Here is a 115343-nt window from a genome sequence, read left to right as displayed (position 1 = left end):
TCGGTGTCGGCACGATCAGTTGGGGGATCGCCCAGGTCGGCTCTGAACACACCGCCCGGGCAATTGGCTGGAACGGCATCGCCTCCTACGGCGCTATCGCCATTGGGGCACCGCTGGGTGTGGTGATGATCGACCAGTTGGGCTTCGCCAGTCTGGGGGTGACCCTGCTACTGCTGGCTCTACTGGCGTTGCTGCTGATTCGCAAAAAACCATCCATACCGATAATCAGCGGCGTACGTCTGCCCTTTTGGTCGGTGTTCAGCCTGATTGCCCCGTACGGCATCAGCCTGACCCTGGCCTCCATTGGCTATGGCACGCTGACCACGTTTATTACCTTGTTTTATATCGATCGCGGTTGGACAGGGGCGGCCTATTGCCTGTCGGTTTTCGGCGTGTGTTTTATTCTTGCGCGGCTGATTTTCACCAATAGCATCAATCGTTTTGGCGGCTACAGCGTGGCGATCGGCTGTATGAGCATCGAAGCCGTCGGCCTGATATTGCTGTGGCTGGCACCCTCGACCAGCTATGCCCTGATTGGCGCTGGTCTGACCGGCTTTGGCCTGTCACTGGTGTACCCGGCGCTAGGCGTTGAGGCAGTCAAGCAAGTGCCGGTCTCAAGCAGAGGCGCGGGGCTAAGTGCTTATGCGGTGTTTTTCGATTTGGCGCTGGCCATTGCGGGGCCGATCATGGGGGCCATTGCGCTGAACATGGGTTATCCGTGGATTTTCTTCAGCGCGGCAGTGATGTGTTGCATGGGCTTGCTGTTGAGTCTGGGGTTGGCGCGGCGCGCGGCTGCTTAGATCACTGGTCGGCAGTACGCATTCCAGTGTGCGGGTGGGCCTGCAAAGTCTTGCTGAAAAACCGGCCCGCCTCGTAAATCAGGTCGCGATGGATATCCTCTCGATCAACCCCTTGGGCATCCGTACACAAACCAGGCATTGCGGCCATTTGCTCATCGTTGCACGGCGCCATAAATACAAAATGCCCGGCACCGGGAATCACTTTGAACTCTGGTTCTGTCGGGAGCTTGCGCGCCAGAGCATCGGCGTTTTTATCGGGAAACACCAGTTTGTCGTTTTCGCCGCTGTACAGCAGCACAGGCACATGCACATCTGCCAGTGTTTGCCTGCCGAACATCAAGCTCAGCGGCGCCAGCAGCAACAGTGAATGCACTCGAGAATCAGCCACAGGCACAAGGTCATCGCGGTCAGCAATCAACTCACCCTTTGTCGTGCAGGCATCATGGTCATCCGGGCGCTCCTGGCAGTAGCGCCGCAAACGGTCCAGATCAGGCTGGGCGCCAGACAGGATCAATGCGGTTTCCCCTCCCGCCGAATAGCCGATCACCCCTACCTGGTCGTCGTAGACATAAGGTGACAAGCTGCGGTCAGCCAATGTCGCGCTGATGGCCGCCGATATCTGCATCGGTCGCCCATAAAGGTTGCTCAGAGTGCCCAGGCGACTGTGGTCTTTATAGTTGTCACCAGGATGCAACACCGCCACCACTACAAAGCCCTTACGCGCCAGTGACGTGGCCAGGTCATGCAATGCCAGAGGCGTGCCGGTGTTGCCGTGAGAGAGCATCAGCAGCGGGTAGCGGCCCATTGCAATCTTGGCGTCTTCAGTGGCCTCGACCTCATAGCCGCCCATTTTCGTCAGCCCTTCGGCTTCCCTGGAAGGATAAAAGGCGATGGCGCGCATGGGCTGCTCATCCAGCGGGTCGAGAAAATTCAGGCGATGAAAACCCACGCCCCACTGGACCGCGGGTTCGGCCTGCACCACAAGAGGGCAATATGCCAGCAGTAATCCCAGTACCACACATAAACGCATCATCGATGCTCACCTTGGCTAGCGTGTGACTTGCAACCGGCAATGCCAGAGCGTTGACCCTCAACTCTGCATAATCCAAGCCAAACGCAAAAAACTCCGTACTCTGGTCATTTCTAGACGTCCAGAGTACAGAGTTTAGCTGTTGCCGCGGTTCAGATAACTTACGCTGCGCTGAACAGATCCTGCTTAATGTGCGCATGAGCATCGTTCATCGCTTTGCTACGCACGTCGTCGCCATAGGCCAAGCCGTGGGCGCGCACAAACTCGATGTCAGTGATCCCCATAAAGCCCAGCATCACTTTCAAGTAGTCCTCATGGGCCACACCTGTCGCCTGGCCAGCATGCAGACCGCCAGAGGTCGACACTACGATTACCTTCTTGTTGCCACACAGGCCTTCAGGGCCGGCTTCGGTGTAACGGAACGTCTGGCCGGCAACCGCAATACGGTCGATCCAGGCCTTGAGCTGGGTTGGAATGGTGAAGTTGTACATCGGTGCCGCGATCACTACCGCGTCAGCCGCCAGAAATTGCGCCAAGGTGTCAGCACTCAATTGCGCTTCGTGCTTTTGCGCCGCATCCCTCAACTCGGCCGGTGTGCCAGCAGCCACCAGGGTCGCGGCCGAAAAATGCTCAATGGCCTCGCTAGCCAGATCGCGGTAACTGACGACAACTTGCGGGTCGGCAGCCTGCCAGGCCTGGACCACTTCACGGCTCAACTGACGCGAAGCCGAGTTGTCGCCCAGAATGCTCGAATCGATATGCAAAAGTTTCATGGTGATCTCCAGATGAGGACCGCACTGGGCGATCTGATGGAGGTAATGCTACCGATGAAAGCAATCGACGATAAGTCAGCCATCGTGCGATAGTTCGTCCTACCTGTAGGACAGTGAGCACGCCATGCAAGACCTGAATGACCTCTATTACTTCGCCAAGGTTGTCGAAGCCGGTGGCTTTGCCGCGGCTGGCCGCCTGCTGGGCGTTCCCAAATCACGCCTGTCGCGCCGGGTCGCCGAACTGGAAGAACGCCTCGGCGCCCGCCTGCTGCAACGCACCACCCGCCAGCTCAAACTGACTGCGGTGGGTGAACGCTACTTGCGCCATTGCCAGGCCATGCTGCTGGAGGCCGAAATGGCCGACGAGGCTGTTGCCAGCATGTCCAGTGAACCACGCGGGCGCCTGCGTGTTACGTGCCCGGTGGGCCTGGCCCATGAATTTATGCCCGGTGTAATCAGCTCGTTCCTGCTGGCCTACCCCCTGGTACAACTGGAAGTCAGCCTGCTCAACCGGCGCGTTGACCTGGTCACCGAAGGCATCGATGTGGCCTTGCGCGTGCGCGAAGAAGGTGATGAGGACCCGTTGCTGGTGACCCGGCGGCTGCGTCAGGCCCGCACCGTGATGGTGGCTACCCCCGAGTTTGCCGGCAAGTGGCCTGTCAGCAATCCTGACGACCTGAAAAACGTCCCGTTGCTGGGAGCGCTCGAGGCGGATCGTATGGTCCACTTGCGCATGCTTGATGAACACGGCAAGGACTGCAATCTGGTACTTGAAGCGCGGCTGGGGATTGACGACTTTATCGTGCGCAAAGCCTGCACCCTGGACGGTCTGGGCTTCACCGTGCTGCCAATGATGTATTGCGAACAGGAACTACAGAATGGCCAGCTTGTTCAACTATTGCCAAAATGGACCTTGCCCGGTGGCTGGCTGCATGCGGTCTACCCGCATAGACGCGGAGTGATGCCTGCGGTCCGGGCCTGGATCGATCACTTGGTCGAATCATTCGAAAGCTGTGGAGACAAACTGCTATGAGCCGCATGACCAAACAGGATGTAGCCGAATTCTGCCGTAGCCTGCCCGGTGCTCAGGAAGCAGTGAAATGGGGTGGTGTTGAGGTGTTTTTTGTCGAAGAGAGCAAAATGTTTGCCCTGTTCAACCTGAATAGCGACGGACTCTCGTTCAAGGTCGAGAAGGAGCTGTTTCTAGGTTATATCGACCGTCCAGGCATACGCCCGTCGCCGTATCTGGCGCGGGCGTACTGGATCAACATGCAAGCGCCCTACCCGATGGGCGCTGCAGAACTGCAGGAGCTGTTGCGCCGCTCCCACCAGTTGGTGGTCAGCAAGCTGGCGAAAAAGCGTCAGATCGGTTTGCTGCTCTGATCGCTATAGATCGAGAAAGGTCAGTTTCAGGAACAAAACATCAATCCATACCACCTGATGCACCGCCACGATCAGCCAGAACCAGACCTGATAGGACAGCTTGCGGGTTTTGTGGCGAAACATCTGTTGTGCCACCAATGCCCCCGGCCAGCCGCCAAGCAGCTCAACCCCGTGCAAGACCTTCTCCGGGGTACGCCACTGCCCTGCTTTGGCCTGTTGCTTGTCGTACCAATACAGGCCAAACGCCAGGGCGCTGGCAACCCCATAGACCAACAGCGGCACCCGGCTAACCCCGTGGAGCAGCAGGCTTGCCGAGCCGCCCAGGGGCAACGCACAGAGCAGCGCCAACACCAGCAGCTTAAGCTTCAAACCACGGATCGGCGCGCCATGTTGCTCGCGGGCAGCAACCGGCTCGCGCCGTTCTTTAACCTGTTTCTTCACGCCGACGCCGCAGACCAGTCGATCCAGCCGAACTGCCAGGTGGCCAGAATCAGCAGGCCAAACGCAATGCGATACCAGGCGAAGGCCGCATAGCTATGGTTCGAAATAAACTTCAGCAATGCGCGTACCGCGATCATCGCGAAGATAAACGAGGTCACAAAACCGATTGCAAAGACCGGCAAATCGTCAGGCTGGAACAGGTGACGGTACTTGTAACCCGAGTACACCGCCGCACCAACCATGGTTGGCATCGCCAGGAAGAATGAAAACTCGGTGGCCGCCTTGCGCGACAAGCCAAACAGCAGGCCGCCGATAATCGTCGAACCCGAACGCGAAGTGCCTGGAATCATCGCCAGGCATTGCGCGAAGCCGATTTTTACCGCGTCTTTCCAGGTCATGTCGTCCACTGTCTCGGCGCGAATCACATGTTGGCGGCGTTCAGCCCACAACATGATCACACCACCTATCACCAGTGCCGTGGCAACGGTAATCGGGTTGAACAGATACTCGTGGATCACATCGGCGAAAATCACCCCCAATACCACCGCTGGCATTACCGCGATGATCAGGTTGGTGGTAAAGCGCCGTGCTTCAGGTTTGGTGGGCAAACCGACGACCACATCGATGATCTTGCGGCGAAACTCCCAGACCACGGCCAAAATCGCGCCCAGCTGGATGATGATGTTGAACGCCATTGCGCGCTCGCCGCCAAAGTTAAGCAGGTCGGCCACAATAATCTGGTGGCCAGTGCTCGAAATCGGCAAAAACTCCGTCAAGCCTTCAACGACGCCAAGTATCAACGCCTGAGCGGCAGTCCAAAGATCCATTATTCCCCCATAAAGCCCTGCCTCATGCAGAGCTGATTAGTCTTGATTAAGTGTTTGCAACCGCTGCCCTGGAGTGGGTTACAGGTGCGCCATGTTCCCCAGAACGGTGTGAAAAAACTGTCAGAAATCAATAAAGATGCAGCTTTGCCAATTTCGGCCGAGATCCTATCAGACACGTTCCACTTTCGCTGCTAAGACATGCAGGCCAGAAGGCGGTTCAGTGAATCACCACAAGAATAAAAAACCAGGAGTGACCAGTTATGAATACCCTGCGCGGGTTATCCATCAGCCGACGTCTATGGCTGATTTTGATCGTGGCCATCGCCATGCTGCTGGCGTTGGGTTTGCTGATGCTAAAGCAGATACATGACGATTTGTATCAAGGTAAAGCCCAGAAGACGCAGCATGTGGTGCAAGCGGCCAGCGGTGTTCTCAGCTATTACCATGGCCTCGAAATGGCAGGCAGTTTAAGCCGTGAAGCCGCGCAACAACAGGCGCTGAGCGTGATCAGCAAACTGCGCTATGACCATGACGACTATTTCTGGATCAATGACCTGCGCCCTTTTATGGTCATGCACCCCACCAACCCCAAGCTCGACGGCAAAGACCTGTCGAGTATCAAGGACCCCGACGGGTTCGCGATTTTTAACGAAATGGCCAACCTGGCCAAAACCAGGGGCGCCGGCATGGTGGACTACCGCTGGCCAAAACCGGGTGCCGACGCACCGGTGCAAAAAACCTCCTATGTACAGCTGTTCGAGCCCTGGGGCTGGGTCATTGGCTCTGGTGTGTATATCGATGACATGCAGGCCGAGTTCCAGGCACAAGCCTGGAAGGCCAGTTGGGCAGGCCTTGGCATCGCGCTGATCATGACGCTGCTGGTTACCCTGATTGCCCGCAGCATCGTGCGCCCCCTGCAAGAGGCGGTGCAGGCCATGGCCAATATTGCCAGCGGCGAAAGCGATCTGACCCGTAGCCTGGATACCCACGGCCAGGATGAAGTCACGCTGTTGGCGCAACACTTCAATGCCTTCACCGCCAAACTGCGAAATGTAATCAGCCACTTGCAGTCCACCGCCACAGCCTTGGACCAGTCCTCGGCTGAGCTGGGCAACGACGCGACCGACGCACAACAGCGCAGCCAGCAGCAAGCGCTGCAAATGGATCAGGTGGCGACGGCGATCAACGAAGTCACCTACGCCGTGCACGAGGTCGCCAAAAACGCCGAGCACGCGGCCAGTGAAATGCGCGGTGCCCAGTCGCAAGCTGAGCTTGGTCAGCAGAACATCGACAGCAGCCTGCAGCAGATCGACCAACTGTCCGGCACCATCAATCAGGCAGTCGAGGTGATCCGCACCCTGGCCACCCAAAGCAGCGAAATCGGCAGCGTGTTGGAGGTGATCCGTTCGATAGCTGATCAAACCAACCTGCTGGCCCTCAACGCGGCGATCGAAGCTGCACGCGCAGGCGAGCAAGGTCGTGGCTTTGCGGTGGTGGCTGACGAGGTTCGACTGCTGGCCCAGCGCACACAGAAATCCACGGCTGAAATCCAGACCATGATCGAAGGCCTGCAAAAACACTCCGAAGCGGCGGTGAATGTGATTGGCAGCAGCAGTCGCGCCTCGCAATTGACCATCGAGCAGGCCACCCAAGCTGGACAGAGCCTGACCAGCATTGGCCAGGCCCTGAACAACCTCAACGACCTCAACGCCTCGATTGCCAGCGCCACACTGCAACAGGCCCATGTCGTGGAAGACATCAACCAAAATGTAACCCGGGCCGCCGAACTGTCACAGGGCACAGCCCATGCGGCCGAACAATCGAGCACCGCCAGCGCGCACCTCAAGGAGTTAAGCGTGCAGCTCAATGGGCAACTACGCCAGTTCAAGGTTTAAAAGCAGCTGCAAACGGCAAGTTGCAAGCGTGAAGCTTGCCGTCAGGCAATCACAATATCCGTGCCCGCCAGGGAGGCCAGCCCGACACCGACCAGAGTTACCGAGTCGCTGCCGAAGCTGAGCACCGTGTCATGCCCTGATGCACTGGCATGGGCCCGGTAGTCGGCGACGTGGCCACCCTCAACCCCCAAAAACACCAACGTGTCGGTGGGCTGATAGCCCAGCAGCGTGTCGTTGCCAAAATGCCCGCTGAAAACGAACGTATTGTTGCCGCCAGCGGCCTCCAGCAGGTCATTGCCGGCACCACCAATAAACACATTGTTGCCCTGCAAACCGATCAAATGATCGTTACCGCCCTGCCCCAGCAGCCAATCGCCCTGTTCAACCGCCTTGAGCGTGCTGTCGCCCGGTCCGGCCTTGATCGAGTGGGTGTAGTCAGTGCGGTCTTTGCCGGACCACAAGCCATCATCGGCCACCCGATGGTTAACCTCGTGGTGGCTCAACCCTAGCCAGGCGGGCTCTTCGGTTATTAAAAAGCTGATGTCACGGGCAATACTGATCCCGCCGTGGGCATCGCGAACATACAGGCTGCCCTGCCCATCATTGACCACATCCACACGACTCAACGATTGCTGCAGGTCCAGGGTGTTGACGCCCTTGCCACCCAGAATGATGTTGTAGCCGCCACTGTCGCGGAAGGTGTCATTACCGTCGCGCCCTTCCAGGAAGTCGTTGCCGCGGCCACCCTGAATCAAATCGTTGCCGTCGCTGCCAATGATAAAAGTGCTGCCTTTATGGGGTTCAGCATTGCGATTGAGGTCCTGAACCCAGGTGTTTTCTCGCGTCGGGTTGGACAAATTGGCGACCACAATGGTCGAGTCCTTGTGGGTCAGGTCATAAAACGCCGAGTCGAGAATCCGCGTCATCCCGCTTTCATAGCCACTGGGCAAGTGGGTGATCCAGGTCGAGATATTGGCAATTGAAAAGGGCATCAGGTTCCACGCGGTGGAAGCGTAGTGATCGTTGAAACTGACAATATTGTTGGTGGCGGACGGCTGATACGCATCATGCACACCCAACGACGAAAGATTGAAATCCGAGCCATCCAGGGCGCGGAACACCGGGTCGTTTTCGTAACCGATATTCAACACATTGGACGTGGTTTCGCTTTGTGTGGGTGACGCAAACGCGATGTACTTGGCATCCCGATAAAACCCCGACCAGTGATCGCCACTCAGGTCTGCCAGGCTATTGACTGCCAGACCACCCAGGCTATGGCCGCTGACCAGCACATCCTTGCCGTTCAACCCTTGAGCGCTGGCAAAGGCAGCCACTTTGCCGAGCAGCGCGTCAAAGGCGTTGGCGCTGTAGTTTTTGGCGTAGTCCGCAGGCCCGATGGCCGCTAGTAAATCGCTGATTGCATCGCCGATGGAGTCCGTAATCAACGACTCACGCGGCCCGCTGGTGCCACGAAAACCGATACCGATAGACGTCAAATGACCATCGGCGGCGTATTTGCCGAGGATTTCCACTTGGGCGCTGCCATAACCTGCCTTTTCGCCGAAAAATGTCCCACGCTGATCGACCTTGCCCGCGTATCCCAATTGCTCGGCGCTGATGGGGGTCCACCCGGCTTTTTCCACCGCTTCACGGGCAAGTTTCTCCGAGTCCGGGTTCCAGGGAATCCCCGGCACTACCCCCTGAGAATCGGTGCCGCCCAGTACGGCCTTGACCAATGTGGCAGGCAAACCTGTGCCGAGACCGTGTTGCTGGTAACCCACGGCAAAACCGTTGTCGAGGTTGTGATAGCTGTAAAGCGTGATTGCCATTGCATCCTTGAAAAGTGCCGTAGATGCGCTGGAACCCACATCCTTGTAGTCAAACACTGCCATGGTTCTACTCTCCTGGTTGATCAAATCAATCGTGCACCACAAACGCCTCATCGACCCGTGCCAGGTCCTGCTCGCCCAAGGTCCCTGCGTAAAAATGCAACTTGGTCCAGGCCAGCAAATAGTCGTAACGCGTCTGGGCCAGGTCGCGGCGCGTGCTGTACAGCTGCTGCTGGGCATTCAACGCATCGAGGTTGACCCGTTCACCCCCCAGAATGCTCTGACGGGTCGACACCACCAGCGCTTCGGCCGAAATCAGGGCTTTTTGATAGGCGCGCAACTTGCTGACACCCGACTGGCAGGCATTGAATTGGCGCCGCAGTTCGATAAGGGTTTCGCGAGTTTTTCCCTCCAGTTCGTATTCCACCTGGGCCAGATTGCTGCTGGCCTGACGCACCGACGCCGACACCCCGCCCCCCGCATACAGCGGCAGGCTGATCTCAATACCGATGGTGTTATTGCGGCTCTCCAGGCCTGCGTCGCGCTCCTTGATGGCACCGAGGAACTCTGGATCATTGCGCAACGCCTGTTCGTATACCTCAAACGGGCCCAGTGCCTGGGCACTGCCAGCGACACCGACCCATAGCGCAAAACCCAGGCCCACCCTTGCAGCTATCTTCATAAGTCGCAGCATCCTAGCGCTCAGTCAGCGCAGAACCTGCGCGATCCAGCAGCGGTTTAAACAAGTAGTTGAGCAACGAGCGCTCGCCCGTGCGCACAAACATCTCGGCAGGCATGCCGGGCTTGATCACCAGTCCGTTGAGTTTTTCCAGCGCTTGGTCACTGACCGAGCTGCGCAGCACGTAATACGGCATGCCGGTTTTTTCATCGAGCAACTGATCGGCTGAAACCAGATTCACCTGCCCCGACACCCGAGGGGTACTGCTTTGATTGAACGCGGTAAACAGAATATCCACCGGCAACTGGCTGCCCACCCTGTCCACCAGATGCACCGGCAGGCGCCCTTCCACCTCGAGGCGCGTGCCTTGGGGCACGATCTCCAGCAGGGTTTCGCCCGCCCGCACCACCGCGCCTTCGGTGTGCACGCTAAGATTGACGGCGATGCCATCAGCTGGCGCGTTGATTTCACTGTGCAACAGATCAAAACCGGCCGATGCCAATTGTTGTTCAAGGGTCAGGGTTTTGAGTTGGGCATCGGCCAGTTGGCTGCGCACCTCTTTCTGGTATTCATCAATGTGCTGCGCCAGTTTGAGCCGCGACTCCAGAATGCCCTGTTCGATACGCCCGCTTTCACCGGCGTTCTGCGCCAGATCCTGCTGCACCTGGGACAGCTGTCGCTCGTACTCCATCAGGCGATTGCGCGGGATATAGCCGTTTTCAGCCAGGGGCCGAAGATTGTTCAACTGTTGCCGCAAGGAGTCGGCTTGAGCCGTTTGATCACCACGCGCTCGGCGCATCCCGTTTAGCTGCTGGGTTGCGCCTTCAATACCGGCTTTGAGCCCGGCCTGTTCGCGGGCAAAGGCTTCGCGCCGGCTACTGAACAACTGCTGCTGGCCTTCCAGCACCAGCGCCAACCGTGGGTCAGGGTCCTGGCTCAATTCCAGGGGGAAGCTCACCCGCGCCAGGTTGTCACGCTCGCTTTGCCAACGGGCCAGACTGGCCCAGGCCATCCGGTACTGGGCGCGCAACGATTGCACATCCGCCTCGACCTGGGTCTGGTCCAGTCGAAACAACGGCTCGCCCTGACGCACCGTCTGGCCCTCACGCACCAGAATCCGGCTCATCACCCCAGCGCCCAACGACTGCACGGCCTTGCGCTTGCCCGACACCACCACCGTGCCTTGCACCGGAATACCTTCGTCCAGCGGCGCAAGGCTGGCCCACAGGAAGAAACTACCCGCACCGACCAGGGTCAGCACCCAGCCTGCTCGCACGTAGTACCCGGCACCGCGTTCGCGCGATGATGGTTGATCGTGTTGATTCATGCTTGCAGCATCCTTGCTCATGCGTCAGCGCTCTGACGGTTGATACTCGCCGCTTGGGGCGCGGCGTGTTGCTGTTGGGCCCCGGACAACGCCTTGAGCACCTCGGCACTCGGCCCGAATACCTGGCAGCGACCTTCGTTGAGTACCAGTAGCTTGTCGGCCTGGGCCAGCGAAGACGAACGATGCGTCACCAGCACCACGGTGCAGCCCTGCGCCTTCAGGTGAGCTATGGCCTGGGTCAGCGCCGCGTCACCGACCGCATCGAGGTTGGAGTTGGGCTCATCCAGCACCACCAGTCTCGGGTTGCCATAAAGAGCACGGGCCAGCGCCACCCGCTGTTTCTGCCCGCCTGACAGGCCGCTGCCCTCATCCCCCAGGACCGTGTCGTAACCTTGCGCCAGACGCAAAATCATCTCGTGAACCCCGGCCTGACGCGCCGCCGCAACTACCTGCTGGGGATCTGCATCACGAAAGCGGGCGATATTTTCAGCAATGCTGCCGCTGAACAGCTCGATGTCCTGTGGCAAATAGCCGATATACGGGCCCAATTGATCGCGGTTCCATTGATGAATATCTGCACCATCCAGGCGCACCGTACCCGCCAACGTCGGCCATACACCCACCAGCACCCGCGCCAGGGTCGACTTGCCGGAGCCCGACGCGCCCAGCACGCCGAGCACCTCGCCCGCGTTGAGGTTGAAACTGACCTGATGCAAGGTGGGCAATCGCAGGCCCGGCGGTGCGGCACTGACCTGCTCAAAGCTCAACTGGCCCTTGGGCGCTGGCAACTGCAGGTTGTCTTCGCCTGGCGGATGCTCGCGTAGCAAGCTGTCCAGCCGTCGATAGGCCAACCTGGCCGAACTCCATTGTTTCCAGACGGCTATCAGTTGATCGATGGGGCTCAACACACGGCCCATCAAAATCGAACCGGCAATCATCATTCCCGCGCTCATCTCACCCTTGATCACCAGCAGGGCACCCAAGCCGAGCACCAGTGATTGCAAGCACAAACGCAAGGTTTTGCTCACCGAACCGATCACGGCACCGGTGTCGCTGGCCTTGTTTTGCTCGGCCAGGAACCGTGAGTGCAGGTTAAACCAGCGTTTGCGCAACACACCCAGCATGCCCATGGCCTGAATCGTCTCGGCATTGTGCAAATGGCTGGTGGCCAGTTGGCTGGACTGCTGGGAATACTGGCTGGCCTGGCTCAGGGACTTGCGCGTCATCACTTCATTGATGCACGCCAGGGCAATCAGCAGCAGCGCGCCTGCGGTCGCCATCAGCCCGAGCCAGGGGCTGAACAGAAAAATTACCCATAAATAGACGGGAAACCACGGCGCATCAAAGAAGGCAAATAATGCAGGGCCGGTGACAAACTGGCGGATCAGGGTCAAATCCCCTAATGCCTGCCCGGCATGGGCCTGGCCACTGAACAGGTTGCGCTCGAACGCGGCACGGTACACCTGCTGGTTAAACCTGCGCTCCAGTTGGCTACCAATGCGGATAACAATAAAACTGCGGACAGTTTCAAGCAGCCCGATAAAGATGAAAAAACCCACCACCATTAATGACAACATCGCCAGCGTCGTAGTGTTCTGCGAAGACAATACCCGGTCATAGACCTGCAGCATGTAAATCGATGGCACCAGCATCAATATATTGATCAAGGCGGTAAAACAGCCAACGCTGATCAGAATGCTTTTATAGTCGGCCAGTGCATGTATCAACGGCGCAACGGTGCTGTTTTTCAATCGCCTCATGAATCTTCCTTGATCGATAAAACACTGCAGGCCTGCACAAACAAAACAGACAGACGCACGTGAGCCGCCCCTTGCAGGTGCCTGCTCAACCTTTGACGATTGACGTTGTGCTTTTTAGTGCGTCTTAATTATTAACACGCACCATAACCAGTACAGTTTCGGGGTTAAGCTGTGCCTCATAATGCCCCGGTTCAATACGGTTCATGTGCACTAAAGCCGTACCACTGCTGCCCATCAAGAACAGACCGTCTGGAGTGGGCGACCAACTTTTGGGTGTTTCGCCCAGCCATGTTTCCAGGCATTTTACTTGCGGGCTAAAGGTTTTCTGCTCGGCAATCAACTGCACCGTGCAGGCCTGTTTCTCATCACCCTGCGGGTAAAACGTCCAGTTGCCCGCCAGTTGTGCGGGGCTCATCAGCAGCAAGGAATTGGCCATGGTGCTCTCTGTGGTAAAGGTCAGCAATGCGGCAATACACCCCATCACCTTGAAAAATCTGCGTGCCATATGACTCATGAATTCAGGCTTCCTGGCAGAGAGCAGCGCTTGCGCGCTGCCCGTGTACCGGCAGGCTTAGACGACGATGTCGTAAGTTGCCACTTGACCCACAGTGTTCACCAGGAAATCAGCGACCGCATGACCACTGAAATCGACGGCAAAGTGGCCCAGATTGCTGGCCTTGTCATAGCTGATGATCGCTTCACCGGCACGGCCCGTAAAGGCGTCAACAAAGCTCAGACCGGCCAGCTTGGAGATGGCCGAGACGTCGATTTTGTCGATCCCGGACTGGAAGTCCATGATGATATCGGCTGTACCGGGCGCAGAGTCTGACACCGCGCCAAACACAAACACGTCAGCACCTGTACCGCCCCACAGCGTATCGGCACCGCCGCCGCCAAAGATGATGTCGTTGCCGGCACCGCCCTTGAGCACGTTATCTGCGCTGTTGCCGATCAGCAGATCATTGCCCGAGCCGCCAATCGCATTTTCCACGACCACGCCTTGAGCGATGGAGACGTTACCTGTCATGCCGCCGACATCGGAAAACGAGCCTGCTGTCAGGTTGATCTTCTGGTTTTGAGTGAAGCCGGAGAAGTCCAGCGTGTCATTGCCACCGCCATCCCACACCGAGAAAATCAGTTTTGAGCTGGCCGAAGTTGCGTGAAAGTAATCACGATCGGCTGTGGAGTTAAAGCCGTAAACCGTATCGTCAGCCCGGGTTTCCATGTTGGCGCCATAGAGCTTCTGTACCGCGGCGATGTCATCCAGCAACGGGGCCGATGCGTAAGCACCTTCGCCGCTATTGGTGAAATGCTGACCGGTGTTGCTTTCGCTCCAGTAGCTCATAACGCTGTAAGCACGGGTATCTTCGCCATACACGGCGTCGCGATACGTCGGATTGCCATTCCCTGCGTTGTAGTCTCCAGGGTGGGACAACCCCAAGGTGTGGCCGATTTCGTGGGTCAGGGTCTGGCGACCGTAGTTACCTTCGCCCGGGGTCTTGTTGACCTCGTAGTCCTTGTTTATCAAGTACCACGACTCGCCTTTGCGCGAACTGCTGGGCAGATAGGCAAACGCCGCACCACCGTTGCTTGCGCTGAAATTGGCGAAGGTCATGTGACCATCATCGCCCCGCGCAGCCGGGCCTTCCGTGAAGGTCACCTTGGCCACGTCGGCCCATGACTCCAGCGACAGCTTGGCTTGGTCCTTTTGCAGCGAGGAGAACTGGCTGAAAGTACCCAGACCACGGGTGGCGTAGCCCACCGGCGGCGCCGTCAGGAAGGTATACGTGAGGTTGATCACGCCGTCGCCGTTCAAGTCATGCCAACTGGCGCCGGAACGCGTCAGCTGATCGGCCGCTTGATCGGTGGTGAACGAAGGTTTGCCATTGACCAGATGATCACCGCGGTCATAGAAATGACTGAAGTTATCAATCTGAGTGAAGGCGGAACTGCCGGTGTTTGCCGCTTGCACCTGGCCAACAGACAATGCCGCATTCTCTTTAAGTTTCGACATGTAAACATTTCCTTGTTTAGCAGTAGAAAGATTTTGACAGACCACGACGACCCCATGGCGAGATCGTCCTATCACTCGCCGTTTATGGCCGGGAGAAACTGACACAACTAGAAATATTTAGTCCAGCGTTATTTTAATATCGATTTGCGCAAACTCATGAAGTAGCCGTAAACATTGAACAATCAATTTAAATTATTTTTTTCGGCACGACTGGCCTAATACTGACTGCCCAGTCTAAGTACATTGACTTAAATTAAGCGACACTACATTCGTTTATTAACTTGGCCTTGGCCCCCACTGAAATAACACTCGTCATATAATTAATCACCCGCTTGAAATACCCTGAAGTTATAAAGCAAGTGTCGCCAACTGATAAGTTTACGTCGCATCCACTCTTTATCTTTAGCTGTAGGTCTGTGTGCCTAACAGTGGGCTCTTGTACAACCAAAAACCTGTGGGAGCCGGGCTTGCCCGCGATGGCATCACCGCGATATCTCTGACCCACAAGGGTCTGCACACCTGTTAAACGACACTTATTTGTGGGCGCCGATATTGATCACAGCCGGCGCTTGCCTTACGTTAACGTAAAGACAATAACGTGACCCCGACTCGCGGGTCTGAATACATTTCCAAGGATGATCAAGGTATGTCTCGGCTTGCCCCTTCTTTGCAAGACACTGCCGCCCCTGATGGCGTTTGCTACGGCTGCGGCAGCAACAACCCCCACGGCCTGCATATCAAGAGTTTCTGGCATGAGGACGGCGTGCATGTCATCGCCGAACACTTGCCGGACCCCAAGTATTGCGGCTGGCCGGAGCTGGTCTACGGCGGCATGGTCGCGATGCTGGTTGATTGCCATTCGAACTGGACGGCGATGGCTTACCACTACCGCATGGAAAACCGCGAAGCAGACAGCCATCCGCGGATCAATTGCGTGACGGGAAACCTGGGGATCAAGTTCATCAAGCCGACGCCAATGGGCGTGCCACTGACTCTACGGGCGAAAGTGGAAGGCGATGTGGGGCGCAAAACTCGGATCATCTGTGAGGTGTATGCGGGGGATGTGCTGACGGCTGTCGGCGATTCCATTTTTGTTCGCGTCGATACCGAACAACTGGCGACTGCCGCCCATGGGCGCGAAGCTGTTTGAAGGTCGATACCCTCGCGAGCAGGCTCGCTCCCACAGTGGTCCTGTGAGTGACACAAAACCTGTGGAGCTGGCTTGCCTGCGATGCCAACACGCGGTCTGTCAGCCAAGCCACAACTCCCGCAAAGGTTGCGGGAGCCGGGCATATTGTTATTGACCCAGCAGCTTGGCGTTTTTGGTGCGGATCTCCTTGATCACTGCATTCACCCGGTTGACCAAAACATAGTGCCCGCTGATCAGTACCCATTGCTCATGTTCATCGGGCTTCGGTAGCCCTTTGGCTTTCCAGTCCTTGATCGCCACGTCATCCCGAGAGTATTGATCCGGTGCCTTGTCGCCATGGCCATAGCAACTGCTCAGGTCCATGGACTCGGCCAGTATCTGCCCAGGCTTGCAGTCACCGGGCTTATCGTCGTCAGCCTGCGCTGCGTAAGGAATGACACACAAAAAACCAGCCATTATCGATGCAGAAATCAAGCTGCGCATATTTACCTCAGCGAATGGGAGTACAGACTTGATGGACAAGTCAGGGACTCGTAACGTTCCGACGCACTGATCAAAAATATTGATTACGAGATCATCAATGACGATTGGACTCCACCTGTAGGCTGCGGTGAAGTAACCACAGGGCCGGTCAAAATAATAAGCGGCCGTTTGTGGAGAACAGCATGTCATTCAATATCAGCAGCTTCCAGCTTGAGGGTCGTCGCGCCCTGATCACCGGATCAGGGCAAGGCATTGGGCTGGAACTGGCACGCGGACTGGGCGCTGCCGGCGCAATCGTGGTGATCAACACTCGCAATATCGAAAAATCCCGTGCGGTTGCAGGTCAGTTGCGCGATGAGGGTTTGAAGGCCGAGTTCTTGGCGTTTGATGTCACCGACCGTGAGCAGTTGCTTGCAGCCGTCAACAGCTTTGAGACCGATATCGGCGCCATCGATATTTTGGTCAACAATGCGGGTATTCAACGTCGCGCACCGCTGGAGGACTTTTCCGCCAGCGATTGGCACGACGTAATGCGGACCAACCTGGACGGTGTGTTCCATGTTTCCCAGGCGGTTGCGCGGCACATGATTGCCCGCGGGCGCGGCAAAATCATCAATATCTGCTCGGTGCAAAGCCAACTGGCGCGCCCGACCATCGCCCCTTACGCAGCCTCAAAGGGCGCGGTCAAAATGCTCACCAAGGGCATGTGCGCCGAATGGGCACGCCATGGCATTCAGGCCAATGGCCTGGCGCCAGGCTATTTTGCAACCGAGATGAACCGCGCGCTGGTCGACAACCAGGAGTTCTCCGAGTGGCTGTGCAAACGCACTCCGGCCGGGCGCTGGGGACGGGTTGAGGAGTTGTGCGGCGCGGCGGTGTTTCTCGCCTCCCCCGCCTCTGACTTTATCAATGGGCAGACGCTGTTTGTAGACGGAGGATTGACCAGCGTTGTTTGACCCGTACCGGCAAAAAAACAATAACAAGGAACACCCAATGAGCAACTTGAACGAACAAGCCCTGCCGGCAAACGATATCGGCAATGCGCAAGCAACGGGCAAAGGCTTTGCGTCCAAACGCTGGCTGTATTTGATCCCGCTGATTTTCATTACCTACAGCCTCGCGTATCTGGACCGGGCCAACTATGGCTTTGCCAGTGCCGCGGGTATCGAGCAGGACCTTGGCATCACTAAGGGCATGTCCTCGCTGATCGGCGCTCTGTTTTTCCTCGGTTACTTTTTCTTTCAGGTGCCGGGCGCGATCTACGCGCAGAAATACAGCGTGCGCAAACTGGTGTTCTGGAGCCTGATCCTGTGGGGCTTTTGCGCCATGGCCACGGGGCTGGTGACCAATATCCCGATGCTGATGTTTATTCGGGTCTCGCTGGGCATCGTCGAAGCGGCAGTGATGCCAGCGATGCTGATTTTCATCAGCAACTGGTTCACCCGCAAAGAGCGTTCGCGGGCCAATACCTTTCTGGTACTGGGTAACCCGGTCACCGTGCTGTGGATGTCGGTGGTATCCGGTTATCTGATCCAGGCCTGGGGCTGGCGCGAGATGTTTGTGATTGAAGGCGCGCCAGCGGTGCTGTGGGCCTTTGTCTGGTGGCGCCTGGCGCGGGACAAGCCCGAGCAGGTCGACTGGTTGACCCACCAGGAAAAAGCCCAATTGGCCGCGACCCTCGCGGACGAACAGAAAGGCATGAAGCAAGTTCGCAATTACCGTCAGGCATTCACCAGCCCTATCGTGATCCAATTGTGCTGTGTGCACGCGCTGTGGAGCATCGGCGTGTATGGCTTCATCATGTGGTTGCCCAGCATTATCAAACAGGCGGCAGCGGCAGATATTGTCACCGTCGGCTGGTTAAGCGCTGTGCCTTATGTCGCTGCTGTTGCGGCGATGCTTGCGGTCTCTTGGGCATCGGACAAAACCCAGCAACGCAAACACTTTGTCTGGCCGCTGCTGGCACTGGGCGCGCTGGCCTTCTTTTGCTCGTACCTGCTTGGGTCATCGCACTTCTGGCTGTCGTTTGCGCTGCTGACGATTGCCGGTGCTGCGCTTTACGCACCGTATGGCCCGTTCTTCGCGTTGATTCCAGAGATTATCCCGGCGAACGTTTTCGGAGGTGCAATTGGCCTGATCAATGCCTGTGGAGCACTTGGGGCTTTTGTCGGCTCGTGGATCGTGGGTTATCTGATCGGCCTGACTGGCAATCCCGGAGCGGCTTATATCTTCATGACTGCAGGCGTGTTGTCCTCGGCGCTGCTAATGGGCTGGGTGAAAGTACGGCGTTAAAACGCAAGTGCAGCCGCTGCCTGCGTCAGCGGCTGCAGGCAATGCGCACCACCCGCGCAATTGCGAATATTTCTCAGAGGGGATGACAGCTCAACTGGATATGTTATAAAGTAACTACACCTTATAACGTTTATCTGCTGTGATCCCTCAATGACGACCGCTACTCCTTCCCCAAGTCAGCGCCTGCTGTCCATCGATGCCCTACGGGGCCTTGTGATTCTCTTTATGTTGCTGGACCACGTGCGCGAGACGTTCTTCCTGCACCGCCAGGTGTCCGATCCCATGAACGTCGACATCACTGACCCAACCCTGTTTTTTAGTCGCACCCTTGCCCACTTGTGTGCGCCGGTATTTGTCTTGCTCACCGGTTTGTCGGCGTATCTGTATGGCGAAAAATACCAGGGCAAGCGCGATGTTTCGGCGTTTCTGTTCAAGCGCGGGCTGTTTTTGGTGGTGTTGGAGTTTACGCTGGTCAACTTCGCCTGGACCTTCCAGTTACCGCCCTCGGTGATTTACATGCAGGTGATCTGGGCCATTGGCGTGAGCATGATTGCCCTCGCCGCGCTGGTCTGGCTGCCCCGCCCAGTACTGCTGGTGCTCGGCCTGGTAATTGTAGGCGGGCATAATCTGCTCGATAACCTGCACTTCCCGGCAGGCTCGGTGATGCATGTGCCCTGGGCCATTTTGCATGATCGCGGCTGGCTCGAGTTCTCGGACAACCTGCGTCTACGCACCTCTTACCCGGTGCTGCCGTGGATCGGCGTCATTGCGCTGGGCTATTGCATGGGGCCGTGGTTTGCCCGTTCCGCCCCGGCTGGCGTGCGTCAGCGGTATCTGTTGTTGGCAGGCGTGGGGGCCCTGCTCGGTTTTGTCGTGCTGCGTTTGCTCAATGGCTACGGTGAGGCACCCTGGGTGGCTCATGACAACGTCACCCAGAGCCTGATGAGTTTTTTCAACATCACCAAATACCCGCCCTCGCTGCTGTTTCTCGCCTTGACTCTGGGGGTAGGCCTATTGCTGTTGTGGGGGTTTGAGCGCGCGCAACAACGCAAATGGATTGCCACCCTGGCGGTGTTTGGCGCCGCGCCGATGTTCTTCTACCTGCTGCACTTGTACGTGCTCAAAGTGCTGTACCTGGCGAGCGTTGCTTTGTTTGGCCTTAATCACGGCGATTACTTCGGCTTCGACAGCATGGGTGCGGTGTGGTTGACGGCGGTTTTACTCTCGGCAGCGCTGTTTTTGCCGGTGCGCTGGTTCGCGGCCTTGAAAGCCCGTCGCAGGGATATCGCCTGGCTCAAGTACTTCTGAACCCGACGCCATGTCCATTTGACAAACAAGATCGACTCTCCCAGCAGCAACAGACCATTCTGCTGGCGCGCGGATTCTACGAATGCGGCCCTTTTGAGCCCTTGTATGGAAAGCCAGGTATGCGTATTTCTTCCATTACCCCGTTATTGTCCACCGCCCTGCTCTGCTCATCGGCACTGGCGCAGACCTTCGAAGTAAAAATGCTCACCCGCAGCGCCACTGCGGGCAGGTTGATGCCTCAACAACAGGTAAACCCGTGAGTCGCGTGCGATCGCGCTCCGCGATCCTGATCGCCCTCGCCAGCCCGCTGGCTGTTGCCGAGTCAGCCCAGGAGCAATCCAGGGGGTTTATCGAAGACAGCACCTGGAACGTGCTCAATCGCACGGTCTACGACAATCGTGAATATCGCCACGGCGCCAGCAACAGCAGTGCACGCAATGCCTACAAGCCGCGATCCGAGCGTAGTGGCTATGCCGAAGAATGGGCCTACGGCTTGATGGGCACCTTGCAGTCCGGCTTCACCCAAGGACTGATCGGCGTCGGGGTGGATGCCCACGCCTATTTGGGGCTAAAACTGGATAGCGGCGGCGGCCGCGCAGGCAAGGCGCGTCTGCTCGCGCTGGATAACGACGGCTATCCCAAGGACAACTACAGCCGCGGCGGCGCAGCGGTAAAATTGCGCATGTCCAATACCGTGGTCTCTTATGGTGAGCAGCGGGTCAAGACGCCGGTGTTCAGTTCATCCGACAGTCGCCTGCTACCGGAAACCGCCACTGGGGTGTTTCTGGCCAGCAACGAGTTCAACGCCCTGAAAATGGTCGGCGGGCATTTCACCGAGAGCACCGACCGCAATGCCAGCAGCCACAACCAGGGCTTTGTGGTGAATTACTCGAATGGCCCCAAAGGTGATGCCTTCGACCTCGCCGGGCTGGTTTACACCCCAAGCAAGAACCTTAGCGCCAGCCTCTACAGTTCCCGCTATCAGGACACCTGGAACCAGCAGTATTTAGGCGCGATCTTTAGCCAGGCAATTGATGAAAACAGTTCGCTGGCGTTCAACTTCAACCTGTACCGCACTACCGATGAAGGCAAGGCGTTGTCGGGCAATATCGACAACACCACCTGGAGCCTGCTGAGCACTTACGCCCTGGGGCCGCACAGCTTCAGCCTGGGGTATCAGAAGGTACATGGCGACACGCCGTTCGATTACGTGACCCGTGGCGCAATCTTCCTCAGCAACTCGGTGCAAATGTCTGATTTCAACGCCCCCAACGAACAATCCTGGCAGGCACGCTACGACCTTGCGATGACGCCCTGGGGCATGCCCGGTCTGGTGTTCAGCGCTGCATATGTGCGGGGCAGCCAGATCGACGGCAGTCATGTCGACCCGCGTGGCGGCTATGCCTACTTGGGCTATGGCAAAGGCGGGAAACATTGGGAGCGGGATCTGGAAGCGCGTTATGTGATCCAGAGCGGTGCGGCCAAGGGCACCATCCTGTCATTGCAACATAATGTGCATCGCGGCAATGTTGCGCAGGCCGAACTGGATACCGACCAGATCCGTCTGGCGGTCGAGTACCCGCTGACGGGGCGGTTCTGACCAGCTATACCCGTAGCTGCTGAGGAGCACAGCGAGGCTTCGCTCCTCAGCGGCTACCCCCTTTAGTGCATCGCGCCGTGGTCGTGCATCGGCATGCTGTTTAACGCACGAGCCTGGGCCTTGACCTCAATCGACTCCTTTACCCCTTTGCTGTCTTCGACAATCAGGGTCAATGGCACTTGATCACCGGCTTTGACCTGACCCACCAGGTCAATCAGCATCACGTGATAGCCCTCAGGCTCGATAGCCACGCTTTTACCCGCTGGCAACGCGACCGATGACACCGGCTGCATGCTCATCACGTCGTTTGCCATCTTCGACTCATGGATTTGCACAGTCTTGGCAACGGGCGAGCGAACTTCAACCAACTTGCTGTCGGTGCTCGACGTAATGTGCATAAAGGCCCCGGTCGAAGGTTGCCCGGCAACCGTGGCCCGGACCCAGGCATCGTCAACAACGGTTTGTGCCGAAACTTGCAGGCTCATGCCCAGCAGCGACAGCAACAGGTAGTTTACAGGCTTCATATGCATGACTCTTTCTGAGGAGGCGTGGATTAACAGACGGACATCACTGTCAGCAGATCTTCGGTGCACTGCTTGGCTGACAACGAAGGCGACAGGCCCAGGCGCAACACACCACGGGAATCGAAGACAAAACTGGTGGCGGTGTGCGACATGGTGTACGAATCACCGGTAGGGATTTTTTCGTAAAACACCTTGAACTCTTTAGCCGTGGCAGCCGTTTCTTCGAGGGTGCCGGACAAGGCAATAAAGCTCGGATCAAAGGCTTTTACATAAGCATCGAGCATCGCCGGCTTGTCGCGTTCAGGGTCGAGGGTGATAAACACCACCTGCAACCGGTCACCGTCAGGGCCCATCATTTTCTTGGCCTGTGCGGCGCGCGCCAGCGCGGTCGGGCACACCGCCGGGCACTGGGTAAAACCGAAGAAGATCATCGGCATCATCCCGCGAAAACTGCCCAGCATCATCTCGGTGCCATCAGCATCGCGCAGCTTGAACTTGCGCCCCAGGATTTCATTGCTCAGGTCTTTTCCGTACTTGTATGACAAACCGCTGCCACTGTCGCAACCTGCGATCAAGCCCAGGCTGAGCAAGCCAAGACCGGTGACTACGCGGCGGCGAGTCAGTAATTCATTCATGTAAGGTTCCTTTAAGCGGCCTTTGAAACGATAAAGGCCTTTACCCTGCGCACTACGAGGCAGGTGTGTACGCTGCTCGATTCCTGGAGTGGCCAGGCTCGGTGCGCACGATTGCTGTGGGATGGACGTGTTGCATGGGCGCAGAATCTACCACTGTCGCCTGTTCGTCGCACGGCTAGCCCGCCCCGCAATGGTGCGTTTCGTCTCCTGCAGCCAGTAAAACCGGGGGATGTACCCAGCCTGCGACAAATCGACTCAGGGGCAGTTTTGGACGATTACGGGCAGCCGCTGCTGCCGGTATCGGCTGACTGCGCCCACCCTGAGATTTTTCAACATTCGTTTTTTTCACATTGGCTTCACCTCTCGCCCACCTGCCCCCACTTAACGTGCCGCCCATAACTACTGTCTATAACGGGCTCGCAGGTGGAAAGCATGGTTGCCGTTGTACCTAACACTTTTAGAACCCGGGGTCTGGAGCGCTGGGCCTTGCCCAGCCTGATACTGGCTTTTGTGCTGTTTTATCTGTTGCCACTGATGACTCACGGGTTGTGGATCCCTGATGAAACCCGCTATGCCCAAATCAGTCAGGAAATGCTCCACAGCGGCAACTGGGTTGCCCCGCACTTCATGGGTTTGCGCTATTTCGAAAAGCCCATCGCCGGTTACTGGATGATTGCCATCGGGCAGGCGGTGTTCGGTGACAACCTGTTCGGCGTGCGCATTGCCTCTGCGCTCAGCACCGGGCTGAGTGTGTGGCTGGCCTGGCTGATCGCAGGGCGGCTGTGGCATGACCCGCGCAAGCGCTTTGCCAGCACCCTGCTTTATATGAGTTTCGGGCTGGTCGCAGGCCAGGCCGGGTACGCCAATCTGGACCCGCAATTCACCTTCTGGGTCAACCTGAGCCTGGTTGCTGTGTGGTTTGCCTTTGACAGCACGACCCGGCGCGGGCGCCTGAGCTCATGGGCTGTGCTCGGCATTGCCTGTGGCATGGGCTTTATGACCAAAGGCTTTCTCGCCTGGTTGCTGCCGGTGCTGATCGCGGTGCCGTATGCCCTGTGGCAACGGCGCCTGAAAGAAGTCCTGATTTACGGCCCGCTGGCGATCCTGGTTGCCGTGGCCATCTCTGTACCGTGGGCGCTGGCAATCCAGCATCAGGAGCCTGACTTCTGGCAGTTCTTCTTCTGGAATGAACATATCCGCCGTTTCAGCGCAACCGATGCACAACATACCCAGCCTTGGTGGTTCTATCTGCCAATCCTGCTCGCAGCCAGTTTGCCGTGGGCGGCCTTGTTGCCTGCAACCTTGATTGATGCCTGGAAGCAAAAGCGCCAGCCAGCGATTGGCTTTCTGTTGCTGTGGCTACTGCTGCCGCTGGCCATCTTCAGTTTGAGCAGAGGCAAATTGCCGACTTACATCATGCCGTGCCTGCTGCCATTGGCGCTGCTGATGGGCCATGCGCTGGTGACTTGGCTGGCCCAGGCGCGCATCCGGACCATCCGCATCAATGGCGTATTGAACACACTACTGGCCGTGGCCGGGCTGGTGGGGCTGATTTATTTGCAAATCAGCCGCCCGGTCTATGACAACACCGAGATATTCAGCCTGTCGCTGGGCTACATTGTGTTGCTCGGCTGGTTGTTGAGTAATGCCTTGCAAGCCCTGCGCCCCTTGCAGCTGTGGGCCGCACCGGCACTGGGCATGGGCTTGCTGGTGGCCTTGTTGCCCGCAGCGATGCCAGGCCAAATCGTCAACAGCAAAATGCCGGATCAATTTATCGCCGAGCATGTGCAGGAGCTGAGTCAGACCAACACCTTGCTGAGCAACGATCTGGGCGCGGCATCGGCTCTATCCTGGCGCCTGGGGCGACCTGAAGTGAGTCTTTACAACACCGTGGGCGAACTCAAGTACGGCCTTGGTTATGCCGATTCAGCTGCGCGTCAGGTTGATATGGATAACATCGTGCGCTGGATGAAAGACGCCCAACTTCGCGGTTCCGTAGGGGTGGTCATGCGGGTTCATTCGGCACTGGAAACCCACGAAGTCGAGTTGCTGCCGTTGGGTGGCAAACGCTACGAGCGCGGCGATCTATCGATATTCATCTTCCCCAAGGTTCAGCTTAAATGATTGACATCAAGCGCTGGAACCCCGAGCAGAAAGCCTTGCTGGTGCTATTGGCCGTATCTGCCGTGCTTTTGTTGCTCGGCCTGGGATCGCGGGAACTCTGGGGGCCGGAAACCCGCTGGGCCAATATCGCACTGCAGATGCTGCAAAGCGGTGATTATCTGGACCCGTACCTCAAGGGTTCACCCTACTACGACAAGCCCTTGCCCTCCTATTGGCTGATCACAGCAACGGCCGGGCTGATGGGTGGCCTGGGGCACTGGTCGTTGCGCCTGTCTTCAGTTATCGCCGCTTGGCTTAGCGTGTGGTTGGTGTACCTGATCGGTGAGCAACTGTTTCGCAAAGGCACCGGGCTGATCGCTGGCTGGATGCTGGCTACCACTTTTTACTTTGTATTCTGGGCACGGGTGGCCACGGCTGACATTCTCACCGTGTTCGGCCTGCTGGCGGCGGTATGGTGGTACTGGCGCGGCCCGGAGGACACACGCTTTAGCCGTTATTGCGTGTTCTTCCTGCTGCTGTCCCTGACCTCGCTGCTCAAGGGACTGATCGGTTTTATCCTGCCAGGGCTGGTGTTGCTGCCTCATTTGCTCGGCGAGCAACGCTGGAAGCGGCACCTGAACCTGCGTCTGTTACTGGCCCTGATCGTTGCAGGGGCGGTGTACATGCTGCCTTTTGTACTGTCGCATCTGTATGGCGCGCCTACTTATGGTGAAAGCGGCCTGGGGTTGGTGTTGCGTGAAAACGTGGTGCGTTTTTTCAACCCCTTTGACCATATGGGGCCGATTTATACCTACCTGATTTACCTGCCCGCTTACACCTTGCCCTGGGCTCCATTCTGGATGATCGGGCTATGGGTTGCCGTGCGTCAGTGGCGGCATATCGAGCCCAATACCCGTTGGTTGGTGTGGGGCCTGGGTCTGCTGTTTGTGTTCTTCACTGCCAGCGGCAGTCGGCGCAGTTATTACGTGTTGCCGCTGGTGCCCTTCGCCCAACTATTGGCCGCCTGGTGGGTCACACGCCGCATTGCCCAAGGCAAAAGCAGTCAGCGCCGCTGGAACATCGGTTTTGGCGCAAGCGCTACGCTGGTGCTGTTGGTTCTGGGGGTGTTTTACCCGTGGTCCAACGGTGGTGGTGGGGTTGTTCAGTTCGGCCAGGACGTGAAAGCACGTGCCAGCGAGCAAGCGCCCTGGGATCAATGGCGCATGGTAATGATCGATGTCGACAACAAATTGCCGATGTATGTGCAGAACCAGAGCGAGCCGTTCTACTTTGTCGACCTGAGCCAGGACTTCCCCCGCAATGGCGACAGTGCCGGTCTGATGGCCTGGCTGGATAAAACCAGCGGCCAGCATTTCAACCCGCAGCGTACGCTGATCTTCGCCCAATACCGCAGTGGTGATCCCCTGCCCCTCGGCTATCTGAGCGTGGATCACCAGACCGTGACCAGCCAGCCGGATAACGGCGATCGGCTGTTGCATCGGCGTGAGGGTGGCAGCGTGGTGTATATCCCTGAAGCCAACTGAATGTGGGAGCGGGCTTGCTCGCTCCCACAAATACAGGTGTTTAGAGAATCCGGTACAACAAGCGCTCAATCCGTACCCGGCTGACCCGACGTAAAAACTTGGCTACCGCTGGCGGGTACTCCGCCAGTGTTTCCAGGTTCTTGAAGTTGTCGATGCGCTGAGTGTGGGCAAAAATCGCGTCCAGCTCCTTGCGCCGCGGCTCCAGCAGTTCACGACGCGGATCATCGATCAACAGGCCGTTTTCCAGATCCAGACGGAACGCCCGTGGGTTGAGGTTGTTGCCGGTCAACAAGGTATAGCGGTCGTCCACCCACATGCCTTTGAGGTGGTAGGTGTTGTCACCTTCGCGCCACAAATGCAGGTTCAGCAGGCCGTTGTCGATCATCCGCTGATGGTTTTTGGCAAACCGACGCAGGCTCAACTCATACAGATACGGCAACGCTGCGATAATCCGGAAGGGTTCGCTCGGCGGGATATAGAAGTCGTTGGCAGTCTTGTCGCCGACCACGATATCAATCCGCACTCCACGCTCCAGGGCCCGATTGATCTCGCGGGTCACCGGTAATGGCAGGTTGAAGTACGGCGTGCAGATAGTCAGCTGTTGCTGGCTGCTGGCGATCAGTTCACAAATCACCCGGCTCAGTTGGTTGTTTTTACCCACGCCCAGCAACGGACTGACCGATAGGCCAAAGTGGCCGACAGTCCCGGCGCTGGTGTCATAGCTGGCTTTTTTCAGATGGCTGCGCAAATCACCGATAGCACTGCGCAAACTGCGGGTCGTCGGCAGTGTTGGCACGTCCAGGCGATGCACCGCCTTGGCCTCGATCAGGTCTTGCTGGACAAAGCGCTGCATGGTGTCGGCCAACTGCTTGTTATGCAGCAGGTGGTAACGGTCAAAGCGATACTTGTCGAGCTTGTGCAGGTACACGTTATTCAGACTGGCGCCGCTGTAGATCACGCAGTCATCAACAATAAAACCCTTGAGATGCAGCACGCCGAACAGTTCACGGGTTTGTACCGGCACGCCATAAATCGGCACATGGCTCGCGTGAGCCGCGGTTTGTGCCTGATACCAGGCCGCATTGCCGGGCTGCTTGCCTGCGCCGATCAGCCCGCGCTGGGCACGCAGCCAATCGACAACCACTGCGATTTCGAGTTCGGGCCGTGCGGCTTTAGCGGCATGCAAGGCATCCAGGATTTCCTGCCCCGCCTCGTCCTGTTGCAGGTACAAGGCCACCAGCGTGATGCGATGGCGTGCGCCAGCAATCTGCTCCAGCAGGCAGCGACGAAAGTCCGCAGCGCTGGGCAAGATGCTGAATGCATCGGCGGACAACGGAAAGCTGCGCAGCTTGGGCAGCAAAGAGCGTTTGAAGAGCGACGGCATAGGGCTCGCTAAGGGTCGAATGCGAAGAACCGCGAAGCTTACACGATTGGGCCTCAAGTCTGTAGCAGCTGCCGAGGCACGACGGCTGCGTTCGGCGAAGCAGCCGTCGTAAAACCTTGGCTCTCAATGCATCTGACACACTTGGCCGTCTGATTTACGACGACTTTGTCGCCGAGCGCAGCCTTCGTTCCCCTGCAGCTGCTACAAACTCAGCAAACGTGCAATATCCCGCGCCCGGTCGGTCAGTAACTGCCCTGCCCGATCACAGGCGTCCTGCAGGGTCATAGGGCCACTGGCAATCGCAAATGCGGCGTTGATCCCGTGCTCATACAGGGCCTGATAACCTTCGCCCAAGGTGCCAGCCAGCACCACTACCGGAACCCCATTGGCCTGGGCAATACGTGCAACGCCAAAGGGGGTCTTGCCACGCAGTGTCTGCGCATCAAAACGGCCTTCACCGGTAATCACCAGATCAGCGTCCTTTACCGCTTCGGCCAGCCCTACCAGCTCGGCGACCACTTCCACCCCTGGGCGAAACTGCGCGCCGAAAAACGCCTTGGCTGCAAAGCCCAAGCCCCCGGCAGCACCCGAACCGGGCTCGTCGCGTACATCCTTGGGCAAGACCTGCGCGCAATGGTCAGCAAAATGCCCCAGGGCCTGATCCAGCAAGCGCACTTGTTCGGCTGACGCGCCCTTTTGCGGGCCGAAAATTGCCGAGGCACCATGCTCGCCGCACAGCGGGTTGTTAACGTCGGCGGCAATCTCAAAGCGCACTTCGGTCAGGCGCGGATCCAGGCCAGTCAGATCGATACGTACTACCCCGGCCAACGCCAGGCCGCCACGCGCCAGGCTATTGCCCTGGTCATCGAACAAACCCAGACCCAATGCCTGTAGTGCACCCGCTCCGGCATCATTGGTGGCACTGCCGCCGATAGCCAGGATGACGCGCCGCGCGCCTGCATCCAGCGCAGCCCTGATCAGTTCGCCGGTGCCGTAAGTGCTGCTGATGCACGCGTCACGTTGTGCCGGAGCAACCAGTTGCAGACCGCTGGCTTCAGCCATTTCAATGATTGCTGTGTGACTGTCCGGCAGCCAGCCCCAATGCGCCTCGACGGGCTCTCCAAGCGGGCCTTGCACCTGATTGCGCCGTAACTGGCCATTGCCTGCGGCGACAATCGCCTCGACCGTGCCTTCACCGCCGTCGGCCATAGGGCATTTGACCAGGTGCGCGTGGGGCAATACCTCAGCCAAGCCTACGGCGATCGCGTCGGCAACTTTTTCGGCACTCAGGCTGTCTTTGAACGAGTCGGGGGCAATCACGATTTTCATGGGGCGCATCTCCAGTTCTTATGCCTTCCATGCTGCCAGTATCCGGGCACAAACACGCCAGTCGGGCGCACAAGCAATCACAGGGTTTGTTGTTCATTGTTACAAGGAGCGGCCACAGCTAGGTGCGCGACTAACTTTGCGGTAAAAGCTGAACGCCCAAATACAGCGCCAGCATGCCATTGAGGCTTAGCGGATCGACACCGCTCAATTCGGCGATGCGCTCCATGCGATAACGCAGGCTGTTGCGATGGATCCCCAGGGCGTCGGCGCAGGCCTGGCTCTGGCCATCGTGCTCGCACCAACTGCGCAGCGTAGCAATCAGTTGGCCGTTGGCGTCCTTGGCCACCACCTTGTGCAACGGTCCGAGCAACTCCTCCAGCGCATCGTCATTGCGATGGCGCCACAGCATTACCGGTAAGCGGTAGCGATTGAGAGTCAGCAAACGTGTCTGCGGCAGTACATCGCGGCCATACGCCAACAAGTCACCGACCCGGCGATAGCAGCGGCGCAAGCCTTTGAGCGCATCTGCCTGCCCGCCCGCGGCAATGCGCAAGACCTTCCAGCCCTGGCCGTCGAGTTTTTCCAGCAGGCGCACATCGTCCAGCGCAGCGGTTGCCGGTCGGCACCACAACAGCGAACCCGTCGCAGGGCAAACGCACCAGCTGTCCGGGTAACGTGATTGCAGCCAGGCACTCAAGGCCTCGGCACTTTGCCCCTTGCCCAGCTCGAACAGATACGGAATACGCGCCAGCTGCGGCTTGAGCCCCAACTGCTGGGCTTCATCGATCAATCGCGGGGAGTCACCGCCTTCGCTGAGCAACAGGGCCACCAGATCATCACAGCGCTGCCGTCGCCATTGCTGTTCGGCTTGCTGATAACGCTGGCCCACCAACATTTCGGCGGTCATGCGCACCAGTTCGGCGTAAGTGCGCAGCAACTCGGGCTCGCCCGTAAGCCCCAGCACCCCGATCAAGCGTTGATCGAGCAACAGCGGCAAATTGATACCGGGCTGCACACCCTTGAGGCATTTGGCGGTCTGCGCGTCAATTTCCACCACCCGTCCATTGGCCAGTACCAACTGCGCTCCTTCGTGACGGGTGTTGATACGTTCAGGCTCGCCACTGCCCAGGATCAGGCCCTGGCTGTCCATCACGTTTACGTTGTACGGCAAGATGGCCATCGCGCGATCCACGATGTCCTGTGCCAAATCATGGTCCAGTTCAAACATAGGGTGACTATCCTTGGATACATTTGTTCACGGGCACAGGCGACTCGGCAAAATGCTGTGCGATAGCACAAAGACAGAGACGTTGCGGTGACCGAGACTCAAGCAGCGGTCAACGTTACCCCCGGATCGCAAAAAAACATAATAAAGAGAGACATAAGATGCCACAGAGCGCCAACGCATCGCCGATCAGCGATGACGACAAAAACGCCATCTACAAGCGCATCACCCTGCGTTTGATCCCCTTCATTTTCATCTGCTATCTGTTCAATTACCTCGACCGGGTAAACGTTGGCTTTGCCAAATTGCAGATGCTCGACGCACTCAAGTTCAGCGAAACCGTTTACGGCCTTGGTGCCGGGATTTTCTTTATCGGCTACGTGCTGTGCGGCGTACCGAGCAACCTGGCATTGACCCGGTTCGGCCCGCGGCGCTGGATCGCCGTGATGATGATCAGTTGGGGCACGCTGTCGACCTGCCTGATGTTTGTCACGACACCTGCCGGCTTCTATACCTTGCGCCTGCTGACCGGTGCTGCTGAGGCGGGCTTTTTCCCGGGCGTGGTGTTGTATCTCTCGCAGTGGTTCCCGACCTTTCGCCGTGGCCGGATCATGGCGTTGTTCATGTGCGCCATTCCTGTTTCAGGGCTGATTGGTGGCCCGTTCTCGGGCTGGATTCTTAGCCACTTCGCTGCAGGCCAGGGCGGCCTTGCAGGCTGGCAGTGGATGTTCATGCTGCAAGGGATCCCTACCGTGCTGCTGGGCGCACTGGCGATTTACCTGCTGAGCGACAGCTTTGCCAACGCCAAATGGCTGGGCGCTCATGAGCGTGCGGTGCTTGAAGCGGATCATCGGCTGGATGCGGCAAGCAAACCGGCCTCTTCTACCGATTCGCTATTGGCCGTGTTCAAAAACCCGGCCATCTGGGCCTTTGGCCTGATCTACTTCTGCATCCAGAGTGGCGTGTATGCGATTAACTTCTGGTTGCCGTCAATCATCAAGAGCCTGGGTTTCAGCGACACCTTGGTGATCGGCTGGATCAGTGCGATTCCTTATCTGCTGGCGGCGGTGTTCATGTTGCTGGTGGGTCGCTCGGCAGACTTGCACAAGGAACGCCGCTGGCATTTGGTGGTGCCTATGCTGATGGGCGCGCTGGGGCTGGTGATAGCGGTGAATTTCGCCACCCAACCGGCGATTGCGATCCTGGGCCTGACCATTGCGACCATGGGTGCACTGACTGGCTTGCCGATGTTCTGGCCAGTTCCTACGGCGATGCTCAGCGCCGGTGCGGCAGCAGGCGGTCTGGCACTGATCAACTCCATGGGGCAAATGGCTGGCTTCCTCAGCCCGTACCTGGTGGGTTTTGTCAAAGACGCCACCGGCTCCACTGACGTGGCCTTGTATGTGCTGGCAGCGGTGATTGTGGGTGGCAGCCTGCTCGCACTGCGCATGACCCGTGGCATAAGTAACGCATAACGCTAATACGCATATCCCCGTAGCAGCTGCCGAAGGAACGAGGCTGCGTTCGGCGGCGCAGCCGTCGTAAAACCGGACACTGCGGTGTGTCAGGCAAATCCCGGATTCAGGATTCACGGGCGCTTTGCACCCGAACGCAGCCTCGTTCCTTCGGCAGCTGCTACGAGAATTTGCCCTATCGTTCACGGGGCCTCAAGCTACGCACTTCTAATAATCAAAATGCGTGTTTCAACGAGGCTGTTGTGTCCAAAGGTATTGTTCTGTCTGTTCTGGCATCGAGCCTGTTCGGTGTCATGTATTACTTCACATCTCTGCTCTGGCCCTTGAGCGGAGCCGAAATCTTCGGCTGGCGGATGCTCCTGACCCTGCCCTGCATGACCCTGTTCATGTGTATTTCCGGTGATTGGCGACTGGTTCCGGCAATCGTCTCGCGACTTCGCCAGCAACCCCGACTCTGGGCCGTGCTGTTTGCGTCCAGCGCGTTGGTGGGCGTTCAACTCTGGCTGTTTCTCTGGGCACCGCTCAATGGTCACAGTCTTGACGTGTCCCTGGGCTACTTCCTGCTACCGCTGACGATGCTCCTCACCGGCCGCATGGTGTATGGCGAGCAACTGTCACATCTGCAAAAAATCGCCGCAGCACTGGCTACCCTCGGGGTCGCCAATGAGGTGTACCGGGTGGGCGGCTTCTCCTGGACCACGCTGGTGGTGGCCATTGGTTATCCCCTGTACTTCGTGCTGCGCAAACGTGCAGGTACCGACAACCTCGGCGGCCTGTGGCTCGACATGTTGCTGCTGATACCCGTGGCCTGGTGGTTTGTGCAAAGCGGTGAGCAAGGCTTTGCAGTGGCCAGCCAGCGCCCCGCGCTGTACGCGCTGATTCCGATACTGGGGGGCATCAGCGCGCTGGCCCTGATCAGCTACATCCTGGCCAGCAGGATGCTGGCATTCAGCTTGTTCGGCTTGCTCAGCTACGTGGAGCCGGTTTTGCTGGTTCTTGTTGCGTTGCTGCTGGGCGAAAGCATCAGCGCCGGGCAATGGATGACCTATCTGCCAATCTGGCTGGCGGTGCTGGTGCTGATTTTTGAAGGCTTCAAGCATCTGGTGCGTCAACGCAGGTCGATGTAATCGGCCTGGTTGTAGCTGTGCATGTGGGTGCGGGCTTGCTCGCGCCCATAGCGCTACCGTTAATCAGTTTTTTGAAAAACACGAACGCTCGTTTAAAACGACTTTGGCCCAGTAATTGCTTGCACTTTTTAGAGTTGAGCATCCCCAACAAGAATCAGTCCCAAGTAATTGGTTTAAAAGGCATTTGCCAACATCCCCCAACACCCTCAAGCTATGTGCCCACTCACACGAGTAACGCTGTAGATCCATTGAGGTTGTTGTGTCTAAAGGTATTGTTCTATCGATTTTGGCTTCCTGCTTGTTTGGCGTTTTGTACTGGTTCACTTCCCTTCTCTGGCCCCTCGATGGCCAGGAAATCTTCGGCTGGCGAATACTGATCTCGCTGCCCTTCATGACTCTGTTTATCTGCCTCTCCGGCGACTGGAAATGGGTTCCCATAATTTTCAATCGCTTACGTGCAAAACCTCTACTGATTCCTTGCGTGCTGCTCACCAGTTTCCTGGTCGGCCTGCAGCTGTGGATGTTTATGTGGGGGCCGCTTAACGGGCATGGTCTGGATGTATCACTGGGTTATTTCCTGCTGCCACTGACGATGATCCTTACCGGACGCATCGTGTACGGCGAACACTTGTCACACTTGCAGAAAATCGCCACGGCCCTGGCCGTCATCGGCGTGGCCAATGAGCTGTACCGCACGGGTGGTTTTTCCTGGACAACTCTTGTAGTCGCAGTCGGTTACCCGATGTACTTCGTGCTGCGCAAGAAGATCGGCATCGATAACCTCGGCGGGCTATGGCTGGATATGCTGTTGATGGTGCCTGCCGCACTTTGGTTTGTGCTGGCAGGGCCGCATGTCGACCTTGGCGAGCAACGCCAGGCGCTGTATGCCCTGGTGCCGCTGATGGGCATCATCAGTGCTGCGGCAGGCTTCGCGTATATTCTGGCCAGCCGACTGCTGCCATTTAGCCTGTTCGGCTTGCTCAGTTATGTCGAGCCGGTGCTGCTGGTCGCTGTCGCCCTGTTGCTGGGTGACAGCCTGGCAGAGGGTCAATGGTTGACCTACGGCCCGATCTGGCTTGCGGTGGTGGTGTTGATTATTGAAGGCTTGAAGCATGTGAGCCGTCAGCGTCGCTCCATCTAAAGTGCAAAACCTCGCTTCAAGCCGGCAACCAGAGCTTGAAGCGAGCACCGCCCAACGGTGACTGTTCGACGTTCAGCGTACCGCCCTGCGCCTGCAGGGCGCGCCGACTGATCGCCAGCCCCAGGCCAAAGCCCCCGGTCGCTCGGTCCCGGCTGCGATCCAGACGGTAGAACGGTTCAAAAATACGCTCACGCTCCTGTTCCGGAATGCCAATCCCGTCGTCATCCACCCACAGTTCACAGCCCTGGCCGGTAACATTCACTCCCACCTGAATTCGCCGATCGCAGTAACGCATGGCGTTGCGCAGCAGGTTTTGCAGCGCCCGCGCAGTCAACCGCGGGTCAAGGGCAAAGCGCTCTTGAGTTCCGTGCAGCAATACATCCAGCACGATATCGGGCGCCTCCAGTTCCTCATCAAAACTGCCGAGAATGCTGTCGATAAACTCATCCAGCGACACCTCTACCCGTTCTGGCATCAATGCCGGATTTTGCAGGCGACTGAACGACAGTAACTCCAGTACCAGCTCATCCAGTTCGCGAATATGCCCCACCAATACCTGCAAGCGCTGACGACTGGGCTCAGGCAAGTCGTCGCACAGTACCAGCGCCAGCCCAAAGTCCAGACGTGTCAACGGCGTGCGCAATTCATGGGACACCGCATTCAACAAGTCGCGCTGCTGATTGAGCAGATGCTCGACGTCCTGCGCCATGGCGTCAAACACCGTGGCCAGGCCATAAATGTTCGAACGTTGGGATATCTGCGTACGCTCGCTCAGTTGCCCCTGGCCGATGCGCGCCGCCGTTAGCTTGAGGCGCTCCAGATCACGCCAGTGCGGGCGCAGCCACAGCAGCAAGCCGCCAAGCATGGCAGCACCGATCAAGACGTTGATACTCCAGTACAACACACTCATATCAAACGGATCAGGGGGCATGACCCATTCAATGGCGACCTGATCGTCCAGTGGTGAAACCACCAGTGTGCGCCAACCCCACTCGCCAATACGCAATACGCCCTGCCCTTGCTGCAACTGGCGTTGCTCCTCGGCGGTGAATTTCGCATCGGTAATGGGCAGCAGATTGACCCTCATCGGCTGGAATTGCGTGTCGAGTTCTTGGGCAAGACTCGGCCATTGCTCGGGGGGCAGATGATGGAACTGTTTGACCAGCAGGGTCTGCATGCCCCGCGACATATCGACGTTGTAGTTCATGAAACGCTCATGAAACAGCGACACGATTACCCCAGGCACCAGATAACTGGCCATGGCGAACGACACGATCGTTACCAGATACAGGCGTATCAGTATTTTGAACATGGACTCAGCATTCCCATTCAGAGCGGCTGAACAGGTAACCCTTGCCCCACACAGTCTTGATCTTGCGCGCTTCACCGGCGCAGTCATCGAACTTGCGCCGCAACTTGGAGATTGCCACATCGACAGAACGGTCCGTACCGTTGAACTCAATTCCGCGTAAACGCTGCAGGATCTGATCACGGCTCAGCACCTCACCGGCATGCCGCGCCAGCACCACCAGCAGGTTGTACTCGCCGCTGGACAGCTCGATCACTTGCCCGCGCCAGTGAACCGTGCGCTCTGACAAGTCGATGCACAGGTTGCCAATAATGATCCGGTCACTGGCCAACTGTGGCTCGGCCAGGCTACTGCGGCGCAAAAGAGTACGCACGCGAGCCAGCAATACACGGGGCTCGCAAGGTTTTGTCACATAATCGTCAGCCCCCATCTCTAGCCCCAGCACCTGATCATGACTATCGTCGCGGGCTGTCAACATCAGGATCGGCAGGCTTGCAGACTCGGCGCGCAACAAACGGCAGACTTGCAGGCCATCGAGCCCTGGCAACATCAGATCAAGAATGACCAGATCCGGAGGGTTACTTCTTGCTCTGTCACAGACTTGATCGCCACGGGCAATCACACTGACCTGATAGCCATTGCGTTCCAGATAGCTGGCAATCAGCTCCGAAAGAGCGGCATCGTCTTCGACCAGCAAAATAGTGGGCATAATATGTGCTTACAACCGGGGAAAACCCAAAGGATATACAACCTCACAGGGATAGGAGCACAACCTTCACACTTTTTCACACACCCTCTACATAGCTTCACAACGCCTCTTGCGTGCTGCGCTTAGCATGCCTACAGAAACAACCCGCTTATTTAAGAAGGCACGATCGTTGAAAAAGCTCTTCGCCCCGCTATTCCTAACGGCGCTGGCCCTGGCCATCAGTGCCTGTGATAAAAATCCGGTCGCTGAAACCAAACCTGCTTTGGCCAAGGTTCGTACAGAAGTCATCGCCACTGCGCCCCTGTCCGTCAGCAACGAGCTGAGCGGCCGGGTTGTGGCCCCGCGCGTGGCGCAAGTCAGCGCCCGGGTTGCCGGTGTCGTGCTCAAGCGCGCATTCACCGAAGGTTCGGAGGTCAAACAGGGCGATGTACTGTTTTTGATTGACCCGGCACCGTTCAAGGCGGACCTGGACAGCGCCCAGGCAGCACTGCGCAAATCCGAGGCAGTTGCCTTGCAGGCAAAACTGCAAGACCAGCGCTACGCCGAGCTGATTGAAATCAACGCCATCAGCCGCCAGGACCATGACAATGCGCGCGCGGCTGCACAGCAGGCCAACGCCGATGTTGCCGCCAACCAGGCCGCTGTTCAGCGCGCCAAACTGAACCTAGGCTACGCCACCGTCACCGCGCCGATCTCCGGTCGCATTGGTCGTGCACTGGTGACTGAGGGCGCACTGGTCGGTCAGGGCGAAGTCACGCCGCTGGCACGCATCCAGCAACTGAACCCGATCCATGTCGACCTGACGCAGTCCACCCGCGATCTGGACAACCTGCGCGAGGCTTTCCGTGCCGGGGAGTTGCAGCAGGTTGGCAAGCAGCAAGCCAAGGCCACCTTGATTCGCGACAATGGCAGCCTGTACCCGCTGCCGGGCAAGCTGCTGTTTACCGATGTGACCGTGGACCCGAGCACTGGGCAGATCATTCTGCGCAGCGAGTTCCCCAACCCTGACTACGACTTGCTGCCTGGCAGCTTTGTGCGTGTGCGTCTGGAGCAGGCAGTCAACAAGGAAGGCATCAGCGTGCCGCAGCGCGCAGTCCTGCGTGACAGCGCCGGGGTTGCCCAAGTGTTGTTGATTGATGCTGACAACCGTGTGCAGTTGCAATCAGTGCAACTGGGCAGCGCACATAATGATCGCTGGGCCGTGACTTCAGGCCTCAAGGCCGGTGACCGTATTGTCACTCAAGGTCTGCAGCACGCACGCCCCGGCGAGCAAGTACAAATCGATGACCCGACACTTCCTCTCGCACACTCCACGGATCAGTGAGCATGCCGCAGTTCTTTATCGACCGCCCGGTCTTTGCCTGGGTCGTCGCGTTGTTCATTCTGCTGGCGGGGGCCTTGGCCATCCCGCAGTTACCAGTAGCCAAATACCCCGACGTGGCACCGCCACAGGTTGAGGTGTACGCGATTTACCCCGGTGCATCTGCGCAAACCCTGGACGAAAGTGTGGTCAGCCTGATTGAGCAAGAGCTCAACGGCACGGACGGCCTGCTGTATTTCGAATCCCAAAGCAGCCTGGGCAGTGCCAGCATTACCGCAACGTTCAAACCCGGCACCGACCCGGAAATGGCTCAGGTCGATGTGCAGAACCGGCTTAAAGCGGTCGAGTCGCGCCTGCCACAGGCGGTTATTCAGCAAGGCCTGCAAGTCGAAAAAATCTCCTCAGGCTTTTTGATGCTGGTGACCCTGACCGCCGACAGTACCAGCACGCTGGATGAGGTCGCCCTCAGCGATTACCTTGCGCGCAACGTGATGAACGAAGTCAAGCGCATCGACGGGGTCGGCAAGGCCCAGTTGTATGGCGCCGAACGAGCGATGCGTATCTGGATCGACCCGCAAAAGCTGATTGGCTTCAACCTCACCCCGGCTGATGTCAACCAAGCGATTGCCAGCCAAAACGCACAGGTTTCAGCAGGCAGCATCGGTGACTTGCCGGGCCGCTCTACACAGGAAATCACTGCCACGGTTCTGGTCAAAGGGCAGCTATCTACCCCGCAAGAATTTGCTGACATTGTTCTGCGTGCTAACCCGGATGGCTCTACCGTGCGGGTCGGCGATGTCGCGCGGGTCGAAATCGGCAGCCAGGAATACCAGTACGGCACCCGTCTGAACGGCAAGTCCGCGAGCGCTTTCAGCGTCAAGCTGGCCCCGGAGGCGAACGCGCTGAATACCGGCAACCTGATCCGCGCCAAGATGGACGAGCTGAGCCGCTATTTCCCGGCCGGTGTCGAGTACACCATCCCGTATGACACCACGCCGTTTGTCAAAGTCTCGATCACCAAGGTCATCTACACCCTGGTCGAGGCCATGGTGCTGGTGTTTCTGGTGATGTACCTGTTCTTGCAGAACATCCGCTACACCTTGATCCCTACCCTGGTGGTGCCGGTGGCGCTGATGGGCACGTTCGCCACCATGCTGATGTTGGGGTTTTCGATCAACGTACTGACCATGTTCGGCATGGTGCTGGCGATCGGCATTTTGGTGGACGATGCCATTGTGGTGGTGGAAAACGTCGAGCGGATCATGGTCAGCGAAGGACTATCGCCCCGTGAAGCTACGCGCAAGGCAATGACCCAGATCAGCGGCGCGATTATCGGCATCACCCTGGTACTGGTGGCGGTGTTTATTCCGATGGCGTTTATGCCGGGCTCGGTGGGTGTGATTTACCAGCAGTTCTCGCTGTCGATGGCGACTTCGATCCTGTTCTCGGCGTTTTTGGCCCTGTCCCTGACCCCGGCGCTATGCGCAACCCTGCTCAAGCCCATTGCCAAGGGTGAACATCATGCCAAGGGCGGTTTCTTTGGCTGGTTCAACCGCAAGTTCGAACGCCTGTCAGCAGGTTATGAGAACTGGGTAGTACACCTGATCAAGCGCAGCGGGCGTTATCTGCTGGTGTACGGTGGCTTGCTGGTGATTCTGGTGGTGTGTTTTGCCCGTCTGCCCTCCTCCTTTTTGCCGGTCGAGGATCAGGGTTACACCATCACCGACATACAACTGCCGCCGGGCGCCAGCCAGAACCGCACGATCAATGTGGTCGAGCAGATCGAGGCACACAACGCCAGCGAGCCGGGCGTGGGTAATACCACGATGATTCTGGGCTTCAGCTTTTCGGGGAGCGGACAAAACGCAGCGCTGGCCTTTACCACCCTCAAGGACTGGTCGCAGCGTGGAGCCGAGGACTCTGCATCGGCTATCGCTGACCGGGCGAACGGTGCTTTCAGCGAACTCAAGGACGCGATTGCCTTTGCCATTCTGCCGCCTCCGGTCAGTGGCCTGGGCACCTCCAGCGGTTTTGAGTTGCGCCTGCAAGACCGTGGTGGCGTCGGTTATGACACATTGATGCAAGCCCGTAGCGAACTGCTGGCTCTGGCCGCAAAAAGCTCGGTGCTGGCCAATGTGCGTCAAGAGGCACTGGCAGAAAGCCCGCAAGTGCAGCTTGAGGTTGATCGCAAACGTGCCAATGCGCTGGGCATTTCCTTCGCTGACATCGGTGCAGTGCTGTCTACCGCGGTGGGCTCGGCCTATGTCAACGACTTCCCGAACCAGGGCCGCATGCAGCGGGTAGTGGTTCAGGCCGAAGGCGATCAGCGCAGTCAGGTTGAAGACTTGTTGAAAATGAATGTGCGCAACGACCTCGGCAAGATGGTGCCGCTGTCGGCCTTCGTCGAAGCCCGCTGGATAAAGGGCCCGTCGCAGTTGACGCGCTACAACGGCTACCCGGCGATCAGCGTTTCCGGTGAGGCGGCTCCAGGGCACAGCACCGGCGAGGCGATGGCCGAAATGGAGCGTCTGATCAGCCAGCTGCCTACAGGTCTGGGCCTGGAATGGACCGGGTTATCGTTGCAGGAACGCGTGTCCGGGGCTCAGGCACCGATTCTGCTGGGGCTGTCACTGCTGATCGTGTTCCTGTGCCTTGCGGCGCTGTACGAAAGCTGGTCGATCCCGACTGCGGTGTTGCTCGTTGTGCCGCTGGGAGTGCTCGGCGCAGTACTGGCCGTGACGTTGCGCGGGATGCCCAATGACGTGTTCTTCAAGGTGGGGCTGATCACTATCATTGGTTTATCGGCCAAAAACGCCATTTTGATCATCGAATTTGCCAAGACTCTCTACGACGAAGGTCATGATCTGATTGACGCCACCGTGCAAGCTGCCCGCCTGCGGCTACGTCCGATCGTGATGACCTCCCTGGCGTTCATCCTCGGCGTGGTGCCGTTAGCCATTGCCACGGGCGCCAGTTCGGCCAGTCAGCAAGCCATTGGCACCGGGGTTATTGGCGGCATGATCGTCGCAACCCTGGCCGTGGTATTTGTACCGGTGTTCTTCGTGGTGGTGATGAAACTCGCAAGAAGCAAACCACGTCAGGGTTAAGACGCTGCGGTGCGTGCTAAGGTGCAGTAACACTCAGAAACAGGGATTGTTTATGCCGCACCTTGCTCGCACGCATCCTCGCTTGACCGCCGCTACCCTGCTGGGGGTGGCGGTCGGCATTTTCGCCCCCGCTGCCACAATAACCACCAAGTTTTTGTTGGGCTGGAACGCCGGTGTATGGCTGTATCTGGCTCTGACGTTGTGGTTGGTGATGCGCTCCAAAGCCTGTGACGTAAAACGCACGGCTGAAGTAGAAGATGAAAACGCCAGTATGGTGCTGATCACCGTGTGCATTGCATCGATTGCCAGCTTGGCCGCCGTTACCCTTGAGCTGTCGGGCAACAAGCTCAGCGATGGCGACCGCCTTATGCATTACGGTTTTACCGGACTGACTGTGGTGGGTTCATGGTTGATGATCGGGGTTATTTTCAGCCTGCATTACGCAAGGCTGTTCTATAACAACGAAGGGACGGAGCCAGCGTTGCGCTTTCCTGAAGGGGAACTGGACCCGGATTACTGGGACTTCATGTATTTCTCTTTCACCCTCAGCGTTGCGGTGCAGACAGCTGATGTGAGCATTGCCACCCGCGAAATGCGCAAAGCCGTATTGGGGCACTCCCTGTTGGGCTTTTTGTTTAACACGGCTGTGCTGGGGTTTTCGATCAATATTGCGGCGGGGTTGTTCTAACGAGACTCTCAAAGTTGCGGGAGCGAGCCTGCTCGCGAAGGCATCTCTGCGGCCCACATCGCGAGCAGGCCCGCTCCCGCAAGAGCTGGACCTGCATCAGCAAAGTGGCTGCCATTGCGGCAGCCACCGGCTTTTAGTCAGCCGTCAGCACACCACGACGCACCTGATCGCGTTCGATGGATTCAAACAGCGCCTTGAAGTTACCTTCACCAAAGCCATCATCACCCTTGCGTTGGATAAACTCGAAGAACACCGGGCCCATCAAGGTTTCCGAGAATATCTGCAACAGCAAACGCTTGTCGCCCGACTCGGAAGAACCATCCAGCAAAATCCCACGCGATTGAAGCTCTTCAACCGGCTCACCGTGGTTCGGCAGGCGGCCTTCGAGCATTTCGTAGTAAGTTTCTGGCGGCGCAGTCATGAAACGCATGCCGATTTTCTTCAGCGCATCCCACGTCTTGATTAGGTCATCACTGAGGAAAGCCACGTGCTGAATGCCTTCGCCGTTGAACTGCATCAGAAACTCTTCAATCTGACCTGCACCTTTGGACGACTCTTCGTTCAAGGGGATACGGATCATGCCATCCGGAGCCGTCATGGCCTTGGACGTCAGGCCGGTATATTCGCCCTTGATGTCGAAATAGCGAATTTCACGGAAGTTGAACAGCTTCTCGTAGAAGTTGGCCCAGTAAGCCATGCGGCCGCGATAGACGTTGTGCGTCAGGTGATCGATGATCTTCAGCCCAGCACCCACGGGATGACGGTCGACGCCTTCGATAAACACAAAGTCGATGTCGTAAATCGAGTTGCCTTCGCCGTAACGGTCAATCAGGTACAGCGGCGCACCGCCAATGCCTTTAATAGCCGGCAAATTCAGTTCCATTGGACCTGTAGGAATGTGGACCGGCTGGGCACCCAGTTCAAGCGCTCGGGTGTAGGCTTGCTGCGCATTGCGCACGCGGAAAGCCATACCGCAAACCGACGGGCCGTGCTCCGCTGCGAAGTATGACGCGACACTGTTGGGTTCGTTATTGAGGATCAGGTTGATATCGCCCTGGCGATACAAGTGCACGTTCTTGGAACGGTGGGTTGCCACCTTGGTGAAACCCATGATTTCAAAGACAGGTTCGAGAGTGTTGGGTACAGGGGACGCGAATTCGATGAATTCAAAGCCCATCAGGCCCATTGGGTTTTCGTATAGATCAGCCATTTTCGGCGCCTCATCATGGTCATTTTTAGAATAAACAGGGGTTATTTACTAAGAATGCTGAGGCTGGCAGGAGGCGCGCAGGAGATCCCGCGTACACTGCGCGCAAGGAAATCACCGTAGATCAATTGGAACCCGAATCGCTTCATTTCGATCCATCTCTTACGCGGTAGGGCTTCTGAATGCAGAAGTCGTTATTCTTGTATGCGTAAGCCGATTCTACATGGCGTAATCTTATTTGTCCTACCCATTGTAAAATAGCCGGCCTGTGCTGCTAGCCTTTTACTATTGTTCTGTAGCGTACGCCAAAGCCTCCCCCCCCAACGCATGAGCAGGATTTTGAATGCCACTCACTCTGAAGCTGAGCCGTAAATGGACTGACCGCTACGCGCTGATTGTGCTCAGTGGGCTGCTTCCAGTCGTGCTGGGGATGTTTATTCTCTTTTGGCAGGCCAACCGCTCGCTCGAGCTGGAAGCCGAACAAACCGCTACTGAAGCAGTGCGCCAGTTTGACTTGATGCTGGACAACGCCAGGCTTGCCGCCGATGTCGTCTTGCCGCTGGCCGGTCAGGACTGTGCTCAGGTTGAACTGGCCCTGCGCGAGCAGGTCGCGCGCCGCCCTTTTGTACGCTCCGTAAACCTGGTGTGGGACAACCAGATTTACTGCACTTCTTTATTTGGCAATTACAAGGAAGTGGTTAACCCCGCCAACTATGCCAATGGTGAGTTGTGGCTGATGCCCGGCACTATGGTCACACCCAATGACCCCGTTCTGGTGTACCGCCGCAACGATGAAAAACGTGGGGTGTTGATCAGCCTGTACGGCTTTCATCTGGTTAACGTATTGGGCCTGATCAACCACAAGACCCAACTAATGATTACAGTGGGCGATGCCTGGATCGATCGTTACGGCCAAGTACGCAACACCCCGCCTCCACATTTTCCAGTGGCGCAAACTGCAGTAGCCTCACCCGAATTCCCCTACCAAGTAATTGCAGGGTTTAACAAGGGCGAAGTCTGGCAGCATGTCATTGTGGAATACCCCGGCTTCCTGGGTTTATTGATCTTTTTAGGCGCTATTTCAGCAGCGACGGTTCACAGGCTGCAAAAACGCTCATCATCACCCTCCAGTGAAATGCGCCGCGGTCTGGACGCGGCAGAGTTCATTCCATACTTTCAGCCGGTGGTACGGGGTGATACCAAGCAGTGGGCAGGGGCGGAAGTATTGATGCGCTGGCAGCATCCTAATGAGGGGTTGGTTCGCCCGGACCTGTTTATTCCTTTTGCAGAACATTCGGGGTTGATTGTGCCCATGACGCGTTCACTCATGGAGCAAACATCACGCCTGCTTGCCCCCCATTCCAGCCATATGGAGCCCGGCTTCCATATAGGCTTCAATATTACTGCCCGGCATTGCCAGAACCTTGAACTGGTAGAAGATTGCCGACGCTTTCTAAAAGCGTTCCCACCCGGAAAAATCAGCCTCGTGTTGGAACTTACCGAGCGCGACCAGATCGTACCGACCCCCACCACCCATGAATTGTTCAGTCAATTGCGCACCCTGGGAGTCATGATTGCCATCGATGATTTTGGCACCGGCCACTCAAGCTTGAGTTACTTGCGCGAGTTCAACGTCGACTATTTGAAGATTGATCAGAGTTTTGTCTCCCTGATTGGCGTGGACGCCCTGTCCAGACATATTCTGGACAGCATCATTGAGTTGAGCGCAAAGCTCGACCTGGGGATAGTTGCCGAGGGCGTTGAGACCGAAGAGCAAAGCGAATACCTGGCCGCTCAAGGCGTTGATTTTCTACAGGGCTATTTGTTTGCGCGGCCCATGCCCGCCGCCGAATTCATCAACGCTTTACAGGGGCGATAACACCTGTTTAACAACAAGCAGGCTTACTGATTAAAACAATTTTAAACAGTAAGCCTGTATCACTTGGCAGCCTGCGAATTAACTACTACAATTTTTTTGTGCCAATAAGAGAACTTTTGAATGTTTGCATCAGCGGGCTCGCTCACAAGAAGCAACAGCGAGGCGTAACCCGGTAAATCTTGTGCATTCCAAACATCATTAATTCGCTTCGGTATCACCCCACCGAACCTGTGAATGGAGTAATGACTTTGTCTAGACTTGCTGAGTTTCGCGCTGCCGAAAAAGCGCTTCAAGAACAGCTGGCGCAATTGGAAGCCTTGAAAAATGATGCCGGACTGAAAAAAGAAATCGAGTTTGAAGAAAAACTTCAACACTTGATGAAAACGTACGGCAAGAGCCTTCGGGATATTATCGCCATCCTTGACCCTAATCCTTCAGCTTCAAAGGGCGGGGCAGCACCTAAACAGCGTAAGGCTCGCGTGCTGAAGGTTTACCAAAACCCGCATACCGGTGAACTGATTGAAACCAAGGGCGGCAATCATCGCGGCCTGAAAGCATGGAAAGAAGAGTACGGTGCCGCAACGGTAGATACTTGGCTTCGTGCATAAGTTTGTACTTGATCAACGCCCTGCTTGTGCAGGGCTTTTTTATAGCTTGAATTCAAGCCATTCAATTCTAAAGATTTAAAGCTGGCCTAATTGCTCGCATCAGGGTGGTCGTATCCGCTTCCTGATAAATGGCGCCTGTCTATTTAGCCTGATCACTCGTCCAAAAATGAATAACCCCCCGCTAAAGCAGTAATACCATGTAGGAATTGTCTTGCTGTACGAGCCATGCGACCGAAAGCGGGTAAAGAGTGTGCTGCTTCACAATTTTTTCACATGGAAGATCACAGGATAGGGGCTGCTAAAGGACTAGCGCCCCATGCCCGCTTCGGCGGGCTTCTTTTTGCCCGAAATTTGCCAACCTCCCTGCCTGAACCTTGACTCACGCAGCCATTACCCTGAATCGGGTTTGGCGCATGGCGTCACATTCCGTATCATTCGCCCATCACGCTCACCGTAGCGACCGATCACCTACGCATCATTTTCGGAGGGTTCATGAGCCTGCAAGACCTGAACAACATTCCCGGCGTAACTGCTGAACCAGATAGCGCTACCCAGAACTTCGTGTTCAACCACACTATGCTGCGTGTAAAGAACATCGAGAAATCCCTGGATTTCTATACCCGCGTCCTGGGGTTCTCGCTGGTTGAAAAGCGTGATTTCCCCGAAGCTGAATTCAGCCTGTATTTCCTGGCACTGGTGGACAAGGCACAGATCCCGGCAGATGACGCAGCGCGCACGCTGTGGATGAAGTCGATTCCCGGCATCCTGGAGTTGACCCACAACCACGGTTCGGAAACCGACGATAGCGTTGTCTACCACAACGGCAACACCGACCCGCGTGGCTTTGGTCACATCTGCATTTCGGTGCCGGATATTCGCGCCGCTTGCGAGCGTTTTGAAACCCTGGGCGTGGACTTCCAGAAGCGTCTGAACGATGGCCGCATGAAATCGCTGGCATTCGTGAAAGACCCGGACGGTTACTGGGTCGAGATCATCCAGCCGCAACCGATGTAAAAATCGGACGCAAAAAAAACCCATGATTGCTCATGGGTTTTTTTGTATCTGGCCGCTTATTCCGGCGCAGATGAGCGGATCAAGTGATCGAATGCGCTCAGCGAAGCCTTGGCGCCCTCACCTACCGCAATCACGATCTGCTTGTACGGTACGGTAGTCACGTCACCTGCAGCGAAAATGCCGGGGATGGACGTTTCACCGCGAGCATCGACAATGATCTCGCCGCGAGGCGAAAGCTCAATAGAGCCTTTGAGCCAATCAGTGTTTGGCAGCAAGCCAATCTGCACAAAAATGCCTTCCAGTTCGACGGTGTGTACATCACCCGATTGACGATCCTTGTAACGCAGACCGTTAACTTTCTGCCCGTCACCTGTGACCTCGGTGGTTTGAGCGTTGGTGATGACCGTTACGTTGGACAAGCTGTGCAACTTGCGCTGCAACACAGCATCGGCGCGCAGTTTGGTATCGAACTCAAGCAGCGTCACATGGGCAACGATACCTGCCAGGTCGATGGCCGCTTCAACGCCGGAGTTACCGCCGCCAATTACCGCAACGCGCTTGCCTTTGAACAGCGGACCATCGCAATGCGGGCAGTAGGCAACACCGCGGCTGCGATATTCCTGCTCGCCGGGCACATTCATTTCACGCCAGCGCGCACCGGTCGCCAGAATCACAGTCTTGGCCTTGAGCGAAGCACCGCTGGCGAATTTCACTTCGTGCAACTCGCCCGCCTTGCCAGGAATCAGCTTGTCAGCACGTTGCAGGTTCATGATGTCGACGTCGTATTGCTTGACGTGTTCTTCAAGTGCCGTTGCAAGCTTTGGCCCTTCAGTCTCCTGAACCGAGATAAAGTTCTCAATCGCCATGGTATCCAGCACCTGACCGCCAAAGCGCTCAGCCGCAACACCGGTACGAATGCCTTTACGCGCAGCATAAATTGCCGCTGCAGCACCGGCCGGGCCACCGCCGATCACCAGCACGTCAAAGGCTTCCTTGGCGCTGATTTTTTCGGCCTGACGCTCAATGGCGCTGGTGTCCAGCTTGCCAAGGATTTCTTCCAGGCCCATGCGGCCCTGACCGAAATTGACCCCATTCAGGTATACGCTTGGCACCGCCATCACTTGACGCTCGGTGACTTCGTCCTGGAACAGGGCGCCGTCAATCGCCACATGGCGAATGTTCGGGTTAAGCACCGCCATCAGGTTCAGTGCCTGCACCACGTCCGGGCAGTTCTGGCATGACAGCGAGAAATAGGTTTCGAAGTTGAACTCGCCCTTAAGGGAGCGAATCTGTTCAATCACGTCGCTACTGGCTTTCGATGGGTGGCCGCCTACTTGCAGCAAGGCCAGTACCAGCGAAGTAAATTCGTGGCCCATAGGGATACCTGCGAAACGCAGGCTGATATCGCCGCCCGGGCGGTTCAGCGAGAACGAAGGCTTGCGCGCATCGTTGCCATTGTCCAGCAGGGTAATCATGCTGGAAAGGCTGGCGACTTCTTTTAACAGGTCATGCATTTCACGGGATTTCGCACCGTCGTCGAGGGAAGCAACGATCTCGATCGGCTGTGTGACCCGCTCCAGGTATGACTTCAACTGAGCTTTTAGATTGGCGTCCAACATACGGGCGATCTCCTTAATACTGAATTCTGTGTAAAAAAACGCCCGAGCGAATGTCGCCCGGGCGTTTTGAGGGCGATGCTGCTTACTACTCAGGTGCGGATCACCGCCCTTGTCTGATTCACAGACTTAGATCTTGCCGACCAGGTCCAGCGATGGAGCCAAGGTAGCTTCACCTTCTTTCCATTTGGCTGGGCAAACTTCGCCTGGGTGAGCAGCAACGTACTGAGCAGCCTTGATTTTGCGCAACAGCTCGGAAGCGTCACGGCCAACGCCGCCGTCGTTCAATTCGACGATCTTGATCAGACCTTCAGGGTTGATCACGAAAGTACCGCGGTCAGCCAGGCCTGCTTCTTCGATCAGCACGTCGAAGTTGCGGGAGATGGTCAGCGTAGGGTCGCCGATCATGGTGTACTGGATTTTGCCGATGGCTGGCGAAGTGTTGTGCCAGGCAGCGTGGGCAAAGTGGGTGTCAGTCGACACGCTGTAGATTTCCACGCCGAGCTTCTTGAACTCTTCGTAGTTGTCAGCCAGGTCTTCCAGTTCGGTTGGGCAAACGAAGGTGAAGTCGGCTGGGTAGAAGAACACGACAGACCACTTGCCTTTCAGGTCAGCGTCCGAGACTTCCACGAAGCTGCCGTTTTTGTAGGCAGTTGCTTTGAACGGTTTAACTTGGCTGTTGATGATAGGCATCGTTGACTCTCCGTCAGGGTTGAAAAGTTGATGAGGTGAATCCTAACAACACATTTCGTATCTGGCTCATTGGCAAAGCTGATGCTGGCGATTGGTTTTGGCTATCAGCGGTACCTATATATAGCTGAAAACTAAATATGGCCCTCACTGAAGGTTTTCAACTTGACGCCGATCAGCTACCGATACGTTTTTCAGCGGTGAGACTCATCCCGGTAAACGGGCTCGCTTCAACATAGCGCATGGCTGACTTGACGTCCTTCCAGCCGACGTAATTCATCAGCGACTTCAAATCCCAACCACTTTGATGCGCCCATGTTGCAAAACCGCGACGCAGGGAGTGGCTGGTGTATTGCTCTGCAGGGATGCCTGCGCGCTCCAGTGCCTGACGCAGCAGCGGAATCACACTATTGGCGTGCAACCCCTCCTCGCCCAAGTTGCCCCAGCGATCAATCCCCCTGAACACCGGGCCGCGCACCAACGCTGCAGTATTGAGCCATTCGATATAGGCCCGAACCGGGCACAGGCGCTGTAGTGCCGGGGTTTGAAAGGTCTTGCCCAGATTGTCACGGTCACTTTTGCTGCGCGGCAGATAGAGCGTGATGCCTGAACCTGCGACGGCCTGAACATGCTCAATCTGCAGGCGGCACAACTCATCACTGCGAAACCCGCGCCAGAATCCAAGCAGAATCAGGGCTGCGTCGCGTCGTGCACGCAACAGCCCCGGCTGATCTGCAGCGGCTTGCGCTGCCTGCGCCTCACCTTCAAGCCAGTCGACCACCTGCTCCAGATGCTGCAACTGCAACGGCTCCGCCTGCTTCTCTTGTACCGGGTGCAAGGCGCGGATGCCCTTGAATACCTTGCGTACCACCGGGGCCTTGGTCGGATCAGCAAAGCCCTGGCTGTTGTGCCATTGAGCCAGCGCTGACAAGCGTAGCTTCAAGGTGTTGATCGAAAGCTGACCGGCATGGGCCACCAGATAACGCGCCACGCTGTCGCTGGTGGCAGGCAGAAACCCGCCCCAGGTCACTTCGAAGTGCTCGATAGCAGCCCGATAGCTACGGCGGGTGTTGTCACGGGTCGCGGCATTTAAGTAGCGATCCAGCTCGCTCATGGGCAGTTCTCTTGGTTGGCGTACTGAAAACGGCCGTTAAAAGCACTTTAAAGGCTCTAACACGGGATAATACCAGTATATCCCGCGTCTATAATTACAAATAAAGACAAAATTTAAACACTCATATAGTATGTAATTACATGATACATACCACAGTACATAATCGTAGGAGAGAGCCATGGCTCGTGGCGGCGTAAACAAGGCGGTCGTTCAAATTGCACGCACGGCGATCCTGGCCCGCGGTGAACACCCGAGCATTGATGCGGTACGTATCGAGATGGGAAATACCGGATCGAAAACCACGATCCATCGCTACCTTAAAGAGCTGGACGAGGTCGATTCGCGCCGCGGCGCACCTCAAGAACAGATAGGTGACGAGCTGACCGAGCTGGTGGCCCGCCTCGCTCAGCGCCTGCAGGAACAGGCGCAAGAGCCTATAGACCGCGCCCAGGCGCATTACGAGCAGCTGAAAGTCCAGTTGCAGGATCAACTGAGCGAGGCGCAAAACGCCCAGGCACAACTTGAACAACAGCTTGAGATTCAAGGCGCGGCACTGAGCCTGGAAAGCACCAACCTTGAAGCCACTCGTTCAATGCTGCAAACCGAACAGACCCGCAACGCCGCGCTGAACCAGGCGTGCAGCGACTTTGAGCTACGCCTCAATGATCGTGACGAGCAGATTCGCTCGCTGGAAGACAAGCACCTTCACGCCCGCGACGCGCTTGAGCACTACCGCAGCGCCGTCAAGGAACAACGCGAGCAGGATCAGCGGCGCCATGAGGGGCAATTGCAACAAGTGCAGATGGAGCTGCGGCAGGCGCAACAAAGCGCACTGGTACGCCAGGATGAAATCACCCAGCTGCATCGCGACAACGAACGCGTACTGAGCGAAAGCCGCGCACTCAATAAAGAGCTGAACCAGGCCAACGACCAGCAGCACAAACTGAGCAATCTCAACGGACAGTTGAGCGCGCAACTGAGCAAACTGCAAAGCGAATGCACCCTGCTCCAGGAACGCCTGCGTGTGGCCACGCAAGAAAGCGAAGGCTTGAAACAGGCACACAGCGAAACCCAACACAGCAACAGCGAGCTTGCCCTGCGCGCCATCAAGGCCGAAGCGGCACTGGAAAGCCTTCAAGCACGAAATAAGAATGAGGACGAAAGCAAAGCCCCGTAGCAGCTGCCGAAGGAACGAGGCAGCGTCCGGCGGCGTAGCCGTCGCGAAATCAGACACCGCGGTGCGCCAGTTAAAACAAGTACTCAGGGTTTACGACGGCTACGCCGCCGGACGCTGCCTCGTTCCTTCGGCAGCTGCTACAAATGATCCGCAATCCTCGTTCAGCAACCGTTCAGCTAATGCAATCGATTCCTGTTTGGGAATACGTATCAATATGTTACAAATTAGCCCCCTGACTATTAATCACGCGGGCTTTCACCATGCTGGTTCCATTTCTGATCATGCTGCGCGAAGGGATTGAGGCCGCACTTATCGTCGGTATCATTGCCAGCTACCTCAAGCAAACTGGCCGCGGTCAGTGGATGCCCGCCGTGTGGATCGGCGTCTTTCTGGCCGCTGCACTGTCGCTGCTGGTCGGTGGCGGCCTGGAATTAATGAGCGCCGAATTCCCGCAAAAGCAGCAGGAGTTGTTCGAAGGCATCGTCGGCCTGATCGCCGTCGGCATTCTCAGCTCGATGGTGTTCTGGATGCGCAAGGTGGCGCGCTCCATCAAACATTCGCTGCACACATCTCTCGACCAGGCTTTGGCTGGCTCCAAACATCAAGTCACCGCCCTTATTGCCATGGTGTTCTTTGCGGTCGCCCGCGAAGGGCTCGAAACGGTGTTCTTCCTGCTCGCCGTATTCCAGCAGAGCGAAGGCCCGGCCGCGCCTCTGGGCGCCCTGCTCGGCCTGATTCTGGCTATTTTCGTGGGTTTTGCGATTTACAGCGGCAGTATGCGCTTGAACCTGGGTCTGTTCTTTCGCTGGACCGGTCTATTCATCCTGGTGGTTGCCGCAGGAATTTTGGCCAACTCGGTGCAAGCCCTGCATGAAGCCGGTCTATGGAATCACTTACAAGACGTGGTGTTCGATATCAGCGCCCACCTGCCAATGGACGGCCCCCTGGGCTCGGTACTGGCAGGCATGTTCGGTTATCAGGATGCGCCAACCGTCAGCGTGCTCGGTGCCTATGTGATTTATCTGGTGGTAACCCTGGCAATGTTCTTCCGCCCGCCGGCACCAGCGAAAACTGCACACACCTCCTCAGTAACAAACCCATAAGGCCAAACATGCCTACCCCTGCAAGCGGTACACCCCCACGCGCTTTGCGCTGGGCGGTGGCCGGCTCGGTGATCGTGATGATCGCGGCCGGCGGATTGTTCTACTACGCCTCGCAACTGGCTGCGGCCAAACGCAAGGTTCACAACAACGAAGTTACGGTGACCATTCACCCCCACAGCTGTGAACCCAATGCACTGACCGTACCGGCTGGTTTCAACAGCTTTCGTATCGTCAACGCCTCGGAACGGGCGGTTGAATGGGAGATCCTGGACGGCGTACTGGTAGTTGAAGAGCGTGAGAATATCGCTCCTGGGCTGAGCCAAGTAATTAACGCAACCCTGGCTCCAGGTGATTACGCCATCACTTGCGGGCTGCTCAGCAACCCCCGCGGCACATTGCACGTAACACCCACCGCAGAGTCCGAAGCCCGCGCCAATGCGCGACCGTCAATGGTAGCGTTTATCGGCCCGCTGTCGGAGTTCCGGGTGTACCTGAGCAGCCAGGGCAGCGCACTGATCAAGGCCGTTGACGCACTGTCGCAGGCAATTGCCGCTGATGACCTGGTGCAGGCGCAGGCTTTATATATTCCCGCCCGCGAGGCCTATCAGCGCCTGGCTCCGGCAGCACAGCGCCTCGCCGAACTGGATAACGCGATCAACGCGCGTGCCGACTATTTCGAAAAACGCGAGCAGGACCCGGGCTTCACCGGCTTCCATCGCCTGGAATACGGCCTGTTCGATCAACGCAGCACCCAGGGCCTGATACCTGTTGCCCAACAACTGCAAGCCAATGCCATACAACTCAAGCAACAGTTACTGGCGCAATCGCTGCCCCCCGAGCAACTGGTGAGCATTGTTGCGCGCACCCTCCACAACTTGGCCGACACTCGCGCCAACAGCGGCGAAGAGGAACGCTACAGCCATATCGACCTCAGCGGCTTTGCCGCCAATCTTGAAGTTGCGCGCAAGGTGGTTGACCTGCTGCGCCCACTGCTGGCCAGGAAAAATGCCGATCTACTGCACAGCATAGACAGCGCCAGTACCTCGCTTGAGGCCGAGCTCAATGGTCTGAAAACCGCACAGGGCTACCGCACCTACGACACGGTCAGTTCCGAACAACGCCAACAAATCAGTAACAAGGCCAAGGTTCTGGCCGATGCACTCGATGGAATCGATCCCGCCCTCGGCCTTAGCGGCCTGTAATTGCAGACGAGACGCATATGAGCGATTCAGAACACAACCCGGACTCCTTCAACCTGCAACGCCGCCGCATCCTGATGGGCATGGGGGTCGCGGGGGCTGCACTGGCCGGTGGCGCCCTGAGCTGCCCAGCGCTGGCTGCGGGCAACCCGGCCAGCGCGCAAGTGACCCAAGCGCCCAGCAGTGACAAGACCCAAGACCATCACGTTTTTCATGCCCAACACCAAAATGGCATTGTCACCCCGCGCCCGGCCGCGGGCATGCTGGTGGCCTTTGATGTGCTGGCCAGCGACCGGCAAGACCTGGAGCGCTTGTTTCGCACCCTGAATGAACGCATTGCCTTCTTGATGAAGGGCGGTGCAGTCCCCCAGATAGATCCCAAGTTGCCACCGGTTGACTCCGGGATTCTCGGCCCGGTTGTAACCCCGGATAACCTGACCGTCACAGTCTCGGTGGGCGAATCGCTGTTTGATGAGCGTTTCGGCCTGACATCAGTCAAACCCAAACGCCTGAGTCGCATGCAAGGCTTCCCCAACGACGCACTGGAGCCTGCGCAGTGCCATGGCGATTTGAGCCTGCAATTTTGCGCCAATACCGCCGACACCAATATTCACGCCCTGCGCGATATCGTAAAAAATCTGCCTGACTTGTTGTTGGTACGTTGGAAGCAGGAAGGCACCGTACCACCACAAGCTCCCGCCAAGCCTGGCGAACCAGCGCAGAGCGCACGCAACTTCCTAGGCTTTCGCGATGGCTCGGCCAACCCCGACTCCAACAACGACACCACGATGAACCAGATTGTCTGGGTGCAGTCCGGTAGCGACGAGCCCGCTTGGGCAGTCAACGGCAGCTATCAGGCAGTGCGCATCATCCGCAACTTTGTCGAGCGCTGGGATCGCACGCCACTGCAAGAACAGGAAAGCATCTTCGGTCGCAACAAGGCCACCGGCGCGCCCATGGACGGCAGTCGCGAAACCGACGTCCCGGACTACAGCAAGGACCCCCACGGCAAAATCACCAAAATGGACGCCCACATTCGCTTGGCCAACCCGCGCACCGCGCAAACGCGCAACAGCTTGATCCTGCGCCGGCCATTCAACTACTCCAATGGCGTCAACAAAAACGGCCAGTTGGACATGGGCCTGCTGTTTATCTGTTACCAGCGCGATCTGGAACAAGGCTTTATTGCCGTGCAAATCCGCCTCAACGGCGAGCCACTGGAGGAATACCTCAAGCCCGTGGGCGGCGGCTACTTCTTCACCCTGCCGGGCGTTCGCGACAACCAGGACTTTATTGGCCGCTCATTGCTCGATGCAGCCACCCCCCTTACCCGCACCTGAACCTCAACCCAACCGGAAAGAGTCCCATGAAGAAGACGCCGCTCGCACTGTTCCTGGCCCTAGGCTTGCTCCACACCCCGCTCCCGGTATTGGCGGCAACCGCGCCACTGGATTTGGTGCAACCTGTTTCGGACTATAAGATTTACGTCACCGAGCAACTGGATGAGCTGGCCAGCAACACGCAAAAATTCACCGACGCAGTAAAAAAGGGTGATCTGGCCACAGCCAAAAAACTCTACGCCCCGACCCGCGTCTACTATGAGTCGATCGAGCCGATTGCCGAACTGTTCAGCGACCTCGACGCCTCCATCGACTCACGGGTCGACGATCATGAAAAAGGCGTAACGGCACCTGACTTCACCGGCTTTCACCGCATCGAATACAGCCTGTTCTCCGAGAACAGCACCCAGGGCCTTGATCAACTGGCCGACGGCCTGAACAAAGACGTCAAGGACCTGCAAGCCCGAGTCGCCGGACTGACCTTCCCGCCCGAAAAAGTCGTCGGTGGCGCTGCCGCCTTGATGGAAGAAGTGGCCGCGACCAAGATTTCCGGCGAGGAGGACCGCTATAGCCACACCGATCTCTACGACTTTCAAGGCAACGTAGATGGCGCGAAAAAGATCTTCGATCTGTTCCGCACGCAAATAGAACAGAACGACAAAGCCTTTGCCGCCAAGGTGGATAAAAACTTCGCCACGGTGAACAAGATCCTGGCCAAGTACAAAACTGCCGACGGTGGCTTTGAAACCTACGACAAGGTCAAGGAAAACGACCGCAAGGCACTGGTCGGCCCGGTCAACACCTTGGCTGAAGACTTGTCGACCCTGCGCGGCAAGTTGGGCCTGAACTAAAGTTTATCGACGGCGCCAGCCAATGTGACACGCGTCACATACCCACAGGTTGGCGCCGCAGCATTTACCTCGTACGCCCCCCCCCCCCCGCAAACTTGCTTCTTGCCGTGCATCACTGTTCAAAGTCATTTTTCTACTGTAAGAAGCTTGTTATCCAGGAGAAACATTATCATCTGTGCAAATACTGTTCGGGGGCTGCAAATACTTTCCTGAATAGCACCTGTCTAGCAGCTGGAAAACATGCACTGTTGATCCAACTTTCATAGGTTTTTCACAAGGAGGCGTTTAACGTATGCACTATCTCAAATGGCAAAGACCATAGAGTTATCAAGAAAATCATGTAGATAACACAATCGAGTGACTTTACCTTTGTCAGTAATAGGCTTTACTGGGAGCGGGCGCGAGTCCTTACAGTGCGCTTGAACCAGGTTGACTTAGACATGTCGTCTTGTGCCAATGAAACTGACTGGAACGAATACTTTGAAACCTTACCCAATCCAGTGTGTGTCGATCGTCATTCCGGTCTACAACGAAGAACAGAGCCTGCCAGAACTGTTGCGCCGCACTGAAGCTGCCTGCGCACAACTGAGCCAAGCCTACGAAATCGTGCTGGTCGATGACGGCAGCCGTGACAACTCGGCGCAAATCCTGCAAGAGGCCGCTGAGCGTGAAGGCAGCCATGTGGTCGCGGTTATCCTCAACCGCAACTACGGGCAACATGCCGCGATCATGGCCGGCTTCGAGCACTCCAAGGGCGATGTGGTCATCACCCTCGACGCCGACCTGCAAAACCCGCCAGAAGAAATCCCGCGACTGGTTGCGCAGGCGGCACTGGGTTACGACGTGGTCGGCACCGTACGCAACAACCGCCAGGACTCTGCCTGGCGCCGCTGGCCTTCACGCCTGATCAACCTGGCCGTGCAACGCTCCACCGGGGTTGCCATGAGCGACTACGGCTGCATGCTGCGCGCTTACCGCCGCAGCATCGTCGACGCCATGCTCGCCTGCCGTGAGCGCAGTACTTTTATCCCGATTCTGGCCAACAGCTTTGCCCGCCATACCACTGAAGTGCTGGTCGAGCATGCCGAGCGCGAGCACGGCGACTCCAAGTACAGCCCGATGCGCCTGATCAACCTGATGTTTGACCTGATCACTTGCATGACCACCACGCCTTTGCGCTTGCTGAGCATTATCGGCTTCAGCATGGCTGCCCTTGGCGTCGTGTTCGCGATTGCGCTGATCATGCTGCGCCTGATCTTCGGTGCAAGCTGGGCCGGCGACGGTACTTTTGTACTGTTTGCGGTGCTCTTCGTGTTTACCGGCGGCCAATTTATCGGCATGGGCCTTTTGGGTGAGTACTTGGGCCGCATGTACAGCGATGTGCGTGCACGACCACGTTTTTTCATTGAAAAAATTGTTCGCGCCGAATCTTCGACGTCCACTGTTTCAACTTGCAACTCGACTTCTTCTACTTCGACACAGGTCCAATCATGAGTTTGAAAGCCGTTGTTTTCGCCTATCACGATATTGGCTGCACAGGCATCGAAGCCTTGCTCAATGCAGGCTACGAAATTGCAGCTGTATTTACCCATGCTGACGACCCCAAGGAAAATAACTTTTACGGCTCGGTCGCCCAACTGTGTGCCCGTAAAGGTATCCCGGTTCACGCACCGGAAGACGCTAACCACCCACTGTGGATCGAGCGCATTCGCAAGCTGAACGCCGATTACATCTTCTCGTTCTACTACCGCCACCTGCTGGGCGAAGAACTGCTGGCCAGCGTCAGCAAAGGTGCTTTCAACCTGCATGGCTCGTTGCTGCCGCGTTATCGTGGTCGCGCACCAGCCAACTGGGTACTGGTCAACGGCGAAACCGAAACCGGCGTCACCCTGCACCGCATGGTCAAGCGTGCTGACGCAGGCGACATTCTGGCTCAGCAGCGCATCAGCATCGAGCGCTCGGACACCGCACTGAGCCTGCACGCCAAGCTGCGCGAAACCGCCGCTCAACTGCTTGCCGAAGCCTTGCCATTGCTGCCTCAGGGCAAGCTGACCGAAACTGCGCAAGACGAATCCAAGGCCACCTACTTCGGTCGCCGCACCCCGGCTGACGGCCTGCTGCAATGGACTCGCCCGGCCGAAGAACTGTTCAACCTGGTGCGTGCCGTTACCCAGCCGTACCCGGGCGCTTTCTGCGCCGTGGGCGAGCACAAACTGATTGTCTGGGGCGCCGAAGTGGTTGCCGGCAATGAGGGCCTTGCACCTGGCCAGGTCATCAGCTGTGACCCACTGCGCATTGCCTGCGCTCAAGATTCCCTGCTGATCACTGCCGGTCAGCGCAACGACAACGGCCTGTACCTGAGCGGCCCGCAACTGGCCCGCGAACTGGGTCTGGTTGAAGGTTCGCGCCTGCGTGGCAGCGAGTCCGGTCGCCCGGCACGTCGTACCCGCGTCCTGATCCTGGGCGTAAACGGCTTTATCGGTAACCACTTGTCCGAGCGTCTGCTGCAAGACGACCAGTACGAAGTGTATGGCCTGGACATCGGCTCCGACGCCATCGAGCGCCTGCGCAGCAATCCCAACTTCCACTTCGTGGAAGGCGACATCAGCATCCACACCGAGTGGATCGAATACCACATCAAGAAATGCGACGTGGTTCTGCCGCTGGTGGCCATCGCGACGCCTATCGAATACACCCGCAACCCATTGCGCGTATTCGAACTGGACTTCGAGGAAAACCTCAAGCTGGTGCGCTACTGCGTCAAATACAACAAGCGCGTGATCTTCCCGTCCACGTCCGAAGTGTATGGCATGTGCCAGGACAAGAACTTCGACGAAGACACCTCCAACCTGATCGTTGGCCCGATCAACAAGCAACGCTGGATCTACTCGGTCTCCAAGCAACTGCTTGACCGCGTTATCTGGGCCTACGGCCAGAAGGGCCTGAAATTCACCCTGTTCCGTCCGTTCAACTGGATGGGCCCACGCCTTGACCGTCTGGATTCGGCACGGGTTGGCAGCTCGCGTGCGATCACTCAACTGATCCTGCACCTGGTGGAAGGCACCCCGATCCGTCTGGTTGACGGCGGCGAACAAAAACGCTGCTTCACAGACGTGGCCGACGGTATCGAAGCTCTGGCACGCATCATCGACAACAAGGGTGGCAAGTGCGACGGCCAGATCATCAACATCGGTAACCCGGATAACGAAGCCAGCATTCGTCAACTGGGTGAAGAGTTGCTGCGTCAGTTCGAAGCGCATCCACTGCGTGCCAACTTCCCTCCGTTTGCCGGTTTCCGCGACGTAGAAAGCCAGTCGTTCTACGGCACCGGCTACCAGGACGTGAGCCATCGCAAACCAAGTGTTGAAAACGCCCGTCGTCTGATCGACTGGACACCCACCACCGAGCTGAGCGAAACCATTGGCAAGACCCTGGACTTCTTCCTGCGTGAAGCCATGGTAGAAATCGCGGAAAAACGCTGATGCAAGCTGGACTACGTATTGATGTCGACACGTACCGTGGAACCCGTGAGGGAGTTCCGCGGTTACTCGAACTGCTCGACGAAGCCCAGATCAAAGCCACGTTTTTTTTCAGCGTGGGGCCGGACAACATGGGCCGCCATTTATGGCGGCTGATCAAGCCCCAGTTTTTCTGGAAAATGATGCGTTCCAAGGCTGCCAGCCTGTACGGCTGGGATATTTTGCTGGCCGGCACCGCCTGGCCAGGCAAACCGATCGGCAAGGATCTGGGGCACTTGATGCGCCAGACCCTGGCCGCGGGCCACGAGGTTGGCTTGCACGCCTGGGATCACCATGGCTGGCAAGCTAACACCGCACGCTGGAGCGAAGCGCAATTGATCGAGCAGATCCGCCGTGGTGTCGAGACGTTGAGCGACATCACCGGGCAAGCCGTCGAGTGTTCGGCCGCCGCAGGCTGGCGTGCCGATGAACGCGTAGTCCAGGCCAAGGAAACCTTTGGCTTTCGTTACAACAGTGATTGCCGCGGGCACAGTCTGTTTCGGCCAAGGTTGGCTGATGGCAGGCTGGGCGCGCCGCAAATCCCTGTGGATTTACCCACCTTCGATGAAGTGGTCGGGCCCGAGCTGAGTGCCGCCGATTTCAACTCATTCATTCTTGATCGCTTCAGCCCACAAAAGCTGAATGCGTACACCATCCATGCAGAAGTAGAAGGGATTCTAATGGCCAACGACTTCCGTCAATTGCTTGCCCAGGCCCGGGCGCGTGACATTCATTTCCAACCCCTGCGGGACTTGCTCCCCGCCGATCTCGACAGCCTGCCAGCCGGGCAACTGAGTCGCGGCGTGCTTGAAGGCCGTGAAGGCTGGTTGGGAGTGCAGAAGCCATGACTCAGCGCTGGACGATACCGCTGCTGGTTTTAGCCTTTATCGCGTTTTACCTGCTACCGCTGGGCACTCACGGCCTGTGGATTCCTGACGAAACGCGCTACGCACAAATCGGCCAACAAATTCTGGTCGACGGTAACTGGATCACCCCGCACTTCATGGATTTGCGTTACTTCGAGAAGCCGATTGCCGGCTACTGGATGATCGCCATCGGTCAGGCCATTTTTGGCGAAAACCTGTTTGGCGTACGCATTGCCTCAGCCATCGCCACCGGCCTGAGCGTGTTCCTGGCTTATGCCGTGGCCCGTCGCCTGTGGAATGACCCGCGCAAGAGCTTTGCCTGCGCGCTGGTGTACATGACCTTTGGCCTGATTGCAGGCCAGGCCGGGTATTCCAACCTCGATCCGCAATTCACTCTGTGGGTCAACCTGAGCATGGTTGCCCTATGGTTTGCCGTGGACAGCCGCTCGCGCCGTGATCGCCTGATCAGCTGGGCGGTACTGGGTTTTGCCTGCGGCATGGGCTTTATGACCAAAGGCTTTCTGGCCCTGCTGCTGCCGGTTCTGATCGCCCTCCCCTACATGATTTGGCAAAAACGCTTTCTGGAACTGGTCAAGTATGGCCTGGTAGCCATGCTGGTCGCCGCTGCCGTCTCGCTGCCATGGGTGCTCGCGGTTCACGCCCAGGAGCCCGATTACTGGCGCTTCTTCTTCTGGCACGAGCATATCCGCCGCTTTGCCGGTGACGATGCCCAGCACGGTCGTCCGTGGTGGTTCTACTTGCCGTTGATGGTGGTCTCCAGCTTGCCGTGGGCAGCTTTGTTGCCCGCGACCTTCAAGGACGCCTGGCAAAACAAACGCCATGCCAGCGTTGTGTTCATCCTGCTGTGGCTGTTGCTGCCACTGGGCTTGTTCAGCCTGAGCAAGGGCAAACTGCCGACCTATATCATGCCGTGCATGCTGCCGCTGGCACTGCTGCTGGGCCACGCGATGATGCAACGTGTCGAGCAGGCCAAAACTGGCGCCTTGCGTGTTAACGGGCTGGTCAATCTGTTGGTCGGCGGCGCGGCATTGCTGGCGCTGGTCTACTTCCAGATCAAAAAACCGTTCTATGACAACGAGCCGCAGCACATGGCGCTGTTGGTCGTGGTGCTGCTGACCTGGATCGTGACCGGCCTGCTGACCTTGTCCAAACCGCTGAAAATGTGGGCAGCCCCTGCCGTGGCCATGGGCGTGCTGGTACTTGCGCTGCCTGCGGCTATGCCGACCAGCGTGGTGCACAACAAGATGCCCGACCAGTTCATCCTTGAACACATCGACGAACTGGCCCAGGCCAAAACCTTTCTCAGCAACGACCTGGGTGCGGCTTCTGCCCTGGCCTGGCGCCTGCGTCGTCCGGACGTGACGCTTTACAACACCCAGGGCGAGGTCAAATACGGCCTGACCTATGACGATGCCAAAGGCAAAAGCATTGGCCTGGATCAGATTGGCCAATGGATGACCGACGCACGACGCCAAGGTCCTGTAGGCGTGGTAATGCGGGTCAAGGACAGCGATGAAAGCCATGAAATGGACGAGCTGCCCAAAGATGCCCAGCGTTATGACGAAGGCAATATGGTGATTCTGATATTCCCGCAGATCACTCCATGACCTTGACCCTGCTACTGCTGGCTTGCCTGTTGACTTGCGCCGGCCAGATCGCCCAGAAGTATGCCGTCGAGGGCTGGCGCGGAATCGACACCGGGGTAGCGCAAAAACTGCGCTCCCCTTGGTTATGGCTGGCACTGCTGTGTCTGGGTCTGGGTTTGCTGGTGTGGTTGCTGGTATTGCAACGGCTGGAGGTCGGGATTGCTTACCCGATGCTCAGCCTCAATTTTGTGTTGATCACTCTGGTAGCCCGCTACCTGTTTAAAGAAACCATCGACCTGCGTCATTGGGTGGGTGTTGGACTGGTCATTGCCGGGGTGGTTTTACTGGGGCAACACGCATGAGCCTGCGCCGTGGATTTATCTTTGCTTCGGGCAGCGTGTTGCTGGTCAGTTCTGCCCAACTGGGTATGCGCTGGAGCATGACCCGCTTGCCGGAACCTGCCCAATGGGTGAGTGCAATCAGTCAGGGCGAAGTATCAATATCGGCATTGGCCGTGGTGCTTGCGGCAATTGCCGCTTATGCCTTGTCGATGCTGTGCTGGCTGCTGGCTCTGCGCGATTTGCCGTTGGGCCGCGCCTATTCGCTGTTAAGCATCAGTTACGCACTGGTTTACCTGCTGGCTGCAAGCCTGCCGGTATTCCATGAAAGCTTCACCCTTTCAAAAACCCTTGGTGTGACCTTGGTCATTCTAGGGGTGCTTACGATCAACTCTCGACGTACCCCGAGTTCCAGGAACTGCGCATGAAAATCAGTGTATTTGGTAGTGGCTATGTAGGCCTGGTACAGGCGACGGTACTGGCTGAAGTCGGACATGACGTGATCTGCATGGACATTGACCAGAAAAAGGTCGAGTTGCTGCAGCAAGGTCACGTCAGCATTTTTGAGCCCGGGCTTTCCAGCCTGGTACGTGAAAACCTTGAAAGCAAACGCCTGCGTTTTACCAGCGATGAAAAACTCGCCGTTGAACACGGCCAGGTACTGTTTATCGCTGTAGGTACGCCCCCGAGCGAAGACGGTTCGGCTGACCTGGGCCAGGTGTTCTCTGTAGGTGACGCGGTTGCCCGCCACCGCAAGGAACCGCTGATTCTGGTCGAGAAGTCCACCGTTCCCGTGGGCACCGGCGACGCACTGACTGCGCATATCAACCAGGCCCTGGATCTGGCCGGGCGCTCGTTGCAATTTGACGTGGTATCCAACCCCGAATTCCTCAAGGAAGGCTCGGCAGTTACCGACTGCCGCCGCCCGGACCGCATCATCATTGGCTGCGCCCGCGAAGAAGTGCGCGAGGTCATGCGTGACCTGTATGCGCCGTTCAACCGCAACCATGACCGCATTATTTTCATGGACCTGCGCAGCGCAGAGCTGACCAAGTACGCTGCCAACTGCATGCTTGCGACCAAAATCAGCTTTATCAACCAGATTGCCGAACTGGCCGAACACCTGGGGGCGGATATCGAAGCCGTGCGTCTGGGTATTGGCGCCGACACGCGCATTGGTTATCACTTTATCTACCCTGGCTGCGGCTACGGCGGTTCGTGCTTCCCTAAAGACATGCGCGCGCTGATCCACAGTGCCCAGCAGGTCAATTGTTCGAGCGACCTGCTGCAAGCGGTCGAAGCGATCAACGAACGTCAGAAACACAAGCTGTTCGATCGCATCAATGCATTTTTCAAGGGTGACCTCAAAGGCAAGACGTTTGCTCTGTGGGGCCTGGCATTCAAACCCAACACCGACGACATGCGTGACGCGCCGAGCCGTGTGCTGATGGAAGCCCTGTGGGCAGCCGGTGCCGATGTGCGCGCTTTTGACCCCGAAGCCATGCAGGAAACCCAGCGTCTGTACGGCGATGAGCCGCGCCTGAGCTTGATGGGCACCCCGGAGTCGACCCTCAACGGCGCAGATGCGTTGATCGTGTGTACCGAGTGGCAACAATTCAAGGCCCCGGATTTTGACCTGATCAAACAGCGCCTGCACACTCCGGTGATTTTCGACGGCCGCAACCTGTATGAAGGCGAGCGTCTGGCCAAGGTCGGCCTGCAATACTTCCCGATGGGCCGGGGTGAGTCGTGCAACTTGCCGGTAGGTTCAACAGCCATTTAATGATCTGACAGCGCCGCCATTGGTAACAGTGGCGGCGCTTTTTTATGCGCCCTGATGAGTCAAGGAGACTCGAGATGCCTGCAGACTTCAACGACACAGCTTTGCTCACCCTGCGCAGGCAATCCCTGATTCTGGGTGCATTCGCTTTGCTGCTGTTTATCCTGGGCAACCATCAAGAGGCGGCGATAGGCTTTGATTCGCGCTTTGTCATGTTTGCCAACGAAATGCTGCGCCATGGTCCCGGTTTTTTCCCGACCACCTATGGCCAACCCTATGCGGACTACAGCGCTACTTCCACGGTATTTACCTGGTTACTGGCGCTGCCCTTTGGCAAAGTCACCAGCCTGACTGCATGGCTACCAACGGCCATTGCCAGCGCAACGCTGGTGACGTTGATGTACCGCCTGGTTGCGCCGCAATCGACAACCTGGGCGCTGGTCAGCGTGGCCTTGCTGTTACTGAGCATGACCTTTATCACCGAAACCCGGGCTGTTTCGCTGGACCAAATGCTTGCAGCCGTGAGCTTCAGTGCATTTTACCTGGCCTATTCCCACGATCACTTTGGCACGCCACGCCGTCATTTCTGGCTACTGGCCCTGCTGGTGCTGGGGTTTGCCATTCGCGGCCCGATCGGCCTGGTGATCCCTACCGGCATTCTGTGCAGTTACTACCTGCTCAACGGCCAGTGGCGCCGCCTGATCAGCGTTGGGCTGCAAGCGCTGGCACTGCTGGTGCTCTGCATTGGCACATTGCTGATGTTGGCCTGGATCAGTGGTGGCGAAGCCTTTGTCCACGAAGTGATCCGCATGCAAGTTACCGGGCGCATGGACGGCACTGAAGGCGCGAGCAGCGCGCTGTATTACTTCACCAGCTCGATGGGCAACTATGCGCTGGCCTATCCGCTAGCCGTTGTAGTATTGGTGGCGATTCTGGTTGCCGGGCGCAAGCAGTCGGGGCCAGCCTTGCAACTGGTCAAATACTGCGTTGCAGCTGCTCTGGTGGTGATGATCGGGCTGTCGATTCCCCAAGCGAAAAAAGCCCGCTACCTGCTGCCCATGTTGCCGATGGCGGCCATCATTGCGGCGTATCCGTTTCAGGTCATGAGCGGACGGGTGTTTGGCGTCTTGCGCGGGTTGATTCAAGGCCTGTTCTTGCTGCTGCCAGGCTTGCTGATTGTCGGTCTGGTGGTGGTACGCCAGCGGTTTGGCGAACAGCTGCCGTCATTGACTGCTACTTTCGTCATCCTCGCGGTACTGCAAGTTCTGGCCCTGGGCCTGCTGTTCAAGGCCCAATGGCGGGTTGCAGGACTGGCGGCGTGTGCGGTACTGGCACTGTGGAGCAGCTATATAACGGTGTTTGAACCCGCTGAACGCAGCCTGTATGACACCCGCACCTTTACTTTAAAGGCTATGCAACTGATCGATCAGGCGCCGGCTCCTGTGGTGCTGCACGGCATGGGCAAGGATGCGAAGGCGATCAAGTTCATGGTCAACGTTGACCGCGATCTACTGCCGCTGTTCACCCAATCGCCCGCCGAGCTGACAGCATTGCCATCTCCGGTCTGGATCGTCATGGACCGCAAGGACTATCAGGCCTTGCAAGGCAGCGAGCTGGGCAGCATGGCTCCGGCACTCAGCGGGCGTTTCGACAAGAACGATTACGTGTTGCTGCATCTGCCTTGATTGCGAGGCGTAGGAGCGAGCCTGCTCGCGAAAAACATTCGCGAGCAGGCTCGCTCCCACTTTGGCACAGAGTATCTACATACCGCGTATCACGTGCAGTTACGCCCACAAACATTGCGCCTGCAGGTACAATCTGCGCCCTCTTCTTTCTTCCAAGGAATCCCAATGTCAGGGCTTGAACTGTTTGCCGCCGCACTCGGCGTCATTGCCGTCTGGTTAACAGTCAAACAAAACCCCTGGTGCTGGCCCATTGGCCTGGTAATGGTGCTGCTTTACAGCTGGATCTTTTTCGAGATCAAGCTGTATTCAGGCATGCTGCTGCAGGTGTTTTTTGCGCTATTGCAAGTCTATGGCTGGTGGCAGTGGACTCGCACCGGCGCACAACATGAAGGCCGCGTAGTCTCTCGATTAAGCACCTTGCAAGTCCTTGCAGGCTTGGCTATAGGCGCCGTGGGCAGTGTTGCACTGGGCGCCGCAATGGCCCATTGGACAGACTCCGATTTCCCCTGGTCCGATGCCACGCTGACGGCTTTCAGCCTGGTTGCGCAATTGTGGATGGCCCAAAAGCGCCTGCAGTGCTGGGCCCTGTGGTGCGTGATAGACGTGCTTTACATCGGTTTTTTCGCCTATCAGGATCTGTACCTGACCGCCGGTCTCTACGCGCTGTTTACCGTGATTGCCATTCAAGGCTTGCGTGACTGGCACCGCGACCCGGCGCTACGGACATGAAGGTATTGGTGCTGGCAGGGCCCGAGTCGAGCGGCAAAAGCTGGTTGTCGGCGCTATTGCAGCAGCGTTTTGGCGGCATTTTGGTGGGCGAATACGTTCGTTACTTTATCGAGCAAAACCCTCGGGATACCTGCCTGGCGGACATCCCGGCCATCGCCCGCGGCCAGCTTCAATGGGAAGATCAAGCCCGTGCCAGAAAGCCCGAATTGCTGATTCTGGACACTCATCTGCTGAGTAATATCCTGTGGAGCCAGACCCTGTTTGGCGACTGTCCCTCCTGGCTTGAGCCTGAGTTGTTGAGCCGTCATTACGACCTGCATTTACTGCTGTCCCCCGAAGGTGTGGAGTGGACAGCTGATGGCCAACGCTGCCAACCCTCCCTGGCTGAGCGCCAAGCGTTTTTCAGTGCCAGCCGCCAGTGGCTCGAACAGCATCAGCAACCCATGCTCGTGATTGCCGGCGACTGGCAGGCTCGTCAGCAACAGGCTTGCGCGGCGGTTGAACGATTGCTGGCGAGCAAAATCGATTGCGGGTTACCAACAAGGCCAATAGCCAGCTACGCTCAAGATGTGACACAGCCTGAAAATTGACTTGGATCAGTCCGGTCAAGAAAGTTTTAAAAAAGTGACGAAAGTGTGTGACCTGATACGGGTCTGAAGTCATCAGTACAAGTAACCAACCGAACGGTACGCCCAGCCGACGGTTAATCACTTGATGGGCACACCAGAGAGACGACCCTATGAACGCCCCGCTCCGTTTCAACGAAGCACTTTTGATTGCCGGCCACGCCTTTGAACCTTTTCAATGCGTCGCATGGGCTGCCCAAGATGGCAACGGCGAATTGAGCCTGACTGTCATTGACCGCACCAACACCCGTATCGGCCGCAAACAGATCCCGCGCAGCGCCTGCGCAGACGCTGCCCAGCTCGAAAGCCTGCTGGCACAAGCCCGCGCTGAAATCAGCAGCGAAGGCTACACCCTGCAGCCTTGGGTCATGCCAGCGTAATCAGCTGCACAGCTGATACGTGGGAACGGGTTTGCTCGCGATTGAAACGCAACGGTCTTCCAGCAAAATCAATGCGTTTCGTCGCAGCACCGCTCCCACAGCGGGTTAACCATGTTTACACGGGTTCCAACCCGTCAATATGCTGATAGTCGACATTCAGCTCCGTCGCCATCTGACGCGAGCGACCCAGTCGAATCGGGCCTCTCTCGATATCGATCAACAGCCCCGGGCAGTCTATTGCGGGCATCCCTGACCACTGTTTCAAACGGCCATCGGTCAGCAGTAAAAAGCGCTGCTGCTCTTGCGGGTAGTGTTTGCGCCGCATCTCAAGCCATTTGGCAACTTCCTGCAAAGCTTCCAGTAACGGCGTGCCGCCCCCCGCCCCCAATGCTTGCAGCCACGCATTCAGGGCTGAGGATGCCTTGGCACCACTGACTTGCCACTGCGCAGTCTGCCCGCTGGCCGTCATGACCGCGACACGGGCACGTTGTCGATAAGCATCCTCAAACAATTGCGCCAACAGCCCCTTGGCGTCACTCAGGGCCTGATGCCGCCGGGTCGAGGCCGATGCATCGACCACAACCAGCCACAGTTCCTGGGCAGCACTTTGCCGGGTTTTCCAGGCCAGATCGGCACGCTGACGTGGACGCCCACGCAGCAAAGTCTGTACCCAGTCGATCATTCCGCTACCAGCACTGCGACTGGCCCCCTGCTTGCCCGTGGCGAGTTGCCCTGGCCGGGGTCTGGCATCCGCCCCCGCAACAGATCGAGGGCGAATGCCTAGGGCTTTTTTGGCCAGCTCGGCACTTCTCGGCGCGCACCCACTGCCTGGGCTTGTGCTGGCAGTTCACCCCACTGGCCCTGCCCCGAACAGGGCGAAGCGCTGCTGGATTGCGGTTGCGACTGCGGCGGCTCAGGTGTCGGCGCCTGCCCCGTTTGCGCGCGACGCCGATGGCGCAAGGCAAACTCGGCCACGGCATCGATATCTTCCAGGCTGATCGCCATTGCTCCGCGCCATGCGGCATGCGCCCGCGCAGCACGCAGCCACACCAGATCGGCACGCATGCCGTCGACCGCAGCGGCAAAGCAGCGCTCGGTAATCATCGCCAGGGACTGATCATCCAGCGCAATGTTGTTCAGCAATTCACGGGCCTGCTGGCAACGCAGGCGCAAAGCTGTCTGTGCCGTTTCCCACTGCGCGCAAAACCCTTGCGGGTCAGCGTCAAAGTCCAGGCGACGGCGGATGATTTCGCCGCGCTCAGCCGGTTGCGGCTGGCCGCTCATGGCCACGTTCAAACCAAAACGGTCGAGCAGTTGAGGACGTAACTCTCCCTCTTCCGGGTTCATGGTGCCAATCAGAACAAAGCGCGCCGCGTGCCGATGGGAAATGCCATCGCGCTCGACCAGGTTGGTGCCACTTGCTGCGACATCCAGCAGCACATCCACCAGATGGTCAGCGAGCAGATTCACTTCATCGACATACAGCACACCACCATTGGCCTTGGCCAGTACGCCTGGGGAAAACTGCGCCTTGCCCTGCCCCAGCGCCGCGTCCAGATCGAGGGTGCCGACCAGACGCTCTTCGGTGGCGCCCAGAGGCAAAGTGACGAACTGACCGCTGGCGAGCAGATCAGCCAGACCACGGGCCAGGGTCGATTTGGCCATGCCTCGCGGCCCTTCGATCAGTACCCCGCCAATTTTCGGGTCGATGGCTGTCAGGCACAGCGCAAGCTTCAAAGAGTCCGCGCCGACCACCGCCGATAACGGGAAATGCGGGGTGTCAGTCATGTTTTCGGGTTCCAAATTTTAGAATATTGATCCACTTTAAAAAGCCCCTCACCCCAGCCCTGTCACTCTTCTTCTATATCCAGCAACAGGTTTTCCAGCGCCGCTTGGTACTCGCCTGGCTCGCTCCAGAGCCCGCGCTGCTGAGCTTCGAGCAAACGCTCAGTCATGTCACGCAAGGCATGCGGGTTGTGCTGGCGCACAAACTCGCGGGTATCCGGGTCCAGCAAATAAGCATCCGCCAGCAGGGCGTACTGGTGGTCGTCGATCAAATGCGTGGTCGCATCAAAGGCAAACAGGTTGTCCAGGGTCGCGGCCATTTCGAACGCGCCTTTATAGCCATGCCGCTTGACCCCGTCGATCCATTTCGGGTTGGCCGCCCTGGAGCGGATCACCCGGTTCAGCTCTTCCTTGAGCGTGCGGATTTTCGGCAAGTCCGGCTGGCTGTGATCACCGTGGTAACTGGCCGCCGCCTGGCCGCTCAAGCTTTCGACCGCAGCCAGCATGCCGCCCTGGAACTGGTAATAGTCGTTGGAATCGAGCAAATCGTGCTCGCGATTGTCCTGATTCTGTACCACTGCTTGCATTTGCCCCAGGCGCTGGGCGAACTGGCCGCGTGCCGCAGTGCCCTCATCGGCGCCGCCATAGGCATACCCACCCCAGTTCAGATAGACCTGCGCCAAGTCATCGCGGCTTTCCCACAAGCGGCCATCTATCGCGTTCTGGACACCCGCGCCGTAAGCACCGAGCTTGGCGCCAAACACCCGCCAACCTGCCTGGCGCGCCGCCAGTTCAGGCGCGAGGCCATCGCGCTCAAGCTGTTCGCGCTCAGTACGGACCTTGGCCGCCAACGGGTTCAGATCATCTGGCTCGTCCAGTGCCGCCACGGCTTGTACGGCAGCATCGAACAGGCGAATCAGGTTGGCAAACGCATCGCGGAAAAAACCCGACACGCGCAAGGTTACATCCACTCGCGGGCGGTCCAGCAGGCTGACCGGGAGGATTTCAAAGTCATCCACCCGCTGGCTACCGGTGGCCCATACCGGGCGCACGCCCATCAGTGCCATGGCCTGGGCGATATCATCACCGCCGGTACGCATGGTCGCCGTGCCCCACACCGACAGACCCAACTGGCGCAGATGGTCGCCGTGGTCCTGCAGGTGACGCTCAAGAATCAGGTTGGCCGACTGAAAACCGATCCGCCAAGCCGTGGTGGTGGGCAGGTTGCGCACATCCACCGAAAAGAAGTTGCGCCCGGTCGGCAGTACATCCAGCCGCCCACGACTCGGTGCACCGCTGGGGCCTGCCGGTACAAAGCGCCCGGCCAGGGCATCCAGCAGGCCCTGCATCTCGGCCGGGCCGCAGGCATCCAGACGCGGGGCCACGACCTCAAGCAAGGCGTCGAAAATTGCCCGAACCTCGGCCCATTGCGCGGTATCGGGCAGTTGCAGGGTGCCCTGTAAAGCCTGTTCGATCAGTTGCGCAGCGTACAATTCCAGACGCTCGCGAGTGTCTCCGGCTGTACGCCAAAGCTCAGCGCTGATGGCCTGCAACACGCGAGGCTGACGTGCTGTCCAGGGTTCGGCCAACGCGCAGTCCAACGGGTCAAAGCCCAGCTCAAAGGCTTTGGCCAGTGCCCGCAGCACACTCGATTGCGCGCCACGGCCATCACCACGGGGGATGCGCAATAACGCCAGCAGCGTGTCAATACGCAGGCGCCCGGCTGGCGATTCACCGAAGATATGCAGCCCGTCACGGATTTGCGACTCTTTAAGGTCACACAGATAGGTGTCGAGCCGCGGTAGCCAGATCGCCGCATCTGCGTCACTGTCCAGCTTCTCGTCCAGTTGCAGCTCGCGGTCGATGCGGGTTTCACGTACCAACGCAAGAATGTCGCGCTGCAGCTCGCGGGCGCGACGTGGATCAAGTAACTGCGCTTCGTAATACTCGTCGGCCAGCAACTCCAGATTACGCAGCGGCCCGTAGGTTTCGGCACGGGTCAGCGGCGGCATCAGATGATCGATGATCACCGCCTGCGTACGGCGCTTGGCCTGGGCACCCTCGCCCGGATCATTGACAATAAAGGGGTAGACGTTGGGCATCGGCCCCAAAATTGCGTCCGGCCAGCAGTTTTCGGACAGCCCCACGCCCTTGCCCGGCAGCCACTCCAGATTGCCGTGCTTGCCCACATGCACCACCGCATGGGCACCATAGGTATTGCGCAGCCAGAAGTAGAACGCCAGATAAGCATGGGGCGGCACCAGGTCCGGGTCGTGGTACACCGCACTGGCATCCACTTGATAACCCCGCGCCGGTTGAATACCGACAAACGTCAGGCCAAAACGCAGCCCGGCAATCATCAACCGACCGCTGCGAAACATCGGATCGTTCTGCGGCTCTCCCCAGCGCTCGGTCACTGCCTGACGATTGGCCTCAGGCAGACGATTGAACATCGCCAGGTACTCATCCAGAGCCAGGCTCTGCATGCACGGGCGCAGATCGAGACTGTCGAGGTCATTGCTGACCCCTCCCAGCAAGGCTTGAATCAGTGCAGTGCCGGTTTCAGGCAGTTCGCAGTCCACGGGATAACCCTGGACCTGCAAGGCACGCAAAATGTTCAGCGCCGCCGCCGGTGTATCCAGCCCCACACCGTTACCAATCCGGCCATCGCGGGTCGGGTAGTTGGCCAGGATCAGCGCAATACGTTTTTGCGGGTTGGCCACACGGCCCAGCTCAACCCAGCGCCGCGCCAGCTCTGCGACAAAGTCCATGCGCTCGGGGTGGGCGCGATAACACACCACATCCGACTGGCTGCGTTCACTGCGCCATGCCAGGTCCTTGAAACTGACTGGACGGCTGATAATTCGCCCATCCAGTTCGGGCAAAGCAATATGCATCGCCAGATCGCGCGGCCCCAACCCCTGTTCACTGGCTTGCCAGCCGGGTTCGTTGTCTTGGGCGCAAATGGCCTGAATCACCGGAATATTGCGCCGAAACGGACGTAGGTGCGGGGCTTCTGGGCTCGATTGGGCAAAGCCTGTGGTGTTGAGAATGACCCCGGCCTCGACGTCATCCAGCAAGTCCTGCACCACCGCCAGGCACCCCGGCTCCTTGAGACTGGCCACGGCAATCGGCAACGGATTCAGCCCGGCGGCCTGCAGCCGCTGGCAAAACACATCGACAAATGCGGTGTTGGCAGCCTGCAGGTGTGAGCGATAGAACAACAGCGCCGCCACCGGTTGCCCGGTTTGCCAGTCGGCCTGCCAGTTCTTGAGCTCGGCGCTGGAATGCTGCGGATGATAAATCGCGGTGCGCGGCAAGGTTTGCGGCTCGTCCCACTCATAATCACGGCCCAGCCACTGACTGGCCAGGCAACGATAGAGTTGCAAGGCGTTATGCCGCCCGCCCTGACGCAAAAAATGCCAGAGCCGCTCGCCCTGTTCAACGGGCACGGTGCTCAGTACGCTGAGTTCCGGGTCGGGGCGGTCGTCGCCGGGCACCAGAATCAGGGTCACGCCGCGCTCGGCCAATTGCACCAGACGCTCGATACCGTAGCGCCAATAGCCAATACCGCCGTGTAACGACAGCAAAATCACCTTGGCGTGCTGCAGCACCTCATCGAAATATAAATCGACTGAACCATGGTTTTGCACCTGCATCGGGTTGGCCAGACGCAGGCTTGGATAATCTTCAGGCAACTGCTGCGCCGCTTCGGCCAGCAGTGCCAGGCTTGAATCACCACTGCACAGGATCACCAACTCGGCGGGGGTCTGGCCTAAATCGGCAATATTGTCGTCCGATACAAAGCCACCGGGCTGGGTCCTGAGCAAATGCATGGCTTATACGCTCAACGCTGTACGCAAGGTGGATTCAAGCAGTGCCGCGTCCAGATCCTGGCCGATCAGTACCAGTTTGGTGGTGCGCGCTTCATCGCTGCCCCAGGCGCGGTCGAAGTGCTTGTCAAAGCGTGTGCCCACACCCTGGATCAGCAAACGCATCGGCTTGCCCGGGATTGCGGCAAAGCCTTTGACCCGCAGAATCCCGTGCTTGACCACCAGTTGGGTCAGGGCCTCCATCAATACGCGTTCTTCGCCCTGTGGCAGCTCGATGGAAATCGAGTCGAAGGCATCATGGTCGTGATCATCGTGGTCGTCATCGCCGTCGTGGTGATGGTCGTGGTGGCTGTGGCGGCCATCGATATGATCTTCCGAACCTGCGCCCAGGCCCAGCAATACGTCCAGTGGCAAGCGGCCGCTGCTGGCTTCGATGATCTTGACCGCAGGCGGCAGTTCTTCAGAAACTTCGGCACGTACTTTTGCCAGGTCTTCAGGGCTGATCAGATCAGCCTTGTTGAGGATAACCAGGTCGGCGCTGGCCAGTTGGTCAGCAAACAGTTCGTGCAGCGGCGACTCGTGATCCAGGTTCGGATCAAGTTTGCGTTGGGCATCCACCTGATCCGGGAACGCCGCAAAAGTGCCAGCGGCCACAGCCGGGCTGTCGACCACGGTAATCACCGCATCAACGGTGCAGGCGCTGCGGATTTCCGGCCACTGGAAGGCCTGAACCAGTGGTTTGGGCAGGGCCAGGCCCGAGGTTTCGATCAGGATATGGTCGATATCGCCACGACGCGCCACCAGCTCGCGCATCACCGGGAAGAATTCTTCCTGCACGGTGCAGCACAGGCAGCCGTTAGCCAGTTCATAAACACGACCGTTGGCTTCTTCTTCGGTGCAACCGATGCTGCACTGCTTGAGGATTTCGCCGTCGATGCCCAGCTCACCGAACTCATTAACGATCACGGCGATGCGGCGGCCCTGAGCGTTATCGAGCATATGACGGAGCAACGTGGTTTTGCCCGAACCGAGAAAGCCGGTAACGATCGTGACAGGGGTTTTGGCCAGTGTTTTCATCGGATGCCCTTTGGCAAAGCGGCGGGCATACGGGACGACGACCGCAGGCAGAGCGCGGTCAGTCTTCGCCACCGGATCACCCCGCCCGGTTGAAGTAAGAATCTGTCACGAGGCAGGTCTCCTGGCTTACGGCTGTGCATCAAGCTGATGATGCACAACCCTGCGCCTTCCCGCCTGTGAGGCAGTGGCATTGCAGGGTCAATGACCGTTTACAGTTGCGGGGGCAGCCGCGGCATACCGCGTTCCCTTCTTAGCTTCGCGTGGCGAAGAACCTCGAACCCGCAAGGCTACGCAGTGCTTTGTAACAGGTCAACACGCTGTAGATACTCTATTGCGGGTCAAGCCCCTTATGGGAGTGAGCCTGTTCGCGAATGCTCTTCGCGAGCAGGCTCACTCCCACAATTGAAGTATCTCTGTCGCTGAGGAGCGAGGCTGCGGCTACGGTGCTGGCTCATGAGTTGTGGTTTAATTGCCGCCTTTTTTCAGCCGCCACGCTTCAAGGATCTGCCCATGCCCGCCTCTAAACCGACCCACGTCCTGATTATTGGTTACGTGTGGCCTGAACCGCGCTCTTCGGCGGCAGGCGGGCACATGATGCAAATCATCGAGAGCTTTTTGCAGCAAGGCTGGCAGATCACCTTCAGCAGCCCGGCCGGTATCGGCGAGCACAAGGCCGACCTGGCTGTGCTGGGCATCGATGAAGTGACCATCGAACTCAATAACAGCAGCTTTGATGCCTTTATCACTGAACTGGCCCCGGATATCGTGCTGTTCGACCGATTCATGATGGAGGAGCAGTTTGGCTGGCGTGTCGAGAAGCACTGCCCGCAGGCCTTGCGCGTGCTGGAAACCTCCGACCTGCAAAGCTTGCGTGACGCCCGTCAGCAACAGCTCAAGGCGCGCCTCAAGCAAAACACCGAACAGGACGACTTCAGCAGCCTGTTCGCCCCTGCGCAACGCGAAACTTTCGAACAGATGGCAGACGCTGATCTGGCACAACGGGAAATCGCCGCGATCTATCGCAGCGACCTGAACCTGATGATTTCCGAATACGAGATAGACCTGCTGGTCGAGCAGTTCCATGTACCCAAGGCCCTGCTGCACTGGTGCCCGCTAATGGTCGACAGCGTGCCCGCCGAGTTCGTGCCCTATGAACAGCGCCAGCACTTCCTGAGCATCGGCAACTTTCGTCATGCACCGAACTGGGACGCGGTGCTATGGATGAAGACTCATATCTGGCCCCTGATCCGCCAGCAACTGCCGACAGCGCAACTGCATGTCTACGGTGCTTATACCCCACCTAAAGCCACCGCGTTGCACAATCCGGCGCAGGGTTTTCACGTGCTCAACTGGGCTGAAGATGCCCTTGAAGTGATGAGCAATGCGCGCATTTGCATGGCTCCGCTGCGATTTGGCGCGGGGATCAAGGGCAAGATTGCTGACGCCATGCTTTGCGGAACCCCCAACGTGACCACCCCGGTGGGCGCCGAAGGCATGCACGGCGATTTGCCGTGGGCCGGCGCCATCGAACAGAGTGCCAGCGCGATTGCCGCGGCTGCGGTTGAGCTGTACCAGAACTCCGAATCCTGGCATCAGGCCCAACGCCATGGCCAGGCATTGCTTGAGGCCCGCTACCTGCAAAGCGAACACGGCCCGGCGCTGGTGCAGCGCATCGAAGCCTGCCGCGCGGGGCTTGAGCAACATCGGCGCAACAACTTTACCGGGGCGATGCTGCGTCATCACCAGCACAAAAGTACCCAATACATGTCGCAGTGGATCGAAGCCAAGAACCGTCCAAGCACCGTATAAAAGACCCCACCAGTAGGTCAGTGTGTACGCCTGAGCAGGTAGGTATCCATGATCCAACCCTTGCGCTGGCGTGCAGCTTCACGGGTTTGCTTGATCTGCTCACACACGTCAGCCAGCTTGCCGGCAATCAAAATCTCGTCCGCAGTGCCTATATACGCGCCCCAGTAAATATCCAGATCCTCATCGATAAAGGCCTGAAACGCGCAGTTGGCATCGAGCATCACCACCACATTGTCGAGGTCTTCGGCCACCAGACGCCGACCCGTGGTGATACGAATCGGCTGGCCTATGTCATTGAGCGGCACCCGATGCCGCGCCGCCAAAGCCTGAACACTGCTGATGCCCGGAATCACCTGATAGTCGAAACCGCTGCAGCCATTGGCCCGTACCCGATCCAAAATACGCAAGGTGCTGTCGTACAAGCCCGGCTCACCCCACAGCAGGAATGCACCGCACTCGCCTTCGCCCAACTGGTTCTCGATCAAGTTCGTGAACACTTCGGCCCGCTGCTCATGCCAGTCCTCAACCCCCTGAGTGTACGAAGGCGTTGAGTTGTTGCGCTTGGGGTCGCTGACCTGCACCACGCGGTAATCCGGCTCACGAATATAGCGCTCGCAGATTTCCAGCCGCAGCCGCACCAGGTCTTCAGTGGCCTGCCCCTTATCCAGCACAAAAAAAACGGCGACGCGGTTCAGCGCATTGATTGCCTGCACGGTGATGTGTTCAGGGTCGCCAGCGCCCATCCCTATCAACAACAGTGTTTTCATCGCGTTTTATCCTTGACTGGCAGGAAGCTTGAGAAGGCGGCATCATCGCCGGAACAAGAAAACCTGAAACGGTTAAGCCCATGACTCGACTCGCCAGAGCTACAGACCCGTCTTACGAACTGATGGACGACCACAATGGCTTGTCGATCATATATCGCCAGCATGGTTTTCCCTGCCCCTTGGTGCGCTGGCACTTTCACAAGGAATACGAGCTGCACCTGATTGTCGCCAGCAGCGGCAAAGTGTTTGTGGGCGACTATATCGGCAATTTCTACCCCGATACATTGTTCCTCACCGGCCCCAACCTGCCCCATAACTGGATCAGCCAGATCACCGAGGGCGAAGTAATCAGCACGCGCGACATGCTGGTGAATTTCACCGATGAGTTGCTCGAAGGCGCCGCATCAGTGTTTACCGAGCTTAAAACACTGACGCCGATGCTGGAGCGCTCCCACTACGGCATCGAGTTTCGCTGCAAAGCCACCCTGCGCAAGGCCGTGGACCTGATGCAATGCATTGCCAGTTCCACTGGCGTCACCCGTCTGGGGCACTTTTTGATTCTGCTGGAGTTGCTGGCGGACTGTGATGACTACCAGTTGCTGTCAGGGGTCATGGCCGGGCAACTCGCCGACGAACAGACCATCGACCGTACCAACCGGGCCGTGGACTATATCTTCAGCCACTACGCACGAGAGCTGCCGCTTGAAGAGGTGGCCGCCTACATGGGCATGAAACCCACCTACTTTTCCCGCGTATTCAAGCAGGCCACCGGGCGCTGTTTTATCGAGTTCGTCAATCGCTTACGTATCAGCAAGTCTTGCGAGCTGCTCGCCGATGGCGAAAAACCGGTCACCGATGTCTGCTTCGAGTCGGGTTTCAACAATATTTCCAACTTCAATCGCCGTTTTCAGCAACTAAAAGGCATGACCCCGTCACACTATCGACGCCTGGCGGTGCAGCGTTTGACCGAACAAAACCATCCAGGACTGAATGAACGCCTGCGCAGTGCAAAATAGTATCGGTTTGAGTGTTGCCAGTGATTTGTCACAACGGTGATTGAGGGCTGTAATCGGCCCAGGCGCTTGCCCCTTGCGAGCCGCTATAAAAACAATAACCGTCCTTCAAAAGCCGCCTGGCCGATGAAGTGGAGTGCTCAATGAATATTCCTGTCAAAGCGTTATGTGTCGCTACGTGCATGACCCTCAGCGGCTTGAGCCTGGGCGCGCAGACCCTGACCATCGCCACGGTCAACAACAGCGACATGATCCGCATGCAAAAACTGGCGAAAATCTTCGAGAGCGAGCACCCCGAGATCAAGCTGAACTGGGTGGTGCTGGAAGAAAACGTATTGCGCCAACGCCTGACCACTGACATTGCCACCCAAGGCGGCCAGTTCGATGTGCTGACCATCGGCATGTACGAAGCCGCACTCTGGGGCGCCAAAGGCTGGCTCGAACCCATGACCGACCTGCCCGCCACCTATGCCCTCGATGATGTGTTCCCCTCGGTACGCGACGGTTTGTCGGTCAAGGGCACCCTTTACGCCCTGCCGTTCTATGCCGAAAGCTCGATGACCTATTACCGCACTGACCTGTTCAAGGACGCGGGCTTGACCATGCCCGAACACCCAACCTGGGAGCAGATCGCGGACTTCGCCAAAACCCTCAACAAACCTGCCCAGGAGCAATACGGTATCTGCCTGCGCGGCAAAGCGGGCTGGGGTGAAAACATGGCGTTGATCAGCACTATTGCCAACGCCTACGGGGCTCGCTGGTTCAATGAACAGTGGCAGCCCGAGTTCACCGGACCGGAATGGAAAAATGCCCTGAATTTTTACGTCAACACCATGAAAGCATCAGGCCCGCCGGGCGCGACCAGCAATGGTTTCAATGAAAACCTGGCGTTGTTCAACAGCGGCAAATGCGCGATCTGGGTCGATGCCAGTGTCGCCGGTTCGTTTGTCACCGACAGCAGCCAAAGCAAGGTGTCTGAGCACGTTGGTTTCACCTTCGCTCCGCACGCGGTAACCGACAAAGGCAGCGCCTGGCTTTACTCCTGGGCGCTGGCCATCCCCACCAGTTCCAAAGCCAAGGATGCGGCCAAAACCTTCAGCACCTGGGCCACCTCCAAGGAATATGGCGCATTGGTTGCCGAAAAAGACGGCGTAGCCAATGTACCACCGGGCACCCGCGCCTCGACCTACAGCGACGCTTACCTCAAGGCCGCGCCGTTTGCCAAGGTCACCCTCGAGTCCCTGAAAGTTGCCAACCCGAAGGACCCAACCCTCAAACCTGTGCCTTATGTGGGTATTCAACTGGTCACCATCCCCGAATTTCAGGCGGTGGGCACTCAGGTCGGCAAGCTGTTCAGCGCGGCCCTGATCGGCCAGACCACAGTGGATCAAGCCCTGGCAGCCGCCCAGCAAACCACCGAGCGCGAAATGAAACGGGCGGGTTACCCCAAGTAGCACTGCCAACCGCACATTTTGGCCTGTGGGAGCGAGCCTGCTCGCGATCAGTCAAACCGCGTCGACTTCTTCGCAAGCAGGCTCGCTCCCACGCACAGCAACTCAGGTGTATTCACCATGACAACTTCAACTGTTATTACAGCGCCGGAGGCCCTGCCAACGGCTCGCCGATCCCGCCTGTTCAACCCCGGCTGGTTTCTGGTCACCCCTTCAGTGGCGCTCTTGCTGCTGTGGATGATCGTGCCCTTGGGCATGACCCTGTATTTTTCTCTGATCCGCTACAACCTGCTGTACCCCGGCGAAAACCAGTTTGTGGGGCTGGAGAACTTCACCTACTTTCTCACCGATTCCGGCTTCCTGCCCGGGGCCACCAATACCCTGCTGCTGGTAGGCAGTGTGTTGCTGATCAGCGTAGTGCTCGGGGTATTGATCAGCGCCCTGCTTGAAGCCAGCGAATTCATGGGCCGCGGGATTGTGCGGGTGTTGCTGATCTCGCCATTTTTCATCATGCCCACGGTGGGCGCGCTGATCTGGAAAAACCTGATTTTCCACCCGGTCTCCGGAGTGCTGGCCGCCGTCTGGAAGCTGTTCGGCGCCCAACCAGTGGACTGGCTGGCGCATTACCCGCTGCTGTCGATCATCATCATTGTGTCGTGGCAATGGTTGCCCTTCGCGATCCTGATCCTGATGACTGCCATGCAGTCGCTGGACCAGGAACAGAAAGAAGCTGCCCGCCTCGATGGCGCCGGGCCCATTGCGATTTTCTGGCACCTGACCCTGCCGCACCTGGCGCGCCCGATCGCTGTGGTGGTGATGATTGAAACCATCTTTCTGTTGTCGGTATTCGCCGAGATTTTCACCACCACCAACGGTGGCCCCGGCTATGCATCGACCAACCTGGCCTACCTGATCTACAACCAGGCACTGGTGCAGTTCGATGTGGGCATGGCCTCGGCCGGAGGTTTGATTGCCGTCGTGATCGCCAATATCGCGGCCATCATTCTGGTGCGCATGCTCGGCAAAAACCTGACAGACAAGCCGTGAGGGCAAAGTGATGACTCTTCAACAATCGCGCCGCTTGCAAAGCCTGCTGCTTGGCACCCTGGCCTGGGCCATCGCCATCCTGATCTTCTTCCCGATCTTCTGGATGGTGCTGACCAGCTTTAAAACCGAGCTGGATGCGTTCGCCACGCCGCCGCAATTTATCTTCACCCCGACGCTGGAAAACTACCTGCATATCGAGGATCGCAGCGGCTATTTCCACTTCGCCTGGAACTCGGTAGTGATCTCCTTCACCGCCACCGCGCTGTGCATGCTGATTGCCATCCCGGCCGCGTATTCGATGGCGTTCTATGAAACCAAGCGGACCAAGGGCACGCTGCTGTGGATGCTCTCCACCAAAATGCTGCCGCCGGTGGGCGTGCTGATGCCGATCTACCTGCTGGCCAAGAGCCTGGGCCTGCTCGACACGCGCACCGCGCTGATCATCATCTACACCCTGATTAACCTGCCGATTGTGGTGTGGATGATTTACACCTACTTCAAGGACATCCCCAAGGACATTCTCGAAGCCGCCCGCCTTGACGGTGCCACCCTGTGGCAAGAGGTGGTGCGAGTGCTGCTGCCCATCAGCAAGGGCGGCCTGGCCTCAACCCTGCTGCTGTCGTTGATCCTGTGCTGGAACGAGGCTTTCTGGTCGCTGAACCTGACGTCGTCCAGTGCGGCGCCGCTGACTGCATTGATCGCGTCCTACTCCAGCCCCGAAGGTCTGTTCTGGGCCAAGTTGTCGGCGGTATCGACCCTGGCCTGCGCGCCCATCCTGATTTTCGGCTGGATCAGCCAGAAGCAGCTGGTACGCGGCTTGTCCTTTGGCGCAGTTAAATAAAAATAATGACTGGAGGCCCATCATGGCCAACCTGAAAATCAAGAATCTGCAAAAGGGTTTTGAAGGCTTTTCCATTATCAAGGGTATCGACCTTGAAGTGCATGACCGCGAGTTCGTGGTTTTTGTCGGCCCTTCGGGCTGTGGTAAATCCACGCTGCTGCGCCTGATCGCCGGGCTCGAGGAAGTGTCTGACGGCACCATCGAGCTGGATGGTCGCGATATCACCGAAGTCAGCCCGGCCAAGCGCGATTTGGCGATGGTGTTCCAGACCTACGCCCTGTACCCGCATATGAGCGTGCGTAAAAACATGTCGTTTGCCCTCGATCTGGCGGGCGTACCCAAGGCCGAGGTGGAGAAAAAGGTCAACGAAGCGGCGCGCATTCTTGAACTGGCTCCCTTGCTTGAGCGCAAGCCCAAACACTTGTCCGGTGGTCAGCGTCAGCGCGTGGCAATTGGCCGAGCGATTGTGCGCAACCCGAAAATCTTTCTGTTCGACGAGCCCTTGTCCAACCTCGACGCGGCACTGCGGGTACAAATGCGCCTGGAGCTGGCGCGCCTGCACCAGGAACTGCAAGCGACGATGATTTACGTGACCCACGACCAGGTCGAAGCCATGACCCTGGCCGACAAGGTGGTGGTGCTCAATGCCGGTAAAATCGAACAGGTCGGCTCACCTCTCGATCTGTATCACCAGCCGGCCAATCTGTTTGTTGCCGGGTTTCTGGGCACACCGAAAATGGGCTTTCTGAAAGGCCGGATCAGCCGCCTCGACAGCCAGGGCTGTGAAGTCGAGCTGGACGCCGGAACCCGCATTCAACTGCCCCTGAGCGGCCCCTCGCTGAGCTTGGGAAGCCCGGTCACCCTGGGCATTCGCCCTGAACACCTGAACCTCGCCAAGCCCGGCGAGTGCAGCCTGACCGTCACTGCCGACGTAGGCGAACGCTTGGGCAGCGACACCTATTGCCATGTCAATACTGCCTGTGGCGAGCCGCTGACCATGCGCATCCGTGGGGATATGGCCAGCCGCTATGGCGAACAGCTGCACCTGCACCTGGACAGCGAACATTGCCATTTATTCGATGCTGACGGCCTGGCCCTTACCCGCCCATTGCGCGCAGCTGCCTAATTTAATGAGATTGCACCCATGAAACTCAATCGCCGAAACCTCGACAATCTCAACGACAAAGTGGCCAAGCCAACCTACCTGGCGAGCAATACGCAGCACGGCATCGCCCATATCGGGGTGGGCGGTTTTCACCGCGCCCATCAGGCGTTTTACACCGATGCCCTGATGAACCAGAGCCGCGATCTGGACTGGAGCATCTGCGGTATCGGCCTGCGCTCCGAGGACCGCAAGGTGCGTGACGATCTGGCCGAACAGGACTACCTCTATACCCTGTTCGAACTGGGCGACAGCGACGACACCCAAAGCCGCGTCATCGGCTCCATCAGTGACATGCTGCTGGCTGAAGACAGTATTGAAACACTGATCGACAAACTGGCCAGCCCGGCGATTCGCATCGTCTCGCTGACCATCACCGAGGGCGGTTATTGCATCGACGACAGCAACGGCGAGTTTATGGTCGCGTTGCCGCAAATCCAGTACGACCTGGCCCACCCCAAGGCACCGAAAACGGTCTTTGGTGTGCTCTGTGCCGCCCTCGGCCAACGTCGGGCCAACGGCGTTCGGGCATTTACCGTGATGTCCTGCGATAACCTGCCACACAACGGCAATGTGGCACGCAAGGCTCTGCTGGCCTATGCCGCACTGAGCGATGCGAGTTTGCATGACTGGATTGGCGCCAACGTCAGTTTCCCCAATGCGATGGTCGACCGCATCACGCCCATGACCAGTAACGCCCACCGCTTGCAACTGCACGATCAATTGGGGATCGACGATGCCTGGCCAGTGGTCTGCGAGCCGTTTATCCAATGGGTACTGGAAGACAAATTCGCCGATGGCCGCCCGGCCTGGGAAACCGTAGGCGTGCAACTTACCGACGACGTTACGCCCTACGAAGAGATGAAAATCAAACTGCTCAATGGTAGTCATCTGGCGCTGACGTATCTGGGGTTTCTCAAAGGTTATCGCTTCGTCCACGAGACCATGAACGACCCGCTGTTTGTGGCCTATATGCGCGCCTATATGGACCTGGACGTAACCCCACAACTGGCGCCGGTGCCCGGCATTGACCTTGCTGCCTATAAACAGACCCTGGTGCAGCGCTTCTCCAACCAGGCCATTGCCGACCAGTTGGAGCGCGTCTGCTCGGATGGTTCGTCGAAGTTTCCCAAGTTCACCATCCCCACCATTAACCGCCTGATCAGCGATGGCGCCGAGTTGAAGCGCGCAGCCCTGGTGGTGGCAGCGTGGGCGTTGTACCTCAAGGGTGTCGACGAGAATGGCCAGACCTATGCCATTCCTGATCCACGGGCGGCATTTTGTCAGGCGTTGGTCGCCGATGATGCGCTGATCGTGCAGCGGTTATTGGCGGTGGAAGAGATTTTTGGCACCACGATTCCTCACTCGGCGGAATTTGTGGCAGCGTTTGAGTGGTGCCTGAACAGCTTGCGTGAACGAGGGGTGAGTAAAACCCTGGAACAGCTTATAGACCGCGATGGGATCAGCGCTCGCTAACTGCCTTAACCGAGGACTTCAAAGATGTATCTAGGCATCGACTGCGGCACCCAGGGCACCAAGGTCCTGATTCTCGACAGCGAGTCCGGCCAGACCTTAGGACTGGGCGCGGCGCCGCATACGCTGATCCAGGGCGAGCACGGACGCCGCGAGCAAGACACCGGGCAATGGCTGCACGCACTGCAAGAGGCCACCCGCCAGGCCTTGGCTGAGGCCGGAGTCAGCGGCCAGCAGATTCAGGGTATTGGCGTCAGCGGCCAGCAACACGGGCTGGTGCTGCTGGACAGGCACGGCGAAGTCTTGCGCCCAGCCAAACTTTGGTGCGATACCGAGTCCACCGCACAAAATCAGCAACTGCTGGAATGGCTGGGGGGCGAAGCCGGTTCTCTGGAGCGTCTGGGCCTGGTGATTGCACCGGGGTATACGGTTTCCAAGCTGCTCTGGACCAAAATCCATCATCCTGAAATCTTCGATCAAATCGCCCACGTCCTGCTGCCCCACGATTACCTGAACTTCTGGCTCACCGGCCGTTGTTGCAGTGAGTATGGGGACGCCTCGGGCACCGGGTACTTCAATGTGCGCACTCGCCAGTGGGACTTCGATATCCTGCGCCGTATCGACTCTGGCGGCCGTCTTGAGCGCGCCTTGCCTGAATTGATCGAGTCTCACCAACCGGTCGGTTGCTTGCGCCCGGAAATTGCCGGTTTACTGGGGCTAAACCCCAGCGCGGTGGTCTCCAGCGGTGGTGGCGACAATATGCTGGGGGCCATCGGTACCGGCAATATCGAGCCAGGAATCATCACCATGAGCCTGGGTTCGTCTGGCACCGTGTATGCCTTTGATCCGCAGCCACAGGTCAGCCCCGACGCGGTAGTGGCCAGCTTCTGTTCGTCCAGCGGCGGTTGGCTGCCTCTGATCTGTACCCTCAACCTGACCAATGTCACCAGCGCCGTGCGCGATTTGTTCGGGCTGCAGCTGGACGCCTTCAATCGGTTGGCCAGCCAGTCACCCATTGGTGCTGAAGGGGTCAGCCTGCTGCCGTTTCTCAATGGCGAACGTGTCCCCTCCCTACCCAACGCCACGGGCAGTTTTCAAGGGCTGACCCTGACCAATCTAAACCAGGCCAACCTGTGCCGGGCGGCCATCGAAGGCACCACATACGGCCTGCGTTACGGTCTGGACCTGTTGCGCCATAACGGTTTGCAAAGTCACGCCATACGGCTGGTGGGCGGCGGCTCGAAAAGCCCGCTGTGGCGCCAGATCGTCGCCGACATCATGGATACCCCGGTGGTTTGCACCGAGCAAAGCGAAGCCGCCGCCCTGGGCGCTGCAATCCAGGCGGCATGGTGTGTCGGCGCAGGATCACTAACGCTGGCGCAGCTGTGCCAGCGCTGCGTGCGCCTGGACCTCACTAGCGAAACCCGGCCCGCCCCCGAAAATATGCGGGCCTATGAACACTACTATCGACGCTACCGACAACAGGTCGCGACCTTAAGCGAGTAATAAATATGTATGTGATATGCGGCGAAGCACTGTTTGATTTTTTCGCGCAAGCGGACACCGGCGCGCAAGCCAATAAAATGGAGTTCAAGGCCATTGCCGCAGGCTCGCCGTTCAACGTAGCCGTTGGCTTGCGTCGCCTGGGGATCGAGACGGCGCTGTTTGCCGGGCTGTCGACTGACTACCTGGGCCAACGTTTGAAGCAAGTGTTGCTGGACGAAGGCGTGAGTGATCGCTACTTGCTGGAAATGGAAGCGCCAACCACCCTGGCCATGGTCGCACTGGATGCCAACGGCTCGCCCGCCTACAGCTTTCGCGGCGAAGGCTGCGCCGACCGGCAATTGCATTCTCGGCATCTGCCGCTGTTGGGCGCTGAAGTGCGGGGGCTGCATGTGGGGTCTTTTTCGCTGGTGGTGCAACCGATTGCCGACACCTTGCTGGAACTGGTCAAGCGTGAAAGTGGACGCCGCCTGATCAGCCTCGACCCCAATGTGCGCCTCAACCCTGAGCCGAATATTGAAGTGTGGCGCCAACGGATCAGTGAACTGATCCCCTATGCCGACGTGATCAAAGTCAGCGATGAAGACCTTGAACTGCTGTATCCGGGGCAAGACCCGCAGCAGATTGCCCGCTCATGGCTGGGCCATCGTTGCCAACTGGTATTTCTGACCCGTGGCAGCCAGGGCGCCAGTGTGTTCAGCCGCGAGCATGGCCAGCGCACTGTCCTCGCTAGCACGGTAAAAGTCGCGGACACCGTGGGTGCTGGCGATACCTTTCAAGCCGCAGTAATTGCCTGGCTGACGGAGCATGAGCTGGACTCCATCGAAGGGTTGCAACAGCTGAGTGCGTCACAACTGGACGCCCTGCTCGACTTCGCCACACGCGCCGCTGCCCTCACCTGCAGCAAAACCGGCCCGGACCTGCCATATCGCACGCAGCTGTAACCCCCCACAACCCGTAGCTCCTCAGCGGCTACATAGATACTTCAAGCGTGGGAGCGAGCCTGCTCGCGAAAATCATTCGCGAGCAGGCTCGCTCCCACTGGGGCTTGATCTGGAACAGAGTATCTACAGGATTGACAGGTTATAGCTGACGATCAGTCGGGTTTCGTCCACGTCGCGGGCGAACTGGGCGTAGTTGGTGCGGTAGGTCGCATTACGCAAGCGCAGGCTGACATCCTTGAACGTGCCGCTCTGCACGATGTATTTAAGCTCGCTGTCGCGCTCCCACTCTTTGCCTTCTTCGCTGCTGCCAACCACTTTGATGTGATCGCCATTCACATAGCGGGTCAGGAACGACAAACCGTCAATGCTAATGGCCTTGAAGTCATAGTCGTAACGCAATTGCCAGGAGCGCTCCTGGGCATTGGCAAAGTCATTGACCTGCAAATAGTTGACCAGATACGGGTTGCTGCCATCCAGGTACGGCATCGACGTCTCGCCGTTCATGCGCTGCCAGCCCGCGCTGACTTTATGCCCGCCCAGCGAGTAACCGAGCATGGCGCCAAGCGCCCGGTTATCGATGGTTGAAGCCTTGGCCGAACCTGCGTCATCACTTTTAAGCACACGTACATCGGCTGAGAGCACACCCGGACCAACCGGCTGGCTGGCCAGCAAACCGATAAATTGCTGACGGTAGATGTCTTGCAGTTCAGCGTAGTGATACTGCGCGGTCAGACGCTCGTTAACCTTGTAGTCCAGCCCGTACATAGTGAAATGATCGGCGGTGATATTGCAGGCATAGCGCTTGTTCTTGCAGTTCAGACGCAAGTCCTGGGAGTCGGTAGAATCACGAGCCGTATAGCGATCAAGGCGCGAAGCCATGAACTTCAGATCCTTGATTTCCTGGGACACCAGCATGGCGCCATTGAACATGTTCGGCAGCAAGCGTCCATCGTTGTACTTGAGCAACGGCAGGTCGGGCAGCAGCGCGCCGTACTTGAGCACGGTTTGCGACACGCGCATCTTGGCGGTCAAACCGAATTTCGCGTATTGATCCTTGGAACGACGCGGATCGCTGCCGGTCGAAGGCAATAGGCCGCTGTTACTGTCAGCCGGGCTGGAGTCCAGTTTCAGACCCAGCATGCCCAATGCATCAAGGCCAAACCCGACGGTACCTTCGGTGTAGCCCGATTGCAGGTTGAGGATAAACCCTTGCGCCGTTTCATCGCGCTTGGAGGCACCTTGGGGGTTTGAGCTGCTGCCATCGCGAAAGTCGCGATTGAAGTACACCGTACGCGCTTCCAGTTTGGCGCTGCTGTCTTCAAAAAAACCGGCGGCCTGTGACTGCGCAGCAAAACCGGCACACACTGCCAGCGCGCCCAAGTGTGTTACCCGGCTCTGCGCCAACAATGAAAAAGGATGAACCATGTACAAGCTCCAGCGCCAAACATTGGCAAGATAAAATCGATCGAAGACACACTGCGGATCCGTGCGATTGTTCAACCCAAAAAAGGGGCGCAATTGTACGAAAGGCTTAGCCCGCGCCTCATTGGACCTTAGTCGCACGGGCAAGATAGAGCCTTGCAGCATGCTTAATGGGCTTTAGCCTGGATCGAGCATTAAATAGGCATATTTCGAGATTCGCTCTCAGGACCTACCATGGCAATCAAGAGTTCAAGACGGCGCCAACGCTTGCAGGCCAACGCCACCCGTCAAGCCTTGCTTGAGCTGAACGAAACCCTTGAGGAGCGTGTAGCCGAACGCACCCGGGAACTGGCTGAGGCCAACCAGCAGTTGCAACGCGAGATGCAGGAACGCGAGCGGGCGGAAGAGGCCCTGCGGCATGCGCAAAAAATGGAAGCTGTGGGCCAGTTGACCGGCGGTATCGCCCATGATTTCAATAATATGCTGACCGGGATTATCACCAGCCTGGATTTGATGAAGCGCTACATTACTGCTGGCCGCATTGATGAAGTGCAGCGTTTTGCCGATACCGCGGTGAATTCCGCCCAGCGTGCCGCCGCGTTGACCAACCGCCTGCTGACGTTCTCCCGCCGCCAGTCACTGGACCGCAAACCGCTGGACCCTAACCAGCTGGTCAGGTCGCTGCAAACGCTGTTCAGCAGCACCAAAGGCACCCATATCGACCTGATCCTCGAACTGGGCCAGAACATCTGGCCGGTCAACACCGACACCGGCCAGCTCGAAAGTGCCCTGCTCAATCTGATGATCAACGCCCGCGACGCGATGCCCGACGGTGGAACCCTGGTGGTCAAAACGGCCAACCAGTATCTCGATGCCAGCGATCTCGGCACCCTGGAATCGGTCAGTTCAGGCGACTACGTGATGCTCGAGGTCCGTGACAACGGCTCCGGCATGACCCCGCAAATTCTTGCCAAGGCCTTTGACCCCTTCTTCACCACCAAGCCGGTTGGCCTAGGTACGGGGCTCGGGTTATCGATGATTTACGGATTTGCCCAGCAGTCGGGCGGGCATGTCAGTATCAACAGCAAGAGCGGATGTGGCACCCGCGTGTGCCTGTACCTGCCGCGCTATCACTGCCTCCCGGGGAAAACTCAGGCATAATCCGCGCCCGCGCACTATGCCCCACAGTTCCAAGGTAAAGATCCCATGAAAGCTCAAGCCCGCCATATTCTGGTGAAAACCGCCGAAGAAGCCGAATCGCTCAAGCAACGCATCGCCAAGGGCGAAGCCTTCGATGTGCTGGCGAAAAAATTCTCCACCTGCCCGTCGGGCAAACGTGGCGGTGATCTGGGGGAAGTGCGGCCGGGGCAGATGGTCGGCATTATCGACCAGATCATCTTTAAAAAGCCGCTGCGAGTGGTGCACGGCCCGGTCAAGAGCAAGTTCGGCTATCACCTGGTGCAGGTGTTTTACCGGGACTGAAACACAACCGCTCCTATCATTGACTTGTCTGGATCAGATTTGGCAGCACCCACAAAACTCAAACTTTGCAGAGGTCATTGTGGGAGCGAGCCTGCTCGCGATGCAGGCGGTGATCTGTCAAGCAAACCGCGCTGATGCCATCGCGAGCAGGCTCGCTCCCACAGGTTATGCGCCCAGCCGTAAATCAGAACTCGATTGCAAAGCTCTCGATCACAGTGAACTGCTCATCCACCAGGCACCCCGTGCGCCACTTGTCGAAGGTCAGGCAAGGATGCGAGGTGCCAAAGCTGATGATGTCGCCTACACGCAGCTGCGTACCCGCAGCAATCGACATAAAGGCATGTTGATCCATTACCGCCGTGACCTTGCAGCCGCTGATGTCCTCACCCACTGCCGGCAACACGCCTTCTCGATAACGCTTTAGCGGCAGCGGCAGGCCCGCATCAAAGGCCACGTCACGCTTGCCCAGCGCAATCACCGCAAAACCGGGTTCAGGCAACGACTGTACGTGGGCCCAAACCTCCAGCGCCGGGCGCAACCCCTCGTGCAGATCACTGCGACGCTCCAGCACACAGCACTGCGCATCCTTGTAGATGCCGTGGTCGTGGACCACATAACTGCCAGGGCGCAACACACTGAGAAAACGCCCGCTGGCAGCCTCGGCCTCGAAGCCCTTGGCAATCAGGTCATACCAGGCCGAGCCCGACGCAGTAATGATCGGCTTATCCAGTGCAAATGCGCCGTCCCTCTGCAGTTGCAGGGCCAGACGCACCAACGAAGCAGCAAACTGGCGAATCCCGCTGACCGCCTGTTCGCCGTGAATTACCCCTTCATAACCTTCGATGCCGGTCAGGGCCAACGCTGGTTGGGCCTCGATCGCAGCCGCCAGGGCCATCACTTCCTGTTCGCTGCGGCAGCCACAACGCCCACCTACCACGCCGTATTCGATCATCACGTTCAAGCGCTGGCCGCGCTCGGCAAAATAAGCACCCAGGGCCGCCACGTTGTCAGGGTGATCGACCATGCAGTGAAATTCGAATACCGGGTCTGCCTGCAAATCGGCAATCAGTGCCATGTTAGCCCGGCCCACCAGTTGGTTGGCCATCAGTACTCGCCGTACCCCGGCGGCATAGGCGGTGCAGGTTTGCACTGCCGTGGCCAGGGTCAGGCCCCAGGCGCCCAGCTCCAGCTGGCGACGAAACAGCGCCGGGGCCATGCTGGTTTTGCCGTGTGGGGCCAGTACCGCACCACTGCGGGTAACGAAATCCTGCATCCAGCCAATATTGTGCTCCAGCGCGTCACGGTGGATCACCAGCGCGGGCAGGCTTACGTCACGCACCAAATGGTCGGCGGGGTTAGCTGCGCCTTTGAGTACCTGTGGGTTCGACACATTCAAGTCCTCGGGTTTCAGCGTTTGGCCTTATAGGCGATACAGTCGATCTCGACCTTGCAGTCGACCATCATCATTGCCTGCACACAGGCGCGGGCCGGGGCATGTTCGCTTTTGAAATACGCGGCGAACACCTTGTTGAAGCTCCAGAAGTCGCGAGGGTCTTGCAGCCATACGCCAGCGCGGACCACATCCTCAAGGCCATAACCGGCTTCTTCGAGGATAGCGATGAGGTTCTGCATGGTTTTGTGGGTTTGCTCGACAATCCCTCCGTTAATGATTTCACCGTTTTCCATGGCAACCTGGCCGGATACGTGCAACCAGCCATCGGCTTCTACTGCACGAGCGAAAGGCAAAGGCTGACCGCCTGCGCCCACGGCGCCGGTACCGAAACGTTTGATGCTCATTGGGGTGAACTCCAGGATAAAAAAGGCGCCTCATGCGCCACGGGTAGAGCAGTCTGCCATACCCTGGGCCATCAGCCCAATTGCCACCAGCGCGGCAACAGTTGCTGCACCTTGGGCTCGGCAAAGCGGTCATCAATCAGGAACAGCGTGCCCTGATCACTCTGGGTGCGGATCACCCGCCCGGCGGCCTGCACTACTTTCTGCACACCGGGGTACAGGTAGGTGTAGTCATAACCGGCGCCAAACAATGCCGCCATGCGCTGTTTGATCTGCTCGTTGACCGGGTTCAGTTGGGCCAGCCCCAAGGTGGCGACAAAGGCACCGATCAAGCGTGCTCCGGGCAAGTCGATACCTTCGCCGAATGCCCCGCCCAGTACCGCAAAACCGATGCCTTGGCTCGACATCGTGAATTGATCGAGAAAACCCTGGCGCGCAGCTTCATCCATGCGCCGCGCCTGCAGCCACTGGGTAACCTGAGGATGGCGTTCGGCGAGCAGCTCGGCGACCTGTTGCAGGTAGTCGAAGCTGCTGAAAAACGCCAGATAGTTGCCCGGGCTCTGCTCGAACTGGCGAGCGATCAACTCGACAATCGGTTCCAGCGAGGCCTGGCGGTGCACAAACCGGGTCGAGATCCGGCTGACCAGATGCACACTCAGTTGCTCCGCCTGGAACGGCGACTCGACATCCATCCACACCGTGTCTGACGGCAAGCCCAACAGGTTGGCGTAATAGATTTGCGGGCTCAGGGTGGCCGAAAACAGCACATTGCTCTGCGCGCTCTTGAGTCGCGGGCCGATAAACCCGGCGGGCACCACATTGCGCAGGTTGAGCTGCGACAAGCGACGCTTGCCGTCTTCGCGCAAACTGACGTCAAACAGAAAATGCCCGTCGAACAGCTCTGCCACCCGGTTGAACTGCAGGGCTTCAAAGTAAAACCCTTGCAGATTGCCGCTCAGCCCTTGGGGGTGATCGTTGAGGTAGTCACCGATAGCGGTGATGCACGCCGACAAGGCACTCAGCCATTTGGCCGGCAATTGCGGGTGAACCTGATACAGCCCGACTTGCTCCTTGTGCAGGGCATTCCATTCGCGATTAAGGCGCTTGAAGGGTTTTTCCAGCGGCGCCGGGGCCGAATGACGCACGCTGTTGAGGGTTTGCTGGTCCAGGCTTGCGCTGTACATCTGACGCGCCCGCTCTACCAGGTTGTGGGCTTCGTCCACCAGGGTCGCGACCCGCCACTGGTTGGCCTGGGCCAGACCATAAAGCAACGCACTGAAGTCGAAGTAGTAGTTGTAATCGGCAATCACCAGGTCCGCCCAGCGCGCCATTTCCTGACTCAAGTAGTACGGGCACACCTCATGGGCCAGAGCGACGTTGCGCAAGGTCTGCTGGTCAAGGGCCGACTGGGCGACCGCCGCTTGGCGCGCAGCAGGCAAGCGATCATAAAAGCCTCTGGCCAACGGGCAGGAGTCGCCATTACAAGCGTTTTCGGGGTACTCGCAGGCCTTGTCCCGCGCTACCAGCTCCAGCACCCGTAACGGTGCAGCCAGCCCCTCGGGATAGAGCACCTGCGCGGCATCGAGCGCCAGCTTGCGCCCCGGGGTCTTGGCGGTCAGGAACAACAATTTATCAAGCTGCTGACCGGGCATGGCCTTGAGCAACGGAAACAGGGTGCCGATGGTTTTACCAATCCCGGTGGGTGCCTGGGCCATCAGGCAGCGCCCGGTGCTGGCAGTCTTGTACACCGCCTCGGCTAATGCTCGCTGCCCGGTACGAAACTGCGCATGGGGAAAGGCCAAGGCACGGGCGGCGGCATCGCGGGCCTGACGATGGGCCATTTCCTGCTCGGCCCAGGCCAGAAACAACCCGCATTGCTGCTCGAAGAACTGCTGCAAATCCGCAGCCGACCAGGTTTCCTGAAGGCGGGTTTCCTTTTCGCTGACAATATCGAAGTACACCAGCGCCAGATTGACCTGCGCCAATTGCAGGCTTTGGCACAGCAACCAGCCATAGACACGGGCCTGTGCCCAATGCAATTGGCGGTGATTGGCCGGTATCGCGGTGAAATCACCACGATAGGTTTTCACTTCTTCCAGCACATTGGCGTCGGGATCATAACCGTCTGCCCTACCGCGCACGGTCAATGCCTGGTATTGACCTTCAAGGCTCAGCTCCGCCTGATACTGCGCACTGCGCCGCGACGCTACCGTGCGGTGCCCGGCGATCCCCTGTTGCGCCGTGGGCGACGGGGTGAAACGCAAATCCAGATCACCAACCTTGGCCGTGAACTCGCACAAGGCACGCACTGCAACGCGATAGCTCACTCCTGCGGCTCCTGCCATTGCACGTAGCACACGGTCACCGGCATTTGATGCGCCTCGCAAAAGACCAGCCAGCGCAACTGGTTGTCTTGCAGGCGGTCACCCGGCCCCTTGACCTCAATCATGCGGTAGGTTTTTTGCACTGGGTCAAACTGGATCAGGTCAGGCATACCGGTTCTATTGGCCTTGATATCCAGCAGCAGGCGCCGAAACCACAGCTTCAGGTGCTCGGGCGGCAGGCACAGCAGCGCTTCTTCGAGCAGGTCTTCGCTCAAGTAGCCCCAAGCGACAAAGGACGATTGCACACCGAACTTGGCGGTATACGCCCCGCGGATGGTCGCCAGGTAACGCTCGTCATCCAATTGCGCCAGGCAATCTTCAAACAGCGCGGCACGCTGCTGATAGAAGTCGTCCTCAAGCAAGTCCGCCGGGCCACTCTGGTACGGGTGGAAAAACGCTCCCGGCAGCGGCGCAAAAATAGCGGGCCAGCACAGCAGACCGAACAACCCGTTGATCAGGGTATTTTCCACGTAATGCACTGGCGCTTCGGGGGCCTGCAAATGCGCTACAACCATTAGCTCGACGCAACTGGCGTCGTCCCGTGGCAGGCTCAAGTCAAGCCGCTCGGGAGCTTTCGGCTTGGCCACCGCAAGCGCTGGCAGCCCTAGCTTGCGCCGTAGGCGCGGGATGATCCGCAGCAGGTGCTGATCTTCGGCGTCGGTAAGTGGCGCTTGTTGGGCGGCCTCAGCCAGAGACAACGCCGGTTGGTATTGTTGCTGACGCTCAAGCACGCGAATGCTGCGCTGACGGGCTTCGGGGTGCTGGCTTTGTTGGTAGACCTGCAACACCCGGGTCAAGTCCCCTGCCCGCTCCAAATGCTGACCCAACTGAAACAGCAAGCGCCCGCGACGGCGCTGCAGCCAGCGGTTATCCGCCTGGTAGTCGAGTACCTGTTGTAATACAGCGTCTACATCGCCACTGCCTTCAAATTGCTCGCGACAGGCATAAAGGTGCAAGTAACCCTCAATATCGGCGCGACAACGCAACGCCCGGGACTCATGGCTGAAGTCGACCTTCTCGTAGGTAAACAGGCCCAGGTCTGCCAACACCAGATCTGACCAGCTCTGGCTAAGGTTGCCAAAGAACATCAGCCGCAGACGATCGCATAGCGCCCGGTGGTTGAGCGTGTAAAGCGGCTCCGCCAGGGCGGGATGCCATTGGGCCAGACTCTGACGCTGGGTGAAAGTGGCGGCAAGCTCATCGAGCCAGTCCGATTTTTTGGCCTTGGGCCGGGCAATATCTGCGCTGAACCGGGCCATGATTTCAGGCTTTTGCAGCACCTCGAACACCTCGGCCAGGGCCAGCGGTGCCTGATCGTCCAGCCACCCCAAGGCCAGCAAGGGAGCTGCCGCCTGCGGTGTATCGCCGATTTCCGGGTAATTGAGCTTGCTGGCCCTGAAGTGCTCCCCCTTGCGCATCACCATGCGTACCCACAACGCTTGCGAGGGACCGGGCAGCAAAGCAAAACCTTGGATAAACCGCTGCTCGTCGACACTTAATACGTCGTCATAACGGGCTGCAATCCAGTCGAGCACATGCTGGAAGTTTTTAAGGTAATAAAACGGGTCTTCAAGGGGATTGGAAATCACTGACAGAACAAACCACTGGCTTTGGATACTGGATATGCGTACAGATAGCAGTTTGCTCCGTGGTCTGGCAAATCCTATTGGATGAGCGGTTTGCGTCGCGGGTACCCGTCTGCGCGCTCATATGGCTAAACCTGGCCTGCTGGTGCTGCACACCAGGGCTTGTTGTTCGGATCGTGGGCCCATAGCGTGGCAATCAAAGAGTTACCTGGCCTGGAGTCGATTTTTTGCATGTGATACAGCGCCTGCAGCGATGCCAGAGACAGCCCGCTCACGGACTCCAGCCAACTCACATCAGCCTGGGATGCTGCATTGTGGTCTATCAACACCTGCCGAAACCGGTGAATGAATTGCAGCTTCTCGGGGTAGCAACTCTGCAGGAAAGGTTCAAGGCCACGCGCCTGATTCACAAAGGGCGAACATATCAAACAGCCCAGTTGCTCATCGCTGACACCGTGCAACTCACGCAAATACCGGGTTGCAGCGCCGTGCAACTTGCTTATCCTTTTGGGTGTATTAAACACCGTTCCCAAGTGCTTTATCAGCTGCCCTTTAAATCGCTCATTGCATTTGTTTTCAATCGAAGCGCGGCGCAAAAAAGCATCCACTCCGACGCTGTATTCAACTCCATGTTGATAGGCTCCCCGTAATCCGTGCACATGAGCGGCCAACAACACTACGGCGGTTTGAGGCTCTTCAATATCCAGGGTCTTTATATTCCACGGCCCCTCAATAAACATCAGCACCTGAGAGTGCAAAACATCCACTTCATGGCAGAGACAATCAAATACATTGATCACATTTATATCATTATCCGTTTCCACGGCCGAGATTTCACGGCTAGGCACCGTCGGCAGCTGCAACTGCTGTTTATAGTCGTCATCCAGTTTGCTGCACAACTTGACCGCACCTTCAAAATCTTCGCGGTGCTCGCCATAGGGCGCATGCCCGTGCTGCCTGGCTACCTGTTGGATCCACAGCACATATTGCCCAAGGTGGGCGGGAGGGCGACGGTCAATCAACGCGTCAACCTTGACCCCCCACTCGCAGGCACGCCGGTACAACTTGGCCCGCGCCAACAGATCGGCATAAAAGAATGTGGCCCTTGCATCACCCTGGGTCAGATGGCCCGACATCAGTACCTGCGTTCGGTCCATGACCGACGAGAGGCTTTCAAACGCAACCTGCTTATGCAATTGCGCAGTGCCCTGCTCATCCACCAGCAGCAGTTCCACACGGCTATCGTCATAAATAAACAACTCGCTGCATTGGGCCTGGATACGCTCCATCACATTGGCCGTCATTCGCGGCTGGCGCAATATTGCAATGCGCAATATGAATGTATGCGGCGAACGCCCCGCGATACTGAGCTAGGCGGCGCGCAAAAATGCCAATGTATAAGCACACTCCTTGCCGCCTTCATGAACAACCATCACCCGATAGCGCCCTATATGCTCCACGCCTCCTGCCGCGACCAATAAACGTTGAATCAACAACTGCAATGCAATGCGCTCGGGGCGGCTGAAAAACCCAAGAAGGCGCTGCAATACTTGCTGATAGACAAAACACATGGCTTGCTCATGAAAGTTGTTCATGGATTATTCCTCCAGATCGACTTCCGCATTATCAGCAGCCCGATTAGACGCGCCCACACTTACCTCAACTCTTTGACCCATAACAGACCTGGCGTACGTACGCACAGGAATACGCCTACAAAAATACATTCAAAAAAATACATAACGTTTTGAATTACATTTTTATGAATTCATAAAAAAACATTGATCTTCCGTTGAGGTGTATTAATTCACACATGTATTTCGTAAATACGGGGCAGCAAAAAGTCTTTCAGCGAGCACAAAAAAACACGCCCCGGAACATTATGTTCCAGGGCGTGTTTATCGCTTGAGCAACTGCGGCGGTTACCCGCCAGGCTTCAGGCCGTGGTCAGTTGCAACGCAACTCGCCCACGACACGGGCAGTCATCCATGTAGCGATGCGCTTCGACATAGGCTTCAAAAGGGAAAACCTTGATCTCCAGTGGCGTCAGCACCCGGTCAGCGGTCAACTGGTTGATATCACGCAGGGCGCGCTTCATGGCCTCTTCGTCCTGGCTAATGCCCAACTCCGGCTTGCCGGTGAAATTGCCGATGCAATGCACAAAAAACTTGATGTTCTTCTGGAAGCACGCACAACCCGGGAAGCGCGTTTGATTGCCGCCTTGCAAACCATACAGAACCAGGCTGCCACGGGGCGCCAGCACATCACCCAGCACCGACATTTGCGGACCGCCCAGGCCATCCAGCACAACGTCCACGCCTTTGTTGTCGGTGATCTTGTTGACCTGCATCAGCAGGTCTTGCTCTTCGGTGACGATCACATGATCGGCACCCAGGCTCAGCAGGCATTCGCGCTCGGCTGCATCCTTGGTCGCGGCAATCACCTTCAGGCCCAGGGCTTTGCCCAACTGTACAAACGATGGCCCGGCACAATGGCTGGCATCGGTAATCAACACTGCTTGCCCAGGCTTGACCTGTGCCAGATCGACATACGCAAAGTAGGCAATCAGCAGAGGGGTGTAATGCACGCTGGCTTCAACCGCAGACAACACATCCGGGTAGCGGGTCAGCGTGGAGCGCGGCATCAGGATCAGCTCGCCGTACGTTGGGTAATCGTTGGCACTTTGACCGGGAAAGCTGGCGACCTTGTCGCCAATCGCCAGGTCATCCACACCCGCACCGACGGCGGTAACAATACCTGCCATTTCATGGCCGATACCGGCAGGCAAACGAGCCTGGCTGGGAGCCAGGTTCTGGCGCCACAGCACGTCATACCAACTGATGCCAATAGCCTGGACACGGACCTGCACTTCGCCAGGCGCAGGCGCGGCGACTTCGTGCTCTTCGCACTTGAGCACCTCGGCCGGGCCAAACTTGTGAAAACGGATCGTGCGCGACATTACAAACCTCGCCTAATTAATCGCTAATACCACAGGACTTTATCCGGGCTTTGTGCGCAAGACTAACAGACAGCATTAATAGTCGACATGCCTGACATTGATCCGCCGACAGATTGGAAGCCAGAGTGGTCGATAAAAGCCAACGAAACCGCAGTAAACAGATGAGAAGCCAACCATCCGTCAGCAAGAAAGAAAATCTACCGAGTGACGAAAAATCAATTTTGCCAGTAAGATCCGTTACTTCACTACCTGTTGCCCCCCAGCGAAGCCTGCCTGATGAACCGTAACGACTTGCGTCGCGTCGATCTGAATTTGCTGATCGTCTTTGAAACCTTGATGCATGAGCGCAGTGTGACCCGCGCCGCCGAGAAGCTTTTTCTCGGGCAGCCGGCCATCAGCGCAGCACTGTCACGCCTGCGCAACTTGTTCGACGACCCGCTTTTCGTACGTACCGGTCGCAGCATGGAACCCACAGCCCGGGCGATCGAGATTTTCGCCCTGCTGTCGCCTGCCCTGGATTCGATTTCAACGGCAGTCAGCCGTGCTTCCGAGTTCAACCCGGCAACCAGTACCTCGGTGTTTCGGATCGGCCTGTCGGACGATGTCGAGTTCGCCCTGCTGCCCCTGCTGCTCAAGCGTTTGCGTGCTGAAGCGCCAGGTATCGTCCTGGTGGTGCGGCGGGTCAACTACATCCTGATGCCACCGCTGCTGGCCTCCGGTGAAATCTCGGTGGGAGTAAGCTACACCAGCGATCTGCCCGCCAACGCCAAACGCAAGGTATTGCGCCGCAGCAGACCCAAACTGCTGCGCGCCGACACCATGCCCGGCGCACTGAGCCTGGACGACTTCTGCGAGCGACCCCATGCCCTGGTGTCATTCGCCGGTGACCTGAGCGGGTTTATCGACACCGAACTGGAAAAAATGGGCCGCAAGCGCCACGTAGTGCTGGCCGTACCGCAGTTCAATGGCCTGAGCACCCTACTGGCGGGCACCGACATCATCGCCACTGTCCCCGACTACACCGCCGAAGCCCTCACCGCGGCTGGCGGCGTGCGCGCCGAAGATCCACCGCTGGACGTGCAAAGCTTCGAACTGCACATGGCCTGGCGCGGCGCCCAGGACAACGACCCTGGGGAACGCTGGTTGCGTTCGCGGATTCAGATGTTTTTTGGCGATCCTGAGAGTCTTTAGATTTCGTCGGGCAGACTGTTTGGCTGATCATTTCTGCCTGCCATCATTTAGCGTAGTGCCACTGAGCGGTAGATCGCGGCGAATGTCGCTCTAAGCGATCAGGCGGGAGAGCGCTCCCCCGCCTGTTGGCCCGTAGTCAGAAATCCACCGAGGCCGACAGTTGTAGCGTACGTGGCGTACCCAGGCCACCGGACAATCCGCTGCCGTCGCCACCGTTGTACGAACCGATCCAGTAAGCGCGGTTAGCTACGTTCTCGACATTGGCGCGCAAGGTCACTGGCTTGGACATGACCTTGGTGGTGTAACGGCCGCCCACATCAAACACAGTGTAGGACGGCAGTTCCATACGATGGTCGTCGGTGACGTAGCGGCTGCCAACGTAGTTGGTGTTGGCGGTCAGGGTCAGCCCCGGCACCATCTCCAGGTCGTATTCGGCGCCCAGTTTGGCGATGATCTTCGGTACGCCGGTCACTTGGTTGCCTTCGTTGGATTTGACCAACGCCTTGGTCAGCTCAGCCTGGGTATAGGACGCGCCGCCCATCAGGCGCAGGCCGGGTTGGGCTTCACCGAAGAAACTCCATTCCACGCCACGGTTACGCTGCTCGCCGTTGGTGGCGTAAATATTGGTGACGGGGTCGGTGTAGGCGCTCGGTTTTTCAATCTGGAACACGGCCAGCGTAGTGGCGAAGGTGCCCAGGTCGAACTTGGCGCCGACCTCATACTGCTTGGTCTGGTAAGGGCTGAGGATTTCCCCCGAGTTGGCGGCGCTGGTGGGTGCCGTGCCCCCTTGGGACAAACCTTCGATGTAGTTGGCATAGAGCGAAACATCGTCGGTGACCTTGACCAGCAACGCCGTCGCCGGCGACACCTTGCTGTCGCTGTAACGGGACGTCTTGACCCGAGCCGGCGTCAGGCTGGCGCTTTCCACGGTCTGGTTGCGCCAGCCAACGGTCCATTGCACGCGGCCATCGAGGAACGACAGCGTGTCGAGGAACGCAAAGCTTCTCAGCTTGGCTTCGCTGCGGGAGGTGACGGCGCCGTATTTGCCCAGAGGCGGTGTTGGGCCGAAGTCGATGTTGTCGTAGTTGGTGACCACATAGTTGGGGATCATCAAGTCCTTGTAGCTCATCTCCGATTTGTACTGGGTGGCTGCCAAGGACCAGGCGTGGCCTACCGGGCCTGTGTCGAAAGTGCCCTTGAGGCCGGCTTCACCGGATTTCTGCGTGCCCTGCCCGTCCGAGCGATAAGCCAGCACGTTGATGTCCCCTGAGTTGTTGATCAGCGTGTCACGGGTCATCAGGGCATTGCGGCCACCGTCGCGCTGGCCATAAGCGGCAAAGGCGGTGAGCGAGTCATTCAGGTCGGCCTCGCCACGGATCAACACGGTTTCGGTGTCGTTGATGGTATAGGCCCAGTCCGGCGCCAGGGAGTTGTTGCCCTTCTTCGGGCTGGGCACTTTATTGACCGTCGGTGAGATGCCGAAAATGCCGAAATAGTTGGCGCCATCCAGGCGCTCGCGCTGCTTGTAAGCGTCCAGGGACAGGCGTACGCGCTCAGTGCGCCAGTCCAGGCCCAGGGCGTTGAGTTGCATCTTTTGCTGCTGGTCGTCCACGTTGGTATCGCCATCGCGGTACACGCCGTTGTAGCGAATACCGAACTGGTTCTGCTCGCCAAAACGTCGACCCACGTCAGCGTGGGCGCCGTACAGACCGTTGGATTCGTAACTGGTGGTGATCCGCGTCAGCGGTTCGTCGGCGGCGCGTTTGGGCACCATGTTGATGCTACCGGCGACGCTGCTATCGGGCGGCATGCCGTTGAGCAGCGCAGACGGCCCCTTGAGCACTTCGATGCGTTCGGCCAGTTCGGTCGAACCGCGCAGGTTCGGCGCCATGCCGGCCAGGCCGTTGAAGGTGATGTCGTTGGCGCTGGTGTTGAAGCCCCGGATGAAGAAGGTTTCGAGGATGGCCCGCTTGGACGGCACGTTGACCGACGGGTCAGTGGCACCGATCACCGAGCCGATGTCCTTGGCCTGGTGGTTGCGCACGAATTCATCGGTGTAGCTGATGGCGTTGAACGGTGTTTCCATGAAGTCCTTGTTGCCCAGCAACCCGATACGGCCGCCCGTGGCGACCTGCCCACCCGCATACGCAGGTGGCAGGTCATCTGTGGCGAGCCGCTCGCCCTCGATGGTGGTTTCCGACAGCACCAGGCTGTTCTTTTCCGCTTCGGCCCGGACCTGGGTGGCCGGCTCCGGTTCAGGCGCCGCCGACACTGCCAGCGAGCCGCCGCTCAAACCGAGCAGCAAGGCGATCTGCACGGCGGAGTACGTGCGGTTCAAGGTAAACGGGAAAGTACGCGGTGTGGCCTGGGATAAATCAGGGTGGGCGCGAGTTGGGCGGCCGTGTTCCGACATGCTGGATTCCTTTCGATGCGAAGTATTGAAGTGCATTCACTAGATTTCCGTACCAGAACCACAAACCCTCAATCTAAATGATAAATATTCACAATAAAAAGCCGCAACCTGAATGGCAGCGGCTTTGGGTACCACGAACGCGTGTCTGGATCAGCCTTTGTAGCCTTCGACCACCTCGTCCGCCATGCGGTTAAGGCAGGTCACACTGGCCGTGCACAGGTACCAGGTCTGGGCGTCGACGAAGATCACCCGGCCGTTGTTCCATGCCTTGGTCTTGCGCAACAGTGGGTTATCCAGGCTCTTGAGGTCGAGGGCCGGGCGGTGCTCCATCACTGCCGTACGGTCGATGACGTACAGAATGTCCGGGTCGGCCTGCTGAATGAACTCATTGGAAATCGGCTGACCATGCAAGCCGGCCTCGATGTCGGTGCTGGCCGGTTTAACGCCCAGGGTATCGAACACAAAACCGTAGCGCGATTTCACGCCGTAAGAGGTGAAGGCACCGTTGTTATGCAGCACGATCAAGGCCTTCTCGGGGCGACCGGCAGTGACTTGGCGGGTCTGCTCGACCTTGGCATCCATTTCAGCGACTTTCTGGCGGGCGAGTTCCGGCTTGTCGAGGATGCGCCCCAGCAGGGTCAAATGGGCCTTGGCGGTCTCGATGAGATTGCCTTTTTTGTTGGTCAGGTCCACGTCGTCGTACACGGTTGGAGCGATCTGGCTGAGTTCCTTATAGCTTTGGGCCTGGAGCGGAGAGATCAGGATCAGGTCGGGCTTGAGCGCATGCAGGCGTTCCAGGTTGGGCTGGATGGTCGATCCCACATCCGCGACATTCGTGTCGTCACGGTAGCGAGTGAGGAAGCTGGTGACGTAGTCCTTGGCGATGCCGACCACCGGGGCACCGAGTTGATCCAGGGTGTCGAGCTCGCTCATGTCGAAGGCCACTACACGCTGGGGCAACTGAGTGACCACGGTGGTGCCCAGCGGATGCTCGATGGTGATCGGCGCATAGGCCGCCTGCGCCGCAACCGGGGCCTTGGCCTCTGGCGCCGGTTTGTCACACCCCTGCAACCCGGCCGCCACGGCCATCGTCAGCAGCAGCGCGCGCAATCTGTTCGTGTGATCAGTGCTCATGTCAGTTCCCTTGAAGGTGATGGGTTGAAGTAGTTGCAAACGAAGCCTTGTTGGCTGTGCAGAATCTCGAAATCCAAGTCGAACAGCTCGCGCAGGTTGGCCTCAGTCACTACCTGGTCGACTGGGCCGTGACGGTGGATGGCGCCGCCTTTCATCGCCACGATATGGTCGGAATAATTGGCCGCGAAGTTGATGTCATGCACCACCAGGATCACCGTGCGACCTTGCTCATCACACAAGCGGCGCAAGGCGCGCATGATTTGAACACCGTGTTTCATGTCGAGGTTATTGAGCGGCTCATCCAGCAGCAGGTAATCGGTTTGCTGGGCGATGGTCATTGCCAGGAACGCCATCTGCCGCTGCCCGCCGCTGAGCTCGTCGATGTAGCAAAGGCGCAGCGGTTGCAGTGAAAGGAACTCGATGGCCTCGTCGATCACCACCCGGTCCTGGGTGGTGAGCGCGCCTCGGCTGTAGGGGAAACGCCCGAAGGCCACCAGCTCTTCGACGGTCAGGCGCAGGTTGAAATCCGGCGACTGACGCAAGGTGGCGACGCGCTTGGCATAGTCGCGTACCGGTACGTCGGCGATGCTGCGGCCGCCCATCAGTACGTCGCCACGGGTAGGCGTCAACAGACGGGCGATCAACATCAATAAGGTGGATTTGCCCGCCCCGTTGGGGCCGATCAATGAGGTCACTTGCCCCGGTGGGAACTGCACGCTGACGTCACTCAGCACATGCTTGGCGCCATAGGTTTTGTATACGTGTTGGAGAGAGATCATGCCGTGCCTCGGGTTCGGATCATCAGCGCGAGGAAATACACACCGCACACCAGGTTGATGAGAATGCTCACCGAGGTGTTGTAGTTGAACCATTGCTCTACCAGATACTGAGCGATGATGAAAATGCCAATAGCAATCGCACAGCCTAGGGGCAAGGTGACCCGGTGCCGCGTGGTGCGGGCCAGGGCATAGGCGATGTTGGCGACGAACACGCCCATGAACGCGGTCGGCCCCACCAGGCTGGCGGATACCGCCACCAGAATGGCGATCAGTGCCAGTTGCAGGCGCACGCTGCGTGGGTAGTCGACCCCCAGGGAAATCGCTTGGTCACGTCCCAGGGCCAGGACATCGAGCACCGGCAACGTGCGCTGGGCGATCAAACACACCACCGCCACCAATACGCCCGAATAGATCACCTGCCCCGGTTGCGCTTTGTTGAAAGAGGCGTAGTTGAATCCCTGGAAAATCGAGAACTCCCCGGGGCTGATCTTCAACTGGATGAATTGGGTGAAGGTGCCCATCACCATGCTCAACACCAACCCCAGCAGCAACAGCAGGTACACGTTGTGACTGCCGTCGCGGAACAGCCAACGATGGATGAGCCACGAATAGCCGAGCATCAACAGCACCGATAACAGCACGTTGCCGTCACGCCCCAGCAGCACCAGGCTCTGGGTGCCCAGCACCAGAATCAGCAACGCCTGGAACAACAGGTAGATCGCCTCATAGCCCATCATGGCTGGCGTGAGGATGCGGTTGCCGGCGATGGTCTGGAAAATCACCGACGAATACGCAATGCACACGCCGGCAATGCCCATTGCGGCCAGGCGGGTAAGCCGCTTGGGAATGACGTAATCGAAATCCAGGCCCGAGCCCAGCAACAGGAACCCAAGGGCCAGCAACAGGACCAGCAGCCAAAGGCCATAACGGGTAGCCATGTGTCTCATGTGTACTTCCGGATCAGCAGCACCAGGAACACCACACCGCCAATGCAGCCGGCAGTCAGACCGATCGGCACTTCGAAGGGGTAGATCAGCAGGCGGCCGAGGATGTCGCAGGCCAACAGCAACGAGGCACCGCACAGGGCGACGATGGGCAGCGTGCGCTCCAGGTTTTCACCGTAGTGCAGGGCCACTAGATTGGGAATCACCAACCCGACGAAAGGAATCGCGCCCACGGTAATCACCGTGGCGGAGACGGTGACGGCCACCAACATCAAGCCCAGCGCCGCGTTGGCGGCGTAGTTCAGGCCCAGGCTGCTGGCCATACCCTCGCCCATGCCCAGTACGGTGAAACGATGGGCATACAGGTAGGTCAGCACGACAATGGGCAGAATCAGGTAGATGATCTCGTAATTGCCCTGCACGATCTTCGAGAAATCGCCGAGCATCCAACCCTGCATGCTCTGCAGGATGTTGTGGCGGTAGGCGTAGAACTCGGCAATGGCGCTCAGCACGCTGCCGTACATCAAGCCGATCACCGGCACCATCACGGTGTTCTTGAACTGGATGCGCCGGATGATCGCGACATAGATCAGGCTGGCGGCAAAGCAAAAGGCCAAGGCGAACAGCATTCTACCGGCGGCACCGGCTCCCGGAGCTACCGTCAGGGAAATCAGGATGCCCAGCTTGGCGGCATCCAACCCACCGGAAGTACCGGGCTCGACGAAGCGGTTACGCACGATCTGCTGCAGGATCACCCCGCACACGGCCAACCCGACCCCGGTGAGGATCAGAGCGGCCAGGCGTGGCAGCCGGCTGGCGGTGAAGGTCAGCCAGGCATCATCGGAAAAGCTCAGCAGCTCGACCCACGACACCTGTTTGACCCCCACCGTCAGCGACAGGCCGCACAGCACTACAAACAGGACGGCTAACGCTGCACGACTCAAGAAGCGTCCTCACCCGCGATCCGCCAGCCTTTTGCCGCCCTGCGCTGTGCGAGAAAGTGGGCATACAGCCCAGGCTTGGCGCTCAATTCGGCATGGGAACCTTGTTCGCTGAGTTGACCTTGATCAAGCACCAGGATCTGGTCGGCCATGACCACGGTCGAAAGCTGGTGCGCGATAACGATCAGCGTACGTTTGCCACGCAGCCGTGCCAGCGCTTCGGCGATGGCGGCCTGGTTCTCGGCATCGAGGGCGGCGGTGGCTTCGTCGACGAGCAGTATCGGTGCATCCTTGATCAGCGCACGGGCGATGGAGATCCGTTGGCGTTCGCCACCGGACAACCGGGTCCCGCCCTCGCCCACCGGCGTGTCCAGGCCCTGGGGCAGTCGCTCGATGATTTCCAGCACGCCGGCTTGTCGCGCCGCCTCCATCACTTCGGCGTCACTGGCCGCTGGTTTGCCGATACGGATGTTGTCGGCAATGCTGCCCTGGAACAGGTAGGCATCCTGGAAGATCTGGCTGATCTGGCCGGCCAGTTGCTCACCGGACATCTGGCGCACATCCACGCCGCCGACGATCACGCTGCCCTGGGTCACATCGAAGAAGCGTGCGATCAAGCGCACCAATGTGGTCTTGCCCGAGCCGGAAGCGCCCACCAGTGCGGTCATACTGCCCGGTTCGATGCGCAGGCTGACATCGCGCAGCACGTCGGGCTGGCCCTCGGCATAAGCGAAGCTGACGTTGCACAGCTCGACGGAGCTATCGAGAGGCGCCTCGGGTGCCTGTGGCTGTGGCAGTGGCTTGACTGCAAAAATCTCGCGCACGGCGCCCAACTGGCCACGGGCACCGCGCAGCACTTCGCTGTAGCCGGCCACTTCCAGCAGCGGGTCGATGAAGCGGCTGACCAGCAATAGCGTAATCATCACGGCGATGACCGAGCCCACTTCCAGACCGGCGCCCAGCAGGTCGCCCAGCCACAGAGTGGCAGCCACCAGCAGCGCAGCAAAACCGGCCTGCACCGCCCACGCATTGAACACCACTGACATCGCCGATACGTGGATCAGATGCTTGGCAGCCTGCTGCTGGCGACCGATGGCCTGTTCGAGGAACTGTGTACCGCCGTCCTCGCCATTGAAGGCACGCAATACCGACTGCGCCTGGGCGAACTCGACCATCCGCTGGCTGGTCAGAGCGGCGTTGTGCTGGAAGTCGTGGTCGGCTCGCTGCCCCAACCGTGCAGTCAACACGAACACGCCCAGCAGCACCGGCAGGGTCGCCAGGGCAACCAGTCCCATTTGCCAGTGCAGGCTGAACAGCGCGATAAGAATCACCACCGGCGTAACCACACCGGTCAACAGTGGCGTGAACACGTGTGCGGGCAACTGCGCCAGTTCCATCATGCCCGAGGTCGCCAGATGGCTGAGCCGCGCCGTGTTTTGCGCGCTGAACCAGCCTACGGGCAACTGCGCCACATGGTCGCCAAGGCGGTGACGGCCGCGCTGGAGCACGGCGATGCCAACGCGGATGCCGGCTTTTTCCACGCTGCGCCGCAGCGCCCAGCACGCAACCACACCAATGACCAGCGCGATCAGCCATTGCGCGGCGGCGTAGGTATCACCACCCAACAGGTGGGTGAGGATCGGCACCAGCATGACAATCGTCACCCCGCAGAGCAGGCCATAGACCAGGGCCATCGCCAGATAGCGGCGCAGGACCGAAGCGTCTTCGCCGAGCAGTTGAATAAAGGTTTTCAGCATGACGACACCGCCTGTTCCTTGGCCTGTTCATAACCGCCCAACGCCCACAGCCTGGCGTAGCGGCCTTTGCGTGCGAGCAACTCGGCGTGGGTGCCTTGCTCGCAGAGGATGCCGTTGTCGATCAGGATGATCTGGTCGGCGTGCATCACCGTGTCGAGCCGGTGAGCGATCACCATGAGGGTGCGACCCTGGGCGAATCGCGACAGCGCTTGTTGCAGCTTCACCTCATTCTCGGCATCGGCTGCCGCCGTGGCTTCATCCAGTACCAACACGGGTGGGTCGAGCAACACGGCGCGGGCGATGCTGACGCGCTGCAACTCACCGCCGGAGAGCTGTACATCTTCACCGATCACCGAGTCATAGCCCCGTGGCAGGTCCAGGATGCGTTCGTGGATGTTCGCGATACGCGCGGCGGCCTCGATTTCCTGCTGGCTGGCCGAGGGACGGCCCAGGGCGATGTTGTCGCGCAGGCTGGCGTGAATCAGGCGTACTTCCTGCAACACGAAACCGATGCGCCGGTACAACTGGGTGCTCTCGATGTGGCGCAGGTCGACACCACCCAAGGTGATACGCCCTTCGGTAGGGTCGAAAAAACGCAGCAGCAGGCGGGCCAGGGTCGACTTGCCGGAACCTGATGCGCCGACAATGGCGGTCACGGTGCCCGGCTTGAGGGTGAAGCTCAGGTCCTGGAGCACCGGGGATTCGTCGTTATAGTGGTAGCTCAGGTGTTCGACGCGAATTTCAGCGTTTGCAGGCAATTGTGCTGACGTGCTTGGCAGGGTTTCGAGCACAGGGGTTTGTAGCAGGGTCTGCACGCGTTGGGCGGCGGCGGTCGCGTTGTTCAGGTCGTGGGTGATATAGCTCAGGAGCAACAGCGGCGCGCAGATGCCCGGGGCAACCAGGGCAAACGGCAGGATGTCTACCGGGGCCAGCCAGCCCTGGCTCACCCCCAGCGTACCGAAGGCCAGCACCACGCCGAGTACCGCCACGGGCGTGATCATGGCGTGGGCGTTGGCCATTGCACTGACCAGTGGCCGGGTGAAGTCGGTAAACGCAGCAGCAAAGGCATCCACCGCACCCCGGTAGCTGCCATGGGCCTTGCCCTCGGCGCCAAATGCCTTGACCACGGGAATGCCGTTGACGAACTCGACCACGGCATTGTTGATGCGCATCATGCCGGCGCCGAATGCTTGCATGTTCGCCCCACTGGCCTTGGTGGCGCGGGTGAAAAACAGGAAAAACAGCGGGAATGGCAACAGCGAGACAATCGCCATGCGCCAGTCCATGGCAAACAGGTAAAGGATAGCGATGCTCACAGCCCCAAGCGTACGGCCGAGGGTGGTGAAAAAGTGCGCCGTCAAGCTGTGCAAGGTGCCGATGTCATCCTGCATCGCCTGCTTGACCTCACCCGAAGCACGACTGGTGAACCAACCCAGCGGCACCCTGGCCAACCGACGGGTGATGGCCTGGCGCAGGTGGCCGGTGATGTGATTGTCGGCCAGGTGGGCGACCATCTCCCCCAGCGAAATCAAGGTCATGCCGAGGAACAGGCAGGCCAGACTGACACCCACCACTTGCCAGACTGGGCCTTGCAGCTGGACCCAACTGGCTGCTTCACTCATGGCCAGTTGCGCAATGTGGGCGATGCCAGCCAGGGGCACCATGGTCAGCATGGTCCCAAGAGCGGCCAGTACCGCGGCGAGTATCAGCCGCCCACGAATAGGGCGTAATACTTGGGATACCGAACCGACGGGTGTGTCTTTAACGCTCATGAGCTCTCCTGAATAACCACTGCCGGCCACCGTGTGGCGTGCCTGGCGTCCTTTGCGTTTGAGCGTTTTGCACGGTGCATACCGTGTATTCCGAACAACGCGGCAAAACCCTCAATGGCGCTGCGGATTTAATTGTTCACGGCCCGGTCGCCGATGCGAAGGGATGACAGGCCCGCAGGCCCGCCGCGATGTATTTTTCGACAGAGGACACCGACACTTTCAATTCGGCGGCGATGTCCCGATGGCCCATGCCATGCAGCTTGCACAGCAACAGTGCTTCGCGGGCCTTGGGCGGTTTGGCATGCAGCGCGTCATCGATTTGCACCAGCGCCTCGGTGGCCAGCGCCCGCACCTCTTCCGACGGCACCAGCGGTTCGGCCTGCTGCATCAGGGATTCCAGGTGGCAGGCTTCGCGGTGACGGCGACGATACAGGTCAATCACCATGCCTTTGGCGATCTGGGTCAGGTGGCAGCGCGAGTCTTCAATCGAAGGCACGCAGCCCTTCTTGATGAGGTTGAGATAGATATCGTGGGCCAGATCCGCAGCGTCCGCCGAATTGCCCAGCCTGCGCCGCAGCAGGCTGCACAGCCAGCGGTGATGGTCGACATACAGCCTTTCGAATTGCTGTTTGGACGCAAACGCTCCGTTGTTCACAACACCTCTCCTGAGACGAATCCACCCGCGATCAGCTTTTGACTAATGCGAATATGTATGATTATTATTTGCGATCATACGGTGTTCATAAAGCTCCTGCAACGCAACCGGATTGCACGTCCTCTGACGCCCGGGTTCCCAGGCGTTACACCAGACCGAGGATGGGTCTGTCGGCACTTGGTGCCATCTCTACTTCTTACTGTTCAGTTTGATAAGGCGGGAAACTTCCATGATGGAACTCACTCCAGATACGTTTTTGAAACGGTCTGCCACCGATTACGAAGCGCATATCTGGCTTTTGCAGCAGCAATATCCTGATCGCATTCTCAAGCACTTGAGTGCCTGGAAACTCGACGCGGATGCCGATTCCGCAAGACTGGAGTCAGCACTCCAGGCGGTGATCGAATCAATCCCCGAGCTGAATGCCCGCTACCAGTTCAACGATGACGGCGAAGTCGACAAGGTCCAGGCGCGCGACTGGCAAGCGTGCATCGAGCGCATTCAGGTGACCGGTGACGCCAGCCACTACCTGCTCCCCGAACAAGCCGCGCCGTGGGACGCTGAGCATCAGCCGCCGTTCAAGGCGCTGATTATGCAAACGCCGGATGCGCCCATCCTGGCGCTGGTCCTTCACCCGATTCTTGACCAGACCTGCCAGGCAAACGACCTGTACCGCAAGATCATGCACACTCCTGATGCGCCACTGCCTTGGCTGCACCGCCATGCGGACATCGGCGAGAACGCCGCCCAAACCGAAACACCTGAAGTTGCAGCCATTATCCTCGCCGAGTTCCGAGAAGCCCTGGCGGAACCGGGCATGCTGGCGACGGATGACTTCTTCGACTTTGGCGGCCACTCGCTGCTGGCCACCCGCATCATCGGCAAGCTGTTGAGCAGCCACGGCATCGAAGTCCAGTTCAACGATTTCTTCAGCGCACCCTCGGCAACCGCCTTGGCGGCACGCGCCCAGGTCATCGCGAGAAACGCTGCACCAACGACCGCCACCTGCTCGCCGCAAGACGTACAAAAAGCACCGTTTGCACTGGCCCAGGCATCCCTCGGACGCGCTTACGCCGCCTTCGAATTCGGCACGATCTTCAACCTGCCGTTTGCCATGGAGTTTCTCGACACGGTGGACGAAGCGCTGTTGGAGCAGGCATTCCATGACCTGCTTGAGCGCCATGCCAGCCTGCGTAGCACCTTCCACTTCGAGAGTGGTGAGGCATACCAGCAAATCGTGCCAACCTCGCAGCTACCGCAGTTCAAGTGGTTCTGGCCGAGCCGCGAAAGCCAGGGTGCCACCCTGCAAAGCGAAGCCACCTATCAGTTCGATCTGACCCGCGAGTTGCCCCTGCGGGTGCGCTTCATTCAGGACGCGCAACATCAACGCCAAACCTTGTCGCTGCTCGTCCATCACATGGCCATTGATGAATGGTCGCTCAACGTGATGATGGAAGAACTGGCCCAGGCTTACCTGGCCCGTGCGGCCGACAAAGCGCCCGTCTGGAAAAGCCCGGCACCGTCCTTCCATGAATTCGCCGTGCGCCAGCAAGCTGCCGGGATCAACCAGAAGCACCTCGACTACTGGACCAGCATGCTGCGCGATGCCACCCGTGGCCTAACGCTACCCTCCTCCGAGGCACAGCCCGCACAGGTATCGACCAAGGCCCAGTGGTTTGAGATCAAGCCCACCCAAGGCACGACCGACCACCTGTACGCCTTCGCCCGGCAGAACAACGCTTCACTGTTCGGCGTGGTCTATTCGGCAATCGTGCTCTCCCTGCACAAGCTCGGGGATTTGAAAGACCTGGTAGTGGGCACGTCGGCTTCCGGTCGCACAGATCCCGCGTATTACGACACGGTCGGCTACTTCACCACCATGGTCGCGCACCGCGTGCAATTCGATTCCCGGCAAGCCGTCGGCGCCATGATTGAAAACGTCAGCCGCTTGATCAACGATTCGATGGCCTACGCCGATGTGCCGATGGAGCAGATTCAACAGGCCCTGGGCATGACGCCAGCGGATGGACTGCTGTTCGACGTGTACATCCAGATTCACGCCAACAACGCCTTGAACGGCGCCCTGAGCACACCGGATAACGGCGCGATCCGCTACCGCCAGATTGACCCGGACAAGAACCAGTCGATGTTCGGTATTCAGTTCGAGATCATGGAAAACACGCTCGACGGCAAGCGCGCATTGCGCCTAGTGATTACCTACCGTTCGGATCGCTACAGCGCAGCGCAGATGACCCGCATGAGCGCTACGATCGAGCAGATGTTCGCGCTGTTCGCGACACCTGGCGCCGACGGCATCACCCTGGACCACATCCGCGTCTGACCTTCAACAGGGCCTTGGTAACACCAAGGCCCTGCCTTTCACGCACTAAACCTCATGCATGCCATAACGCTGGAACGACGAGCGCTTGGGCAGGCGGTAGTGCGGACGGCCGAGCAGTTGATTGGCAATACTCGCATTACGAATCGCGGCAACGCCCAGGTCCGGCGAGCCCACGCCATGCTGGAAGATCTCGGCGTTCTGCACAAAGATACGCCCTGCCCCGTCATCACAGCGACGTGCGGTGAAGTCATCCTCCACAAGGCAGTCACCGTACTCATCGGTTTCCAGCACCGTGCCTTTGAGCCGCTCAAACCACTGCGGCCAGGCATGCCCGTAGCCCGTCGCGGCCACAATCGCGTCCGCCTCCAGGCTGCTGGTCTGGCCCAGTTCACGATGCCGATAGGCAATACGCAGCGTACCGGCGACATCCTCGACCGTCTCGACTTCACAGTTCGACAGCAACGTCAGACCCGGATCACTGCCGCCAATGGAGCGCTCATAGATCAAGTCGTAGATAGCGGCGATAGTGGAAAAACTGATGCCCTTGTACAACAAGCCCTGCTTGGCCACGACCTCACGACGGCGCTCACGCGGGAGGCTGTGGAAGTACTCCATGTAGGACGGCGTAAAGCACTCCTGCCCCAGCTTGGAGTATTCCATGGGATGGAAACCCGCCGAACGAGTGATCCAGCAGATCGAGGCGCCTGCGGCAATCCGCTCGGGGGTCAGCTCATTGAACAATGCGAGCACGCACTCGGCGGCACTCTGGCCAGAGCCAATCACGGTGACACGCCGACATTCCGACAACTGCGCCTGGCGCTTGCCAAACTCCGCCGAATGCATGATGGGTACCGTACTTTTCACCTGAGCCCATTGCGGTAATATCGGTGTGGTGCCGATGCCTACCGCCAGGTTTCGGCTGGAATAGTAGCGCTTGAAGCCTGACACGGACTGGCTTTCAATCAGGAATTTCCCGGCTCCCGCGTCGTAAGTCACATCACAGATATCCTCGCCGAAGTGGCACGTCGGCAACTGCTGCGAAGCCCAACGACAATAGTGGTCGTACTCGCGGCGCGGCACCTGGAAGTTCTCGTAGTAATAGAATTGGTACAGGCGATCGTGCTGGTGCAGGTAATTCAGATAGCTCAGTTCGTGGGTCGGGTCGGCCATCGTCACCAGGTCCGCCAGAAACGGCACCTGCAACGTGGTGCCCGGCAAGAGCAACCCTTCATGCCAACGAAATTCAGCTTTGCGATCCAGGAAAAGGCTGGTCACGCCGGAATGTTTGGACAATAAAGCGGCCAACCCGAGGTTAAAGGGCCCGATGCCTACACCGGCGATATCTACAGTGGGTAAATCCGTCATCCAATCTGTCTCCCTGGGTATTGCTATGTGGTTATGCGCAGGCGAGCAATCGCTCGACATCTTGTGCGTTACGGCAACGCAGTAATTGTCCGGGGGAAAGCGTCACGGCAAGTTCCTCTTGGAACCGGGCAGCGATGGCTTTCAAATGCTGGGGCCGCAGACCCAGACTGATGAAGTCGACCGAAGCATTGGCGCCGTCCTGCGGCGGCCTGCCCAACACACTCAGGTAGATCGCCAAGACCTTGTTGCCCTGCGTTTCAACGACCTCTTCGGCAGGCTCCAGCAACAAGCTGCGGGCACGCGGGCGATCAGGCTTGCCGTTTTGCGACAACGGCAGCACCTCCACCGCCTGGAATTGCGTGGGCACATGGGATTGCGGTAAGTGCTCGCGGGCGAACTGGCGCAACGCGGCGGCGGTCAAGGGTGCGGCGTCTTCGGCACTCACGTACAGCGCACCGATGTTGACCTCGCCCTGGCGCTGTTCGCCGTAGTCCACCACCAGCACGTGCCTGACCGCAGGATGCTTGATCAGCTCGATCTCGATGTCGGGCAGCGACACGCGCACGCCGCGCACCTTCACGTAGCCATTCACGCGGCTGTCGAACATCAACGTGCCGTCATGGCGATAGCGCCCGCAGTCACCGGTACGAAATGCACGTACGGCCCGGCCGTGCTCATCGATGACACTGATGAATTCGGTTTGTGCCAGCGCGCCGTTTTCCAGGTAGCCCAGGGCCAGGTTGACGCCTGCCGTATGAATGCGGCCGACAACGCCTGCTGGGCAATGCGCTCCCTGGGCGTCGAGAACCAGATAGCGGTTGCCCGGTAACGGTCGCCCGTAGGGAATTTGCAGCTGGTCATCGGCAGTGATGTCGTGCCAGATGCTCCAGATCGTGGTTTCTGTCGGCCCGCCCAGGGAAATCAGGCGGGACGATGGCAGCAGCCCGCGCAACTCGGCGATCACGCCCGGCTTGATGTAGTCGCCGCCCTGGGCGATCAGGCGCAGGCTGGCCAAGTCATGTTCGCCACGGCACGACAGCAGCATTTCCAGAATAGCCGGTACGGAACACCACAGCGTCACACGGTGCCTGGCGATCAACTGATTCCAACGCACCGCATCCTTTTCCTCGCCGACGCCAGGCAGTACCAGAGTGGCGCCGGCCGTCAGGCAGCCGAGCACATCGAATACGGACATGTCGTGGTGCAGCGGGGTTACCGACATGAACACGTCGATCTGGCTCACGCGCCAGTGTGACAAGGTGCTGCCGATGACATTGGCCGTGGCGCGGTTGCACAGCACCACGCACTTGGGCTTGCCAGTGGTGCCCGAGGTGTAGAGGAAATACGCCGGCGCTTCGCTCATTGAGCGATCATCCAATATTGGCGCACTGGCTTGCGGCCCGGCCAGCAACTCGTTCGGCGTGGCCTGGGCATGCCCGACCGTCTCGCCCGAGCTGATGACCACCAGATCTGGCCGGCAGTTTTCCAACAGATACTGCCGACGCTCTTCTGGCGCCGAGGCGTCGATAGGCACCCAGATCACGCCCGTCAATGCAGAGGCCAAGGTCAGCATGGTGTGCTCCGGGCTGCGTGGCAGGCAGATGGCGACCACTTGGCCCGGCCCGATGCCACGGGCCTTGAACGCCGCAATGACACGCGACACGCCCGATCCCAGTTCGGCGTAGCTGATCTGCCGCTCGCCGCTGATCAGGGCGATCCGTTGGTTGGCGGGGTCGAACAGGTGCTTGGCGATTTGCGCCAGGAACCCTTCGGCACTGGCTTCGGTCGTCGAGCTATTGAGGCAATAGTGAGACGTGTCGATGATCGCGGCGGCGTTCATGGTGAACTCACCGCTGGCGCTGATTTGGCTGATGGCCTTTTCCAGCGCATCCAGGATGTCGTGAACCACCGCTGGGTCCAGGACTTCCCGTGCATAGTCGATATCCAGCACCAGCGCGCCCTCGGCGTTGGTCCAGAAGCGAATATCCATGGCCACCTGAGGCGTCTGGGTCAGGCCGCCTTGCAACTGCATGAGACTATCCGCCGCCAACACCGGCCAGGAAAAACCATTGGTAATCACCACCGGCAGCACCGGCCCAGGGCCGTGGGATTCGAATAGCAACCGGGCGAGGTCCACGCCCGAATAGGCCAAGTGTTGCAGCCCTTCCAGCACGTCCACTTGCAGCTTCGCCGCACGCTCCGTAAAGGTGCTGGGAGCCTCGCTTCGGTTGATCGCGATAAAGCTGGAACGGTTGGCAAATGCACCGCCCGTTTGCGGCGCAACCGGTACCGCCACGCACAAGCCACCTTCATCGAGCCAGTGGGACAGCACTTCCATCACCAGCGCCATCAGGGCGGAGTTCTTGAATAGCCGCTGCCGGGCGCCTAATTTGCAGAATGCGTTGAATACCGCCTTGGGCACTTGTCGGCTTTGGCGCTCGTAGCGCGATGCCCGCACTTGATCGAGCGGCACGCGCCATGGCAGGCGTGGTGCGCCCGTCACGTCGGTGAGTTTGGTCTTCCAGTAAACCGCGTCGGCCTTGCGCTGGCACGTCTGATCCACAGAGGCAGGCACAGCCTCGGCAGCGGGCTCATCGCTTATCAGGCCATCGAACAGCTCGACCAACAACGCAGCAATGGAGCGGCCGTCGAGGATCAACGCATCCAGGCGCACGAACACTGTCAGCTGATCGTCGGGCAGGTGGAAGATCGTGACATTCCAAGGCGAACGGTCCAGCTCGAAGATGGTGTGGGCGTATGCCTCACGATACTCATCGACGTGCGCCAGCGCTGCTTGCGACGACATCGATGTGAGGTCAACTTCCTCAAGATTGATGCAAGTTTCATCGCTGACATAACTCACCAACTTGAGCGCATCCACCCGTGTGCGCAAGCTGTCATGGCGCTGCACCATCGCCACCAGGCGACTGCGCAGCAGCGTCGGGTCCATGGCCCCGTGGTATTCACGAAACTCCTGCATGGCCACACCGCCAAGAGGCATCTGAGTGCCACGGCCCAATAAGTACGCCTGCTGTAGGGCTGACAGCGGTTTTTCGAGAGTGCGCGAAACACCGACGTTGAGCGTTTGATCCAACGCACGAGAATCGGCCGCCACTTCCTGCGTGATCGCCACAAAACGGTCAAAGAGCGTCGTTACCCACGGCAGTGGCAACGCATCAAGAC

General features: G+C 58.3%; 93 protein-coding genes, 2 pseudogenes and 1 riboswitch (2 of these 96 only partly in view). Of the genes and pseudogenes, 50 read left to right on the top strand and 45 right to left on the bottom strand.

Features of this window, described 5'->3' with window-relative positions; translation table 11 throughout:
• A protein-coding gene (locus N7D90_RS11710) for an MFS transporter (protein WP_261742426.1) crosses the window boundary here: on the top strand, positions 1-800 show its 3' portion. 388 nt of this gene lie to the left of the window's left edge; only the last 800 of its 1188 coding nucleotides appear in the window; its start codon lies beyond the left edge, outside the window; it ends in the stop codon at positions 798-800.
• A 1-nt stretch (position 801) separates the two neighbouring features.
• Here the strand turns inward: N7D90_RS11710 and N7D90_RS11705 are convergent, their stop codons facing one another.
• Both N7D90_RS11705 and N7D90_RS11700 read right to left on the bottom strand, forming a co-directional pair.
• Entirely contained in the window at positions 802-1833 is a 1032-nt protein-coding gene (locus tag N7D90_RS11705; RefSeq protein ID WP_261742310.1) for an alpha/beta hydrolase family protein, read from the bottom strand.
• A 158-nt stretch (positions 1834-1991) separates the two neighbouring features.
• Positions 1992-2603 carry an FMN-dependent NADH-azoreductase gene (locus N7D90_RS11700; RefSeq protein ID WP_261742309.1) on the bottom strand — a complete coding sequence of 204 codons (612 nt, stop codon included), beginning with the start codon at positions 2601-2603 and terminating at the stop codon, positions 1992-1994.
• Between the two features lie 124 nt (positions 2604-2727).
• On the opposite strand from N7D90_RS11700, the gene N7D90_RS11695 reads away from it, so the two are divergent.
• Complete coding sequence (locus N7D90_RS11695) at positions 2728-3636, top strand: LysR substrate-binding domain-containing protein (RefSeq protein ID WP_261742308.1); 909 nt, start codon at positions 2728-2730, stop codon at positions 3634-3636.
• Positions 3637-3641: 5 nt separating this feature from the next.
• Positions 3642-3986: an MmcQ/YjbR family DNA-binding protein gene (locus tag N7D90_RS11690; RefSeq protein ID WP_261742425.1), complete on the top strand. Its 345-nt coding sequence runs from the start codon at positions 3642-3644 to the stop codon at positions 3984-3986.
• A 3-nt stretch (positions 3987-3989) separates the two neighbouring features.
• Here N7D90_RS11690 and N7D90_RS11685 read toward each other — a convergent pair whose 3' ends face one another.
• Complete coding sequence (locus N7D90_RS11685; RefSeq protein WP_261742307.1) at positions 3990-4427, bottom strand: DUF1294 domain-containing protein; 438 nt, start codon at positions 4425-4427, stop codon at positions 3990-3992.
• Complete coding sequence (locus tag N7D90_RS11680) at positions 4424-5254, bottom strand: undecaprenyl-diphosphate phosphatase (protein WP_261742306.1); 831 nt, start codon at positions 5252-5254, stop codon at positions 4424-4426. The genes N7D90_RS11685 and N7D90_RS11680 overlap by 4 nt, the downstream gene beginning before the upstream one ends.
• A gap of 260 nt (positions 5255-5514) precedes the next feature.
• On the opposite strand from N7D90_RS11680, the gene N7D90_RS11675 reads away from it, so the two are divergent.
• Entirely contained in the window at positions 5515-7149 is a 1635-nt protein-coding gene (locus N7D90_RS11675; protein ID WP_261742305.1) for a methyl-accepting chemotaxis protein, read from the top strand.
• Between the two features lie 41 nt (positions 7150-7190).
• Here N7D90_RS11675 and N7D90_RS11670 read toward each other — a convergent pair whose 3' ends face one another.
• The 6 genes and pseudogenes from N7D90_RS11670 to N7D90_RS11645 all read right to left on the bottom strand — a co-directional run bounded on the left by N7D90_RS11670 (position 7191) and on the right by N7D90_RS11645 (position 14758).
• Positions 7191-9041, bottom strand: coding sequence for a polyurethanase (locus N7D90_RS11670; RefSeq protein ID WP_261742304.1), 1851 nt, complete (start codon positions 9039-9041; stop codon positions 7191-7193).
• Positions 9042-9066: 25 nt separating this feature from the next.
• Positions 9067-9495 (bottom strand): annotated as a pseudogene (locus N7D90_RS11665) (TolC family protein); the annotation flags it as partial.
• Between the two features lie 178 nt (positions 9496-9673).
• Positions 9674-10984, bottom strand: a complete 1311-nt coding sequence (locus N7D90_RS11660) for an HlyD family type I secretion periplasmic adaptor subunit (RefSeq protein WP_261742303.1) — start codon at positions 10982-10984, stop codon at positions 9674-9676.
• A gap of 17 nt (positions 10985-11001) precedes the next feature.
• On the bottom strand, positions 11002-12744 hold the full coding sequence (locus tag N7D90_RS11655) for a type I secretion system permease/ATPase (protein ID WP_261742302.1): 1743 nt from the start codon (positions 12742-12744) through the stop codon (positions 11002-11004).
• Positions 12745-12868: 124 nt separating this feature from the next.
• Positions 12869-13249, bottom strand: a complete 381-nt coding sequence (locus N7D90_RS11650) for a protease inhibitor Inh/omp19 family protein (RefSeq protein ID WP_261742301.1) — start codon at positions 13247-13249, stop codon at positions 12869-12871.
• A 66-nt stretch (positions 13250-13315) separates the two neighbouring features.
• Positions 13316-14758 carry a serralysin family metalloprotease gene (locus N7D90_RS11645; RefSeq protein WP_261742300.1) on the bottom strand — a complete coding sequence of 481 codons (1443 nt, stop codon included), beginning with the start codon at positions 14756-14758 and terminating at the stop codon, positions 13316-13318.
• A 646-nt stretch (positions 14759-15404) separates the two neighbouring features.
• On the opposite strand from N7D90_RS11645, the gene N7D90_RS11640 reads away from it, so the two are divergent.
• A complete protein-coding gene (locus tag N7D90_RS11640) occupies positions 15405-15908 on the top strand; it encodes a PaaI family thioesterase (protein ID WP_261742299.1) in 504 nt (167 codons plus the stop codon).
• 147 nt (positions 15909-16055) lie between these two features.
• On the opposite strand, the gene N7D90_RS11635 is transcribed toward N7D90_RS11640, so the two are convergent.
• Positions 16056-16391 carry an RcnB family protein gene (locus tag N7D90_RS11635; protein WP_261742298.1) on the bottom strand — a complete coding sequence of 112 codons (336 nt, stop codon included), beginning with the start codon at positions 16389-16391 and terminating at the stop codon, positions 16056-16058.
• Between the two features lie 182 nt (positions 16392-16573).
• On the opposite strand from N7D90_RS11635, the gene N7D90_RS11630 reads away from it, so the two are divergent.
• From N7D90_RS11630 to N7D90_RS11610, 5 genes are all read left to right on the top strand, one after another.
• Positions 16574-17347 (top strand): SDR family NAD(P)-dependent oxidoreductase, encoded by a 774-nt coding sequence (locus tag N7D90_RS11630; RefSeq protein ID WP_261742297.1) that lies wholly within the window; start codon positions 16574-16576, stop codon positions 17345-17347.
• A gap of 37 nt (positions 17348-17384) precedes the next feature.
• Positions 17385-18683, top strand: coding sequence for an MFS transporter (locus N7D90_RS11625; protein WP_261742296.1), 1299 nt, complete (start codon positions 17385-17387; stop codon positions 18681-18683).
• Positions 18684-18833: 150 nt separating this feature from the next.
• Complete coding sequence (locus N7D90_RS11620) at positions 18834-19991, top strand: DUF1624 domain-containing protein (protein WP_261742295.1); 1158 nt, start codon at positions 18834-18836, stop codon at positions 19989-19991.
• Between the two features lie 119 nt (positions 19992-20110).
• Positions 20111-20251, top strand: coding sequence for a hypothetical protein (locus tag N7D90_RS11615; RefSeq protein WP_261742294.1), 141 nt, complete (start codon positions 20111-20113; stop codon positions 20249-20251).
• Positions 20248-21591 carry an OprD family porin gene (locus N7D90_RS11610; RefSeq protein ID WP_261742293.1) on the top strand — a complete coding sequence of 448 codons (1344 nt, stop codon included), beginning with the start codon at positions 20248-20250 and terminating at the stop codon, positions 21589-21591. The genes N7D90_RS11615 and N7D90_RS11610 overlap by 4 nt, the downstream gene beginning before the upstream one ends.
• A gap of 62 nt (positions 21592-21653) precedes the next feature.
• On the opposite strand, the gene N7D90_RS11605 is transcribed toward N7D90_RS11610, so the two are convergent.
• Together N7D90_RS11605 and N7D90_RS11600 are read right to left on the bottom strand one after the other, a co-directional pair.
• Complete coding sequence (locus N7D90_RS11605) at positions 21654-22115, bottom strand: copper chaperone PCu(A)C (protein ID WP_261742292.1); 462 nt, start codon at positions 22113-22115, stop codon at positions 21654-21656.
• A 29-nt stretch (positions 22116-22144) separates the two neighbouring features.
• A complete protein-coding gene (locus N7D90_RS11600) occupies positions 22145-22750 on the bottom strand; it encodes an SCO family protein (RefSeq protein WP_261742291.1) in 606 nt (201 codons plus the stop codon).
• 432 nt (positions 22751-23182) lie between these two features.
• Here N7D90_RS11600 and arnT (N7D90_RS11595) point away from each other — a divergent pair, with 432 nt between their 5' ends.
• Both arnT (N7D90_RS11595) and N7D90_RS11590 read left to right on the top strand, forming a co-directional pair.
• Positions 23183-24874, top strand: coding sequence for a lipid IV(A) 4-amino-4-deoxy-L-arabinosyltransferase (gene arnT / locus N7D90_RS11595; protein WP_261742290.1), 1692 nt, complete (start codon positions 23183-23185; stop codon positions 24872-24874).
• On the top strand, positions 24871-26397 hold the full coding sequence (locus N7D90_RS11590; protein WP_261742289.1) for an ArnT family glycosyltransferase: 1527 nt from the start codon (positions 24871-24873) through the stop codon (positions 26395-26397). Before arnT (N7D90_RS11595) ends, N7D90_RS11590 begins: the two co-directional genes overlap by 4 nt.
• Before the next feature lie 40 nt (positions 26398-26437).
• Here N7D90_RS11590 and pssA read toward each other — a convergent pair whose 3' ends face one another.
• The 3 genes from pssA to N7D90_RS11575 all read right to left on the bottom strand — a co-directional run bounded on the left by pssA (position 26438) and on the right by N7D90_RS11575 (position 30338).
• Positions 26438-27781 carry a CDP-diacylglycerol--serine O-phosphatidyltransferase gene (gene pssA / locus N7D90_RS11585; protein WP_261742288.1) on the bottom strand — a complete coding sequence of 448 codons (1344 nt, stop codon included), beginning with the start codon at positions 27779-27781 and terminating at the stop codon, positions 26438-26440.
• Between the two features lie 201 nt (positions 27782-27982).
• On the bottom strand, positions 27983-29110 hold the full coding sequence (locus tag N7D90_RS11580) for a glycerate kinase (protein ID WP_261742287.1): 1128 nt from the start codon (positions 29108-29110) through the stop codon (positions 27983-27985).
• Between the two features lie 130 nt (positions 29111-29240).
• A complete protein-coding gene (locus N7D90_RS11575) occupies positions 29241-30338 on the bottom strand; it encodes a sugar diacid recognition domain-containing protein (protein WP_261742286.1) in 1098 nt (365 codons plus the stop codon).
• 158 nt (positions 30339-30496) lie between these two features.
• Between N7D90_RS11575 and N7D90_RS11570 the strand changes: the two genes are divergently transcribed.
• The 3 genes from N7D90_RS11570 (at position 30497) to rarD (N7D90_RS11560) (ending at position 34078) form a co-directional block, all read left to right on the top strand.
• Positions 30497-31810: an MFS transporter gene (locus tag N7D90_RS11570; protein WP_261742285.1), complete on the top strand. Its 1314-nt coding sequence runs from the start codon at positions 30497-30499 to the stop codon at positions 31808-31810.
• A 242-nt stretch (positions 31811-32052) separates the two neighbouring features.
• Positions 32053-32937, top strand: coding sequence for an EamA family transporter RarD (rarD, locus tag N7D90_RS11565; protein ID WP_261742284.1), 885 nt, complete (start codon positions 32053-32055; stop codon positions 32935-32937).
• A 259-nt stretch (positions 32938-33196) separates the two neighbouring features.
• Positions 33197-34078, top strand: coding sequence for an EamA family transporter RarD (gene rarD, locus N7D90_RS11560; RefSeq protein WP_261742283.1), 882 nt, complete (start codon positions 33197-33199; stop codon positions 34076-34078).
• A 16-nt stretch (positions 34079-34094) separates the two neighbouring features.
• Here rarD (N7D90_RS11560) and N7D90_RS11555 read toward each other — a convergent pair whose 3' ends face one another.
• Both N7D90_RS11555 and N7D90_RS11550 read right to left on the bottom strand, forming a co-directional pair.
• On the bottom strand, positions 34095-35390 hold the full coding sequence (locus N7D90_RS11555; RefSeq protein ID WP_261742282.1) for an ATP-binding protein: 1296 nt from the start codon (positions 35388-35390) through the stop codon (positions 34095-34097).
• A 4-nt stretch (positions 35391-35394) separates the two neighbouring features.
• Positions 35395-36096, bottom strand: coding sequence for a response regulator transcription factor (locus N7D90_RS11550; RefSeq protein ID WP_261742281.1), 702 nt, complete (start codon positions 36094-36096; stop codon positions 35395-35397).
• A 169-nt stretch (positions 36097-36265) separates the two neighbouring features.
• Here N7D90_RS11550 and N7D90_RS11545 point away from each other — a divergent pair, with 169 nt between their 5' ends.
• Genes N7D90_RS11545 through N7D90_RS11535 form a run of 3 tightly spaced genes read left to right on the top strand, consistent with a single transcriptional unit; the run spans position 36266 to position 41212 of the window.
• On the top strand, positions 36266-37420 hold the full coding sequence (locus tag N7D90_RS11545) for an efflux RND transporter periplasmic adaptor subunit (RefSeq protein WP_261742280.1): 1155 nt from the start codon (positions 36266-36268) through the stop codon (positions 37418-37420).
• A gap of 2 nt (positions 37421-37422) precedes the next feature.
• Positions 37423-40524: an efflux RND transporter permease subunit gene (locus tag N7D90_RS11540; RefSeq protein ID WP_261742279.1), complete on the top strand. Its 3102-nt coding sequence runs from the start codon at positions 37423-37425 to the stop codon at positions 40522-40524.
• 52 nt (positions 40525-40576) lie between these two features.
• Complete coding sequence (locus N7D90_RS11535; RefSeq protein WP_261742278.1) at positions 40577-41212, top strand: DUF1345 domain-containing protein; 636 nt, start codon at positions 40577-40579, stop codon at positions 41210-41212.
• A gap of 133 nt (positions 41213-41345) precedes the next feature.
• Here N7D90_RS11535 and hppD read toward each other — a convergent pair whose 3' ends face one another.
• Positions 41346-42422, bottom strand: coding sequence for a 4-hydroxyphenylpyruvate dioxygenase (hppD, locus tag N7D90_RS11530; RefSeq protein WP_261742277.1), 1077 nt, complete (start codon positions 42420-42422; stop codon positions 41346-41348).
• A 340-nt stretch (positions 42423-42762) separates the two neighbouring features.
• Here hppD and N7D90_RS11525 point away from each other — a divergent pair, with 340 nt between their 5' ends.
• From N7D90_RS11525 to gloA, 3 genes are all read left to right on the top strand, one after another.
• Complete coding sequence (locus N7D90_RS11525) at positions 42763-44298, top strand: EAL domain-containing protein (RefSeq protein ID WP_261742276.1); 1536 nt, start codon at positions 42763-42765, stop codon at positions 44296-44298.
• A gap of 248 nt (positions 44299-44546) precedes the next feature.
• On the top strand, positions 44547-44906 hold the full coding sequence (locus N7D90_RS11520) for a histone-like nucleoid-structuring protein, MvaT/MvaU family (RefSeq protein WP_261742275.1): 360 nt from the start codon (positions 44547-44549) through the stop codon (positions 44904-44906).
• 492 nt (positions 44907-45398) lie between these two features.
• The gene (gloA, locus tag N7D90_RS11515) at positions 45399-45920 is read left to right on the top strand and encodes a lactoylglutathione lyase (protein ID WP_261742274.1); all 522 of its coding nucleotides are present in this window, start codon (positions 45399-45401) and stop codon (positions 45918-45920) included.
• Positions 45921-45976: 56 nt separating this feature from the next.
• Here the strand turns inward: gloA and ahpF are convergent, their stop codons facing one another.
• The 3 genes from ahpF to N7D90_RS11500 all read right to left on the bottom strand — a co-directional run bounded on the left by ahpF (position 45977) and on the right by N7D90_RS11500 (position 49340).
• Positions 45977-47539 carry an alkyl hydroperoxide reductase subunit F gene (gene ahpF / locus N7D90_RS11510; RefSeq protein WP_261742273.1) on the bottom strand — a complete coding sequence of 521 codons (1563 nt, stop codon included), beginning with the start codon at positions 47537-47539 and terminating at the stop codon, positions 45977-45979.
• A 126-nt stretch (positions 47540-47665) separates the two neighbouring features.
• On the bottom strand, positions 47666-48229 hold the full coding sequence (ahpC, locus tag N7D90_RS11505) for an alkyl hydroperoxide reductase subunit C (RefSeq protein WP_261742272.1): 564 nt from the start codon (positions 48227-48229) through the stop codon (positions 47666-47668).
• Positions 48230-48401: 172 nt separating this feature from the next.
• The gene (locus tag N7D90_RS11500; protein WP_261742271.1) at positions 48402-49340 is read right to left on the bottom strand and encodes a site-specific integrase; all 939 of its coding nucleotides are present in this window, start codon (positions 49338-49340) and stop codon (positions 48402-48404) included.
• 178 nt (positions 49341-49518) lie between these two features.
• Between N7D90_RS11500 and N7D90_RS11495 the strand changes: the two genes are divergently transcribed.
• From N7D90_RS11495 to N7D90_RS11420, 16 genes are all read left to right on the top strand, one after another.
• Entirely contained in the window at positions 49519-50517 is a 999-nt protein-coding gene (locus N7D90_RS11495) for a DNA-binding protein (protein ID WP_261742270.1), read from the top strand.
• A gap of 260 nt (positions 50518-50777) precedes the next feature.
• A complete protein-coding gene (gene efeU / locus N7D90_RS11490; protein ID WP_261742269.1) occupies positions 50778-51620 on the top strand; it encodes an iron uptake transporter permease EfeU in 843 nt (280 codons plus the stop codon).
• Between the two features lie 8 nt (positions 51621-51628).
• A complete protein-coding gene (gene efeO / locus N7D90_RS11485) occupies positions 51629-52822 on the top strand; it encodes an iron uptake system protein EfeO (RefSeq protein ID WP_261742268.1) in 1194 nt (397 codons plus the stop codon).
• Positions 52823-52839: 17 nt separating this feature from the next.
• Positions 52840-54159, top strand: a complete 1320-nt coding sequence (efeB, locus tag N7D90_RS11480; protein ID WP_261742267.1) for an iron uptake transporter deferrochelatase/peroxidase subunit — start codon at positions 52840-52842, stop codon at positions 54157-54159.
• Between the two features lie 26 nt (positions 54160-54185).
• Entirely contained in the window at positions 54186-55010 is an 825-nt protein-coding gene (efeO, locus tag N7D90_RS11475) for an iron uptake system protein EfeO (RefSeq protein WP_261742266.1), read from the top strand.
• A 480-nt stretch (positions 55011-55490) separates the two neighbouring features.
• Positions 55491-56504, top strand: a complete 1014-nt coding sequence (gene arnC / locus N7D90_RS11470; protein ID WP_261742265.1) for an undecaprenyl-phosphate 4-deoxy-4-formamido-L-arabinose transferase — start codon at positions 55491-55493, stop codon at positions 56502-56504.
• Positions 56501-58492 carry a bifunctional UDP-4-amino-4-deoxy-L-arabinose formyltransferase/UDP-glucuronic acid oxidase ArnA gene (gene arnA, locus N7D90_RS11465; RefSeq protein ID WP_261742264.1) on the top strand — a complete coding sequence of 664 codons (1992 nt, stop codon included), beginning with the start codon at positions 56501-56503 and terminating at the stop codon, positions 58490-58492. The genes arnC and arnA overlap by 4 nt, the downstream gene beginning before the upstream one ends.
• Positions 58492-59376, top strand: coding sequence for a 4-deoxy-4-formamido-L-arabinose-phosphoundecaprenol deformylase (gene arnD, locus N7D90_RS11460; protein WP_261742263.1), 885 nt, complete (start codon positions 58492-58494; stop codon positions 59374-59376). The genes arnA and arnD overlap by 1 nt, the downstream gene beginning before the upstream one ends.
• Positions 59373-61022, top strand: coding sequence for a lipid IV(A) 4-amino-4-deoxy-L-arabinosyltransferase (gene arnT, locus N7D90_RS11455; RefSeq protein ID WP_261742262.1), 1650 nt, complete (start codon positions 59373-59375; stop codon positions 61020-61022). The genes arnD and arnT (N7D90_RS11455) overlap by 4 nt, the downstream gene beginning before the upstream one ends.
• On the top strand, positions 61019-61363 hold the full coding sequence (gene arnE / locus N7D90_RS11450) for a 4-amino-4-deoxy-L-arabinose-phosphoundecaprenol flippase subunit ArnE (RefSeq protein WP_261742261.1): 345 nt from the start codon (positions 61019-61021) through the stop codon (positions 61361-61363). Before arnT (N7D90_RS11455) ends, arnE begins: the two co-directional genes overlap by 4 nt.
• Positions 61360-61767, top strand: coding sequence for a 4-amino-4-deoxy-L-arabinose-phosphoundecaprenol flippase subunit ArnF (arnF, locus tag N7D90_RS11445; protein ID WP_261742260.1), 408 nt, complete (start codon positions 61360-61362; stop codon positions 61765-61767). The genes arnE and arnF overlap by 4 nt, the downstream gene beginning before the upstream one ends.
• Positions 61764-63122, top strand: a complete 1359-nt coding sequence (locus N7D90_RS11440) for a UDP-glucose dehydrogenase family protein (RefSeq protein ID WP_261742259.1) — start codon at positions 61764-61766, stop codon at positions 63120-63122. The genes arnF and N7D90_RS11440 overlap by 4 nt, the downstream gene beginning before the upstream one ends.
• Before the next feature lie 74 nt (positions 63123-63196).
• A complete protein-coding gene (locus N7D90_RS11435) occupies positions 63197-64804 on the top strand; it encodes an ArnT family glycosyltransferase (protein WP_261742258.1) in 1608 nt (535 codons plus the stop codon).
• Positions 64805-64969: 165 nt separating this feature from the next.
• The gene (gene pnuC, locus N7D90_RS11430; protein ID WP_261742257.1) at positions 64970-65533 is read left to right on the top strand and encodes a nicotinamide riboside transporter PnuC; all 564 of its coding nucleotides are present in this window, start codon (positions 64970-64972) and stop codon (positions 65531-65533) included.
• On the top strand, positions 65530-66123 hold the full coding sequence (locus N7D90_RS11425) for an AAA family ATPase (protein ID WP_261742256.1): 594 nt from the start codon (positions 65530-65532) through the stop codon (positions 66121-66123). Before pnuC ends, N7D90_RS11425 begins: the two co-directional genes overlap by 4 nt.
• Before the next feature lie 149 nt (positions 66124-66272).
• On the top strand, positions 66273-66539 hold the full coding sequence (locus tag N7D90_RS11420; RefSeq protein WP_261742255.1) for a hypothetical protein: 267 nt from the start codon (positions 66273-66275) through the stop codon (positions 66537-66539).
• A gap of 115 nt (positions 66540-66654) precedes the next feature.
• Here the strand turns inward: N7D90_RS11420 and N7D90_RS11415 are convergent, their stop codons facing one another.
• From N7D90_RS11415 to cobW, 4 genes are all read right to left on the bottom strand, one after another.
• Positions 66655-67221, bottom strand: coding sequence for a vWA domain-containing protein (locus N7D90_RS11415; RefSeq protein WP_315968158.1), 567 nt, complete (start codon positions 67219-67221; stop codon positions 66655-66657).
• A gap of 98 nt (positions 67222-67319) precedes the next feature.
• Positions 67320-68327: an ATP-binding protein gene (locus tag N7D90_RS11410; RefSeq protein WP_261742254.1), complete on the bottom strand. Its 1008-nt coding sequence runs from the start codon at positions 68325-68327 to the stop codon at positions 67320-67322.
• Between the two features lie 62 nt (positions 68328-68389).
• Positions 68390-72160, bottom strand: a complete 3771-nt coding sequence (gene cobN / locus N7D90_RS11405) for a cobaltochelatase subunit CobN (protein ID WP_261742253.1) — start codon at positions 72158-72160, stop codon at positions 68390-68392.
• 3 nt (positions 72161-72163) lie between these two features.
• Positions 72164-73234 carry a cobalamin biosynthesis protein CobW gene (gene cobW, locus N7D90_RS11400; RefSeq protein WP_261742423.1) on the bottom strand — a complete coding sequence of 357 codons (1071 nt, stop codon included), beginning with the start codon at positions 73232-73234 and terminating at the stop codon, positions 72164-72166.
• Between the two features lie 93 nt (positions 73235-73327).
• A riboswitch (cobalamin riboswitch) is annotated at positions 73328-73525 on the bottom strand.
• A 219-nt stretch (positions 73526-73744) separates the two neighbouring features.
• On the opposite strand from cobW, the gene N7D90_RS11395 reads away from it, so the two are divergent.
• Entirely contained in the window at positions 73745-75043 is a 1299-nt protein-coding gene (locus N7D90_RS11395) for a glycosyltransferase family 4 protein (protein ID WP_261742252.1), read from the top strand.
• 17 nt (positions 75044-75060) lie between these two features.
• Here N7D90_RS11395 and cobF read toward each other — a convergent pair whose 3' ends face one another.
• Positions 75061-75810 (bottom strand): precorrin-6A synthase (deacetylating), encoded by a 750-nt coding sequence (cobF, locus tag N7D90_RS11390; protein WP_261742251.1) that lies wholly within the window; start codon positions 75808-75810, stop codon positions 75061-75063.
• An 80-nt stretch (positions 75811-75890) separates the two neighbouring features.
• Here cobF and N7D90_RS11385 point away from each other — a divergent pair, with 80 nt between their 5' ends.
• From N7D90_RS11385 to N7D90_RS11350, 8 genes are all read left to right on the top strand, one after another.
• Complete coding sequence (locus N7D90_RS11385) at positions 75891-76826, top strand: AraC family transcriptional regulator (protein ID WP_261742250.1); 936 nt, start codon at positions 75891-75893, stop codon at positions 76824-76826.
• Positions 76827-76966: 140 nt separating this feature from the next.
• Positions 76967-78277, top strand: coding sequence for an ABC transporter substrate-binding protein (locus N7D90_RS11380; RefSeq protein ID WP_261742249.1), 1311 nt, complete (start codon positions 76967-76969; stop codon positions 78275-78277).
• Between the two features lie 117 nt (positions 78278-78394).
• On the top strand, positions 78395-79321 hold the full coding sequence (locus N7D90_RS11375) for a carbohydrate ABC transporter permease (protein ID WP_261742248.1): 927 nt from the start codon (positions 78395-78397) through the stop codon (positions 79319-79321).
• A 7-nt stretch (positions 79322-79328) separates the two neighbouring features.
• A complete protein-coding gene (locus N7D90_RS11370; protein WP_261742247.1) occupies positions 79329-80162 on the top strand; it encodes a carbohydrate ABC transporter permease in 834 nt (277 codons plus the stop codon).
• A 22-nt stretch (positions 80163-80184) separates the two neighbouring features.
• Positions 80185-81288: an ABC transporter ATP-binding protein gene (locus N7D90_RS11365; protein WP_261742246.1), complete on the top strand. Its 1104-nt coding sequence runs from the start codon at positions 80185-80187 to the stop codon at positions 81286-81288.
• An 18-nt stretch (positions 81289-81306) separates the two neighbouring features.
• The gene (locus tag N7D90_RS11360; RefSeq protein WP_261742245.1) at positions 81307-82800 is read left to right on the top strand and encodes a mannitol dehydrogenase family protein; all 1494 of its coding nucleotides are present in this window, start codon (positions 81307-81309) and stop codon (positions 82798-82800) included.
• 24 nt (positions 82801-82824) lie between these two features.
• Positions 82825-84303: a xylulokinase gene (gene xylB / locus N7D90_RS11355; RefSeq protein ID WP_261742244.1), complete on the top strand. Its 1479-nt coding sequence runs from the start codon at positions 82825-82827 to the stop codon at positions 84301-84303.
• Positions 84304-84308: 5 nt separating this feature from the next.
• On the top strand, positions 84309-85244 hold the full coding sequence (locus tag N7D90_RS11350; RefSeq protein WP_261742243.1) for a carbohydrate kinase family protein: 936 nt from the start codon (positions 84309-84311) through the stop codon (positions 85242-85244).
• A 123-nt stretch (positions 85245-85367) separates the two neighbouring features.
• On the opposite strand, the gene N7D90_RS11345 is transcribed toward N7D90_RS11350, so the two are convergent.
• The gene (locus N7D90_RS11345) at positions 85368-86669 is read right to left on the bottom strand and encodes an OprD family porin (RefSeq protein ID WP_261742242.1); all 1302 of its coding nucleotides are present in this window, start codon (positions 86667-86669) and stop codon (positions 85368-85370) included.
• A 279-nt stretch (positions 86670-86948) separates the two neighbouring features.
• On the opposite strand from N7D90_RS11345, the pseudogene N7D90_RS11340 reads away from it, so the two are divergent.
• Both N7D90_RS11340 and N7D90_RS11335 read left to right on the top strand, forming a co-directional pair.
• A pseudogene (locus N7D90_RS11340) lies at positions 86949-87800 on the top strand (sensor histidine kinase); the annotation flags it as partial.
• A 72-nt stretch (positions 87801-87872) separates the two neighbouring features.
• Positions 87873-88148 carry a peptidylprolyl isomerase gene (locus tag N7D90_RS11335; protein ID WP_083369510.1) on the top strand — a complete coding sequence of 92 codons (276 nt, stop codon included), beginning with the start codon at positions 87873-87875 and terminating at the stop codon, positions 88146-88148.
• A 184-nt stretch (positions 88149-88332) separates the two neighbouring features.
• On the opposite strand, the gene N7D90_RS11330 is transcribed toward N7D90_RS11335, so the two are convergent.
• From N7D90_RS11330 to N7D90_RS11300, 7 genes are all read right to left on the bottom strand, one after another.
• Positions 88333-89544, bottom strand: coding sequence for an amino acid deaminase (locus N7D90_RS11330; protein WP_261742241.1), 1212 nt, complete (start codon positions 89542-89544; stop codon positions 88333-88335).
• Positions 89545-89555: 11 nt separating this feature from the next.
• Entirely contained in the window at positions 89556-89945 is a 390-nt protein-coding gene (locus tag N7D90_RS11325) for a RidA family protein (RefSeq protein ID WP_261742240.1), read from the bottom strand.
• A gap of 71 nt (positions 89946-90016) precedes the next feature.
• Positions 90017-92269, bottom strand: coding sequence for an ATP-dependent DNA helicase (locus N7D90_RS11320; protein WP_261742239.1), 2253 nt, complete (start codon positions 92267-92269; stop codon positions 90017-90019).
• Positions 92266-93915, bottom strand: a complete 1650-nt coding sequence (locus N7D90_RS11315; RefSeq protein ID WP_261742238.1) for a VRR-NUC domain-containing protein — start codon at positions 93913-93915, stop codon at positions 92266-92268. The genes N7D90_RS11320 and N7D90_RS11315 overlap by 4 nt, the downstream gene beginning before the upstream one ends.
• Positions 93916-94040: 125 nt before the next feature.
• Positions 94041-95216 carry a hypothetical protein gene (locus N7D90_RS11310; protein ID WP_261742236.1) on the bottom strand — a complete coding sequence of 392 codons (1176 nt, stop codon included), beginning with the start codon at positions 95214-95216 and terminating at the stop codon, positions 94041-94043.
• Positions 95217-95282: 66 nt separating this feature from the next.
• The gene (locus tag N7D90_RS11305; protein ID WP_261742235.1) at positions 95283-95507 is read right to left on the bottom strand and encodes a hypothetical protein; all 225 of its coding nucleotides are present in this window, start codon (positions 95505-95507) and stop codon (positions 95283-95285) included.
• Positions 95508-95845: 338 nt separating this feature from the next.
• The gene (locus N7D90_RS11300) at positions 95846-96868 is read right to left on the bottom strand and encodes a zinc-dependent alcohol dehydrogenase family protein (protein ID WP_261742234.1); all 1023 of its coding nucleotides are present in this window, start codon (positions 96866-96868) and stop codon (positions 95846-95848) included.
• A gap of 276 nt (positions 96869-97144) precedes the next feature.
• On the opposite strand from N7D90_RS11300, the gene N7D90_RS11295 reads away from it, so the two are divergent.
• The gene (locus N7D90_RS11295) at positions 97145-98059 is read left to right on the top strand and encodes a LysR family transcriptional regulator (RefSeq protein ID WP_257622947.1); all 915 of its coding nucleotides are present in this window, start codon (positions 97145-97147) and stop codon (positions 98057-98059) included.
• Positions 98060-98195: 136 nt separating this feature from the next.
• Here the strand turns inward: N7D90_RS11295 and N7D90_RS11290 are convergent, their stop codons facing one another.
• The 8 genes from N7D90_RS11290 to N7D90_RS11255 all read right to left on the bottom strand — a co-directional run bounded on the left by N7D90_RS11290 (position 98196) and on the right by N7D90_RS11255 (position 108454).
• Positions 98196-100472, bottom strand: coding sequence for a TonB-dependent receptor (locus N7D90_RS11290; RefSeq protein ID WP_261742233.1), 2277 nt, complete (start codon positions 100470-100472; stop codon positions 98196-98198).
• Positions 100473-100622: 150 nt separating this feature from the next.
• On the bottom strand, positions 100623-101606 hold the full coding sequence (locus N7D90_RS11285; protein ID WP_261742232.1) for a siderophore ABC transporter substrate-binding protein: 984 nt from the start codon (positions 101604-101606) through the stop codon (positions 100623-100625).
• Positions 101603-102385, bottom strand: coding sequence for an ABC transporter ATP-binding protein (locus N7D90_RS11280; protein ID WP_261742231.1), 783 nt, complete (start codon positions 102383-102385; stop codon positions 101603-101605). Before N7D90_RS11280 ends, N7D90_RS11285 begins: the two co-directional genes overlap by 4 nt.
• The gene (locus N7D90_RS11275) at positions 102382-103332 is read right to left on the bottom strand and encodes an iron chelate uptake ABC transporter family permease subunit (RefSeq protein ID WP_261742230.1); all 951 of its coding nucleotides are present in this window, start codon (positions 103330-103332) and stop codon (positions 102382-102384) included. Before N7D90_RS11275 ends, N7D90_RS11280 begins: the two co-directional genes overlap by 4 nt.
• Positions 103329-104273 carry an ABC transporter permease gene (locus N7D90_RS11270; protein ID WP_261742229.1) on the bottom strand — a complete coding sequence of 315 codons (945 nt, stop codon included), beginning with the start codon at positions 104271-104273 and terminating at the stop codon, positions 103329-103331. The genes N7D90_RS11275 and N7D90_RS11270 overlap by 4 nt, the downstream gene beginning before the upstream one ends.
• Positions 104270-106027 carry an ABC transporter ATP-binding protein gene (locus N7D90_RS11265; protein WP_261742228.1) on the bottom strand — a complete coding sequence of 586 codons (1758 nt, stop codon included), beginning with the start codon at positions 106025-106027 and terminating at the stop codon, positions 104270-104272. The genes N7D90_RS11270 and N7D90_RS11265 overlap by 4 nt, the downstream gene beginning before the upstream one ends.
• On the bottom strand, positions 106021-107799 hold the full coding sequence (locus N7D90_RS11260; protein WP_261742227.1) for an ABC transporter ATP-binding protein: 1779 nt from the start codon (positions 107797-107799) through the stop codon (positions 106021-106023). Before N7D90_RS11260 ends, N7D90_RS11265 begins: the two co-directional genes overlap by 7 nt.
• A gap of 136 nt (positions 107800-107935) precedes the next feature.
• Entirely contained in the window at positions 107936-108454 is a 519-nt protein-coding gene (locus N7D90_RS11255) for a sigma-70 family RNA polymerase sigma factor (protein WP_261742226.1), read from the bottom strand.
• Positions 108455-108683: 229 nt separating this feature from the next.
• Between N7D90_RS11255 and N7D90_RS11250 the strand changes: the two genes are divergently transcribed.
• The gene (locus N7D90_RS11250) at positions 108684-110795 is read left to right on the top strand and encodes a condensation domain-containing protein (RefSeq protein ID WP_261742225.1); all 2112 of its coding nucleotides are present in this window, start codon (positions 108684-108686) and stop codon (positions 110793-110795) included.
• 45 nt (positions 110796-110840) lie between these two features.
• On the opposite strand, the gene basC is transcribed toward N7D90_RS11250, so the two are convergent.
• Positions 110841-112160 carry a putative histamine N-monooxygenase gene (gene basC, locus N7D90_RS11245; RefSeq protein ID WP_261742224.1) on the bottom strand — a complete coding sequence of 440 codons (1320 nt, stop codon included), beginning with the start codon at positions 112158-112160 and terminating at the stop codon, positions 110841-110843.
• Positions 112161-112191: 31 nt separating this feature from the next.
• Positions 112192-115343 carry the 3' portion of an amino acid adenylation domain-containing protein gene (locus N7D90_RS11240; RefSeq protein WP_261742223.1) on the bottom strand. It continues 1189 nt past the right edge of the window, so the window shows 3152 of its 4341 coding nt (coding positions 1190-4341); the start codon falls outside the window, past its right edge — the gene reads right to left on this strand; it ends in the stop codon at positions 112192-112194.

This window comes from Pseudomonas fragi, from assembly GCF_025426255.1.
GTDB classification, from domain to species: domain Bacteria; phylum Pseudomonadota; class Gammaproteobacteria; order Pseudomonadales; family Pseudomonadaceae; genus Aquipseudomonas; species Aquipseudomonas kulmbachensis.
This window is presented reverse-complemented; position numbering and strand designations above follow the sequence as displayed.

What these genes read in the sequence shown, in the direction of transcription:
- N7D90_RS11705 (WP_261742310.1), bottom strand. Translation starts at nt 1,833, where the DNA reads ATGATGCGTTTATGTGTGGTACTGGGATTACTGCTGGCATATTGCCCT.
- N7D90_RS11700 (WP_261742309.1), bottom strand. Translation starts at nt 2,603, where the DNA reads ATGAAACTTTTGCATATCGATTCGAGCATTCTGGGCGACAACTCGGCT.
- N7D90_RS11695 (WP_261742308.1), top strand. Translation starts at nt 2,728, where the DNA reads ATGCAAGACCTGAATGACCTCTATTACTTCGCCAAGGTTGTCGAAGCC.
- N7D90_RS11690 (WP_261742425.1), top strand. Translation starts at nt 3,642, where the DNA reads ATGACCAAACAGGATGTAGCCGAATTCTGCCGTAGCCTGCCCGGTGCT.
- N7D90_RS11680 (WP_261742306.1), bottom strand. Translation starts at nt 5,254, where the DNA reads ATGGATCTTTGGACTGCCGCTCAGGCGTTGATACTTGGCGTCGTTGAA.
- N7D90_RS11675 (WP_261742305.1), top strand. Translation starts at nt 5,515, where the DNA reads ATGAATACCCTGCGCGGGTTATCCATCAGCCGACGTCTATGGCTGATT.
- N7D90_RS11670 (WP_261742304.1), bottom strand. Translation starts at nt 9,041, where the DNA reads ATGGCAGTGTTTGACTACAAGGATGTGGGTTCCAGCGCATCTACGGCA.
- N7D90_RS11660 (WP_261742303.1), bottom strand. Translation starts at nt 10,984, where the DNA reads ATGAATCAACACGATCAACCATCATCGCGCGAACGCGGTGCCGGGTAC.
- N7D90_RS11655 (WP_261742302.1), bottom strand. Translation starts at nt 12,744, where the DNA reads ATGAGGCGATTGAAAAACAGCACCGTTGCGCCGTTGATACATGCACTG.
- N7D90_RS11650 (WP_261742301.1), bottom strand. Translation starts at nt 13,249, where the DNA reads ATGGCACGCAGATTTTTCAAGGTGATGGGGTGTATTGCCGCATTGCTG.
- N7D90_RS11645 (WP_261742300.1), bottom strand. Translation starts at nt 14,758, where the DNA reads ATGTCGAAACTTAAAGAGAATGCGGCATTGTCTGTTGGCCAGGTGCAA.
- N7D90_RS11640 (WP_261742299.1), top strand. Translation starts at nt 15,405, where the DNA reads ATGTCTCGGCTTGCCCCTTCTTTGCAAGACACTGCCGCCCCTGATGGC.
- N7D90_RS11635 (WP_261742298.1), bottom strand. Translation starts at nt 16,391, where the DNA reads ATGCGCAGCTTGATTTCTGCATCGATAATGGCTGGTTTTTTGTGTGTC.
- N7D90_RS11630 (WP_261742297.1), top strand. Translation starts at nt 16,574, where the DNA reads ATGTCATTCAATATCAGCAGCTTCCAGCTTGAGGGTCGTCGCGCCCTG.
- N7D90_RS11625 (WP_261742296.1), top strand. Translation starts at nt 17,385, where the DNA reads ATGAGCAACTTGAACGAACAAGCCCTGCCGGCAAACGATATCGGCAAT.
- N7D90_RS11620 (WP_261742295.1), top strand. Translation starts at nt 18,834, where the DNA reads ATGACGACCGCTACTCCTTCCCCAAGTCAGCGCCTGCTGTCCATCGAT.
- N7D90_RS11615 (WP_261742294.1), top strand. Translation starts at nt 20,111, where the DNA reads ATGCGTATTTCTTCCATTACCCCGTTATTGTCCACCGCCCTGCTCTGC.
- N7D90_RS11605 (WP_261742292.1), bottom strand. Translation starts at nt 22,115, where the DNA reads ATGAAGCCTGTAAACTACCTGTTGCTGTCGCTGCTGGGCATGAGCCTG.
- N7D90_RS11600 (WP_261742291.1), bottom strand. Translation starts at nt 22,750, where the DNA reads ATGAATGAATTACTGACTCGCCGCCGCGTAGTCACCGGTCTTGGCTTG.
- arnT (WP_261742290.1), top strand. Translation starts at nt 23,183, where the DNA reads ATGGTTGCCGTTGTACCTAACACTTTTAGAACCCGGGGTCTGGAGCGC.
- N7D90_RS11590 (WP_261742289.1), top strand. Translation starts at nt 24,871, where the DNA reads ATGATTGACATCAAGCGCTGGAACCCCGAGCAGAAAGCCTTGCTGGTG.
- pssA (WP_261742288.1), bottom strand. Translation starts at nt 27,781, where the DNA reads ATGCCGTCGCTCTTCAAACGCTCTTTGCTGCCCAAGCTGCGCAGCTTT.
- N7D90_RS11580 (WP_261742287.1), bottom strand. Translation starts at nt 29,110, where the DNA reads ATGAAAATCGTGATTGCCCCCGACTCGTTCAAAGACAGCCTGAGTGCC.
- N7D90_RS11575 (WP_261742286.1), bottom strand. Translation starts at nt 30,338, where the DNA reads ATGTTTGAACTGGACCATGATTTGGCACAGGACATCGTGGATCGCGCG.
- N7D90_RS11570 (WP_261742285.1), top strand. Translation starts at nt 30,497, where the DNA reads ATGCCACAGAGCGCCAACGCATCGCCGATCAGCGATGACGACAAAAAC.
- N7D90_RS11555 (WP_261742282.1), bottom strand. Translation starts at nt 35,390, where the DNA reads ATGTTCAAAATACTGATACGCCTGTATCTGGTAACGATCGTGTCGTTC.
- N7D90_RS11550 (WP_261742281.1), bottom strand. Translation starts at nt 36,096, where the DNA reads ATGCCCACTATTTTGCTGGTCGAAGACGATGCCGCTCTTTCGGAGCTG.
- N7D90_RS11540 (WP_261742279.1), top strand. Translation starts at nt 37,423, where the DNA reads ATGCCGCAGTTCTTTATCGACCGCCCGGTCTTTGCCTGGGTCGTCGCG.
- N7D90_RS11535 (WP_261742278.1), top strand. Translation starts at nt 40,577, where the DNA reads ATGCCGCACCTTGCTCGCACGCATCCTCGCTTGACCGCCGCTACCCTG.
- hppD (WP_261742277.1), bottom strand. Translation starts at nt 42,422, where the DNA reads ATGGCTGATCTATACGAAAACCCAATGGGCCTGATGGGCTTTGAATTC.
- N7D90_RS11525 (WP_261742276.1), top strand. Translation starts at nt 42,763, where the DNA reads ATGCCACTCACTCTGAAGCTGAGCCGTAAATGGACTGACCGCTACGCG.
- gloA (WP_261742274.1), top strand. Translation starts at nt 45,399, where the DNA reads ATGAGCCTGCAAGACCTGAACAACATTCCCGGCGTAACTGCTGAACCA.
- ahpF (WP_261742273.1), bottom strand. Translation starts at nt 47,539, where the DNA reads ATGTTGGACGCCAATCTAAAAGCTCAGTTGAAGTCATACCTGGAGCGG.
- ahpC (WP_261742272.1), bottom strand. Translation starts at nt 48,229, where the DNA reads ATGCCTATCATCAACAGCCAAGTTAAACCGTTCAAAGCAACTGCCTAC.
- N7D90_RS11500 (WP_261742271.1), bottom strand. Translation starts at nt 49,340, where the DNA reads ATGAGCGAGCTGGATCGCTACTTAAATGCCGCGACCCGTGACAACACC.
- N7D90_RS11495 (WP_261742270.1), top strand. Translation starts at nt 49,519, where the DNA reads ATGGCTCGTGGCGGCGTAAACAAGGCGGTCGTTCAAATTGCACGCACG.
- efeU (WP_261742269.1), top strand. Translation starts at nt 50,778, where the DNA reads ATGCTGGTTCCATTTCTGATCATGCTGCGCGAAGGGATTGAGGCCGCA.
- efeO (WP_261742268.1), top strand. Translation starts at nt 51,629, where the DNA reads ATGCCTACCCCTGCAAGCGGTACACCCCCACGCGCTTTGCGCTGGGCG.
- efeB (WP_261742267.1), top strand. Translation starts at nt 52,840, where the DNA reads ATGAGCGATTCAGAACACAACCCGGACTCCTTCAACCTGCAACGCCGC.
- efeO (WP_261742266.1), top strand. Translation starts at nt 54,186, where the DNA reads ATGAAGAAGACGCCGCTCGCACTGTTCCTGGCCCTAGGCTTGCTCCAC.
- arnA (WP_261742264.1), top strand. Translation starts at nt 56,501, where the DNA reads ATGAGTTTGAAAGCCGTTGTTTTCGCCTATCACGATATTGGCTGCACA.
- arnD (WP_261742263.1), top strand. Translation starts at nt 58,492, where the DNA reads ATGCAAGCTGGACTACGTATTGATGTCGACACGTACCGTGGAACCCGT.
- arnT (WP_261742262.1), top strand. Translation starts at nt 59,373, where the DNA reads ATGACTCAGCGCTGGACGATACCGCTGCTGGTTTTAGCCTTTATCGCG.
- arnE (WP_261742261.1), top strand. Translation starts at nt 61,019, where the DNA reads ATGACCTTGACCCTGCTACTGCTGGCTTGCCTGTTGACTTGCGCCGGC.
- arnF (WP_261742260.1), top strand. Translation starts at nt 61,360, where the DNA reads ATGAGCCTGCGCCGTGGATTTATCTTTGCTTCGGGCAGCGTGTTGCTG.
- N7D90_RS11440 (WP_261742259.1), top strand. Translation starts at nt 61,764, where the DNA reads ATGAAAATCAGTGTATTTGGTAGTGGCTATGTAGGCCTGGTACAGGCG.
- N7D90_RS11435 (WP_261742258.1), top strand. Translation starts at nt 63,197, where the DNA reads ATGCCTGCAGACTTCAACGACACAGCTTTGCTCACCCTGCGCAGGCAA.
- pnuC (WP_261742257.1), top strand. Translation starts at nt 64,970, where the DNA reads ATGTCAGGGCTTGAACTGTTTGCCGCCGCACTCGGCGTCATTGCCGTC.
- N7D90_RS11425 (WP_261742256.1), top strand. Translation starts at nt 65,530, where the DNA reads ATGAAGGTATTGGTGCTGGCAGGGCCCGAGTCGAGCGGCAAAAGCTGG.
- N7D90_RS11420 (WP_261742255.1), top strand. Translation starts at nt 66,273, where the DNA reads ATGAACGCCCCGCTCCGTTTCAACGAAGCACTTTTGATTGCCGGCCAC.
- N7D90_RS11415 (WP_315968158.1), bottom strand. Translation starts at nt 67,221, where the DNA reads ATGATCGACTGGGTACAGACTTTGCTGCGTGGGCGTCCACGTCAGCGT.
- N7D90_RS11410 (WP_261742254.1), bottom strand. Translation starts at nt 68,327, where the DNA reads ATGACTGACACCCCGCATTTCCCGTTATCGGCGGTGGTCGGCGCGGAC.
- cobN (WP_261742253.1), bottom strand. Translation starts at nt 72,160, where the DNA reads ATGCATTTGCTCAGGACCCAGCCCGGTGGCTTTGTATCGGACGACAAT.
- cobW (WP_261742423.1), bottom strand. Translation starts at nt 73,234, where the DNA reads ATGAAAACACTGGCCAAAACCCCTGTCACGATCGTTACCGGCTTTCTC.
- N7D90_RS11395 (WP_261742252.1), top strand. Translation starts at nt 73,745, where the DNA reads ATGCCCGCCTCTAAACCGACCCACGTCCTGATTATTGGTTACGTGTGG.
- cobF (WP_261742251.1), bottom strand. Translation starts at nt 75,810, where the DNA reads ATGAAAACACTGTTGTTGATAGGGATGGGCGCTGGCGACCCTGAACAC.
- N7D90_RS11385 (WP_261742250.1), top strand. Translation starts at nt 75,891, where the DNA reads ATGACTCGACTCGCCAGAGCTACAGACCCGTCTTACGAACTGATGGAC.
- N7D90_RS11380 (WP_261742249.1), top strand. Translation starts at nt 76,967, where the DNA reads ATGAATATTCCTGTCAAAGCGTTATGTGTCGCTACGTGCATGACCCTC.
- N7D90_RS11375 (WP_261742248.1), top strand. Translation starts at nt 78,395, where the DNA reads ATGACAACTTCAACTGTTATTACAGCGCCGGAGGCCCTGCCAACGGCT.
- N7D90_RS11365 (WP_261742246.1), top strand. Translation starts at nt 80,185, where the DNA reads ATGGCCAACCTGAAAATCAAGAATCTGCAAAAGGGTTTTGAAGGCTTT.
- N7D90_RS11360 (WP_261742245.1), top strand. Translation starts at nt 81,307, where the DNA reads ATGAAACTCAATCGCCGAAACCTCGACAATCTCAACGACAAAGTGGCC.
- xylB (WP_261742244.1), top strand. Translation starts at nt 82,825, where the DNA reads ATGTATCTAGGCATCGACTGCGGCACCCAGGGCACCAAGGTCCTGATT.
- N7D90_RS11350 (WP_261742243.1), top strand. Translation starts at nt 84,309, where the DNA reads ATGTATGTGATATGCGGCGAAGCACTGTTTGATTTTTTCGCGCAAGCG.
- N7D90_RS11345 (WP_261742242.1), bottom strand. Translation starts at nt 86,669, where the DNA reads ATGGTTCATCCTTTTTCATTGTTGGCGCAGAGCCGGGTAACACACTTG.
- N7D90_RS11335 (WP_083369510.1), top strand. Translation starts at nt 87,873, where the DNA reads ATGAAAGCTCAAGCCCGCCATATTCTGGTGAAAACCGCCGAAGAAGCC.
- N7D90_RS11325 (WP_261742240.1), bottom strand. Translation starts at nt 89,945, where the DNA reads ATGAGCATCAAACGTTTCGGTACCGGCGCCGTGGGCGCAGGCGGTCAG.
- N7D90_RS11310 (WP_261742236.1), bottom strand. Translation starts at nt 95,216, where the DNA reads ATGACGGCCAATGTGATGGAGCGTATCCAGGCCCAATGCAGCGAGTTG.
- N7D90_RS11305 (WP_261742235.1), bottom strand. Translation starts at nt 95,507, where the DNA reads ATGAACAACTTTCATGAGCAAGCCATGTGTTTTGTCTATCAGCAAGTA.
- N7D90_RS11300 (WP_261742234.1), bottom strand. Translation starts at nt 96,868, where the DNA reads ATGTCGCGCACGATCCGTTTTCACAAGTTTGGCCCGGCCGAGGTGCTC.
- N7D90_RS11295 (WP_257622947.1), top strand. Translation starts at nt 97,145, where the DNA reads ATGAACCGTAACGACTTGCGTCGCGTCGATCTGAATTTGCTGATCGTC.
- N7D90_RS11290 (WP_261742233.1), bottom strand. Translation starts at nt 100,472, where the DNA reads ATGTCGGAACACGGCCGCCCAACTCGCGCCCACCCTGATTTATCCCAG.
- N7D90_RS11285 (WP_261742232.1), bottom strand. Translation starts at nt 101,606, where the DNA reads ATGAGCACTGATCACACGAACAGATTGCGCGCGCTGCTGCTGACGATG.
- N7D90_RS11280 (WP_261742231.1), bottom strand. Translation starts at nt 102,385, where the DNA reads ATGATCTCTCTCCAACACGTATACAAAACCTATGGCGCCAAGCATGTG.
- N7D90_RS11275 (WP_261742230.1), bottom strand. Translation starts at nt 103,332, where the DNA reads ATGAGACACATGGCTACCCGTTATGGCCTTTGGCTGCTGGTCCTGTTG.
- N7D90_RS11265 (WP_261742228.1), bottom strand. Translation starts at nt 106,027, where the DNA reads ATGCTGAAAACCTTTATTCAACTGCTCGGCGAAGACGCTTCGGTCCTG.
- N7D90_RS11260 (WP_261742227.1), bottom strand. Translation starts at nt 107,799, where the DNA reads ATGAGCGTTAAAGACACACCCGTCGGTTCGGTATCCCAAGTATTACGC.
- N7D90_RS11250 (WP_261742225.1), top strand. Translation starts at nt 108,684, where the DNA reads ATGATGGAACTCACTCCAGATACGTTTTTGAAACGGTCTGCCACCGAT.
- basC (WP_261742224.1), bottom strand. Translation starts at nt 112,160, where the DNA reads ATGACGGATTTACCCACTGTAGATATCGCCGGTGTAGGCATCGGGCCC.